Source organism: Pseudomonas sp. Emmai, from assembly GCF_055179735.1.
The window spans coordinates 6,425,962-6,540,230 of record NZ_CM143685.1; the positions used below are offsets into that span (position 1 = coordinate 6,425,962).

Here is a 114,269-nt window from a genome sequence, read left to right on the forward strand (position 1 = left end):
GACTTTGGATGCTGCCGAACGCGCCTTCGCCGCACTGAAATAACGCTGTGCCGCTGACGTTGGCGATTGCCAGCGTCAGCTTTTACCTACATTCCTGCGTCTTTTCCTACCCTTGTGCCAATAATCTCCCGCAAAGTAGGCGATATATTCCCCGCGCAGCAGAAAAACGAGTAAAGACTTTGTAAGGTTGGCCCTGCTTATTTCATAATGCGCGCTTATTGGATCCCTCGATGGGTCCGCGCGCCCTTCAGAGGTAAGTCGATTCCCATGAACCGCACCGGCCGCACCCTTGCATTGGGCTGCCTGTTGCTCCTTCAGCCCCTGCTCGCGCTCGCACAAGCAGGCGGCAACTCGTTGTTGATCCCAGCGATGGGTCGCTGCACCCTCAATACTCAGCCGCAAGACCTGACGCAAGCGCTGGCCGCCTGCCAGAAAGCGTCGGATGAAGGGGATGCGCAAGCGCAATACGAGTTGGGCGAGTTCTACTACGACGGCAAAAATACGCCGCGTGACCTCGATAAAGCGCTTAAATTCTTCGAAAAGGCCTCGCTGCAAGGCCACGCCCAGGCGCAATTCAAACTCGGCACCATGTTCTTCCACGGCGAAGGCGTGCCGGCCAATAACGTTCAGGCCTATATCGTGCTGAAAATGGCCGCGGTCAACGGCGCAGAAGATGCGTTGGACACCGCCGATGAAGTCGCCGAGAAAATGCCCCGCGAAGATCTGGAAGTGGCCACGCAGGTGCTGGGGCAAATATTCCGTAAATACCTGATGGAATTGCAGAGCGCCGATGGGCGGACGCCTTTCTCGCCGCTGCCCTGATCCCCCCTCAAGGCGATAACAGATCGCCTTGCCGATACGCCTCGACGCCAGCAACATGGGCGATCGTCATGCCCGCCGTGGCCATTCGCCGTAACGAACGCACATACAGCAGCCCTTCCCGGACACAAGCCACCGTCGTGACACGGTCGCTGACCGGATCGATGATCTCAGCCACCACCTGCCCGGCCGCCAGATAATCACCAACCTGCGCACAAAACACGATCAGCCCGCCGACTGGACTTATCAGCGGTTCGACACCCGCCAGCGGCGTCGGTCGGTTGAGCAACGGCGGTAAAGGTGGTGCGTCAGCGTCGATCGCGCCAACGTGGGTCAAGTAATTGATCAAACCCTGGCAGTCCTGCCCCGCCAGCTCATGACTTACGTCAGCCACTCCCCGCAACTCTACCGTCACCGCAAACCCCGGCCTCGCAAAGCGCCCAGGGAAACGTGCCTGCATCTGCGACCAGAACAGCGTGAAACTCTCATCGAACGAGCGCCCGCCCGCGTCTTTTGCCATAAAGCAGGCCTTGGCCCCCAGATACCTGGCCAAGGGTTCGACCTGGGTCCAGAAATCCGGTGACAGGTACAGATGCTGTACGGCCTCAAAGTCGCAATGCAGGTCCAGCACGATATCGGCATCGCAGGCCAGGGTTTGCAGAACCAGACGCAAGGATTGCAGCTGGGTCGTGGGGATCTGGCTGGCCGATACCTGCAACAGGGTCGAACGGATCAGCCCCAGATTGTCGTCGAGGCTGTCGGTCAACCCGCTCATCACTGCATCGCCCACTTGCTGGCTGACATCCAGAAAGAACCGATTGAAGTTTTCTCGGCTGTCGTTATCGAAACGCCCTTGGGGGACGTCCATCAGCACTTGCTCCAGCCCTGCCGGATTGGCGACTGGCACCAGCACGATTGGTTTGCGCAGCAGATTGGCGGCTTCCAATTCTTCCAACCGTCGCTTGAGATGCCACAGCACCAGCATCCCCGGCAGTTCGTCGGCGTGCAGGGACGATTGGATATAGATCTTGCCGTCCGCGTGCGCCGGGCCGTAATGGAAGCTGCGAATCTGCCGCGCCGTTCCCGGCACCGCCGCCAGCAAATGATGTTGTTTGGTCTGCATCGGATCTCCCGTCGGCCGGAACCGGGAGCGCTCTGCCAACGCCGCCCCGGCCAGGTCAAAAAGTCGGTTAGTTGCCGCTGAACATGTCCACGCCGTCGAAGTACGTGTCTTGCAACCGCGCATAGGTACCGTCGGCATGCAGGGCGGCCAATCCCCGATCCAGCATGGTTTTCAAGGTGGCATTGCCTTTGGCGATGCCGATACCGCTTGTCGACGGCATCAGCTCGCTTTCAATCAGCGGCCCCAGGACAAAACCGGCGCCCCGGGGCGAACTCAGGAAGCCGCTCTGAGCCTGCTGCGCATCCTGCAAAGAGGCTTGCAAGCGACCTGCGACCAGATCGGCGTAGGCCTGCTCCTGATCCGGGTAAGCCAACACTTTCATGCCCGCCTTGGCCAATACCTGCCTGGCATAGATTTCCTGGGTGGTGCCCTGCAAATAGCCAACGGACTGGCCCTTGGGTTCTTCAAGGGTTGCGCCCTTCCTGAACACCATGGCCGTGGGACTGGAAAAAACCTCCGAGGAGAAATCGATAACCTTCAGCCGCGCCGCAGTAATGCTCATGGACGCCAATATCGCGTCGATCTTTCCGGCCAGAAGACAGGGGATCAGGCCATCAGAGTCGATTTCAACCCACTGGCAACGAACTTCCAGATGCGCGCAGATACCATTGCCGATATCAATCTCGAAACCGACCAACTTGCCCGTCTCATCCTTATAAGCGAAGGGTGCGTAGTTGGGGTCAGCACCGAATCGTATGACTTCATAATCTTTGGCAAAGAGTGAAACGCTGAATAACACAACGACTAATAGCAATAACAACAGGATTATTTTTTTCATTGTTCTATTCCTTGTTATTAGAAGAACAGGACTGCGTTACAACACGTCCAGATACGGAACCTCTCGACGCATCGTTAATGAAGTGGCGGGCGCATCGAACTCTCGCCCCAGCCGATGCCCGCCATACACGGCCGCCGCAATCGTGCCTGGCGCCAGACAGTCACCGACCAACTCTACGGTTTGAATACCGACATCCCGCCACACTTGCGGCGCATCATGGAGCGCCTGGTACAGCGCTTGATCGGGCTCCCGGGAAGTCACCAACAGCAACGAGGCCGCCGGAATCACACGCGGTCGGCCGGTATAGACACAGCCCGCCATCACACCATCGGGCGTGACGCTGCACAGCGTGTGGGACGCGATGATGGTGATATTCAGCTCCAGCAGGCGACGCTGGATGCGGTGCTGCTCGAGGGTGTTGTGGGTCCATGTCGCCACGTCCGCCGCCGGGGTGACGAAGATCACTTCCACCCCCCGATCCACCAGATGCTCGGCCAGTACGCTGCCGAGGTAATAGTGATCGTCGTCGAACAACAGCACGGGGGACGGCGGGATGGCGCCAGCCAGCACATCATCCGGAGTCAGCACGGGGATGCCGGACAAACCCGGCAGGACCTGGCGCAAAGCCCGACCCAGACCGTCCCGGCGCCAGTGTGATCCGGTTGCGATGAAGACGTGCTCGGCGGCAAAGTCCAGCACATCCTGGGCGTTCAGCCGGCTCTCGCGGTAGATGTCCACTGAGGCCAGCCGATTCAGCGCGTCGAGGCGATAGTCGACCACTCTCGACCAGCTCGCCAACCCCGGAAGCCTGGACTCAAGCGTCACGCGACCGCCCAGGTTGCGCGAGCTTTCTACCAGCGCCACGTCCATGCCCCGCAGGCCTAGCACCCGCGCGCATTCAAGCCCGGCAGGCCCCGCCCCGATCACCAGCGCCCGGCCGGGATGGCCCACACGCGCCACCGATTCAGGATGCCAGCCCCGCCGCCACTCTTCGCCCATGGTCGGGTTCTGGGTGCAGCGCAACGGTGTGCTGGTGTGATCACCACTGACGCAGATATTGCAGCCGATGCACTCACGGATTTCGTCCATCCGCCCTTCTTCGATTTTCTTCGGCAGAAAGGGGTCGGCAATGGAGGGGCGCGCGGCACCGATCAGGTCCAGCACCCCGCGGCGCACCAGCGACACCATGGTGTCAGGCGAGGTGAATCGACCAACCCCCACCAGCGGCTTGCGGGTCAGCGCCTTGAGCCCCAGCAACAATGTCTCTTGATAGCCCTCGCTGGCAAAGCGCGAGGTCACACTGTCGTTGGCCCAGTCGGCGACATTGACGTCCCACAGGTCGGGCAAATCCGCCAGCATCGAGAAGATTTCAGCGCCTTCGCCCTCCCGGGACAGGCCGCCGGCGGCTTGTTCATCCACCGCCAGGCGCACGGCCACCGCACAACGATCACCCACCGCGTCCCGGGTGTCTTCAATCAATTCGCGCAACAGACGCACACGGTTCTTCAGCACTCCGCCGTATTCATCGGTGCGGCGATTGTTGCGCGGGGTCAGGAAATGAAACGGCAGGCCGAGGTCGTGGCCCGCGTATACGTAGACAATGTCGAAACCCGCCTGACGCGCCCGCAACGCAGCAGCCCGGTGCATCTGGCGCAGTTGCTGGATATCGGCCCGGCTCATGGCCCTGGCCTGTACGGGGTCATAGCCGCGCACCGGCGTGTTTGACGGCGCCCACGGGATTTCGCGACTGTATCGATTGGGGGCGGAGTAGCCGTTGAAAGCCAGTTCAACACCGGCTAATGAACCATGCTGATGGACCGCCTCGCACATGCGGGCCAGCGCCGGGATGTCACGCTCATCCCACAGACGCGCCTCTATATAAGGGGAGAATTCGCTCAGGGGACTGATCTCGCATTCCTCCGTGCAGACCACCCCCCAGCCCCCCTCGGCTTTTATTCCACGCATGCGAGCCATTGCCGAGGGATGCACATGCCCCATGCCATTGCAGTGGGGCACCTGGTAAAAACGGTTACGCGTACGAACGGGGCCAATCTGGACCGGCTCGAAAAGAATGTCATAACGAGAATCGCGCACAGAGCTACCCCCGAACCAATAAGTCCGCCAATAATTGTTTTATAAATAGGCAGTGCTTGATTAGCCGCCGAGTGGCAACTTGCGCTCAAAGCTGGGTTTAGACGAAACCGGGCAAAATAGACCGCAAACAGTTTTCAATTTGCGACCTGAGCTTTCTATGGATGTACTCATGGCATTCACTGCATGACCACAACCTGATATTTTTCCGACAAGCAGTCAATACGCCGGATAAATATCAGAAGCGTCCTACACACTGAAATCAGACGACACAAAGTCGAGGCGAAAGCTATTTTTCAGGCATCGGCATCGGAAACGGCATCACATTGCCGACCGCGCCGCGGGCTTCGCTGATTTTCGGCGTACCGAGGCGCTCGACTTCGTCGATGCGCACAATCGAATGCATCGGCACGAAACTGCGCACCACGCCCTCGAACTGAGCCTTGAGTTTCTCTTCGCTCGGATCGACGACCACTTGCGTGCGCTCGCCAAAGACGAACTCTTCCACTTCCAGGAAGCCCCACAGATCACTTTGATAGATCTGCTTGGCATACATTTCGTACACCTGGCCCTGGTTGAGGAAAATCACCTTGTAGATTGGGGCTTCACGTTTGGTCATGGTGGGCGGGCAACACATTGGGGATAAAAATGAGGGCGCGAACTATAGCATAGCCACCGGACGCACAACGGTAGGAACCTTGGGACATGTTCCCTATAATGCGCGGTTCTTTGAATCACGTGATGACTCTGTCCATGGCCAAGAAGCTTTACATCGAAACCCACGGTTGCCAGATGAACGAGTACGACAGCTCGCGCATGGTCGATCTGCTGGGTGAACATCAGGCCCTGGAAGTCACCGCTCGCGCCGAAGATGCCGACGTGATCCTGCTCAACACCTGCTCGATCCGCGAACGCGCCCAGGACCGGGTGTATTCCCAGCTCGGTCGCTGGCGCGAACTGAAACTGGCCAACCCGGACATGGTGATCGCCGTCGGCGGTTGCGTGGCCAGCCAGGAAGGCGCGGCCATCCGCGACCGCGCACCGTATGTGGACGTGGTCTTCGGCCCGCAGACCCTGCACCGCCTGCCGGAAATGATCGACGCTGCCCGCGCCACCAAGCTGCCGCAAGTCGACGTCTCATTCCCGGAAATCGAAAAATTCGACCATTTGCCCGAGCCGCGCATCGATGGCCCGAGCGCTTACGTGTCGGTGATGGAAGGTTGCAGCAAGTACTGCACGTTCTGCGTGGTGCCCTACACCCGGGGTGAAGAAGTCAGCCGGCCGTTCGACGACGTGATCGCCGAGATCATTCACCTGGCCGAAAACGGCGTGCGCGAAGTGACCCTGCTGGGGCAGAACGTCAACGGTTATCGCGGCACCACCCACGATGGGCGCCTGGCGGATCTGGCCGAGCTGATCCGCGTGGTGGCCGCCGTCGATGGCATCGACCGGATTCGCTACACCACGTCGCACCCGCTGGAGTTCTCCGACAGCCTGATCCAGGCCCACGCCGATGTGCCGGAACTGGTGAAACACCTGCATTTGCCAGTGCAATCGGGCTCCGACCGCATTCTGTCGGCGATGAAGCGCAACCACACCGCGCTGGAATACAAATCCAAACTGCGCAAGCTGCGGGCCGCCGTGCCGGGGATCTGCATCAGTTCCGACTTTATCGTCGGCTTCCCGGGCGAGACCGAGAAAGACTTCGAACAGACCATGAAGCTGATCGAAGATGTCGGTTTCGACTTCTCCTACTCCTTCGTTTACAGCCAGCGCCCGGGCACTCCGGCCGCCGACCTGGCCGACGAAACGCCGGAAGCACTGAAAAAAGAACGCCTGAACGCACTGCAACATCGCTTGAACCAGCAAGGTTTCGAGATCAGCCGACAAATGGTCGGCTCGATCCAGCGGATTCTGGTGACCGATTATTCGAAAAAAGACCCCGGTGAGCTGCAAGGCCGGACCGAGAATAACCGGATCGTCAACTTCCGCTGCGACAATCCAACCCTGATTGGCCAGTTCGCCGACGTGCATATTGATGCGGCACAGCCGCACTCGTTGCGGGGCTCGCTGATCCAATAATCACCTGAATGCCCGTGACTGCGGGCTTTTTGTGGCGAGGGAGCTTGCTCCCGCTGGAGTGCGAAGCGCTCCCAATATCTGCAGGTTGTACTGAGGTGACTGGCTTGCGACTGCTTCGCAGCCGAGCGGGAGCAAGCCCCCTCGCCACAGGTATGAAGTATCCGTTAGACATTGGTCTGTTTAAGAGCTTTCGTACCCAGCCCACTGGCGTTATCCTTGATTTCATCTTAATTGCCCCAGGGCGGCTAAATACGACCTTGAACGCACCCATCGAACCACATCGTTTTATCCTCGAGCCCTTTGAGGCTCGCCGCTTCGCCAATCTGTGCGGGCAATTCGACGAGCATCTGCGCTTGATCGAACAACGCCTGACCATCGAGATCCGCAATCGCGGAAACCAGTTCGAGCTGATCGGCGAACCCAAGCACACCACTTCTGCGGAAAACCTGATCCGCCGCCTGTACCGGGAAACCAAGGGTACGGAGCTGTCGCCGGATACGGTTCACCTGTTCCTGCAGGAATCGGCCGTCGAAGAATTGGACAACGTCTCCCCCGGCGAACCCTCCGTTGCCTTGCGCACCAAGAAAGGCATGATTCGCCCTCGCGGCTTGAATCAGCTGCGCTACGTGAAGGAAATCCTCGGTAACGACATCAATTTCGGCATCGGCCCGGCCGGTACCGGCAAGACCTATCTGGCCGTTGCCTGCGCGGTAGACGCGCTGGAACGCGAGCAGATTCGCCGCATCCTGCTGGTGCGCCCGGCGGTTGAGGCTGGCGAAAAGCTTGGCTTCCTGCCCGGCGACCTGTCGCAGAAAATCGATCCGTACCTGCGCCCGCTGTACGACGCGCTCTACGAAATGCTCGGCTTCGAACACGTGGCCAAGCTGATCGAGCGCCAGGTGATCGAAGTCGCACCGCTGGCTTACATGCGCGGTCGCACGCTGAACAACAGTTTCATCATCCTCGACGAAAGCCAGAACACCACCGTCGAGCAGATGAAGATGTTCCTGACCCGCATCGGCTTCGGCTCCACGGCGGTCATCACCGGTGACATCACCCAGGTCGACCTGCCCAAAGGCACCAAATCCGGGCTGCACCATGTGATCGAAGTCCTGAAAGACGTGCCGGGTATCAGCTTCACCCATTTCATGCCCAAGGACGTGGTGCGCCATCCATTGGTGCAACGCATCGTCGAAGCCTACGAGCGCTTCGAGAATCGCGTGGCCGATGAAGCGCCAAAGGATAAACGCCACGATGCTTGAGCTTGATCTGCAACAGGCCACCGAAGCGCCTGTCCCCAGCGAAGCCGAGTTCCGCCAATGGTGCGAACTGGCCCTGCGCCAGCGCACTGCCGATTCTGAAATGACCATCCGTTTGGTCGACGAAGAAGAAGCCCGCGAACTGAACTTCACCTGGCGGCAGAAAGACTACGCGACCAACGTTTTGTCGTTCCCGGCCGACGTGCCCGACGAGTTTCTCGACATTCCCCTGCTGGGCGATCTGGTGATCTGCGTGGCGGTGGTCGAGCGCGAAGCCGCGGAACAAGGCAAGGAACCAAAGGCCCATTGGGCGCATCTGGTCATTCACGGCTGCTTGCATCTGCTTGGTTACGACCATATAGATGACGAGGAAGCCGAGGAAATGGAAGCACTGGAACGAACGTTGCTTGCCGAGTTGGGTTATCCCGACCCTTACGCGGACGACGAAACCGAAACATCCCCTATTGTTACAACAAAGGATTCAGAGTAATCGCTATGAGCGAAGATCGATCGAGCAACGGGCAGAAGTCATGGCTGGGTAAGCTCACCCAGGCTTTTGCCCACGAGCCGAAGAACCGCCAGGAGCTGCTGGAGCTGCTGCGCGACGCACACCAAAACAAACTGTTGGACAGCGAAGCGCTGGCCATCGTCGAAGGCGCCATCCAGGTGGCTGACCTGCAAGTTCGGGACATCATGGTCCCGCGCTCGCAGATGATCAGCATCAAGGCGACCCAGACACCTCGCGAGTTCCTGCCCGCCGTGGTCGACTCGGCCCACTCCCGCTACCCGGTGATCGGCGAAAGCCACGATGACGTGATGGGCGTGTTGCTGGCCAAGGACTTGCTGCCGTTGATCCTCAAGGAGAACGGCGACAGCTTCAACATCAAGGACCTGCTGCGCCCGGCCACGTTCGTGCCGGAGTCCAAGCGCCTGAATGTGCTGCTGCGTGAGTTCCGCGCCAACCACAACCACATGGCCATCGTCATCGACGAATACGGTGGCGTGGCGGGTCTGGTGACCATCGAAGACGTGCTGGAACAAATCGTCGGCGACATCGAAGACGAGCACGACGTCGAAGAGGACAGCTACATCAAGCCACTGCCCAGCGGTGACTTCCTGATCAAGGCCCTGACGCCGATCGAGAACTTCAACGAGTTCTTCGACAGCCAGTACTCCGACGATGAGTTCGACACGGTGGGCGGCCTGGTGATGAGCGCGTTCGGGCACTTGCCAAAACGCAACGAAATCACTGAAATCGGGCCGTATCGCTTCCGTATCCTGAATGCTGACAGCCGTCGGATTCACCTGCTGCGCCTGACTCCAATTGCACGCTAAGGATTGAAATGCACCGTCTGACCCGTCCCGGCTGGCCCGGTAATCTGCTGGCCGTGGTGGCCGGTGCAATCACCACCCTGGCGTTGGCGCCGTTCGATATCTGGCCGTTGGCGTTGCTGGCGGTCGGTTTCTTCTATGCCGGTTTGCGTGAACTGAACCCCCGTCAGGCCCTGGGCCGTGGCTGGTGTTTCGGTTTCGGCCTGTTTGGCGCCGGCACCAGCTGGATCTACTACAGCATCCACCATTTCGGTGGGGCGTCGGTGTTGCTGGCCGGTTTCCTGATGCTGATCTTCACCGCGGCGATTGCCTGGTTCTTCGCCCTGCCGGCCTGGATCTGGGCGCGCTGGTTGCGCCGTAACGAAGCGCCGCTGGCCGATGCGTTGGCGTTTGCGGCGTTGTGGGTCGGCCAGGAAGCCTTTCGTGGCTGGTTCCTCACCGGTTTCCCGTGGCTCTATTCCGGTTACAGCCAGCTCGACGGCCCGTTGGCCGGGCTCGCGCCGGTTGGCGGGATGTGGTTGATTTCCTTTACCCTGGCGCTGACAGCCGCGTTGATCTGGAACGCTCCACGGCTGATTCGCACGGGTCGCACAGGCTTCATCGCGGCGGGCGTGGTGTTGCTGGCCGGGCCATGGGTCGCGGGCCTGTTGCTCAAGGAACATGCCTGGACCACCCCGGCCGGTCCGCCCCTGAGCGTCGCCGCCATTCAGGGCAACATCGAACAAAGCATGAAGTGGGACCCGGCGCAGCTCAACTCGCAGCTGGCGCTGTACCGCGACATGAGCTTCAGTTCCAAGCGCGTCGACCTGCTGATCTGGCCGGAAACCGCCGTCCCGGTGCTCAAGGAGTCCGCCGAGGGCTACCTGAACATGATGGGAAACTTCGCCGCCGAGCGTAAGACGGCGCTGATTACCGGCGTACCGATTCGCCAGGAAGTGCGGCATGAACGACGCTTCTTCAACGGCATCACCGTGGTCGGCGAAGGCGACGGCACGTACCTCAAGCAGAAACTGGTGCCGTTTGGCGAGTACGTGCCGTTGCAGGATATTTTGCGTGGACTGATCGCCTTCTTCGACCTGCCGATGTCGGACTTTGCCCGCGGGCCTGCCGATCAGGCGATGCTGCAAGCCAAGGGTTATCAGATCGCGCCGTTCATTTGCTATGAAGTGGTCTACCCGGAGTTTGCCGCCGGCCTCGCCGCCCGTAGCGATCTATTGCTGACGATTAGTAACGACACCTGGTTCGGCACCTCTATCGGCCCGCTGCAACATTTGCAGATGGCGCAGATGCGCGCACTGGAGGCCGGCCGCTGGATGATCCGCGCCACCAACAATGGCGTGACCGGCCTGATCAACCCGTTCGGGCAGATCACGACCCAGCTTCCGCAGTTCGAACGCGGGATTCTGTATGGCGAGGTGGTGCCGATGCACAACCTGACGCCGTACCTGGAATGGCGTTCGTGGCCGTTGATCATTGTGTGTGTGTTGTTGTTTGGCTGGGCGTTAGTGGCGAGCCGGATGGCCAAGACCGTCTGAAATCTGGCGAGCTTTTGTGGCGAGGGGGCTTGCCCCCGTTGGGGTGCGAAGCGCCCCCATCTACCTGATGTTTGGAACACCGCGTCAGTTGGTTTGCGACTGCTTCGCAGCCGAACGGGGGCAAGCCCCCTCGCCACAGTGTTCAGCGGTAGAACATCGAATACCCGACCTGCCCCACCGCCTCGTTCAACAACTGACCACTCTGCCAGATCGATTTGAATTCCGGCATCCAGCCGCCCAGCGGCCGGGCATTGTCTACGCCCAAGAACCCCACTGGCGCGGGCACCACCTCAAATCCCGCCTGTTTGAAACTCCAGACCGCCCGCGGCATGTGCCAGGCCTGCGTCACTACCACCACGCGCTTGATCCCTTGCGGCAGCAACACCTCGGCACTGAACTGCGCATTTTCCCAAGTGGTGCGGCTACGCCCTTCCTGCCAGCGCACGGTCACGCCGAAATCGTCGAGCAGCGAATCCGCCATCAACTTGGCTTCGGTGGGCGGCGTGCCGTAATGCAAGCCGCCGCTGGTGAGGATCGGCAGGCCAGAGGCCTTGGCCAACCGCGCGGCATAACGCTGACGCTCCAGGCCCACGCCGGTTGGTTGGTCGGCGCCCCAGGCGAGGTCGCCCCGCTCACGCCCGGAACCCAGCACCACAATCGCATCGGCGCGCTGACCCAGGGTCGCCCATTCATCCAGGGCCAGTGCCGGCTCCCGTTCCAGGGCCTTGGCGCTCCATTGCACCACCACCGGCAAGCTCATCAGCCAGAACCCGCCAAGCCCCAGGGCAAAGCAAAACCCGGCCAGGCGTGGCCTTGAGCGGCGCAACCACCAGGCAAGCGCGAGCAGCAGCAAAAGGATGCCGGGAGGCAACAGAAGTTGTTTCACGAAATAACGAAAAGGCATCGAGCATCTCCAGAGATGCCCGAAGCCTAAGTGGGTTGACGCCATGCGACAACTAATGCGGAAGGACTATGCTGAAAAAACCATGCGTCATGGCTTCAAGTGCCCTTACTTGAATTGCAGGGACCGGACCTTTACCGCGTCCCTGCCGGGTGTTTTGTCCTTGAGCCAGATGATCTTGGCCGAACGTGGTGCGTCGAGTTGCTTCACTGCTTCAGACAAGCATCCCTGTGTTTCACGTTCACTGCGATCCAGATACGCCTTGACCAGTGCAAACTCTGCGGGGCTCAGGCCACGCAACTCCAGCTCCAGGGGACGTTCATCTCGCAACCGACCGGCGGTTTTTGCCGCGTCCAGAGCCATCCCCAGACGATCGATCAGTCGCTCATACAGCTCCGGTTTTGTAACTTTACGTCGTGACTCAACCATCCCTCACCTCATTGAAGATAAGACTCACTCCCCAATTAGGAGCTTAGCTTCCATCAACAAACCGGCTGAACCCTGCGACCAACGGCCCTCGCGGCAGGTTTGGGGCGACTTTTTGCCTGTAATCAGGGTTTCCCTCGATAGAGTGCGGTCATGTATGCTACGGCGCTTCCTGTAACTCCACTTCCAGCTCGCCTGGACACCGAACCGCCGATTTGGCGCGATCACCGTCCAGGGTTGCATTGAAGAGGATTAGGCCACCCCTATTCAGTTCAAAAGTAGCCATGCACGAACAATATCAGCCCCGTGAAATCGAAGCCGCCGCCCAGTCGTTCTGGGACGAGCAAAAGTCCTTTGAAGTCAGTGAACAGCCAGGCAAGGAGACGTTCTACTGCCTGTCGATGTTCCCTTACCCCAGCGGCAAGCTACACATGGGGCACGTGCGCAACTACACCATCGGCGACGTGATCTCCCGCTACCAGCGCATGCAAGGCAAGAACGTTCTGCAACCCATGGGTTGGGACGCCTTCGGCATGCCGGCGGAAAACGCCGCGATGAAGAACAACGTAGCGCCCGCCAAGTGGACCTACGAAAACATCGCCTACATGAAAACCCAGCTGCGCAGCCTGGGCCTGGCGGTGGACTGGTCCCGCGAAGTGACCACCTGCAAGCCGGACTACTACCGCTGGGAACAATGGCTGTTCACGCGCCTGTTCGAAAAAGGCGTGATCTACAAGAAGAGCGGTACCGTGAACTGGGACCCGGTCGACCAGACCGTCCTGGCCAACGAACAGGTGATCGACGGGCGCGGCTGGCGTTCCGGCGCGCTGATCGAAAAGCGCGAAATCCCGATGTACTACTTCAAGATCACCGCCTACGCGGATGAGCTGCTGTCGAGCCTCGACGATCTGCCGGGCTGGCCTGAACAGGTCAAGACCATGCAGCGCAACTGGATCGGCAAGTCCCGGGGCATGGAAGTGCAGTTCCCGTACAACGTCGACTCCATCGGCGAAAGCGGCGTGCTGAAAGTCTTCACCACCCGCCCGGACACCCTGATGGGCGCGACCTACGTAGCAGTCGCCGCCGAACACCCGCTGGCCACCCTGGCCGCAAAGAACAGTCCCGAGCTGCAAGCGTTCATCGCTGAATGCAAGGGCGGCAGCGTCGCTGAAGCCGACGTCGCCACCCAAGAGAAAAAAGGCCTGCCGACCTCGCTGTTCGTCGAGCACCCGCTGACCGGTGAGAAACTCCCGGTGTGGGTCGCCAACTATGTGCTGATGCATTACGGCGACGGCGCCGTGATGGCAGTCCCGGCCCACGACGAACGTGATTTCGAGTTCGCCACCAAGTACAACCTGCCGATCAAATCCGTGGTGCGCACCAGTTCGGGCGACACCAACCCGGCGCCATGGCAAGACGCCTACGGCGAGCACGGCACGCTGATCAATTCCGGCGAGTTCGACGGCCTCGACTTCGAAGGCGCCTTCGACGCCATGGAAGTCGCGCTGATCAAGAAAAACCTCGGTGCCTCGCGCACCCAGTTCCGCCTGCGCGACTGGGGCATCAGCCGCCAGCGCTACTGGGGCTGCCCGATCCCGATCATCCACTGCGAAACCTGCGGTGATGTGCCGGTCCCGGAAGATCAACTGCCGGTCGTCCTGCCGGAAGACGTGGTGCCGGACGGCGCCGGTTCGCCACTGGCACGCATGCCCGAGTTCTACGAGTGCAGCTGCCCGAAATGTGGTGCACCGGCCAAGCGTGAAACCGACACCATGGACACCTTCGTCGAGTCCTCGTGGTACTACGCCCGCTACGCCTCGCCGCACTATCAAGGCGGTCTGGTGGAAAAATCCGCGGCCGACCACTGGTTGCCGGTGGATCAGTACATTGGCGGTATCGAACACGCGATTCTTCACCTGCTGTACGCGCGCTTCTTCCACAAGCTGATGCGTGACGAAGGCCTGGTGAGCTCCAACGAGCCGTTCAAGAACCTGCTGACCCAGGGCATGGTGATCGCCGAGACTTACTATCGTCGCGAAGCCAATGGTGCTTTCACCTGGTTCAACCCGGCGGACGTGGAACTCGAGCGCGACAGCAAGGCCAAGGTGATCAGCGCCAAGCTGATCGCTGACGGCCTGCCGGTGGAAATCGGCGGCACCGAGAAGATGGCCAAGTCCAAGAACAACGGCGTCGACCCACAGTCGATGATCGACCAGTTCGGCGCAGACACTTGCCGCCTGTTCATGATGTTCGCCTCGCCGCCCGACATGAGCGCGGAATGGTCGGACTCCGGCGTTGAAGGTTCGCATCGCTTCCTCAAGCGCGTCTGGCGTCTGGCGCAAGCCCACGTCACTCAGGGCTTGCCGGGCAAACTGAACGTCGCCGGCCTGAACGACGAGCAGAAAGCCATTCGCCGTTCGATCCACCAGGCGATCAAGCAAGCCAGCCACGACGTCGGCCAGAACCACAAATTCAACACCGCCATTGCCCAGGTGATGACGCTGATGAACGTGCTGGAAAAAGCCCCGCAAGGCACCGCACAGGATCGCGCGCTGATTCACGAAGGCCTGGAAACCGTGGTCCTGCTGCTGGCACCGATCACTCCGCACATCAGCCACGAGCTGTGGAATCAACTGGGTCACGCCGACCCGGTGATCGACGCAAGCTGGCCGGTGCTGGATGAGAGCGCCCTGGTACAGGACAGCCTGCAACTGGTGATTCAGGTCAACGGCAAGCTGCGCGGCCAGATTGAAATGCCGGCCAGCGCGACTCGCGAAGAAGTCGAAGCCGCCGCACGGGCCAACGAAAACGTACTGCGTTTTGTCGATGGCCTGACTATTCGTAAAGTGATCGTAGTGCCCGGGAAACTGGTCAATATCGTCGCCAGCTAATTGGATCAGGCGCCAGGTGAGCCTGGCGCCGAGTTAAACCTTTCGGGCCGCACGGTCGGCCCACATGGTTTCAAGGGGAGCAACAAGATGATCAAACGCAATCTGCTGGTGATGGGCCTCGCAGTCCTGTTGAGCGCCTGCGGTTTCCAGCTGCGCGGCACTGGCACCACCGAACTGGCGATCAAGGAACTCGACCTGAGCGCCCGCAACGCCTATGGCGAAACCGTGACGCAACTGCGTCAGGTGCTGTCGAGCAGCGGCGTCAAGGTTTATACCGGTGCACCGTACAAGCTGATCCTGACGGACGAGCAGGAAAGCCAGCGCATCCTCAGCTACGCCGGTGCCGGTCGTACGGGTGAGTATCAGGTGACCACCGTGCTGAACTACGACATCCGTGGCGAGCATGACCTGGCCCTGATGAGCGACAAGCTTGAAGTGCAGAAAATCTTCATCCACGACGGCAACAACCTGGTGGGTTCCGACCAGGAAGCCACCACCGCTCGCGCTGAAACCCGTCGTGAGCTGGTTCAACGCATGATGCTGCGCCTGCAACAGATCACACCGACTCAGCTGGAGCAGCTGCAAAATACTGCCAATGCCCGTGCCAAGGCTGAAGCCGATGCACTGAACGCAGCACAGAAGGCTGAAGCGGAAACCCCGCGCCAGTCGCCAGTCGAAATCCCGCAGCAATAAGACTTACGGGGCGCCCAGGCGCCCCGTTTGCCCTCTCTTATGAAACTCGCCCCCGCTCAACTCGCCAAACACCTGCAAGGTGCCCTCGCGCCGGTCTACATCATCAGTGGTGATGACCCGTTGCTGTGCCAGGAAGCGGCTGACGCCATTCGCGCGTCAGCTCGCCAGCAAGGTTTCGATGAACGCCAGGTCTTTGCCGCCGACGCCAGTTTCGATTGGGGAACGCTGCTGCAGGCCGGTGCGAGCATGTCGTTGTTCGCCGAAAAGCGCCTATTGGAACTGCGCCTGCCCTCCGGCAAGCCGGGTGACAAAGGCGCCGCCGCGTTCATTGAATACTGCTCGCGCCCGGCCGAAGACACGATCTTGCTGATCAGCCTGCCCAAGCTCGATGGCGCCGCGCAAAAGACCAAATGGGGCAAGGCGCTGGTTGAAGGTGCGCAGACCCAGTTCGTGCAGATCTGGCCGGTGGACGCCAACCAGTTGCCGAGCTGGATTCGCCAGCGCTTGTCCCAGGCCGGGTTGTCCGCCAGCCAGGACGCGGTCGAACTGATTGCTGCCCGGGTCGAGGGCAACCTGTTGGCCGCCGCCCAGGAAATCGAAAAGCTCAAGCTGATGGCCGAGGGTGGCCAGATCACCGTCGAAACCGTGCAGGCGGCCGTGGCCGACAGTGCGCGCTTTGACGTCTTCGGCCTGACCGACGCGATCCTCAACGGCGAAGCCGCCCACGCCTTGCGCATGCTCGAAGGGCTGCGCGGCGAGGGTGTCGAGCCGCCGGTGATTCTCTGGGCCCTGGCCCGGGAGCTGCGCCTGCTGGCCAGCCTGGCGCTGCAATACAGCCAGGGTGTGCCGCTGGACAAAGCCTTCAGCTCGGCCCGGCCGCCGGTCTGGGACAAGCGCAAACCACTGATGAGCAAAGCCCTGCAACGCTACTCGGCGCAACGCTGGGCGCAGTTGTTGCTGGAAGCGCAGCGCATTGATGCACAGATCAAAGGGCAAGCAGCGGGTTCGCCGTGGATGAGTTTGAGTCGGTTGTCGTTGTTGATGGCTGGGCAGCGCCTGAACTTGCCCGCAGAGTAAGGCTTCTTGTGGCGAGGGGCTGGACAGAACACAAACTTCGGCAGATTATTTCCCCCGCAAAACCCACCTATCTGTGAGATCCGATCATGAGCAAAAAGCCATCTAAAAATGGCCCGAACAAGGCCAAATCCATCATCGCCCAGCCACTGTTCCGCAGCCGTCAGGAACGAGCCGGCAAGGGCAAAGGCAGCTACCGCCGCGAAGCCTTCCAGTCTAATAGCTGGGAGGCTTCTTACTTTCTGGCCGCTTGAAGCACAGCCCCCCTTCTCCATGTTAAGGTCTGCACCTGATTCGTATTCCCTGGACCTGTGCATGCCCCTTTGTCTTTCCCGTCGTTGGCACTTACGCCAATTGATCGCTGCCTCCAGCCTCATCTTGCTTGTCGCCTGCGCAGAAAAACCGACCGCCGCCGACGCCCAACCGCTTCAGACCGTCCCCGTCGCGACCGCCCCCGCGGTGATTCCGCCCGTGGTGCCGAGCGGTGACAACCTCGACATCCAGCCGACCCAGACCTTCGCCGAATGGCAGGCGGGTTTTCGCAAGGACGCCCTGGCCGCCGGTATTCGCGCCGATCTGTTCGACCGTGCCTTCGCCAATGTCAGCTTCGACGACAGCGTGATCCGCGCCGACCGTAGCCAACCGGAGTTCTCCCGCCCGGTATGGGAATACCTCGACGGCGCGCTGTCGCCACTGCGGGTGCGCAAAGGCCAGGCGCTGGTGAGCCAGCATGCCGACATCCTGCAAAGCATCGAGCAGCGCTACGGCGTCGACCGTCAGGCACTCGTCGCGGTGTGGGGCATGGAAAGTAACTTCGGGCAATTCCAGGGCACCAAGTCGGTGATCAATTCCCTGGCGACCCTGGCCTATGAAGGCCGGCGCCCGGGCTTTGCCCATGCGCAACTGATCGCCGCCCTGCAGATCCTGCAACAGGGCGATATCACGCCGGAGAAAATGCTCGGCTCCTGGGCCGGTGCCATGGGTCAGACCCAGTTCATTCCGACCACCTACAACACCCACGCCGTGGATTTCGATGGTGACGGTCGCCGCGATATCTGGGGCAGCCCGGCCGACGCCCTGGCCTCGACCGCGCATTACCTGCAAAGCTCCGGCTGGCAGAAAGGCCAGCCGTGGGGCTTCGAAGCGCAACTGCCTGGCAACTTCAATTACGTCCTGGCTGACGGCACGATGCGCAAAAGCGTGGCCGAATGGCTGCAACTGGGCGTGACCCTGCCCAATGGCGCGCAGGTCCCGGCGGGCGCCGAACACTTGTCGGCCGCCCTGCTGCTCCCGGCCGGTTATCGCGGCCCGGCGTTCCTGGTCCTCGACAACTTCCGCGCAATCCTCAAGTACAACAACTCGTCATCGTATGCCTTGGCGGTGAGTCTGCTGTCCGAACGCTTCAACGGCGCCGGCCTGATCAACGGCACCTGGCCAAAAGACGATTTGCCGCTGAGCCGCAGCGAGCGTATCGAACTGCAAAACCTGCTGAGTGCGCAGAACTACGAGGCGGGCACTGCCGATGGCATCATCGGTGCAAATACCCGTAAGGCAATCCGCAGCGCCCAGCAGTCGTTTGGCTGGCCGGCGGATGGTTATCCGACGCACAAATTGTTGGAAGGTTTGCGTAGCCGTTAAAAGCATCGCGAGCAAGCTTTGCTCCTACAGTGTTGCGCGCTCTGTAGGAGCGAGGCTTGCCCGCGAAGACTGACTAACTGACGACCACGCTCTAACGCTTGACCACCACATCCTGCTCCAACACCAACACCTTGTTCCCCGCGTCCAGCTTGACCAGCGCCCCCATGGGCAGCGTCAGGTTCGGGTCGCAATGCCCGCTGCGCCATCCGGCCAGCACCGGAATCCGCAACGGTTCAAAGGTCTGCTTGAGCAGCCGCGCCAACGCAGCAGCCTCCACCCCCGCCACATCCCCGACCAACACCCCGCGCAGCTTGCCGAGCGTGCCGGCCAGGCGCAGATGGGTCAGCAGCCGGTCGATGCGGTACAGCGGCTCGTTGATGTCCTCGATGAACAGAATGGCGCCTTCGGCCTCGATTTCGTACGGCGTGCCCATGGTTGCGGCAATCATCGACAGATTGCCCCCCAGCAAGCGCCCGTGAGCGATGCCAGGCTCGATGGTGCTCAACGGGTAGGCCACCGGGTGCGTGAGCACGCTGCCGGCCTTCAGTTGCCCGCGCAGCATGTTGAAGAACGAAGCCTCGGTAGGCTTTTGCTTGTCCCCCAGCAAATCCGCGTTGAGCAACGGCCCATGAAAGGTCACGAAGCCTGCATGACGGCTGATCGCCAGATGCAACGCGGTGATGTCGCTGTAGCCGATGAAAGGCTTGGCGTTGGCACGCAGCAAGTCGAAGTCGAGGCGATCGAGCAAACGCGGCGTACCGTAACCGCCGCGCAGGCAAATGATCGCGTCGACTTCAGGGTCGGCGAACGCCCCATGCAAATCGTTGAGTCGCACCTCGTCGCTGCCGGCCAGGTAGCCGTCTTGCTGGTAAACACCGGGAAACACCCGCAGCGCATAACCCCGGGCGCGCATCCATTGCACAGCCTTGTCAGTGTCCAGGGTGGCGGGGCCGGCGGGCGCAATCACGCCGATCAGCCCTTCCGACGGCAAGGCCGGCACAGGGGCGTGAGGAAAAAGGGTGTGGATCGGTCGAACGGTCATCCATGAATCTCCCAGCGTGAAATCTTCAGCACACAGTAGTCAGGAACGGGCATAAACAGAAGGGGGTCGATCGCGCCGCGCTGTGCGGGAAAAGACCACCGTGGACGTAGGCCAGGCAAAAAAACGCCCGCATGGCCGAAGCCGTGCGGGCGTTTTTGTCGTTCAGCCGCGCATCACAAGGAGGCGATCAGCTCGGCCTTGACCAGCTTCGCCTGCTCGTCGGCGTGGTACGAGGAACGCACCAACGGGCCGGACGCGACGTTCTTGAAGCCCATCTTGTAGCCTTCCTCGGCGAACCAGGCGAACACGTCCGGGTGCACGAAACGCTGCACCGGCAAGTGGCTGCGGGACGGTTGCAGGTATTGGCCGAGGGTCAGCATGTCGATGTCGTGTTCGCGCATGCGCTTCATGACTTCGATGACTTCTTCGTCGGTTTCGCCCAGGCCCAGCATCAGGCCGGATTTGGTCGGAATGTGCGGCATCATCTGCTTGAAGCGTTGCAGCAGGGTCAGCGACCACTGGTAATCCGAACCCGGACGCGCAGCCTTGTACAGGCGCGGCACGGTTTCCAGGTTGTGGTTGAACACATCCGGCGGCTCGGCGGCGGTGATTTCCAGCGCCACGTCCATGCGGCCACGGTAGTCCGGGACCAGGGTTTCGAGCTGCACGTTCGGCGACAGCTTGCGGATCTCGCGGATGCAGTCGGCAAAGTGCTGGGCACCGCCGTCACGCAGGTCGTCGCGGTCAACCGAGGTGATCACCACGTACTTGAGTTTCAGGTCGGCGATGGCGATGGCCAGGCTTTGCGGCTCGTTGGTGTCCAGTGGCTTCGGACGGCCGTGGCCGACGTCGCAGAACGGGCAACGACGGGTGCAGATGTCGCCCATGATCATGAACGTGGCGGTGCCGCCGGAGAAGCACTCGCCCAGGTTCGGGCAGGATGCTTCTTCGCAGACGCTGTGCAGCTTGTGTTTGCGCAGCAGGGCCTTGATGCGGTCGACTTCCGGGGACACCGGGATGCGCACGCGGATCCAGTCAGGTTTCTTCGGCAGTTCGGTGGTCGGAATGATCTTTACCGGGATGCGTGCAACCTTCTCGGCGCCGCGCAGCTTGACGCCGGCTTCTACCTTGGCACGCGGGGCCGGACGCTCGGTGACATCCAGCGTCGGGATCATGGTTTGCACTGCATCAGTAGTCATATCAGTCGATTCCGCCCGTTAGGGTCGTCTGCTCAGCATAGTCGAGGTGTTTGACGAGCTGCGCGCGCAGCCGGGCACTTACCTCGGCAAATTCAATCGATCCTGCGTGATCGCTCAGCTGGGTCATCGCCAGCCCGGCGTAGCCGCAGGGATTAATCCGTCGAAACGGTTCCAGGTTCATGTCCACGTTCAGGGCCAGGCCATGGAAGGAGCAACCATGGCGGATGCGCAGACCCAGCGAAGCAATTTTTGCCCCGTCGACGTAGACACCCGGCGCGTCCGGCTTGGCTGCGGCAGTGACGCCGTAGCTGGCCAGCAACTCGATCAGGCAGTGTTCCATGCGGGTGACCAGGTCACGCACGCCGAAACCCAGTTTGCGCACATCCAGCAACAGATAGGCCACCAACTGGCCGGGACCGTGATAAGTCACCTGCCCGCCGCGATCGACCTGCACCACCGGGATATCCCCCGGCAGCAACAGGTGCTCGGCCTTGCCGGCCTGGCCCTGGGTGAACACCGGCGGGTGTTCCACCAGCCAGATCTCGTCCGCGGCGTCAGTGCCGCGTTCGTTGGTGAAGCGCTGCATGGCATGCCAGACCGGCTCGTAAGCCATCTGGCCGAGCTCGCGAAAGCCCAGCGTGCCCGGCATCACAGCACCATGTGCACGAAACCGGTAGCCCGCAGTTCGCTGTTGATGTCGTACAGCTGGTCTTGACCGGTGGCGATGATGTGTAGCTGGATGGTGGTGTACTTGCCGTTGCTGCTCTGGCGTTCGTCCACTTTCTCATCGTTGATCGTCGCGTGCTTGGCCACGATATCGATGATCTTTTGCTTGATGTCCACAATGGTGTCGCCGATCACTTTGATCGGGTAATCCTTTGCAGGGAATTCGATCTTTGGCGCCTTTACTTCGGTATCTGTCATGGCGTAACGGCCTCGTAAGCCGTGGCAACGGACATGGCCCCGCTCCGGATTGGATCGGGGCCATGCAAGTCCACACTAATTCAGTTGAACAAGCCGTAGAAGAATAGACGGATGCTATCCCACATGCGGCGGAAGATACCACCCTCGTCGACCGCGTCCAGGGCGATCAGGTCAGCGCTGTGCACCACCTTGTCGTCCAGTTTCACTTCGACTTTACCGATCACGTCGCCCTTGGCGATAGGTGCAACCAGTTGCGGGTTCATGGTCATGCTGGCGGCGAGCTTTTTCAGCTGGCCCTTGGGCAGGGTCATGGTCAGGTCTTCAGCCAGGCCGGCCTTGACTTGATTGGTGGTGCCTTTCCAGACAGGGGCCTGAGCCAGCTCGGCGCCTTTCTGATAGAAGGTCTGGGTTTCGAAGAAGCGGAAACCGTAGGTCAGCAGTTTCTGGGTTTCGGAGGCGCGGGCCACTTCGCTGTTGGTGCCGAACACCACGGCGATCAGGCGCATGCCATCACGCACGGCCGAAGACACCATGCAATAGCCGGCTTCGTCGGTGTGACCGGTTTTCAGGCCATCGACGGTCTTGTCGCGCCACAGCAGCAGGTTGCGGTTAGGCTGCTTGATGCCGTTCCAGAAGAACTCTTTCTGCGAGTAGATCGCGTAGTGAGCCGGGTCTTCGTGGATGATCGCGCGAGCCAGCAGCGACATGTCGTGAGCCGACGAGTAGTGCTCCGGGTTCGGCAGGCCGGTCGGGTTCATGAAGTGGCTGTTGGTCATGCCCAGGTCGCCGGCCGTCTTGTTCATCATGTCGGCGAACGCGTCTTCGCTGCCGGCGATGTGCTCGGAGAGCGCAACGCTGGCGTCGTTACCCGACTGGATGATGATGCCGTGCAGCAGGTCGCTGACAGTTACCTGCGAGCCAACCTTGATGAACATCCGCGAACCGCCGGTACGCCAGGCGTTTTCGCTGACGGTCACCGGGTCGTTTTCGCCGATCTGGCCACGACGGATTTCCAGCGTCGCAATGTACGCGGTCATCAGTTTGGTCAGGCTGGCGGGTGGCAGGCGCTGGTCACCGTTGTTCTCGACCAGCACGTTGCCGCTGCTGGCGTCCATGAGCACGTAGGATTTGGCGGCCAGTTGCGGTGGCGACGGCATCATTTCTACCGCAAAAGCGGCAGGCGTGATGAACAGCGGGACTAACAGGCACAGGCGTTTGGCAAAGGTGGTGATGTTCATCCGTCTCTCGAAATCGCTAATGGAAACTGCCCGAAGGCAAAACTTAATCAGATGGCTTTCTAACGGGCCATCGCGTGTTCAGTTGCTCACTCAGAACCCTTGCCGGGCTTTTGTTCTTAACGAGCCAACAACCAGGTCCGCCCCCCAAACCGCAAGCGAACCTTCAATCCAGTACTGCGTGTTACTCGGCGGTGACCAGGCTCGGTGAACCGAGATTGGCCAGTCGCACACTGTTCTGCACTTGCTGGATTTCACCCTGCGAACCGATCGGCCCCAGGCGTACCCGATGCAGTGTCTGTTGGTTGCGCACGATCGAGCTGATGAACACCGGAGCGCTCACCATCCCGCTGAGCTTCGATCTCAGGAGTTCTGCAGCGTCCGGGTTGGCGAACGCGCCCACCTGCAGATACTGGCCAGAGGCTGGTGCAGAAGCGTTTTTTTTTGCGGCAACCGGTACAGGCACTGTGTCCGACGCGTGTTGCTGCGGCGGTGGCGTCCATTGTTCGACCGTCCCCGCCGAAGCGGTAATGGTCGGCGCGGCATTTTGCGCTACTTGCGGCTCGTTGAGCATCAAAGGCGCCGGACGGCCTTTGGCGGCCCACCACTGTTGCGGATCGATTCCTTCGACCTTGACCCGCGCCGTGCCGATTTCGGCATAACCGAGCTTTTTGGCGGCGGCGTAGGACAAGTCGATGATGCGATCCGAGTAGAACGGCCCACGGTCGTTGACCCGCAGGACCACGCTCTTGTTGTTGTCCAGGTTGGTCACCCGAACGTAACTTGGCAGCGGTAACGTCTTGTGGGCGGCACTCATGCCGTACAGGTCATACACCTCGCCATTGGCGGTGTTCTGGCCGTGGAACTTGGTGCCGTACCAGGACGCCGTGCCCGAGGCGACGTAGGTCTTGGAGTCCTGCAGCGGGAAATAGGTCTTGCCCAGCACGGTGTACGGATTGGCTTTATAAGGCCCGCTGTGCAGGGTCGGCGTGGCATCCGGGATGCGCGACACGTCGACATCCCACCATGGCGCGCCGTCTTTGTGCGCACGGTTGATGTCCAGCCCCGGCGTAGCGCGCACGGCGGTGTTGGAGGACTTCTGGGTCGGCGCGCGGCTGGTCGTACAACTGGCGACCAGCGCCGCCAACGCGACGTACGCCATCAGCTTCAGGGGTTTATTCATAGGCAATGCCCGCATTACTTGACGCCCCGTGCTTGGACCAGCTGTTCAGACAGTTGATGTACGGCCATGGCGTACATCACGCTGCGGTTATAACGCGTGATCGCGTAAAAATTCTTCAGGCCCATCCAGTACTCGGGGCCATTGTCACCTTCCAGGCGGAAAGCGGTGACCGGCATATCATCGCGCAGCGCATCATGACTCGACCACCCCAACGCCCGCAACTCCCCGACGGTTTTCGTCGGCTCGATGCCGGTGGTCAAACCCTCGTCCACCTGATCGCCACGCACATCGGCGCGGCTGACCACTGGCTCGCCAGCGACCCAGCCGTGACGCTTGAAATAGCTGGCAACGCTGCCAATGGCATCGTCCGGATTGGTCCAGATATTAATGTGGCCATCCCCGTCGAAGTCCACCGCATAGGCGCGGAAACTGCTCGGCATGAACTGCGGCAAGCCCATGGCGCCGGCGTAAGAGCCCTTGAGGGTCAACGGATCGACCTGCTCCTCCCGGGCCAACAGCAGGAATTCACGCAATTCCTTGCGGAAGAATTCGGCACGGGGAGGATAGTCGAAACCCAGGGTCGACAACGCGTCGATCACCCGGTAATTGCCGGTATTGCGGCCGAAAAAGGTTTCAACGCCAATGATCGAGACAATCACCTGGGCCGGCACGCCGTATTCCTGCTCGGCACGGGCCAATACCGCCTCGTGCTGGCGCCAGAAGTCCACACCACGGGCGATACGCGCGTCGGTGATGAACATCGGGCGATATTCGTTCCACTTTTTAACCCGTTCGGCGGGTTTGGAAATGGCGTCCAGGATCGCCTGCTTGCGCGCGGCTTCGCGGAACACGCCCATCAGCTGTTCACCGGCAAAGCCGTAGTCGCGGGTCATTTCACCGACGAATTCGGCCACCTGGGGTGAACCTTCGTAATCGCCGGCCTGCGCTTGCGCAGTACCAAGGATGCCTACCAGGCCGACCCACGGCGCGTATCGAGTCGCCCAGCCATGCATTGCTTGCATTGAAATCTTCACCTTATTCAAACCTGTGCGATCCACTTACGATGGGTATGGATCGACATCAAAACCCCAAACGCTGACAGCAGCGTCACCAGCGAAGTTCCTCCGTAGCTAATGAACGGCAACGGCACCCCCACAACCGGCAACAGGCCACTGACCATACCGATGTTGACGAAAACGTAAACAAAAAACGTCATGGTCAGGCTGCCCGCGAGCAATTTGCCGAACAAAGTCTGGGCCTGGGCGGTAATTACCAGCCCGCGACCGATCAACAACAGGTAAATCAGCAGCAGTGCACAAATGCCCACCAGGCCGAATTCCTCGCCCAGCACCGCAATAATGAAGTCGGTGTGGCTTTCCGGCAGGAAGTCCAGGTGCGACTGGGTGCCCAGCAGCCAGCCCTTGCCGAACACGCCGCCGGAACCGATGGCGGCCTTGGACTGGATGATGTTCCAGCCAGTGCCCAGCGGATCGCTTTCCGGGTCGAGGAAGGTCAGGATTCGCTGCTTCTGGTAGTCGTGCATGATGAAGAACCACATCGCCACCGCCACCGGCACCGCCAAGGCAATCACGCTGAGGATCCAGCGCCAGCGCAGGCCGCCCATGAACAGCACGAACGCACCGCCCGCAAGGATCAGCAGCGAAGTCCCAAGGTCGGGCTGACGCACGATCAGGATAAACGGCAAGCCGATCAGAAACAGGCTGACGCCCACATGCTTGAGCTGCGGCGGCAACGTACGTTTGGACAGGTACCAGGCGATGGTCGCCGGCATCAGGATCTTCATGAATTCCGAAGGCTGGAAGCGGATCACCCCGGGAATGTTGATCCAGCGCGTGGCGCCCATGGCGTTGTGGCCCATGACGTCCACCACCACCAGCAGCAACACGCCGAGCACGTAACCGATCGGCACCCAACGGGCCATGAACCGCGGCTCGAACTGGGCGATGACGATCATCGACACCAGGCCGATGCCGAATGAAGTGGCTTGCTTGGCCAGCAGGTCCCAGCTCTTGCCACTGGCCGAATACAGCACGAACAGGCTGCCAGCGGCGAGGGTCAGCAGCAGAATCAGCAATGGGCCATCAATGTGCAGGCGTTGCAACAGCGTCGCGCGGCGACGCATCACGTCCTCACTGGAGAGGATGCGATCGAAATTACTCTTCACGGGCCGTAGCCTCCGCACTGATAGGGCCGGCGTACTCAGGTTTGAGTCGTCCATCCTGGTCCAGGAGCCAGGCATCCATGACTTGACGTACCACCGGTGCGGCGACGCCGGAGCCGGACTCGCCGTTCTCGACCATCACCGACACCACGATTTTCGGGTTGTCGGCCGGCGCGAAGCCGACGAACAAGGCGTGGTCGCGGTGACGTTCCTGCACCTTGGAGCGGTCGTACTTCTCGCCTTGCTTGATCGCGACCACCTGGGCCGTACCGCTTTTGCCGGCGATCCGGTATTGCGCACCGATTGCCGCTTTGCGCGCGGTACCGCGTGCGCCGTGCATTACTTGCTGCATGCCGTGGTTGACCTTGGTCCAGTCCGACGGGTCGCGCAGGATGATGTCCGGCATCGGATTTTCATCCTTGGGCTTTTCACCTTCGACGGTCTTGGCCAGGTGCGGACGGTTCCACACGCCTTTGTTGGCCACCAGCGCCGTGGCTTGCGCCAGTTGCAGCGGCGTGGATTGCATGTAGCCCTGGCCGATCCCCAGGATCAGGGTTTCGCCCGGGAACCAGGCCTGACGCCGGGTCGCACGCTTCCACTCCCGGGACGGCATCAGCCCCGGCGACTCTTCAAACATGTCCAGCGAGACCTTCTGGCCAATGCCGAACTTGCCCAGGTACGAGGACAAGCGGTCGATGCCCAGTTTGTGGGCCAGGTCATAGAAGTAGGTGTCGTTGGAACGCATGATCGCCGTGTCCAGGTCGACGTAGCCGTCGCCGGTACGGTTCCAGTTGCGGTATTTGTGATCGTAGTTGGGCAGCATGTAGTAGCCGGGGTCGAACACGCGGGTCGACGCCGTGACCACGCCGGAATCGAGGCCGGCAATCGCCACCGCAGGCTTGATCGTCGAGCCCGGCGGGTACAGCCCGCGCAGCACGCGGTTGAACAGCGGCCGATCGATGGAATCGCGCAACTCGGCATAGGCCTTGAAGCTGATGCCGGTGACGAACAGGTTCGGGTCGAAGCTCGGCGCACTGACCATGGCCAGGACTTCGCCGGTGTTCGGGTCCAGCGCCACCACCGCACCGCGGCGACCGCCGAGTGCCGCTTCGGCGGCTTCCTGCAATTTGATGTCCAGGCTCAGGACGATGTCCTTGCCGGGAATCGGATCGGTACGCTTGAGCACGCGCAATACGCGGCCCCGAGCGTTGGTCTCGACTTCTTCGTAACCCACCTGGCCGTGCAGTTCGGGCTCGTAGAAGCGTTCGATGCCGGTCTTGCCAATTTGATGAGTACCGCTGTAACCCACCGGGTCCAAGGTTTTGAGCTCTTTCTCGTTGATCCGGCCCATGTAACCCACGGAGTGCGCGAAGTGCGCGCCCTGAGGGTAATGCCGCACCAACTGCGCGACCACCTCAACACCCGGCAGCCGGAACTGGTTCACCGCGATCCGGGCGATCTGCTCTTCGGTCAGCTCGAACAGGATCGGCACCGGCTCGAATGGCCGGCGCCCCTGCTTCATGCGCTTCTCGAAGATCACCCGGTCCTCGGGGGTCAGTTCCAGCACCTGGACGATCACGTCGAGCACTTGCTGCCAGTCGCCGGAGCGCTCGCGGGTCATGCTCAAACTGAAGCTGGGCCGGTTATCGGCCACCACCACGCCATTACGGTCGAAGATCAACCCGCGAGTCGGCGGAATCGGCTGCACGTGGACGCGGTTGTTTTCCGACAGGGTCGAGTGGTACTCGTACTGGATGACCTGAAGGAAATACAGCCGCGCGATCAGCACGCAGATCAGCGCCACCACCGCAATTGCCCCGAACACGACGCGGCCACGCACCAGACGGGCGTCTTTTTCGTGGTCCTTGATGCGGATCGGCTGGGACATGAGGGCAGAACTACTTGTGGTAAGGGTGGCCGGACAGGACTGTCCAGGCACGATACAACTGTTCGCCGATCAGAATCCGCACCAGCGGGTGCGGCAACGTCAACGGCGACAACGACCAACGCTGATCGGCCCGGGCACAGACTTCCGGCGCCAGCCCCTCGGGGCCGCCGACCATGAAATTCACCGTGCGCGAGTCCAGCCGCCAGCGATCGAGTTCGACCGCCAGTTGCTCGGTGCTCCAGGGCTTGCCGTGGACTTCGAGGGTGACAACCCGCTCGTTTGGCCCGACCTTGGCCAGCATGGCTTCGCCTTCCTGACGGATGAAGCGCGCCACGTCGGCGTTCTTGCCACGGGTGTTGAGCGGTATTTCCACCAGTTCCAGCGCCAGCTCGGACGGAAGACGCTTGGCATATTCATGCCAGCCTTCTTCCACCCACTTGGGCATGCGTGAACCGACGGCGATCAGTCGCAGTCGCACAGCAATCCCTTACAGCTGGTCTTTGTTGAGCTTGATGAAATGCTCGTGGGTGTTTTCCGGGCTGTGGTGAGCCGCGTTCAGCGCACGGCTCTGCTCGGCACCGGACCACAGACGCTCGAGGTCGTAAAACTGACGCGCCGAAGCGGTCATCATGTGCACGATCACGTCGTCCATATCCAGCAGGACCCAGTCGCTGTCACCCTTGCCTTCTTCACCCAGTGGCTTGACGCCCAGGGCTTTGACGGCTTCGCGAACCTTGTCCAGCATCGCGCCGATCTGGCGGTTGGAGGTACCGGTAGCGATGATCATGTAGTCGGTGATGCTCTGCTTTTCGCGAACGTCGATGACCTGGATGTCCTGGCCTTTCACGTCTTCCAGGGCAGCTACGGCAATCTTGACCAGCTCATCACCCTTCAGCGGCTCGGTGGTGAGGACCGGCTCAGGCAGAGGGGCGCTCTTGAACGTGCCTTTGCGCTTTACTTTAGTTACGTCTTTGTTCGTCATATAAAACTCGTTTTGCTCATATGTTCGGGCGTTTCAATACACGTCATTTCGTGCCTTGAAACCTGCCCTTTTTTTCAGTTCGACGCACGGTACAGACCGTGCGCATCGATGTAGGCCAGGACCGCGTCGGGCACCAGGAAACGTACCGACTTACCGCTGGCCAGCAGTTGACGGATCTGGGTGGCGGATACCGCGAGCGGCGTCTGCCAGACGAATGCAATCTGTCCGCTCGGCCCTTTGAGGGCCAGCGGGTCGCTCACCGAGCGTGCCGCCAACAGATTGCGCAAGGCATCCGGCGGTTCGCTGTCGGCATCCGGGCGTTGCAGCACCAGGATGTGGCAATGCTGGAGCAACTCTTCCCAGCGGTGCCAAGTGGGCAGGCCGCAAAATGCGTCCCAGCCCAAAAGTAGAAAAACCTGGGTGTCCGCGGCCATTTCGGCACGCATCAATTCCAGGGTATCGATAGTGTAGGACGGTTTGTCCCGCTGCAATTCGCGGGCGTCCACCACCAACGGCGCCACACCAGCCACCGCGCACTCGACCATCGCCAAGCGATCCTTGGCCGACACCTGCGGCGTGTCCCGATGGGGCGGTCTGGCACTGGGTGTCAGACGCAGCTCATCGAGCCCAAGGGATTCGGCGACTTCCAGTGCACCGCGCAAATGGCCGATGTGCACCGGGTCGAAGGTGCCGCCCAGCACGCCAATGCGTCGAGGCCCAGCCTCGCCGGCAGTGATCGGGGCTGACGGGTCGAGGTCGCCCAAGTCAGACCGACTCCTGTCCGCGCAACTGGCCATCACCGACCACGATGTACTTCTCGCAGGTCAGACCTTCGAGGCCCACCGGGCCGCGGGCGTGCAGCTTATCAGTAGAAATGCCAATCTCGGCACCCAATCCGTATTCAAAGCCATCGGCGAAGCAGGTCGGGGTGTTGATCATCACCGACGACGAGTCGACTTCCGCCACGAAACGCCGGGTGTCCGCCAGGTTTTCACTGACGATGGAATCGGTGTGATGGGAGCCGTATTTGTTGATGTGCTCAATGGCCTGAGCCAGCCCGTCGACCACGCGGATCGACAGAATCGGCGCCAGGTATTCGGTGGACCAGTCGTCTTCAGTCGCGGCAACGGCCTCGATGATCGACCGGGTGCGTTCGCAACCACGCAGCTCGACGCCTTTTTCGCGGAACTGGGCCGCCATCGACGGCAGGAAATCTTTGGCAACGCTTTGATCCACCAGCAGCGTTTCCATCGCGCCGCAGATGCCATAGCGGTAAGTCTTGGCATTGAAGGCGATGCGCCGGGCTTTCGGCAGATCGGCGTGGGCACTGACGTAGACGTGGCAAATGCCGTCCAGGTGCTTGATCACCGGCACGCGGGCGTCACGGCTGACCCGTTCGATCAGACCCTTGCCACCGCGTGGCACGATGACGTCCACGTACTCCGGCATGGTGATCAGAGCGCCAACGGCAGCACGGTCGGTGGTCTCGACCACTTGCACCACGGCGGCCGGCAGCTCGGCCTCGGCCAGGCCGCGCTGGATGCAGGCCGCAATGGCACGGTTGGAATGAATCGCTTCGGAGCCGCCGCGCAGGATGGTTGCGTTACCGGATTTCAGGCACAGGCTGGCGGCGTCGATGGTCACGTTGGGCCGGGACTCGTAGATGATCCCGATCACGCCCAGCGGCACGCGCATCTTGCCGACCTGAATGCCCGACGGGCGGAAGCTCATGTCGCGGATGGCGCCGACCGGGTCCGGCAGGGCCGCGACCTGGCGCAGGCCGACGATCATGCCGTCGATGCGTGCCGGGGTCAGTGCCAGGCGTTCCAGCAACGCAGCTTCAAGCCCATTCGCCCGACCGGCGGCCAGATCCAGCTCATTGGCGGCCGTCAACTCGGCACGCGCGGCGTCCAGCGCATTGGCGGCAGCCTGCAAGGCGCGATTTTTCTGCGCAGTGCTGGCACGGCCGATGATGCGCGACGCTTCGCGGGCAGCGCGACCCAGGCGGGTCATGTAGTCGAGGACGGACTCAGTCATGTCTGATGGGATCTTGGCAAAGATGAAAGCGGCAGATTATAGCTGTCGCGTCCTAGGACTAACAGCGGTGACAGGCGGATGGTCGAAATGGAGGGCAATTTGCCGACGTTCAGCCGTGATTAAGCTGCAAATTGTTATCATCGCCGCTCAATCAGCCCTGATAAACGCCGTTCATCATGTCCAACCTGACTGTTCGCGCCTCCCTTTCGGCCCTGCCCACGGCGCTGCCGGATGCTTTTTTTGACCGCGACGCGCAAGTCCTGGCCCGGGATTTACTCGGTAAAGTCATCCGTCACCGGGTCGGCGACCTGTGGCTCAGCGCCCGGATCATCGAGACCGAAGCCTATTACTGCGAAGAAAAAGGCAGCCATGCGTCCCTCGGCTACACAGAAAAGCGTAAGGCTTTGTTTCTGGATGGCGGCCACATCTATATGTATTACGCCCGAGGCGGTGATTCCCTGAACTTCAGCGCCCAGGGCCCGGGCAACGCAGTGCTGATCAAATCCGCCTACCCGTGGGTCGATGAGTTGAGCGGACCGGCGAGCCTGGCGCAGATGCTGCTGAACAACCCCGACGCCCAGGGTCGCCCTCGCCCCTCGCAAAAACTCTGCGCCGGCCAGACCTTGTTGTGCAAATCGCTGGGGCTGAAGGTGCCGGTCTGGGACGCCAAGCGCTTTGATCATGAAGTGCTGCTGGTGCAAGACATCGGTCCCGCCCCCGCCCACATCATTCAAACCACGCGCCTGGGCATTCCCCATGGCCGTGACGAACACCTGATGTACCGCTTCGTCGATGCGGCGTATGCGCCGTACTGCACGCGGAACCCGCTGCGCCGAGGGCAAGTCGAAGGTCGCGATTATTTTTTGCTGTGAACCCAATTCCCCGTAGTAGCTGCCGAAGGCTGCGCCTACGAGTTTATGAACAATGATGGAGTTGTACGTATGGGCCCATGGCTCGATAGCATCACCGGGTGGTTGACGGTCAATCCACAGTGGCTGGCCGCCGCGGTGTTTATAGTGGCCTGCGTGGAATGCCTGGCGATTGCCGGGTTGATTGTACCGGGCACCGTCCTGCTGTTTGCCGTGGCGGTACTGGCCGGCAGCGGTGCGTTGTCGCTGGGCGAAACGCTGTTGCTGGGGTTTCTCGGCGGTTTGCTGGGTGACGGGGTGTCGTACTTTTTGGGACGCCATTTCCATCAGAACATCCGGCGCCTGCCCGGCCTGCGCCATCACCCGGAATGGATCGCCGGGGCGGAGTCTTACTTCCAGCGCTACGGAATTGCCAGCCTTCTGGTCGGACGCTTCATCGGCCCATTGCGACCGATGCTGCCGATGGTCGCCGGGATGTTCGACATGCCTTTCCCGCGCTTCGCCGCCGTCAGCTTGTTGGCCGCCGCCGGCTGGAGCATTGCTTATCTGCTGCCCGGCTGGGCCACGGGCGCGGCGATTCGCCTGCCCTTGCCGGAGGGTTTCTGGCCGGAAGCGGGCATTGTCGCCGGCAGCATCGCAGTGATGATCGGCTTGAGCGTCACCAGCAGCTTGCGTCGCCATCGCCACGCCACCGCCTACATTGCCGGCCTGGGCCTGGTGATTTTGATCGGGCTGTTTATCGGCTATCCGCACCTGACCGCCCTCGACCAGGGCTTGATGACCCTGGTGCAGGAACACCGCAACCCGATGCTGGATGAGGTGGCGGTCACCTTCACGTTGATCGGCGAGTTCCGCAACATGTTGGTGTTCAGCGCCCTGCTGACGGGTTTGCTGTTGCTCACCCGACAATGGCGCCAGGCGATTTTCGCGGGCGGCGCGTTGCTGTTTACCGCGCTGGGCAACACCGTAACCAAGCAGTTTTTCGCCCGGGTGCGTCCGGAAGTGTTGAGCGACCCACTGACCAGTTACAGCATGCCCAGCGGCCACGCCTCCGGCTCCTTCGCGCTGTTCCTGGCCATCGCCGTCCTGGCCGGACGCGGACAACCGCCACGCATGCGCCTGACCTGGCTGCTATTGGGGTGCCTGCCGGCATTGGCGATTGCGTTGTCGCGGGTTTATTTGGGCGCGCATTGGCCAACCGACGTGCTGGCCGGCGCGATGCTGGCGGCCGGCGTCTGCGCGGCGAGCCTGTGGCTGAGCCAACGCCAGACGCCGCTCAACCCCATGCCACCCAAGGTCTGGTGGCTGGTGCTGCCGTCGCTGCTGGCGTTGTTTGCCTTTTTTGCGTTGCGGCATCTGCCGCATATGATGTTGCGGTATGCGTATTAACATATAGCGCGAACGGCTTGGCACCGCGCCGTGATTTGTGCGTGGGTGCCAGGCTGTCGATATCGCCGCACAATGCCGATTCGAAACTCATCCACGCCTGCCGCTCATAACGTTCATTTTATAGCCGCTTCCTGCACGTGAAAGTTGCAGATATGCCCCCCCAAAAACTTTATTTAATTATCGCCACACTCTGTCATCACAACTTCCAAATTTCGTCATCAGGCATACTCCCCTCCTGTGATCAAACAAAGACCCGTTGACATATCGCCCTCCTGCCCCACCCAGTATTGGCTTAATACAAAATAAAACTGCCAAACATTTAATCCACATAGAAACACTTTAAAACAGACATCTAGTTGCCATAAACCACGACCACAACCAAACTTCCCGCCGTCAATCAGACACCCCACCAACCCAATGCAAGGATTGCAATATGGCTGATATCAAGAACTCTTTTCTGGCGACACTTTCCCTGGCAGGAAAACCGCTGGTTCTCATGCAACACAAGCTGGAATATCTTCTGACCGATAAGACGCTCACACCTGAACGTCGCGCCGAATTAACGGATTATCTGGGCCGAGAAGATATCCGTAAAATGATTACTACTGCAGACTACGGCACCGTCGAACCACTTGAACTCTATTTTCGCCGTGGAAGCGAAAACTACACTATCTTCATTCGCGACCCGATCAGCTTCCGCGGTAATGCCTTCAGCATGGAATATGCCGCCCGCAGCCTGATCGCCTACAGCAGCGATTCGCCAACCCGCTTTCATTTGAGGCAGGGCCGACGGAAAGTACTGCTGACGGATTTGATCAAAGACGCAGCACCGATTGAGTTGTTCAGCCATTCCAAGGAAGTCAACATCAAGGCCGTGCTCAATACTCCAGTACTTGAGCATTTCACCGATCTGCCTTCGCGCATCGACGGCAAAGAGGCGGAATTTGTACTCAGCATTATCGAGCGCAATGTCGCCCCACTGCGTGACGAAATCCAATAAGGCGGTCCGGATCACAGCGCTGACAGAAATGGCGCTGTGATCCATTGGTATTGGATGGCAAGACTAGGCCGACCAAAAACGGTCGGCCACTCTCATTTCTTTCCGCGTTTTAGAACGAAAGGCCCCGTCAAAAAAGCCATCGACCGTCACAGCCGATGGCGTACATTCACTCTGTAATGGGCACGGTTTTATCGACAATCTTGAGAACAAACGCGACGGGCGTATTGTTCAACGCGTCATGCACCGTGGCATTGGGGTCCACATCCATGAAGTATTTTTTCCCCGCCTCGTCAGCCTTATACAAGGGTCGCCCCCTCCGCTCACTGACGATTTGCACATAAGAGGGGCCCGCGCTGAGGTGTTCAAACTTCGCTCTTTCCACACCATGCTTGCGTATTGAAAACAAATCAGCTGCCGCGCTATCACTCACTGACAAATGAAAGGTGCCGGCCTCAATCTTTAAACGCCACCCGTCAAACATACCTCGCAACACGGCCGTCACGATGTACTTGTCGTCCTGCAAAGAAAACTTGAACAACAAAGGTTTGTCATCTTCATGATCAGCCAATGTCACAAAACTGGTACCACTGCGGTCTGTCAACGCCACTTCAACGTCCAGGCGTTCACGCCGGGTGATGCGGGGGTCCCGCAGTCTCCGCTTCAGACGCTGCTGATTAAGGACTAACGGTAATCCGTCGACATAAAGATTAGCCATGAAAGCACTGTTACTGTTTTCCAACGACATACAACCACCCACACATATTAATTTTGACGCCACCTTGCTCTTGCCGCGCATCGCCGAAGCCAAGGGGACATAGGCTCAAATTAGAATCGAAGTGTTTTAACCCGCAACCGTTATAGAACCTGCATCATCGTTCAGGCTTACGACTGGCAACTTGGCACGTTTGCGCTTGCGGCGTTCCAGCACCATCGAGTCGGCATAAAAGCCGGCGCCTTCAATAATATGTTTGGAGTTGTGATCACTCGCCGCATGCTTTAACAAGTAGCGACCTGCGATATCATCCCAGAACGCCCATTCATCTTCATAAATAATCATCATCACTTCCTTGTTATTAATGAGTTACTCACTCCCTGTGAGTGAGTTCAAACTAAGGGAAGGATGACGCGTGAACAATACTGGCAAAGCATTCAAGTTAATACAAAATACCACTAGGCGAACAACTCGCCCTGCAACTCATCCAGTAACGCCTGAATCGCATCCAGGCGTTGTTGCGGATCGTCGAGTTGTAACAGGTCGATCTTGTCCACTTCGGCAAACGGCAGCAAATACGCCAACTGATTGGCCAGTGATTGCTGGCCGGTGGCTTCGGTGCCCATGTTCAGCGCCTCGACCATCGGGTGCTCGGCCAAGGCTTTGAGCAATGCGACGAGGTCGGCATCTTCGTCCTGCAACGGTTGTTCCGGCTCGTCTTCCAGCCACTCGACCTCGGCAAGAGTCAGGTGATCGCGCTGCACTTCCGAGCGCAAGACGTGGAACCGCCGGCCACCCTGCACGCGAATGCCCAACAGGCCGTTGTCCTGCTGCTTGAAGTCGGTGATCAAGGCTTCGCAGCCCACCAGCGCATAACCCGCCGGGGCGATGCCAACCTCCTCGCCGTCGAGGATGCACACCACGCCGAAGCCACTGCCCTGTTTCATGCAGCGGCTGATCATGTCCAGGTAGCGCGCCTCGAAAATCTGCAAGTCGAGGATGCAACCAGGGAACAGCACCGTGTTCAGCGGAAAAAGCGGCAAGCTCATAGACATTTCCTTACACCACCATCGACACCGCCAACGGCAGGAACACCGCCGTGGCCACGCCCATCAGACTCATCGCCAGCGCCGCGAAGGCGCCGCACTCTTCACTTTCCTGCAACGCCACAGAAGTGCCGACCGCATGGGCGGTCATGCCCAGCGCCATGCCCCGGGCCTCAGGACTGTGGACACCGAGCCGGGTCAAAAGGCTCGGGCCGAAAATCGCACCGATCACGCCGGTAATCAACACGAACACCGCCGCCAGCGCCGCGACGCCACCGATCTGCTCGGCCACCAGCATGGCGATCGGCGAGGTCACGGATTTGGGCGCCATGGTCATCAGGATCATGTGTTCGGCGCCGAACCACCAGCCCAGTAACACGCCCATGCCCGTGGCGACCACGCCGCCTATCACCAGCGTAGTAAATATCGGCCAGAATAACTGCCGAATCCGTCGCAGATTCAGGTACAGCGGCACCGCCAGAGCAACGGTGGCGGGACCGAGCAGAATGCTGAGGATCTCGGTGCTCTTGCGGTACTCGGCGTAGGTCAGGCCGCAGCCCACCAGAATGCCGATCACCAGCAGCATCGAAACCAGCACCGGCTGCAGGAAGATCCAGCGGGTTTTCTCGAACGCCGCGAGTACCAGTTGATAGGCGCCCAAGGTGATGCCTATACCGAACAACGGGTGGTGGATCACCGAATCGAGGGCGCCCTGCCAATCGAGGATCATGGGCGGTCTCCGCGATGGGCATGGCGCTTGAGCAGGCGCTGCATCAGCACCCCGACGAAGGCCATCGACAGCACCAACGACAACACCAGCGCGCCGGCGATGGCCCAGAAGTCGGCGGCAATGTCCTTGGCATACACCATCACGCCCACCGCCGGCGGCACCAGCAGCAACGGTAGATAACGCAGCAAACTGCTGGCGGCCAGGTTCAGCGGCTCGCCAACCTCACCACGACAAATCAAAAACACCAGCATCAGCAACAGGCCAATAATCGGCCCCGGCAGCACCGGCAACATCAGGTGGTTGATGGCTGTGCCCAGCAATTGGAACAGCACCAGCCAGGTCAGGCCACGTAACAACATCCCGCAATCTCCCCACGCGTTGTCCCCGGCAAAAAGGGGCCGGGCATTATAAGCACGCCGACGCTATAGACCGGCATTCGCCAAAAGCATGGTCAGTTGACCGGAGCAATTTGCCATGTTGATCTAAAGTGGTTCGCAGGGAGGTCAAATCCCCCCAACTCAAAACCAATAAAACCGATGAACCCAAGGAGAGTCTCAATGCCCTATGTTCCCGTTGCAGAGCTCAAAGATTATGTCGGCAAGGAACTTGGACGTTCCGAATGGCTCACCATCGATCAGGAGCGCATCAACCTGTTCGCTGAAGCCACCGGGGATTATCAGTTCATTCACGTCGACCCGGTCAAAGCCGCGCAAACGCCATTTGGCAGCACCATTGCCCACGGTTTTCTGTCGCTGTCGCTGATTCCCAAACTGATGGAAGACATCCTGATCCTGCCGCAAGGCGCGAAGATGGTGGTCAACTATGGCCTGGACAGCGTGCGTTTCATCCAGCCGGTGAAAGTCAATTCACGGGTCCGACTCAAGGTCGACATGAACGAAGTCACCGAGAAAAAACCCGGCCAATGGCTGCTCAAGGCCACCGCGACCCTTGAGATAGAAGGCTCGGACAAACCGGCGTACATCGCCGAACCGCTGTCCCTCTGTTTCGTGTAAACCATCCCGGATGCGAAGCAGCACACGCTGTTTCGCGACCTTCTCTATATATACGACACATAGCTGCGGCATACTCGGTCGCCTAATTGCCCGGATCCCGCTATGCGCTCACTTGCACTCCTCGCTTTGACCCTGATGCTCACCGCTTGCGGCGATGGTGAATCGCTGTTGTCCCCTGACGCCCGCCTGCCGGACGGCGGACGCTATCGAGGGGATCTGGTCAACGGGTTGTTGCAGGGCCAGGGGCGCATCGACTACCCGAGCGGCAGTTGGTACGCCGGCCAGTTCGACAAAGGCCAGTGGCATGGCCAGGGCGAATGGCACGGCAGCAATGGCGAAGTCTATCGCGGGCAATTCCAGCAAGGGTTGTTCGACGGCCAGGGCACGCTGACCACCAATGGCAGCAGCTACACCGGCGGCTTCAAGCTGGGCCGACGCGACGGCGAAGGCACCCTCAAAGAAAACGGCATGACTTACCGCGGTGAGTTCAAGGCCGATCAGTATTCAGGGCTCGGTCGTCTCGAACTCGAAGACGGCAGCTCGTATCAAGGCCAGTTCGCCCACGGCAAGCCCAACGGCGAAGGCCAGCGCGGCGACGCCAGTGGCAATCAGTTCAGCGGGCATTTCGTCGATGGCCAGCTGGAAGGCAACGGCACGTTCAACAGCGCCGACGGCGATATCTACGTCGGCGGTTTCAAGGACAACCAGCTCAACGGCAAGGGTCGCTACGAGAATGCCGATGGCGATGTCTGGATCGGCCAGTTCAAGGAAGGCGTGCTCAGCGGCAAGGGCGAGCTGATCGGCACCGACGGCAGCCATTACATTGGCCAGTTCAGCGATTGGCGCTTCACCGGCCCGGGCCGCTTGAACCTGGCGGATGGCAGTTTTTACGTCGGTGGTTTCGACAACGACAGTTATTCCGGGCGCGGCACCCTGGTGCTGACCGATGGCACGGTGATGAGCGGCACCTGGATCAACGGCCAGCGTGTGCGCGACGCCGACGGCAAATTGCTGCCCGACACCCTGGAGCTCGGCTTGCTCGCCCAGGGCCGCTTGCTCGACGAAGCGCTGGCGGCCGTGCCCGCCTCGACCCCGGCGGTCGAGCTGTACACCCTGACCCTCGGCGGCGACGGCAAGCAGAGTGTGTTCCTGCGTGAATCCGACTATGTCGCGAACATGCTCGCCAGCCGCTTCGGCGCTTATGGGCAGATTCGCCTGGTCAACCATCGCGAACACCTCGCCGACCGGCCGATGGCCACCCGGGAAAACCTGCGCCGGGCCGCCCAGACCCTGGCCGAACGCAGCGGCCCGGAAGACTTGCTGTTCATCTACCTGACCAGCCACGGCACCAGCGAACATGAATTCGTACTCGACCAGCCGCGCATGGAACTGGCCGATCTGCCGGCCGACGAACTGGCGGCAGTCCTCGCCCCGCTGAAGAATCGCGACAAGATTATTGTCATCTCTTCCTGCTATTCCGGTGGTTTCATCCCGGCGCTGAAAGACGAACGCACCCTGATCATGACCGCGTCGCGGGCGGACCGGGTGTCCTTCGGTTGCTCCGAGGAGGCCAACTTCACCTACTTCGGCGACGCACTGTTCGCCCAGGCACTGAACCAGACCGACGATCTGGAGCAAGCCTTCAAACTGGCCAAGGCCACCGTGGCCGAGCGGGAACTGGCGGACAACTTCGAAGCCTCTGAACCGCAGATCTGGGCACCGAAAACCGTGCTCTCCCATTGGCAACTGCTGCGCAAGCAACAAGCGCGTAAAGCATTACAAAGTGCTGCTATCAGCAGCAAGGACGCCAAGCTCAACTAAGCTGAACAGTATCAAGGGGGAAACACTATGTACTTGACGCCTCAGCATGTATTGCTTGCCGGAGCTACCGGATTAACCGGCGAACATTTGCTTGATCGCTTGCTCAATGAGCCAACGATTACGCGGGTATTGGCACCTTCACGCCGGCCATTGGCCGAGCATCCCCACCTGGAAAACCCCGTCGGCGACCCGGCAGTATTTCTGCCGCAACTCAATGGTCGCGTCGACATCGCTTACTGCTGCCTCGGCACTACCATCAAACAGGCCGGCTCCGAGGAGGCGTTTCGCGCGGTGGACCTGGACATGGTGGTGGCGTTCGCCAAGCGTGCACGGGAGATGGGCGCGCGGCACTTGATCGTGATCAGCGCCTTGGGGGCCGATCGCAGATCCTCGATTTTCTACAACAAGGTCAAAGGCGAGATGGAACACGCACTGCGCGCGCAGAACTGGCCGCAGTTGACCATCTGTCGGCCGTCCCTGTTGCTGGGTGACCGCCTGGAACCGCGCATGGCCGAGCAATTCGCCGGACCGTTTTCGCGCTTGATCCCGGGCAAATACCGCGGCATCGAAGCCTGCCAACTGGCCCGCGCGATGTGGCGGCTGGCGCTGGAAGAGCAGGATGGGGTGCGAGTGGTTGAGTCGGATGAGTTGCGTAAGCTCGGCAAGTAATTCTGCGGTGCCGGAGCCGACGCCTTCGCGGGCAAGCCTCGCTCCTACAGGTTGGTAGCGTTTGATCGTTCCCACGCAGAGCGTGGGAACGATCGTCAAAGTCCGCCCGTCGCCTGGAAACTCACGCCAATCACCGTCAGCAGAGACAGCGGCAACAGCAGCGTGTCGAGCAACGCACTGCCCGGCAAATCCACCCCGGGATAGCTCGGCGCTTCAGCGCCAAACCGATCCATGGCGCAGCAGCCACCGTTCATCGCATACAAATCCAGCCGCGTCCCCGAATACACCACCGGCGCCCCCGGTTTCGCGGCATCGAGCGTGCGCGCCGTGGCGCAGCCGGCCAGTTGCAACGCCAGCACGACCACCAGCAGCTTATTCATCGCTGCTCAAATGGTGCTCGCCCCAACGCGGCAGCATGTCCTGGGGAATATTCAGCAGATTGAGAATCCGCGCGACGACGAAGTCGATCAGGTCGTCGATGGTCTGTGGCTGGTGATAAAACCCCGGCGAGGCTGGCAGGATCGTCACGCCCATGTTCGACAACTTGAGCATGTGCTCCAGATGAATACTCGAATATGGCGCCTCACGCGGCACCAGAATCAACTGGCGGCGCTCCTTCAAGGTTACGTCGGCGGCGCGTTCGATCAGGTTGTTACAGGCGCCGGTGGCGATGGCTGACAAGGTTCCGGTGGAGCACGGCACCACCACCATCGCGGCTGGCGCACCGGAGCCCGAGGCCACTGGCGACATCCAGTCTTCCTTGCCATACACCTTGATCTGCCCGGCAGCGGCGCCGGTGTATTCGGTGAGGAAAGCCTGCATGGTTTGCGGCTTGGGTGGCAACGTGACATCAGTCTCGGTGGCCATCACCAGTTGCGCAGCCTTGGAGATCAGGAAGTGCACCTCGCGGTCTTCACGCACCAGGCAATCGAGCAAGCGCAAACCGTACTGGGCGCCGGACGCACCGGTCATCGCCAGCGTGATGCGTTCCGGGCCGCCGCTCTGGGCAAAAGTGTTCATTGCAGCGCCTCGGCGAGTTTGCCGTGCAGGCCGCCGAAGCCGCCGTTGCTCATGATCACCACGTGGGTACCGGGCTGGGCCTGGCTTTTCACGCGTTCGATGATGCCTTCCAGGGAATCGCTGACGATCGAGGGCACGGTGCACAGCGCGGCGGTCGCGCCCAAATCCCAACCGAGGTTGGCCGGCGCGTACCAGATCACCTGATCGGCATCGACCACGCTTTCCGGTAAACCGTCACGGTGCGCGCCGAGCTTCATGGAGTTGGAGCGCGGCTCGATGATCGCGATCAACGGCGCATCGCCGATCTTCTTGCGCAAGCCGTCGAGGGTGGTGGCGATGGCGGTCGGGTGGTGGGCGAAGTCGTCGTAGATCGTGATGCCACGGACTTCCGCGACTTTCTCCATCCGACGCTTCACGCTTTTGAACGCACTCAGCGCTTCAATGCCCATCGACGGCACAACGCCGACATGCCGCGCCGCCGCCAGGGTGGCCAGGGCGTTGGCGACGTTGTGCTGACCGGTCATGTCCCACTCGACCACGCCTTGGGCAACGCCTTCGAACATCACTTCAAACTTCGAGCCGTCTTCGCTCAGCAACTTGACCTGCCACTGACCGCCGACGCCGGTGGTTTGCACCGGGGTCCAGCAACCCATCTCGATCACACGCTGCAAGGCAGGTTCTGTGGTCGGATGGATCACCAGGCCTTCGCTCGGAATGGTCCGCACCAAATGGTGGAACTGTCGCTCGATGGCCGGCAGATCGGGGAAGATGTCGGCGTGATCGAACTCAAGATTGTTCAGGATCGCTGTGCGCGGACCGTAGTGAACGAACTTCGAACGCTTGTCGAAGAACGCACTGTCGTACTCATCGGCTTCGATCACGAAGAACGGCGTACCGCCGAGGCGCGCGGACACCGAGAAATTCTGCGGCACGCCACCAATCAGGAAACCCGGGCTCATGCCCGCGTGCTCCAACACCCAGGCGAGCATGCTGCTGGTGGTGGTCTTGCCGTGGGTGCCGGCGACGGCCAGTACCCAACGGCCGCGCAGTACGTGTTCGGCCAGCCATTGCGGGCCGGAGACGTAAGGCAGGCCTTTGTTCAGGACGTATTCGACCGCCGGGTTGCCACGGGACATGGCGTTGCCGATCACCACCAGGTCCGGGGCCGGATCGAGCTGCGCCGGGTCGTAGCCTTGGGTCAACTGAATGCCCTGGGCCTCAAGCTGAGTACTCATCGGCGGATAGACGTTGGCATCGGAGCCGGTCACGTGATGGCCCAGCTCTTTGGCCAGAACCGCCATCGAACCCATGAAAGTGCCGCAGATACCAAGAATATGAATGTGCATAGTCGACCTCGTAAAACATGGCCGCAGGTTAGCCTAGGGTGGGAAAATTCGCACCTTTGTTTAAGGCTGATCGCAGAACCCGTAGGCGCGAGCGGTGCGGCGATCCGACTTGCCCGCGAAAGCGATGTGTCAGGTTGTGATCGCTCCCACGCTCCGCGTGGGAATGCAGCCCGGGACGCTCCGCGTCCCATCCACAGCCGAACGCGGAGCGTCCGTTGAGGCATTCCCACGCAGAGCGTAGGAACGATCAGTCAGGCAGAGCGGGCGATGCCGTGTTTACGCAGCTTTCGATAGAGGGTATTGCGACTGACACCGAGCTGTTCCGCCGTATGCGTCATATGCCAACGCTGTTGCTCCAACGCATTGAGCAACGCCAGCCGCTCGGCATCGTCCAGCGGATGCTCCGACGGCTCTTCCACCACCAACGCCACCACCGGTCGCACCTGGCGAATCATCGCCGGCAAATCCTCCAACCCGATCCGCCCGCCATCACACAACGCCGCCAAGGTCCGCAGCACATTGCGCAACTGCCGCACGTTCCCCGGCCAGGCGAAACCGAGCAGGGCTTCCCGTGCCGGTTGATCAATCAGCACTGCTTCCCCGCCCGCCTCTTCCGCCAGCAGGAAATCCAGCAACTGGGATTTGTCGCTGCGGTCGCGCAAGGCCGGCAATGCCACTTCCAGGCCATTGAGCCGGTAGTACAAGTCCTCGCGAAAACTGCCGTCCCGCACCCGATCCAGCAAATTCCGGTGGGTCGCGCTGATAATTCTGACGTTCACCGACTCCGGTTCCCCGCCAATCGGCACTACCTGGCGATCTTCCAAAACTCTTAAGAGCCGAGTCTGCAAAGCCAGGGGCATGTCGCCGATCTCATCGAGGAACAACGTGCCGCCATCGGCCTGCTGCAACTTGCCGCGCATGCCTTCCTTGCGCGCGCCGGTGAAGCTGCCGCCGCGATAGCCGAACAGTTCGCTTTCGATCAGACTTTCCGGGATGGCCGCGCAGTTGAGGGCGACGAAGGCTTTGTTCGCCCGCTGACTGGCCTGGTGCACGGCTTTGGCGAAGGCTTCCTTGCCGGAGCCGGTTTCGCCATTGATCAGCAGCGGCACGTCCCGTTCGAATACGCGCAGGGACTTGCGGAAATCCTCTTGCAACGCGGCATCGCCCAGGCAAATGCCGGACAAGCGCGGACGCTCGGCCACTATCGGACTTGGCACCACCGGCACCGGAATACTCCGAGGCTGACCCCGCAGCAGCGCAAATAGACTGCGCCCATCGCGAGTGCGCAGCGGCCAACTGGCGCTGGCATTCACACTGGCACGCCCCAGCAATTCATCCAGCGAGCAATCGAAAAGCGCTTCCACCGGTTTGCCCAGCAACCCGCCGCGAATATGCCCGAGCAGGTTCAACGCACTTTGGTTGACCGCGCTGATCCGCCCTTCGCCATCGAACGCCAACAGGCCCTCGCTGAACAGCCCGACGGACTCGGCCTGCAGGTGAAAACGCAGCAGCCATTGATTGTCGAAGTAACGCAGGAAATAACAGCTCTCGATCATCTTCGCCGAGAGGTTGACCAGGGCCATGGTATGGAACTGGCTCTGGCGCGAGACGTCATGCCGGGCCGAGGACACGTCGAGCACCGCCAGCAGTTCGCCGTGGGGGTCGAACACCGGGCTCGCCGAGCAGGTCAGGCCGGTGTGGCGGCCGCGAAAGTGTTCATCCTGGTGAATGGTCAGCGCCTGGCGTTCCACCAGGCAAGTGCCAATGCCATTGGTGCCTTCGCAGGCTTCGCTCCAGTCGGCGCCAAGCCAGAGCCCGGCACGCTCGAAAATCTTGCGTTCGGCGGGGGCGGTGACGCAGTTGAGGATCACCCCACGGGCATCGGTCAGCAGCACCGCGTGGCCGGCGCCGGAAAGCTGCTGGTGCAGGCTGGTCATTTCGTTGCCGGCGATGTGCAGCACTTGCTGCAAGCGTTCGCGGCTTTCGAGCACGCGCCCATGTTCCAGCACCGTGGGTGCCATGGTCAGGGCCGGGTCGAGGTGATAGTCCTCAAGACAACGCAGCCAGGAACGGGCAATCGACGGATCACTGCCGGGGCCGTGCAGGTGCGACTTGCCCTGGGTAACGGTCAGGACTTGCCGGGCATGGCGACTCAAATGGTTGTCGTGCATTTCTTATTATTCCCCGAAAGGGTCCACGAACCCTGCAGCGCGTTGAGGTCGAGCATCCTCCACGTCGGCGTGCTTTGCAATGCTGGCAAGGCCACCCCCTCACTCGCTGTGCCACAAGCGGTACAAACTGTCACCCAAGCTGTACCGAAACCGTCACAGGCACCACCCGCCTGTCCGACAAAAACCGCGCAAGGCCTTGATTTGCCTGCCCTGCAAGGCAATGGCCCAACCTTTGCTCTACGCTTATAGCAAGCGCACATGCGCGTCTCTCTAATAAGTACAAAGCCAAGGAGAACTCACCATGCGTTACGCTCACCCCGGTACTGAAGGCGCTATCGTTTCGTTCAAGAGCAAATACGGTAACTACATCGGCGGCGAGTTCGTCGCGCCTGTCAAAGGTCAGTACTTCACCAATACCTCGCCCGTGAATGGCCAACCGATTGCCGAATTCCCACGCTCCACGGCCGAAGACATCGACAAAGCCCTGGACGCTGCCCACGCGGCGGCCGATGCCTGGGGCGCCACGTCCGCCCAGGCGCGCTCGCTGGTGCTGCTGAAAATCGCCGACCGCATCGAGCAGAACCTGGAACTGCTGGCGATCACCGAATCCTGGGACAACGGCAAAGCCGTTCGCGAAACCCTCAACGCCGACATCCCGCTGGCGGCGGATCACTTCCGCTACTTCGCCGGTTGCATCCGCGCCCAGGAAGGCAGCGCCGCCGAGATCGACGGCAACACCGTGGCGTACCACATCCATGAACCCCTGGGCGTGGTCGGGCAGATCATCCCGTGGAACTTCCCGATCCTGATGGCCGCCTGGAAACTCGCCCCGGCCCTGGCCGCCGGTAACTGCGTGGTGCTCAAGCCTGCCGAGCAAACCCCGCTGGGCATCACCGTGCTGATGGAACTGATCGGCGACCTGCTGCCACCCGGCGTGCTGAACGTGGTGCAAGGGTTCGGCAAAGAAGCCGGCGAAGCCCTGGCCACCAGCAAACGCATCGCCAAGATCGCGTTTACAGGCTCGACCCCGGTCGGCTCGCACATCATGCACGCCGCCGCCGAAAACATTATTCCGTCCACCGTGGAGCTGGGTGGCAAGTCGCCGAACATCTTCTTCGCCGACATCATGCAAGCCGAAGAAACCTTCATCGAGAAAGCTGCTGAAGGCCTGGTGCTCGCCTTCTTCAACCAGGGCGAAGTCTGCACCTGCCCGTCCCGCGCACTGGTGCAAGAATCGATCTACGACGACTTCATGAAAGTGGTGATGAAGAAAGTCCTGTCGATCAAACGTGGCGACCCGCTGGACACCGACACCATGGTCGGCGCCCAGGCGTCCGAACAGCAATTCGACAAAATCCTTTCGTACCTGGAAATCGCCAAGGGCGAAGGCGCCGAGCTGCTGACCGGCGGCAAGGTGGAAAAACTCGAGGGCAACCTGGCGACCGGGTATTACATCCAGCCGACCCTGCTCAAGGGCACCAACAAAATGCGCGTGTTCCAGGAAGAAATCTTTGGCCCGGTGGTGAGCATCACCACGTTCAAGGACGAAGCCGAAGCCCTGGCCATCGCCAACGACACCGAGTTCGGCCTGGGTGCCGGCCTCTGGACCCGCGACATCAACCGCGCCTATCGCATGGGCCGCGCCATCAAGGCCGGTCGTGTGTGGACCAACTGCTACCACCTGTACCCGGCGCACGCCGCGTTCGGTGGTTACAAAAAGTCCGGCGTCGGGCGTGAAACCCACAAGATGATGCTCGATCACTATCAGCAGACCAAAAACCTGCTGGTGAGCTACGACATCAATCCGTTGGGCTTCTTCTAAACCCGACGCGGGACCGCGTAACGGCCATCGCGGGCAAGCCTTGCTCCTACGGGAGCGTGGCTTGCTCGCGATGACGCCCTCAAACACACCGTAAATCATCGCCCTGCCGCTCTGGCACGGGCTTTGCGTGCCTGCTGCACCGCCACACCCGAAAGTCCAACCGATCAAACAATAAAAAATAGAGAGGACTTATGACTTCTACTACACAGCTCAAACCCACACTCGGCACCCTGCATTTATGGGGCATTGCCGTCGGCCTGGTGATTTCCGGCGAGTACTTCGGCTGGAGTTACGGCTGGGGCACCGCAGGCACATTGGGTTTCCTCGTCACCGCCCTGATGGTGGCGACGATGTACACCTGCTTCATCTTCAGTTTCACCGAACTGACCACCGCGATTCCCCACGCGGGCGGGCCGTTTGCCTACAGCCGACGGGCATTTGGCGAAAAAGGCGGACTGATCGCCGGCATCGCCACCCTGATCGAGTTCGTCTTTGCGCCACCGGCGATTGCCATGGCCATCGGCGCGTACCTCAACGTGCAGTACCCGGAACTGGACCCGAAGATTGCGGCGGTCGGCGCCTACTTCGTATTCATGACCTTGAACATTCTCGGCGTCAGCATCGCCGCGACCTTTGAGCTGGTGGTCACGGTGCTGGCAGTTGCCGAATTGCTGGTGTTCATGGGCGTAGTGGCGCCGGGCTTCAGCTTCAGCAACTTCGTGCTCAACGGCTGGTCGGGTTCCAACGAATTCACCATGGCCTCGATCCCCGGGATCTTTGCGGCGATTCCCTTTGCGATCTGGTTCTTCCTCGCCATCGAAGGCGCGGCCATGGCGGCCGAGGAAGCCAAGGACCCGAAACGCACGATTCCCAAGGCTTACGTCAGCGGCATCCTGACCTTGGTGTTCCTCGCTATCGGCGTGATGGTGATGGCTGGCGGCGTTGGCGACTGGCGCCAACTGTCGAACATCAACGATCCGCTGCCCCAGGCGATGAAAGCCGTAGTCGGCAACAATTCGAGCTGGATGCACATGCTGGTCTGGATCGGTCTGTTCGGTCTGGTGGCGAGTTTCCACGGGATCATTCTGGGTTATTCGCGACAGTTCTTCGCCCTGGCCCGCGCCGGTTATCTGCCCAAAGGCCTGGCCAAACTCTCGCGTTTCCAGACCCCGCACCGGGCGATCCTGGCCGGTGGCGTGATCGGCATCGCCGCGATCTATAGCGATGGCCTGGTCAACCTGCAAGGCATGACCCTGACAGCGGCGATGATCACCATGTCGGTGTTCGGCGCCATCGTGATGTACATCATCAGCATGCTCAGCCTGTTCAAACTGCGCAAAACCGAGCCGAACCTGGAACGCACCTTCCGCGCGCCGGGCTATCCGATTGTGCCGGGGATCGCGCTGTTTCTGGCGGTGGTGTGTTTGATTGCGATGGCGTGGTTCAACACGGTGATTGGCCTGGTGTTCCTCGGGTTCATGGCGGCGGGTTATCTGTACTTCCAGTTGACCGCCAAGCAGCGCGCCGACGCGCCGGCAGACGCTATGCTCGAAGGTATCTGAGTTGCACCGGTGCCGGGCTCAATGCCCTATTTGAGAGCACCCCTGCTCCGTAGGAGCGAGGCTTGCCCGCGAAGAACGATAATGCGGTCCGACAGATTCACCGCGTCATCGTTCTTCGCGGGCAAGCCTCGCTCCTACGGGTCACACTTTTAATCAGGAGGACCCCGTCCCATGGCCGCATTTGCCCATTCCGTCGGCGCCCAGACCTACCGTTTCGACAGCCTCAAGGACGTCATGGCCAAGGCCAGCCCGGCGCGTTCCGGGGACTTTCTGGCCGGCGTCGCCGCGCTCAACGATGGCGAGCGTGTGGCCGCGCAAATGGCGTTGGCCGACATCCCGCTGACACACTTCCTACAGGAAGTACTGATTCCCTACGAGGCCGATGAAGTCACCCGACTGATCATCGACACTCACGACAAACAAGCCTTCGCCGTGGTCAGCCACCTCACCGTCGGCGGGTTTCGCGACTGGCTGCTCAGCGATGCCGCCGACGAACAGAGCTTGCGCGCCCTCGCCCCCGGCCTGACCCCGGAAATGGCCGCCGCCGTGTCGAAGATCATGCGCGTGCAGGACCTGGTGCTGGTGGCGCAGAAGATCCGCGTGGTCACGCAATTCCGCGGCACCATGGGCCTGCGCGGGCGCTTATCCACACGCCTGCAACCCAATCACCCGACCGACGAACCCGCCGGCATCGCCGCGAGCATTCTCGACGGTCTGCTGTACGGCAACGGCGACGCGATGATCGGCATCAACCCGGCCACCGACAGCATCGCCTCGATCTGCGCCATGCTGGAAATGCTCGATGCGATCATCCAGCGCTACGACATTCCGACCCAGGCCTGCGTGCTGACCCACGTCACCACCTCCATCGAAGCGGTGAACCGTGGCGTGCCCCTGGACCTGGTGTTCCAGTCGATCGCTGGCACCGAAGCGGCCAACGCCAGTTTCGGCATCAACCTCAACGTATTGCAGGAAGGCTACGACGCCGGTTTGAGCCTGAATCGCGGGACCCTCGGGCAAAACCTGATGTATTTCGAAACCGGCCAGGGCAGCGCACTGTCAGCCAACGCCCACCACGGCATCGATCAACAGACCTGCGAGACGCGGGCTTACGCCGTGGCGCGACATTTCAAGCCGTTTTTGGTGAACACCGTCGTAGGATTTATCGGCCCGGAGTACCTCTACAACGGCAAACAGATCATCCGCGCCGGCCTCGAAGACCACTTCTGCGGCAAGCTGCTCGGTGTGCCGATGGGTTGCGACATCTGCTACACCAACCACGCCGAGGCCGACCAGGACGACATGGACACCCTGCTGACCTTGCTGGGCGTGGCCGGGATCAACTTCATCATGGGCATCCCCGGCTCCGACGACATCATGCTCAACTACCAGACCACCTCGTTCCACGACGCCCTTTACGCCCGGCAAACCCTGGGCTTGAAACCGGCGCCGGAGTTCGAACAATGGCTGGCGAACATGGGCATCTTTACCCAGGCCGACGGCAAGGTTCACTTCGGCAACAACCTGCCGCCGGCCTTCCGCCAGGCTTTGGCGCAACTGGGATGAGTGTTGATATGGATAAACCACCCGTCGATCCGCAGAACCCGTGGCTTGAACTGCGGCGCCTGACCCCGGCGCGCATTGCCCTGGGCCGCACCGGCACCAGCATGCCAACCAAGGCACAACTGGATTTCCAGTTCGCCCACGCCCAGGCCCGGGATGCTGTGCATTTGCCGTTCGACCACGCCGGGCTCAGCGCGCAACTGGCCGAGTGCGGCCGGGAAAGTCTGCTGTTGCACAGCGCTGCCACGGACCGGAACAGTTATTTGCAGCGCCCGGATCTGGGGCGCAAGTTGAGCGACGAGTCGGCGCAGACCCTGCGTGATTACGCCTCGGCCCATCCGGGCGGCGTGGATTTGGTGATCGTGGTCGCCGATGGCCTGTCGGCGTTGGCGGTTCATCGCCATACCGTGCCGTTTCTGACACGCATGGAGGAACAGTCTGCGGCGGATGGCTGGTCCATGGCGCCGGTGATCCTGGTGGAACAAGGTCGAGTCGCGGTGGCCGACGAAATCGGCGAGTTGCTGGGCGCGAAAATGGTGGTGATCTTGATTGGTGAACGCCCTGGGCTCAGCTCTCCTGATAGTCTGGGTTTATATTTCACCTACAATCCAAAGATTGGCCTGACCGATGCTTATCGCAACTGCATCTCCAATGTCCGACTGGAAGGCCTCAGTTACGGCATGGCGGCGCACCGCTTGCTGTACCTGATGCGCGAAGCCTGTCGGCGGCAGTTGTCGGGGGTCAATCTGAAGGACGAAGCCCAGGTTCAGACACTGGAGTCGGACGCTGGGGCGGACATGAAAGGAAATTTCCTACTCAGCCCGCCGGATGCCTGAACCGTTTCCGCATTGCGTTTCTGATTCGTTTTCAGGCAGGATCGACGCACGGCCGCCAGGGGTTTCCCATCGCCGTCACGCACGTAAGCCAGCCATTTGAAGCGAGACCTACCATGCGGATTATTCAAGCGACCCTCGAACACCTGGACCTGCTGACCCCGTTATTCGTCAAATACCGCGAGTTTTACGGCTCCCTGCCTTACCCGGACTCGTCCCGGGCGTTCCTCGAAAAACGCCTGCGTCGCAAGGAATCGGTGATTTACCTGGCCCTGTCCGATGACGACAACAACAAACTGATGGGTTTCTGTCAGCTGTACCCGAGCTTTTCGTCGCTGTCGCTTAAACGCGTGTGGATCCTCAACGACATCTACGTCGCCGAAGACGCCCGCCGCCAACTGGTGGCCGACAACCTGATTCGCACCGCGAAGAAAATGGCCAAGGAAACCAACGCCGTGCGCATGCGCGTTTCCACCAGCAGCAACAACGAAGTGGCGCAGAAGACTTACGAGTCGATCGGCTTCAAGGAAGACACCGAATTCAAGAACTACGTGTTGCCGATTAGCGACGAGTTATAACAACACCGGGGCGTGGCCTGGTCTTTGGCGAGGGCGCTTTTGTGGCGAGGGGGCTTGCCCCCGTTCGGCTGCGAAGCCGTCGTAATCCAGACGCTGCGGCACTCCCAGGATTGCAGGGGGCCGCTTCGCGCCCCAACGGGGGCAAGCTCCCTCGCCACAAGGATTTGTGTGCAGCCTGTCGGCCACTGATTACCCGCGACATCCCCCGCTACAAACTCGACGCGCTTTTCACTATTCCCGCCGTATAATCCCGAGCTTCCCGGCTTGTAAGAAAAACTACACCCGCATGTAGTCTTACACGAAGTCATATGCACAGGTCTGCTGAGCCGGACCATCACCACAGGTGCCCCCCATGGATTTCAACCCGATCGACCTTATCCTGCATCTCGATGTGTACCTCGACATGCTGGTAACCAATTACGGTCCATGGATCTACGCCATTCTGTTCCTGGTGATCTTCTGCGAAACCGGCCTGGTGGTGATGCCGTTCCTGCCGGGTGATTCCCTGCTCTTTATCGCCGGCGCCGTCGCGGCCGGTGGCGGCATGGACCCGGTATTGCTGGGCGGCCTGCTGATGCTGGCGGCGATCCTCGGCGACAGCACCAACTATGTGATTGGACGCACGGCGGGCGAGCGCCTGTTCAGCAACCCAAATTCGAAAATCTTCCGCCGCGACTACCTGCAACAAACCCACGATTTCTACGACAAGCACGGCGGCAAAACCGTGACCATGGCGCGCTTCCTGCCGATCATCCGCACCTTTGCACCGTTCGTCGCCGGCATCGCCCGGATGCCTTACCCGCGGTTCTTCTTCTTTAGTGTGCTGGGCACGATCCTGTGGGTCGGCGGCCTGGTGACCCTCGGCTACTTCTTCGGCAACGTCCCGTTCATCAAGAAAAACCTGTCGTTGCTGGTGCTGGGCATCATCCTGCTGTCGCTGGTACCGATGATCATCGGCGTCGTGCGCAGCCGCTTCGGCGGTTCGAGCTCCAAAGCCGAAACCCGCTAAGCCCCCCATGTGGTCCCTGAGCGCCTGGCGTCGCCGGCGCATCCTGGCCAGGCACCCGATTGCCGACGACATGTGGCAGCGGGTGCGCCAGCACTTGAGCTTTCTCGACGGCATCAGCGCCGCCGAGGACCAGTGGCTGCGTGAAGCCAGCGTGCTGTTTCTGGAAGACAAACACCTGACCGCCCTGCCCGGCGTCGAACTCCATCAGGAGCAACGCCTGCTGCTCGCCGCCCAGGCGCAATTGCCGCTGCTGAACCTCGGCGATCTGAACTGGTATCAGGGCTTTCACGAAATCGTCCTCTACCCCGACGACTTCCTCAGCCCCCAGCGTCATCGCGATGCCAGCGGCGTCGAACACGAATGGGACGGCGAACACAGCGGCGAAGCCTGGCAGCAAGGCCCGATCATCCTGGCCTGGCCCGGCGTCATGGCCAGCGGCGGCTGGGAAGGCTACAACTTGGTGATTCACGAACTGGCGCACAAACTCGACATGCTCAACGGCGATGCGAACGGCCTGCCGCCGCTGCACCCCGACATGCGCGTCAGTGACTGGGCCAAGGTCATGCAACAAGCCTACGATGACCTCAACCGGAAACTTGACCGTCATCCGGACACCGAAACCGCCATCGACCCCTACGCCGCCGAGAACCCGGCGGAGTTCTTCGCCGTCACCAGCGAGTACTTCTTCAGCGCCCCGGATTTGCTGCACAAGGCTTATCCACAGGTCTACGAGCAGTTGCAGCTGTTTTACCGCCAGGACCCGCTGGCCCGGCTGCAGCAACTTCTGGCCGAGAACCCGGTCTATCAGGCACACGACTAAGGTCTACACGACCTCTGGCACATAGCAACGGTGGCGGAATATGCCTATAATCGCCGCCACTTTTTGGTCAATCCGGCCAAGTGTTTTTGGTCAACTAACGGGGGCACCGCCCAATGAGCTACAGCAAGATTCCGGCTGGCAAAGACCTGCCGAACGACATCTACGTCGCGATCGAGATTCCGGCCAACCACGCGCCGATCAAGTACGAAATCGACAAAGACAGCGATTGCCTGTTCGTTGACCGTTTCATGGCTACCCCGATGTTCTACCCGGCCAACTACGGTTTCATCCCGAACACCCTGGCTGACGACGGTGATCCCCTCGACGTGCTGGTCGTGACCCCTTACCCGGTTGCCCCAGGTTCCGTGATCCGCGCCCGTCCAATCGGCATCCTGCACATGACCGACGACGGCGGCGGCGATGCCAAAGTCATCGCAGTCCCACACGACAAGCTGTCCCAGCTGTACGTCGACGTGAAGGAATGCAGCGACCTGCCACAACTGCTGATCCAGCAGATCGAGCACTTCTTCGCGAACTACAAAGACCTCGAAAAAGGTAAATGGGTGAAGATCGAAGGTTGGGGCGACTCCGAAGCCGCTCGCACCGAGATCATGAAGTCGGTTGCTGCCTACAAGGGCTGAAGCCAGCTTTAAGCTGCAAGCTTTAAGCTGCAAGCTTTAAGCTTCAAGAAGAACCCCGGTTGATCCGGGGTTTTTTGTGGGCGCCGACAAATGGCGACTTAAACAAGGCGTTTAACTGACTGGCTGTTTGGTTTTTTCTTGTTTAAAAATCCCGAAAAACGTCTTACATCCGGTCGTAAAATTCCCGCTCAATTTGAACGGTTCGTTTATTCAAACCCCTCCCCCGCGCCCGTAAACTCGCGTTCATGAAAAAGAACACTAGCGGTCCACGGTTTAAAGCGCTGCTCAAAGCGGCGAACATCTCGACAACAGGATTCGCCGAATTCCTGAACACGGCGCCGCAAAACGTCCACAACTGGTACACCCGCGGTGTGCCCGCCCACTGCATGGAAGAAGTCGCCCGAAAGCTGTCCGTCAACAGCAACTGGCTCAAAGCCGCCGAAGGCCCCAAAGACCTGTGCCTGTTCGACGAGTCTGCCAACACCTACGACGCCCAGGCCATCCGAGGCGTCTATACCGTCGTCGAACCCACCGATGTCGAGCTGTCCTTCTACAAAGAAATGCCTGTCACGCCCGGCTCCAGCAAAACCCACGTCATCGAAGACAACAGCCACCCCATCCGCCTGCCCCGCAGCTATCTCGACGCCCTGGAAATCGACCATAAAGACGCCATCTGCGCCCACATGATCGGCAACAGCATGGCCGAGAAGATAGAAGACGGTTCAACCCTGGCCATCGATCGCGGCCTGACACAGATCATCGACGGGGAGATTTACGCGATCGAGCATGACGGCATGTTGCGAATCAAATACCTGCACCGAATGCCGGGGAACGGGTTGCGATTGCGCAGCCACAACAGCGCCGAGTATCCGGATGAGGTTTTTCGGGCGGCGCAGATCGAGGAACAGAACATTCGGGTATTGGGCTGGGTGTTCTGGTGCTCAACGCTGAACAAGCGACGGCCGCCGGTGCCGTTCCTGTAACGCATGCAATCCATTGTAGCGAGGGGGCTTGCCCCCGTTCGACTGCGCAGCAGTCGTAAACCCGTCAATCGCGGTCTTCCCTGGACACCGCAAATTATGGTTTTACGACTGCTGCGCAGCCGAACGCAGCCTTCGGCAACTGCTACACATCAGCGCAATCGCTCTACCCTGCACTTCCTACTGGGAATCCCCCAAAAAAATCAGTATGCTGCGCCCCACATTTGCGATCACCCCGCCCCGCGGCGCTGATCGCACCGACAAGGCAGATGATTTTCTCGCCAAGTCCCACAGCCGGACGCAAGATCCGGGTGTACGTTTTGAAGGCTGGCGCGGTTTACCAAAAATGAACCAAGCCAGTCCCCGAGAAGCCGGCCACAAGCCGGCTTTTTAATGCCTGTCGAAAAGTCTCCTGTCCAGCTTCAGCAGTGCAGCAACCTTTCTCTCTATCAGCGATAGAAACCTAAAAGTAAGCCGCTTCGCTTTCTTCTGAAGGAAACTTCCTGGGAAGCCAAACCCGCTTGCGCCTGATAAATGCGCTGTCTAGCCTTCGGCCGAAAGAGCTCAAAGGACAAAAGCGTGAGCGACACCCCCGCAGGCCTGACCACGCCCCCCGAAGGCTACGGTGATTGGCTGATCGACCTCAAAAGCCGCATCCACAATGCCCAGCAGCGCGCCGCGCTGGCGGTGAATCGCGAGTTGGTTCTGCTCTATTGGCAGATCGGGCAGGATATTTTGTCCCGCCAGGCCCAACAGGGCTGGGGAACCAAGGTGATCGACCGCTTGGCTCAGGATTTGCGTGCGGCGTTTCCGGATATGAAAGGATTTTCGCCACGTAACCTGAAGTACATGCGCGCATTTGCCGAAGCTTGGCCGGACTCGGAATTTGTGCAAGGGGTGCTTGCACAATTGCCTTGGTATCACCAGTTGGCGCTGCTGGACAAACTGTCCAGCCCTGAAACCCGCCGCTGGTACGCAGCCAAAGCTATCGAGCACAACTGGTCGCGCAACATTTTAGTGATGCAGATCGAAACCCGTCTGCTGGAGCGCAGCGGCAACGCAGTCAGTAACTTCGATAGTCAGTTGCCTAAACCGCAATCCGACCTTGCCCGCGAAACACTGAAAGACCCTTACCGTTTCGACTTCCTCGGCCTAACCCTTGATGCCCTGGAGCGCGAGATCGAAAACGCCTTGGTGAAGCACGTCACCGATTTCTTATTGGAACTGGGCGCAGGCTTTGCCTTCGTCGGCAAGCAAGTGCTGCTGGACGTAGGCGGTGACGAGTTTTTCATCGACCTGCTGTTTTATCACCTCAAGCTGCGTTGCTATGTGGTGATCGAACTCAAGGCTGGCAAGTTCAAACCCGGGCATTTGGGGCAACTGGGTTTTTACCTCGCCGCCGTGGATGCCCAACTCAAACATCCGCAGGACGGCCCGACCATTGGCCTGTTGCTATGCAAGAGCAAGAACACGGTAGTGGCCGAATATGCCCTGCGTGATAACGCCCGCCCCATTGGCGTGGCCGAATATCAATTAGTGGAGTCCTTACCGGCAGAGCTGCAAACCAGCCTGCCCAGCATTGAGCAGATTGAGCGTGAGCTCGCACGTGATGACACCACCGTGCAAGACTAATAATGAGCACGTTATTTTCCGAGTTGGAAAAGCACGGGGGAACACCTTCCGAACTCTTGCGCCACCCAAGCACTCGCCTCAATCTTGCTCAATGCAGAGAGCAGTTCATTAACCTGCTTTTGCTATACACAGTGGCTTAGGTTTTATCAGCGCTAGCGACTGCTCCGCGCGGAATACCTGAGAGGACGAAAATTTATGCTCGCCCGCCTAATCAGCACAAAAAAATAGCCATCACAGGGAAGTGCCCATGTCCGTTCCAACTTACGATCAGTTCATCGAGCCCATCCTGCGGTTTCTCGCAACGAAGCCCGAAGGTGCACCCGCTCGGGATGCCCATGAGGCAGCAGCAAAACTGTTGCAGTTGACCGCGGAACAACGCGAAGAACTGATCGCCAGTGGGCAGGCCACCTATAAGAACAGAGCGGGCTGGGCGCATGATCGACTCAAGCGTGCCGGCCTTTCCAGCAGTGCCAAACACGGATATTGGAAATTGACGGATGCAGGTGTGGCCTACGCCAAGGAACATCCAACTCCCATGTCGGCCAGCGCGGTGGAACACTTAGCCATTGGCTATATGAATGTGAAGCTGAAGGTTGCCCCCGACGCCGCCCCGCTCGATGACGAAACACCTGTTGAACCTGACGTCACCTCCGCCACCGCCAGCCCGGATGATCGGCTTGAACAAGCCCTCCAGGAATTGCGCGACGCTACAGCGGCTGACCTTTTGGATAACTTGCTACAGGTCAGCCCCAACCGCTTCGAAGTGATTGTGCTGGATGTGCTTCATCGCCTGGGATACGGCGCTAGTCGCAATGACTTGCAGCGTGTCGGCGGCTCAGGGGATGCCGGTATTGATGGCATCATTTCGCTCGACAAGCTGGGACTGGAGAAGGTTTATGTCCAAGCCAAGCGCTGGCAGAACACGGTGGGACGCCCTGAACTGCAGGCATTCTACGGTGCACTCGCCGGGCAAAAGGCTAAGCGTGGGGTGTTCATCACAACCTCTGGTTTCACGGCACACGCTGTCGACTTTGCTAAATCGGTGGACGGGATTGTGTTGGTGGATGGCACGCGACTGGTGCATCTGATGATGGATCATGAGGTGGGGGTTACGTCGCGATTGTTGCGGTTGCCGGCTCTGGATCGTGATTATTTTGACGAAGAGTGAAAAATGGGCTTTGGGCAAACCGGCTACTTCCCCTGCAACGCTTGTTGCTCAAGGTGATGGCACACTAGAAATCACGAAGTGCGCCCGACTTGGAAGGTCGCGGTTTGCGCAGAAGAGATGGGGGTAAAAACTGGTTTAGATAGTTGTGCAGGTCAAGGAGACCACGATGCCAGACATCAGAAATATCAAGGAACAAAAGCTTCTATACCACCTCACTTCGGTTGAAAATCTGGATGGCATTTTTCAGGGAGGTCTAAAGCCTCGCGCTGAACTCACCGATTTCAAAGATGTGGCTGACAGTGCAATTCTGAAGAAGCGCAAAGCCCTTGAGCTCGACAGCTATGTGCCCTTTCACTGGTTCGCTGCAAATCCATTCGACGGAAGTGTGCAACGTAACAACCCTGATGTGACATTCGTCTTGATCTCCGTTTACAGGTCTATTGCGAAACAAAACGGTTGGAAAGTCATTCCTCGCCACCCTCTGGCAAACGACTCGATCCAGTTACTCGATTATGAAGAGGGTTTTGAAGCCATCGAGTGGGAGGTCATGAACAGTCGGGAGTATCACGACGCACACTGCAAAAGCATCTGCATGGCGGAATGCTTGGCGCCTGGCGTTGTTAAGCCAAACGCCTTCTTCAAAATCTTCACTCCTAACGAGGAGGTCGAAGCACTCTGCGTGGCTAAAATGCGTAATGCCGGTGTTAATGTACTCACCGGCGCGAATCAGAGAATGTTTTATCAATGAACTACACCAGTCTGAATCCAGAGAAAGCTCTGATTTGGCGTATCGTCCACCGCGATAACCTGCCTTGGATTCTGGACAACGGTCTGCATTGCGCCAGCTCTGACGTGCAGGCACCGCAGTATGTGAACATTGGCAACGTCGATTTGATCGACAAGCGCCAATCTCGCCAGGTGCCTATTGCGCCAGGGGGGGGATTAGCTGACTACGTGCCCTTCTACTTCACGCCCTTCTCCGTAATGATGAAAAACATTCAATCCGGATGGAGCGTTCAGCAGCGCAGCAACGACGAGATCGTGATTCTGGTCTCCAGTCTGTACCGCGTCGAACAGCTTGGCCTACCGTTTGTCTTCACAAACGCACATGCCTACCCGGATTGGACAGACTATTACAGCGATCTGGCGAATCTCGGCGAGATCGATTGGTCTATCCTTCAACGACGCGACTTCAAACGGGACCCTGATGACCCTCGAAAGATGGAGCGTTATCAGGCCGAAGCTTTGATCCACCATCACCTACCGATTACAGGACTCCTTGGCATCATGTGCTACAACGATGCAATGAAAGAACGCATAGAGCAGGACGTGGCCGCTAAAGGCCTGACGCTGCCTGTTCATGCGCGTCCGGGATGGTATTTCCAATGATCAGATTTACCCAAGGCAACCTTCTGGAAGCCAAAACCGAAGCCCTCGTCAACACAGTGAATACTGTGGGCGTGATGGGCAAAGGTATTGCGCTGATGTTCAAAGAGCGCTTCGTGGAGAACTACCGTCTGTATTCCGCTGCCTGCAAGGCTGGCGAGGTAGAAACCGGCAAGGTTCACGTAACTGCAGTCAACGAGCTCGACGGCCCTCGCTGGATCGTAAACTTCCCTACCAAACGTCACTGGCGATCGCCTTCGCAGATGACGTGGATAACCGAAGGCTTACACGATCTGCGTCGCTTCCTGATTGAAAACGATGTGAAGTCCGTGGCGGTTCCACCGCTAGGGGCCGGTAATGGTGGTTTGAAATGGCCTGAGGTTCGCGAACAGATTGTTGAAGTCTTGAGTGATCTGGATATCGATGTATTGGTATTTGAGCCATCCAACCAGTATCTGAATGTCGCCAAACGTAGCGGTGTGGAAAAACTCACACCTGCTCGCGCACTCATCGCCGAACTGGTTCGGCGTTACTGGGTTTTAGGCATGGAGTGCAGCCTGCTTGAAATTCAGAAACTGGCCTGGTTCCTGGAACGCGCGATTGAAAAGCTTCCGAACACCGAAAATCCGCTGAACCTTAAATTTGTTGCTCATAAATACGGACCGTATGCCAATCGGTTAGAGCATCTGCTCAATAATCTGGATGGCAGCTACCTGCATTGCGACAAGCGCATCAGTGATGCGGGAATCACTGACGTGATTTGGTTTGATCAAGAGCGCAAAACCTTTTTGCAAACTTACCTCAAGACCGAGGCCAAAGAGTATTCCCAAGCCTTGGAGAGCACTGCCGAGTTGATCGACGGCTTTGAGTCGCCCTTCGGTATGGAACTGTTGGCGACAGTCGATTGGCTGCTGAGTCAGGAGAAAGTATCCCCGACTGTTCCTGCTGTGCGTGAAGCATTGAAACATTGGGATGGAGGAACCGGTGCTGCCGCTCGCAAGAGCAGGCTGTTCGACGATGCGGCGCTTGATATTGCTCTCAAACGCCTGACCTCCAGTAGCTTCAGACCTGAAATGGCTACCTGCTAGAGAGCCTCACTTTTTGCATGCAGGCCAGAACGGCCTGCAGCACCGCGGATACCGGTATCAGAAGGTTCAGCCCCTCAAAGCTCAAACCGTATCCGACTTTCCCGCCGCTGCCCCACCGGCAACTCCTCCCCCCGCCTCACCGCCACCAACAACTGCTCAACCCCCACATGCACCGCATCCGCCTGCACATTCGCCGGCTTGAAACCCGCCGCATTATCAAGCCCCTCTCTATGCGCCTGAATGATTTTCACGTCCTGGCGAATGACGATGCGGGTGTACAGGTGGATGAACGGGCGCAAGGTTCGCAGTAGCCAGTGGGGTAAGCGGAAGCGGTAGGCGATGTAGGTGTAGACGCGGGATTGGCGGGGGTTGATCGGGGTGATTTGGCTGATGATGTAGAAGGCCGAGCGGTCGCCCCACTGGTAGTCGCAGCGGGTGACGTTGGGGGCAAAGAAGCGATCGGTGTGGACCAGTGGCTCGCCGTCGGGGTTGCTCAGCCAGTTCAGAAGTCCGATTTTGTCGCCGTCGTCGTGATAGGTCACTTCGATGCTGTGTGCCTTGCAGGCGAGTGTGGCTTCCATGGTGCGGCCGGTGCCGGACCTGAAGATGCCTTCGTGGACGAAGACGGTGTGTGGCACGTCCATGAAGTTTTGCACCAGACTGCCGACGTCGGCTTCGAAGGTGTTGATCATGAAATAGGACTGCCAGCCTTTTTCCGCATAGGCCGGTAGCCTGAACACCGGTTTGGCCTGCGGGTCGCCGGTGCCGGTGTACACCCAGATCAGTCCGTCGAGTTCTTGCACGGCAAAATGGCGCTGTTTGAATCGAGGCTCTCGGGGTGTCGATGAGCATTGTTTATCGCCGACGCTGGGGATATGCACCACTTGGCCCTGGGCGTCATAGCGCCAGCCATGGTAGGGGCAGACGAGGCAATCGTCGGCGATTTTGCCTGCCGACAATCGCGTGCCTCGGTGCACGCATTGGTCGAGTAATGCCGCGACCTGGCCGTCTCGCTGACGGAAGAGCACAAGGTTGAGTTCAAGAATCCTTGCCCGGTGCGGCTTGCCCTTGGGCAATTCCTGGCTGGAGCACGCCACGTACCATTGTTCGAGGGTGGCATCGCAAGGCACCTCGACGGTGCTGATCAGAAGTGCGGACATTGGGGTTCCGTCAGGGCAAGGATGGCATCGGCTGTTGCAAGCCGATTGATAAGTGGGCGCGGTTTGACGTCCCCGGCGCGGATGCCGCTCAACTCCGCTGCCTGTTGCAGGACCTGGGCGAGCAGATCGGCGTCACCTTTTAGCCATCGAACCCGTAGCGGCGCCAGTTGCCCCAGGCTGCGTGCCTGGGCGTAATGGAAGGCGCCCGACAACGCTGACTCGATTGCCAGCGCCAGCGCGGGTGAATCGATGTCCTCGCCGGTGGCGACCAACGCCAGGTAATACGGCGGCGTGACCGAAGCATTGGGGATCAGGCACGCGGCAGCCTCTGTAGTAAGGCAGCGGTCAAAAATGCCCTGGACGATCTGCTCATCGAGCTTCTCCCCGACCAGGTCACTGGTCACCTCGGCACGCCCGATAAACTCCACGCGCGGCGTACGCCCCTGCACACCGACAACCCGGACCCGATCGCCCAATGCGTAGCGATACAAACCGCCACCGGTGGTCAGCAGGACTTGCGCGGTTTCGCCCATGCGCAACGCATGAGCATTACGCAAGGCACCGTCTTCGCAGAGAAACTCCAGGTAATGACTGCCGATCGCCAGCGGGCACCCGGCGCCGTCGCCATAGGGCACGCTGACCACGCCTTCGGTGGCGAACAGGCCTTTGGGCAGCCATTGTGCCTGGGGAAAACGCGCCGCCAATGCCTTGAAATAGTGACGGCTGGGGCCGTCCATCCAGCAACTGACGGCGGCCAGGCGTGGCCACAGTTCGGTGCACACGCCCTGGGATCTTGCCCGGCGCAAGGCGGACGTGCGCGAGGCGGGAAGCGCTTCTTCCAACCATGCAAATGTTTGTGCATGTTCAGGCGTTTCGCCGTCAAACAACGGCTGCAACAGACTGGTCAGGAACGTCGGGCTCCACACACTGATGAAACTCAAATCAGCATCGGCCAGCAACGCCAGCAGGGTCTGCCGGCGCCACTGTGACGGATCGCCGGCGAACCCTGGAATCAGCAACGTCCCCGCCAGGCTGGCGATGTTGCTACCGCTCAAGTACTCCAGATCACTGGCGGAACCGATGGAGATCCCATTCGGCGCGGCCACCGGCATTTGCAGCGGCGGCGACATCGACCAGTAGCCTGAGCCATGACTGATTTCCGGCACTTGGCGATACATGTCGGCGAGCCAGACGTTTAACGCGCTGTGCATTTCACCGAGGAAGGCACGCGTATAGGGAATCGCTTTTTGCAGCGCACTGCTGCCGCTCGTGCGCTCGAAAAACACCGGCGGGACGGAGGTCAAAATCGCTTGCGACTCGTGTTGCGCACGCTCGATCCAGGGATGCAGTTGCGCATAAGTGTGGATCGGTACGTTGTCGCGAAACTGCATTGAATCGGCGATAAAGGCGAAGCCGTGGGCACGCCCGAACGCGCAGTCACGATTGGCGTTGAGCAGGCGCTGCAACACACATTCTTGCGCCAATTCCGGCTGCTCAAGTTGTTCGCGCCAATGCTCAAGAGCGGGCTGGGCACTGTCGATAAACCCCTGCCACAGAGCGCGTTTGCAGCCGTTGTCGGCGCTCATCAAAAGTAGGTCTTGTCGAGCTGGGTCAAGTCGTCGGGCAGGCGTTGGGGCGGCAGGAACACTTGCAGCCAGCCAAACCACAACGGCCGGGTTTCCTTGAGGTTGGAGGCCCTGTGCATCTGCTGCCAATGCAGCCCCGATTGCCGATGATGGGTCAGGTTGTAGTTGAAGTTCAGGAATGCCCAGCGCACCAGGCGCGGCGCCCGCATGTTATAGGCGCCCTCGACCACATCCAGCGGCGTGCGCATGTGGTACACCCACTGCAACGACGACCAGGAAAATGCAAAAGCGAGGTAGGCCATGAGCACCACCTGCCATGTCCAGCCCAGCACCAGCCCGACCGACAGCCACACCGCGAGACTGGCGATCACCTCCAGGCGGATACGCCGGAAGTCACTGTTGGAGAAGTCCTTGAAGGCCGCGGCGTAGGTATTGACCTCGGCGGTTTGCGACCATTTGTCAGTGATCCGCGCCGGCAGCAGCGGTAACAAGAGACTGCCGATAAATGCCGCGAGCCAGATCCCGCCGAGCACCGCGAAGTAGTACTCGACCCGCTTGCGCAGCAGCGACTCATCCGCGACCGCAAAATCCGCCAGCTCGGCGCGTGTGCGATTACGCGTGTGGTGGCCCAGGTGGTTGATGTGGATCAGCGTGGCCGAGGCACCAAACAGCGTTGAAGCCCACCACATGACGAAGTAGTTCAGCGGCTTCTTACTGTGGGCCAACCCATGAAAGGACTCGTGCATCATCGAGAACACGCCTTGCATGACCAGGCAAAACGGAATCAGGACCAGCCACTTGAGCCCACCCGCATCGGTGTGCGAAAGCCAGGTCAGCGTCGCCCCCCACACCAGGGTTTGCAGCGCCAGAACACACAGGTTAGCCACGTCGAAACGACGGGTTGGCGAAATGTCAGTGGAACGGCGCATGAGGGATCCTGTGGAAAGGTCATAGGCCGCGAGTATAACGCCCAGTTCTACGCGCTCACGATAAGTTGCCGGGGCCATGCGGCAACGACGCATCGCGGACAACTTCGCTATGCCTCCTAGTTGCGATGTTGAAGAAAAGAGATAGCCTGTAGTTTTTCAAGGCAGCTCCCGTCGATATGTCGTATCTCAAACGCCTGTTCTCCCGGTGCCCGCCTGCGCAATCAACTAGCACAACAATCCCCCATCGCAACGTTCGCTTTGCACTGGATGCGAGTATTCCCCGTTACTGGTATCGAGACTGGCCCCACGTCACGCGTTTTTTTGATGGGCTGTCGATCATGTTTCCCCTCGGCGAAAAACTGTTCATTGATAGTGTCGTGCACTTTCGTGGCGCGATCGAAACAGATGCCACGCTGTCCAGGGCAGTTGACGCGTTTGTTTATCAGGAAGCGTCGCATATTCGTGAACACCGGCTGTACAACCAACTGCTGGCGGCACAGGGCGCACCGATTGATGAACTGGAGAAACTGCTCCTGCGCCGACAGGAAGTCGGCAATCGGTTCACGCCGGCGACGCGTCTGGCCATGACCGCCAGCCTGGAACATTTCACCGCCATCCTCTCCGACCAGTTGCTGCGCCATCCCGCCGTGCTGGAAGGCGCCGACCCGAAGATGGCCATGCTGTGGCGCTGGCACGCCATCGAAGAAACCGAACACAAGGCCGTCGCCTTCGACGTGCTGTGCGCGGTGGTGCGTAATCCGCTGTGGCGCTACCTGATGCGCTGCGGGGTCATGCTGACCATGACGGCGTACTTTGCCGTCGACGTCCTGTATTTCATTTACCGACTGGCCAGGAATGACGGGCAACGCCGTAACTGGCGAGGCTGGCTGCGCTTGCTGTGGTGGTTATTCGTCAACCCCGGCCCGCTGACACGCGCCTTTCCGAGGTGGCTGTTCTGGTTCGTCCCGGGGTTTCACCCCAACCGCCTCGACACCACTGATGCCCTGGACGCGGCACGCCGAACACTCGACGAATACGTCGGGCCCACTCGATGAACACGCCTTGGGTGCCAGAGGGCTTTGACGATTGGCCGCTGCATTTTCCGGCCACGCCATTCGCAAGGCCGACGGCACACCTGGATTGGACGGGGCGATTTATCTCGTGCTGGGACAAACCCACGCCAAGCCTTCCCCCAAGCACAATGGTGGTGTTGGTGGCCGGGCTGTTTTCCGAGTGGTTGCCACGGTGTTTTCAGGAGTGCGCCCAAGCGCTGAGGCGCGCGGGTTATCAGGTGCTGCGCATGCCTGTACGTTCTTCGCGCGGGGTGATGGCGCAAGGCAGGCATATCCGCCAAGTGTTGGCCGCCGAGCTGAAGCCAGGGCAACGCTTTGTCGTGTTGGCGCACAGCAAGGGTGGGCTCGACGCGCTGGCGGCACTGTCTCAGGATCGCGCCTTGAACGACGCGTGTGATGGCATTGCACTGGTGCAACCGCCGACCGGTCCTTCGACGGTCATGGATGAAGTGCTGGGCTGCGGCACCGGGCTATCCGCCCACGGCTCCCCCCTCGACCGCGTTCGCCGGGTGCTGGCCAAAACGCCGTGGATGGCCGCGGGCACACGGGATATCAGCAGCCGGCGCGACCCGCAGATCGCTCAACTGCTCAATCAACTGCCCGCCGACTTGCATGCGGCCCACGTCGTCAGTTGGACCGCCGCCCCCAGCTCACGCTTCGACACCCATCATGCGCGCCTCAATGCGCAACGACCGGGCTGTGCCCATGACGGCCAGTTTTACCTCGAGAACCTGTGCATCGAGGGCATGCCGCAGATTTGCTTGCCGCGTCTCGATCACGGCCAGCCAGTACTCGGCGGTGGTGGTTTCGACGCGACCCGGTTCTGGCTGACGCTGCTGAACGTCTTGCACGAGACCCGGCCCGCTCAGACCAGATAGATCTCAAACCCCGGGATACGCCCGGCATCCAGCGCCAGCGCGGGTGCGCTACTGACGCAAGGCGCGGTGTACAAATCCATGGGCACGGACACTGAGCGATAGCGGTTCATCGCCGTCCACAGCGGATCATTGTCATACAGGCACAGTTGCATCAGCGCGTACCGACCGCGAAGCCGTGCCCAGGCGACATCCAGCAGGGCGGCAAAAATCTGCGGGTTTCGCTCCCGAACCTGTAGATGAGTCAGGTAAATGTCCTGCAACGCCTCGCCCGGGGCGGCAATCGCCGGACGCCCCAACGCCGGCGCGCAGGCATTGAACGCGAGGCGCAGCGCCTGGTGGGACAGCGGCAGTTTCTCCAGCACCACCCGTTTGATACGCCCGGCATCCCAAGGGGCAACACAACCGAGCAGGTTGTCTTGCGCGTCCACGGCCAGCAGAAAGGACTCGATTCCGAAGTCCGGCCAGGTGTCCAGGCGCCGCGAAAACTGCGCCTCGCTAAAAACGCTGCCAAACGGCTGGCCCGCCGATTCACGGTCGAGAAAGGCCCGCAGCGCATCGGCATGGCGGGGTTGCGCCTGGACAATGCGCACGTTCTCCACCGTTCGCGGCGCACTTCCCCAGCCGCGCTGACCATACACGGCGACGTTGCTGTAGCCGCGCCAGTGGGAAAGCATCAGCGGATTGGCACGCCGACCACCGAGCAGCGAGTGTGCCGCCAGCCGATTACTGCGAATGACACAGCAATAGGCGTGCTGCACCCCGGTTTCATCGGCCAAGGCTTCGAGCCGAACCTTGACCTCGGCCATCCACGACTTTGACAGGCGCCGGTCTGGCACCAGCCGCAGATCCCCCAGATAGGCCACGGGCTGAATGCGTTCCTGCAAATAGCCCTCACGCACCACCAGGCTGGCGATGCCCTTCAACTCACCGCCCTCGCCTTCGGCAAGCCAGGTCCGATGGTCCGCGGCATGGCAATGGTGCAGCGCGAAATAGTCCGGCCCGCGATCAAAGCGCATCGGCAAGCCACCTTGCATGGCCCGCTGCGCCTGGAAATCCAGCAGTTTCAGGTTGTCGGCGGCGCTGGCCTGGCGGATCAGCATGGCGACGGGCGCGCGTCGGCAAACAGGCGCAACGCCAACGGCCGAAGATTATCGGGGCGCAATTCACACAGGCAGGCCAACTCATCGCCCGAGGCGTAGCGGGGATTTTTTTCGAGGAAATATAAAACGTTGTTCAGGCGCAAGTGAGGCCCGGGGACCTCGGCCAGTTCCGTGGTCAGGCGACCTTGGGGCACGTCGAAGGACAGCACGCCGGTGTTCGGATCGTAGGCGTCGCCAAAGCGATCGATCGCCAAGTGATCGAGCAAGGCCTGAGTATCACAATCTGTCACCCTACCCGCGCGCGGGGCATAGTTCAGCGCCATGGCGCCCAGATAGCGATAGGTGCGGTGGCCCTTGCAGATCAGGAACCAGTAGAGCGGAACTTCAGGCATCGCCTGCCAGATCTCCCCCGCCAGGCGCATCCAGGCGAATGCCAGTTGCTGGCTGCCCCAATGTTCACGGTCAATGATGGTATCGCCCGAAAAAATCACTTTAATCGGTTGGCCGGCCCAGGTTTTTTCATACAGTTTGAGGGTGGTAAAACCGACAATAACTTCATCCGCACCACGCAAAACGATGCAGTGGGTTTTGTCCTTGAGATCCTGATCAAAGCGTAAACGCGAAGTATCGTGGTACGACGCAGAATAAATCTCGAACATCCGATCAATTTCATTTAGGCGCAGCCGGGAGCATTCAAAGGACGTTGCGCATAAACTCATGGAGACCTTCTGCATCAAGAGCAAGATGGCCGGATTCTGGCGGGATCAATCGGTCAATGCAACGTAGACTTCCGCGGGTCAAACAGGTCTTCCAATGACAAACTTAATGACTACGTGTCCTGATATATCCAGGTGCCCTTAATTCATGCCCCACAGCGCTACCGGTCTTGGTTTTAATACGTCCCGCGTGACCCGCCCCTTTAGTTGGCTTGTGGTCTACACCGTGGTGACCGGTCTTTTATATTTTCTGGTCACGCACTTTCCGATGGGGCCGGTGCGGGTTATTCAGCCGGGCATGATTGACGCGCACATCAAGAAGTTGCCTTTCACGCTGGCGCTGTATTTGAGTTATCTGTTGATCATGCCGACCCTGGTGTTGATGGGTCGGCGTTGCGAGTGGCTGCTGCCGGCCTTTTTTGCCGCCGCCCTGGCCTCCGGGACCTGCCTGGTGAGCCACCTGTTCTGGCCCACCCTGGTGATGCGCCCGGACACTTCGTCACAGTTGCTTACGTGGTTCTACCAGATCGACTCACCGCTGGCCGCCTCGCCCAGCGGCCATGTCGCGCTGCCGGTGGCGATCAGCGTGGTCCTGAGTTACCTGCGCGTTCGCCAGGCCTGGCTGTTTGCGCTGTGGAGCCTGGTGCTGGTGATAACCGTGCTGACCACCGGACAACATGTCTTTCTCGACGCGGTGTATGGCATCGCCGTTGGCGCCGTCGCAGGCCTGATCACCGTCCTGCTGCTTCGCCTGAAGGTGGATTTGCGCACCCTGGGCGCGATCCTGCTGGAATGGCTGTGCATCATCGTGACGCTGCGCATCGCGATCTATGTCGCGGACTGGCGCGTGTACGGCCTGGCCTTCGTCATCATTGCCGCGCGCCAACATGCGCTGTTCATCCTGTACCACGACGCCACGCACTACCACCTGACGCGCCATCGCCGTCTCAACGACTTTCTGATCAACCTGGCCATCGGCGTTCCGGGCACGGTGCCCATTGAATTCTATCGGCCGCTGCACCTCGAGCATCATCAGCACACGGGCGCCGCACGGGACCCGGAGCGGCGCTTTCTTTATCATCGGCAACCCTGGCAGTTCAGGCCCTTGAGCGGGAAGTTGCTGCTCCGGCAATTACTGGGCGATTTGTTGATCATCAATATGCTGCGTAACCTGCGCGCTTATAAAAACGCCGGCGGCGCGTCACTGAAGATGACCCGACCGGTTATGGCGGCGGGCATTATCTGGCTGGCGCTGTTGTCAGTGCTGGTCTGGCAATGTTCTGCACAAACACTGTTGCTGCTGGCCCTGCTATGGTTTGTGCCACTGGCCACGCTGGGCACTTTGTTGCAGAAGATCCGCAGCATTGCCGAACACAGCGGTGGACCGGGTGTAACCCCCGGCTGGCCGGAATGGACGTACGCATGGCGCGTGGGCTGTATCGGCCGGTTTTTCATCTGGCCGTATCACATCAACCTGCATCTGCATCATCATCGCAACGCCAACCTGCCATGGCATGCCCTGCCGGAACTGGTCAGCGCCGATGATCGCCTCATGGACTCCCGGGCGCTGCTGGCCCTGCTCTGGTCGGGGTCGAAGCAAAAAGGCTGAGTTCATTCGCTTCGGGCGAAAACGCTTGGGCTAACACACTTATTACGAAGCAACTCGGGATGCCAATGGCGCATGGAAACAAGGAAGTAACGAGCGGACTGGATGTCGTCGCAGCCAACACGGCATTAGTCGTCGAAACCAATAATCTGCGCGGCGGCCATGACTCACAGGAAGCGTTGGCGAGCCTGAAACGGCTGATCATCGCTTTTGGCCAACAAACACTGGCACCGCAGACTTTTGCGCAGTGGGTCATCACCCATGACGGTCTGGATGCCCAGGCGTGCAACGAGCTTTCAGAACTGGCCGGGCGGCCGATCGACTTCATCGAAATCGATTCGAGCACCGGCTACTACGATGCGAAAAATGTCGGTTTCGACGCTGTCGATCAAAGCCGCTGCCAATACGTAGTCTTTGCCGATGCCGATTGCAGTCCCTGCCTCGATTGGCTGGAGCAGTTGCTCTCGCCCTTCGCCCAGCCCGGGGCGACGGCACCGCTGGCGGTCGCCGGGCGCACCAGTTACGACGCGAGCCCGACCGGAAGCGCCCTGACCGCGATCGACTTCATGTATTTCCCCAGCCCGTTGCGCGAAGGCGCCACGCGCAACTTCTACGCGAATAACGTCGCGTTTCGCTGTGACACCTTCGAACAGCATCGCTATGAACCGCTCGATGGCGTGTACCGCGCGCATTGCCAGGTCATGGGCCTGCGCCTGCAAGCTGCCGGGGTGGCGGTGCTGTACGCCCCGCGCGCGCACACCGAACACAAATTGCCGGACACCCGTGGCGAAGTGGTGAAACTGCGTTGGCTCAGGGGCGGCGACAGCGTCGGCCTCACGCCGTACCTGGTGCGCGCCTATATGCCGGCCTGGCTGCAATGGCTCGGCCGCAGCGGGCCCGTGGGCCCTTTTTGCGTGATGGCGGGCCGTCTCGGTTACAGCCTGCGCGCCTTGAACCATCAGGATTTGCCGCCGCTGCACGGTGTGCGACGCCTCGCCGGGATATCGATGGTGATTGGCATGTCGTTGCTCGATACCGCAGGCGCAGTCGTTCGGGGGCTGGGCATCTCTGCCGGTCGCGGGAAAGCTCGCCACTCTGAAGCACTGTCCTATCACCGACCTTTGGATTGATTCCGGGCAACGCCGCAGCTTTTTTGCACGTAACCCGATTACAGGAAGTAATGATGAAAACTGACTCCTTCGTTTCACGCTGTTCCTACCTGACGAGCCTGGTCCTGCTGTCACTGAGCATCCAGGCCAACGCCGCGCCCGCCGAGTTTACCGGCCGTGGCGTGTTTCACTTCGCCTCCACCGAAGGCTGCCCGCCCGACCTCATGGGCGGCACGACGGGCAATAACGCGCAGTGCAACCGCATCGCGCTGGATGTGCCGGATGCCCACGCCAGCCTCGACGCTGACGCTCATACCATCGTGATATCTGCCGATGCCGCCCATGACAGCAAAGCCGTGATTGGCGACGTGTTGCTGCATGGCAGCGGTATCGCGGCTGACGGTCAGCGTGTGCCGTTGAGCCTGCACGTGCTGCTGCGTCGATCGGGCAAGACCTGGAAGCCCGACACCTACGTGCACTCGCCGGTGCGCGGCAAATTCGATGACATCGTGATGCCCCCGTACCGGATCATCGTCCGCGAAGGCAGCACTGAGCGCGTGCTGTTCACCGCCAAACAGGCGCGCAATCTGCTCGCGCACCCATCACTCGCTGCGCGGGTGGCCAACTACTTTGTCGTCGTGCGCGCAAGCGATGAGAAGCATCCTTCCGCCAACGACATCACGATTTCCCTCGGCGTCGGCAAGGTCTCGAAGTCGCTGATGCGGGCCGGTTTTACCTCGGAAGAACCGACCACTACCGACCTGAATCAATTGCTCACCAATGGCAGCTGGAGCCTCAAGTTGCAGGCGTTGAGCAGCCACATTCCGGTGTGGGTGGTGCAGCGCCAGCTGTTTATCTTCGGTCTCGAAGACAGCCCGCTTCTGAAAGACGTGCGCGAGCGTGGCTTCAATAAACAGGACACGCTGGAATTCGGGGCGCGCAACGGCACCGGTTATCTGCGTTACAACGACCGTGAAGAAGCCTTCCCCGGCGCGGCCACTTCGGGCTACGCCTTTATGCAGGACAGCTTTATCGGCTTGATCCTGGCCTGGCACCGCAAGCCGGAAGCGCAAACCACCGCGGCTACCGCACAGCAGTCGGCGCAATGAGGGCGATGGAACAAACCGGCACCGAAGACGGATTTACCTGTTTGGCCACACCCAAGGCACAAGGCCTGGGCGCGGTGCAGGCGCGTTGGGTGGACCGGATCAAGCGTGCCGCACTGGCACGTTTGCACCGCAGCCAACGCGGGGAAAGGTTGCTGCTGCGCATGTACCTTGCCGGGGAAGACGCGACGGAACGTGCCCTGCTGGAAGAGTTGTTGCCGCAGTCGCCCGACTGGCTTGAGCGTCAGGTCGAGCAACACCTGGCCGATGAACGCCGGCATGTAACGCTGTTCAGCGAAGCCTTGCGCGCTGTGGGGGATGACGGCGAGACGCGCCTGGCCCCGGACTGGCTCAGCCGCCGCAAGATCCAGCGCTGGCAGCGCCTGGCGCATCGCTATGCAAAACATTTCGAGCACGGTTTGTTGGTACCCGCTTACGCAACAGGCCTGTGCGCCGAGCAGATGGCCGAGCGCGTCCTCAGTCGCCACTGCGCTGTGATTGGCCCCGAGCATGGGTTCTACCCGTTATTGTCCCGGGTGCTGGCCGACGAAAAAGCCCACGTCCGACTGTGCGAACACACCTTGCGGCGCATCGTCGGCCCCCAGGAAACCGGCCACCTGAGCACGTTGCTGGCCGAGATCCGCACGATCGAATCCGGCTTCGGCGTGACCGGCGCACTGGCGATGTACGTGGCCGGTTGGGTCTATGGCGGGACGCGCGGTGGTCACCGATGACGTCACGCATTCTCTACCTCGCCACCGCCGATGCACGGGGTCATTTGATGCGCGCCCAACTGCTGGTGCACGCGTTGCACAAGGCGGGCGCGCAGGTCGAAGTGCTGACCACTTCGGATCAAGGGCAGCGCTTTCTGGAAAGCTTCGGTATCCAGGCCGAGATCCTGTCGCGGCACTACGCGGTGCAGTTCGACAGCGGGCAGAACATGCTGCGCAAGGCGACCAACAGCAACGTGGCGCACTATGTTTTCCGGCCGGGCCGGATGCTTCGCGACATCCTGCGCTTGCGCCGCAAACTGCGCAGCGCCGACCTGGTGATCAATGATTCCTTCCACCCGGCGCTGCTGTTCATGGGCGCGGTGCCCGGGTGGCGGCGCAAGGTCGTGCATGTGTACGGCGCGAGCCTGAAGGTCGCGCTGATCAACAATTTCGAGGGGATGTGGCCGCGTTTTTTCGGGCGGTTATTCGGCTGGATCGTCGGCCTGCAGATCGACGCGGCGCGCTCGTGTATCGAGCATGACTTCGCCTATGAGGTCGACGATACCCAGGCACCGGCAGTGTTTCGATTGCCGACGCCCGTCGCCCTGGCTGACACGCAAACGACGCAAAAAGCGGTGGGCGCGGCGATTTATCTGAACCCGCATTTCAGCGATATCCTCCTGGCCGAAGCCTTGAGCGCGGGCATCGCCGATGCGGGCCTGAGCGCCCATCAGGTGGGTGAAGGTTACGCCGGGGTTGGCGGCTGGCTCGGGGTTGACCCGGACTGGGCCAGCCGTGCGGCGCAGGCACAGGTGATCGTGTCGGCACCGGGCATGGCTGCGCTGTCGATCGCGCGGGTCTATCGGCGGCCGATCATTCTGGTCCTTACCGATCAGCCCGAGCAGGCGACCAATGCCGCCCGCGCGGCACAGCTGCAGTTGGAGCACCGAGTGGTGACCTGGCGCGGTGACGCCGCTGATTTTCGCCGTCAGGTGGCACAAGCTGCCGCGCAATTGACCGAGGCTCAAGCGCCGGATGCCGACGGGGCGGCCGGCAACGCGTGCGCCCAGGCGCGGATCGACGCGTGGGTCAGTCGCTTGCTCAGCGTGTGAATCCGCTCACTCACGCCGCCACACACAAGGAGGTGACGCACGTGTCCAGACCCAGTTCCCGTGCCGGCGACAATCCGGCCCTGAATGCTTACACGCTGCCCGCAGAATTCTTTGCGTTGAAACCGTGGCTGACCCTGTTGGCGCTGCTGGCGGACTGGGGCTTGATCGCCGCGTCATTGGCGGCGGCGGCGCTGTGGCCGCACCCGGTCACTTACCTGCTGGCGGCGATCATCATTGCCCGCAGCCAATTGGCGCTGGCGGTGATCATGCATGAAAGCGCCCACGGCGTGGTCGTGCGCCACCAGGGCCTGAATGATGTTATCGGGCAGTTGTTTGCCGCCGGGCCGTTGTTCCTGTCGCTGCACACCTACCGCGCCGGGCATTTGAAACATCACCTCGCGCCGATGCGGCATGACGACCCGGTGGTCGCAGTGTTTGGTCTCGGTGACTTTCCGCTGCCCAGGGGCAAGCTCGCCGCCAAGCTGTTGGCGGACCTCTCTGGGGTGGGCTACTTCATCAGCGCCGGCCAGTTTGCCCGGGGCGACTATCGGGACATCATGCCCAAGGTCGACAAATCACCCGGCCAGGTGACGTGGGAAGTGTTTTCAATGCTTGCCAGCAACGGCCTGCTGCTCGGCGTGTTGGCGTGGTCCGGGCACGCCTGGCTCTACCCGGCCTTGTGGTTGCTGCCGGCGATCACCCTGCTGCCGTTCATGGGCCGCATCCGCGCCATCATGGAACACGCCGGCCTGCCCGCCTGCGATGACCAGAGCCAGAATGCCCGGAGCATTGTCCGGAGCAACTGGCAGACCTTCGTGTTCGGCCCGCATGCCATTCACTACCACATCGAGCACCACCTCTTCGTGCGCGTGCCCTTCTACCATTTGCGTAGCGTGCATCAGCAACTGGTGGCCCGGCAGTTGGTGCCCACCGGCAACCTCTATAACGGATACATCGGGGTCTTGCGCGATGTCAGTCTTGCGGCCGCTAAAATGCCGGCCGCCTGATTCGACATCCTGCGGGATTGCTCAACTGGCGGCGTCGCCTTGGGGGGTCACAGTCCTATGGCTACCCCCCTCACGGATAACTGAACCCCTTGACCAGCGTCAACTCTCCCACCGCCCGCATCGGCACCAGGAACGTCTCCATCTTCTCGTTGGGCGTGCCTTCCTCTGTTATCACCGTCACTTGCGCCGTGGTCAACGCCTGAACCGCATCCTCCTGCCCTTCTTCGTCATTGCGATAGCCGCCGCCGAAGTAATTCACATACACCAGGTACTGCCCCTTGATCGGCGCCGGCATCGCGAAGATTTCCGGGCCATACCCCGTGGTCACGTCGACATCGAGCGCTGCGCCATTGGGTGCCACCCGGTCGCCGTACCAGATGTGGGCGCCGTCCGGGGTAATCAGGTGCAGGTCCAGATCGGTGTTGTCGCTGTCCCACGACAGCAGCACCCGCAACTTGGCCGGCGTCGCCCCGCCGCTGACATTCAGGAACTGGGTGCGATGCCGTTGCTGGCCATCGGGGCTGCGGACTTCAACGCTGTTGCTGCCATTGGGGAATGAATACGGGCGATCAAAACGGCCTGCCGGGTCGATTTTCAGCGGCATGCTGATACCGTTGACGATCAAGCGTCCCGGTTCTTTCGACTTGGGCGTGGCGTTGATCTGCCCGGTAATGCGCGCGGTGTTGGCCTGGCCTGGCGGTGTATTCACCGACGAGGCCGGGTAGTTGACGCTCTGGCGAAAGTTTTCGCCTTCGCCCTCGAGGGCGCCGGTACGCCAGCCGCCGATGGGGGTGTCGAGTTTGACCGCGGCATCGGCGGCGAAGGTCGTCGGCAATACGCAAAACGAACAGAGGAACAGGAAGACCTGTGGATAACGGAGTTTCATGGCCTATTCCAGCAAGAGGTGGCGGGCGAGCCCTTCGATGTAGGTTTCATCCTGGCCATTGGGATGTGCTTCAAAGGCCAGGTGCAGGTATTCGTGGGTCAGGTCGAGGCGGTCCTGCAGGGACAGCACGCCGCGCACATAAATGCGCTGGCGTTCGCGGTCGACGTAGGGGCGGCCGAAGGCCAGGCGGCAGACGGCGAAGGTGTTGACTTCGTTGTAGCCGACTTCGTTTTCGAGTTGTGGGCGCCAGCCGCGACGTTGTTTTTGTAGCCAGTCTTGCGCGGCGGGTAACGCTTCGCAGGAGGCGACGGGGTTGTCCCAGCGGCTGAGGCTGGCGCGCGGGTAGGCGTGCAGCAGGATCGCGTCGTAGCGTTGGCCGGCGTTGGCTTGTTCAACGGCTTGTTGCCAGGACAGTTTGTCCGGGCCGGGTTGGTCGGAGTGATAGGTGACGGTGCTGCCGGCCAGGACCAGGTCGTTGGTCCACGCGGCAATGTCGCGGGATTCGGCCGTCGCCGGGCGTGGGGCAACCCGTTGGCGGCTGCTGCTGTCATCGATGCTCAGGCAGTCACCGTTGCGCGTGGCGTTTTGCAGCAGGTAGGTTCTGATTGCGATGGCCAGTGCTTTCGCGGCTTCGGCAGGTTCGGATTTGGCTTCCCGTTGCAGCACGCGGGCGACGTACTCTTCGCGGTCCAGGCGCGCGACCAGCTTGTCGTTGAGTAAAAACAATTCGCCGTCGCTGTGGATGTCCAGTTGATTGCCGTTGGCAAATTCGACGCGGTAGTCGCCCTGCAAAGGGCCCGACTGAATAACCCGATCCCCCGCCAGGACGCGGCCGATCGGATACCGTGAAAACAGCCCGACTTCGACACAACGTCCCGCATCCGCCGGCCAACCCGTCGGCAACACTGACGCCAGCGCCTGACCGTAATGGCGCAGCACCATTTGACTGGTCCCACGCCCACCGGCCCAGATCGGCGTGCCATCCACCGTCCATCCGGCGAATCCGCCCTGACGCGACGAAGGGTCCTGATCCCCCAACCAGCTCCAGGTTTTCACCCGCAACCGGCCGCCGAGTTCGCCCACGGCGTTGCCGTCAGCGGCGTTCAACACCACGTCCAGCAACACGCGTCGGGCCTGATCCTGAGCGGGCATCACCGCCAGCACTTTCAGCAACTCCGCCACGGAAACCCGCGTAGCCGGCTGCAATGACGGCAGGTTCAGCAACCATTGCGGCGCCTGGCGTGCCTGCCAATAGCTGCGCCAATCAGCGCCATTAATCCCCAATCGCGCCGGCTCGAAGTACAAGCCGCACGACTTCACCAACGCTTGATCGCGGCCAATCTTGCCGCCCGCGGTGCAGCAATACACTTCTTCCTTGGATTGCCCGCGACACTCATACGCAGGTTCCCGCGCACCGGTGTCCACCAGCCAGCCGTAAACAAACAGCTTCCACAAACTCCCTAACGGCGTCTGCAGATCGGAAGGCAACGGCTCGCGGGCCATCACCTGGGTCCGGCTCAGCGACAGCAATTCACCCTTGAAGCCCAGCCGCAACGGTTCGTCCTGCGCGGTCGCCAGCGCAGGGAGCAAACACAGCAGCCACCAGACCAGAGGTCGGGTCATGTCAGTTGACCGTGACCTGGCCGAGCGCCGGTTTCTGTTCCTGGGCCTGATGCTGTGGCGCATAGACCTGGGTGAAACGCACCGGCGGCAGATTGAACTGGCCTTTCTGCGAGAAACGCACCAGATGCCGCACACGCAATTCGCCGCTCAAGGCGTCCACCGGAATCGCGTAGGCCAGTTGGCCCGGTTCGAAGCGCGCCTTCTCCAGCGCGGTCGGTTCGGTGCCAGCCTTGCCCAGCAACTTGATGCCCCACGTGGTGCGCTCGACATCGGCGCCCGGTGGCAGCGGCACTTCGATCATCCCGTAGCGCAGCGGCTTGGCAGCTTTGCTGGTGATGATCACTTCGTCCAGGTACAGGCTGTCGCTGGACAACGGCTTGGTGCCGACCGCTTCGAGTTTGAATTCGAACGCTTCGTCACCCGGCACCAGACGCGACAGGCGACGGGTGATGGTCACGGCCATCGGGTCGATGGCCGGTTGCTGGGTCTGGTAGCTCAGCGCGGCACGCAGCGGACGTTCCTGGGTCCCGGTCAGCGACAACGCCGCCGGTACCGGAGTAGCGCCCTGCCAGGTCCAGTACATCTCGCCGGTACTGCCGTAGTTTTTCTTCCAGCCTTCACCCGGTGCCAGGGCGATGGTCGGCGACGCCTGCTCGATGCTGTGTTGCAACCAGCTCAGCGCCAGGGCGCGTTCGAGGGTCGATTGCTGTGGCAGCAGGCGTTGCAACAACTGTTGCGCGTGAGCCTGATCGAAAGCTTGCAGCGACAGGTTCAAGGCTTCGGCAAACGGCTGCGAACTCACGGCCAGACGTTGTTGCGCGTCCGGCACTTGCCGATTGAACGCATCGGGCAGCGTGACCTTGGATTGCTTGGCCAGGGAAGAGGTCAGCGCACGCGCCGCCGCCAGGCCCAGCGCCGAATCCGGATCGCTCATGACCAGGCTGTCTTCGCCATCGTCCATCAGGTTCGCCGCGTTGCCGTCGCCGGCCTTCGCCAGGTCATCCATCAAACCGCTGAGCAAGGTGTTCACCGGCAATTGCATCTGTTTGGCGAACGACAGGATCAGCGCCCGTTGCAGCAGCGGCGTGTTCTTCGCCTGCTTCGAATACACCTCCAACACCCGCTGCCAATGCTCCGGCGGCAGGCTCAGTTCCAGGGCTTTGCTGGCGTACCAGTCGGCGTAATAGGCGTAAGCGGTGAGGAACGCGTCCGGCTCGCCGTCCTGGCCCCACCAAGTGAAGCTCGCCGACGGCCCGGCCATTTGCACCAGGCGCAGACGGCTGTTTTGCATGATCAGGCGCAAGCGATCACGCACCTGCGGGTTCGACGACAGCGAAGGATAGGCAATGCTCAGTGGCAACAAACGACTGGCGGTCTGCTCGACGCCGCCGTACGGATAGCTCAGCAGATCATCGAGGGCCGAACGGAACAGCGCTTGCGGGCTGTCATCCAGACGCAGGCGAATGTCCGTCGCGTCGGCCGGCAAGGTCAGCGCGGTATCGCCGCTGAGCGCGTCCACCACTTGGCTTTGCGTGACCTGCCAGCCTTCGCCGGTCGCGGTCAGGCGCACGGCCAGGGCGTCGGCGGTCTTGCCGTCCTGCACCAGCTCGGCGGTCCAGTCGCCGCTCGCCAGGGCAAACGCCGGCAGCGCGATGTAGTTGATGCCGCTGTTCAGAGTCACCGGCATACGCTGCTCGGCGCCGCCGTAATGGATCACCAGCTCAGCCTTGACCGGTTTCTCGGCCTGGCTGAAGGCGAACACGCCGAGGGCCGGCTTGTCGCCATTGCGGAACTTGGTCGGGCCGCTCCACTTCAGGTACAGCGGTTTTTCCGAGCGCACGAATTGCTTCTTCTGCCCGACCTGGCCGTCATCGGCGATGGCCCGGGCGGTGATGCGCCAACGGGTCAGGGAGTCCGGCATCTTGAAGGTGAAGCGGGTCTTACCGTTGGCGTCGGTGATCAATTCCGGCTGCCACGCGGCGGTGTCGACGTCTTCACGACGGGGCCGCTCCAGCACCTTCACTCCACGTTCGCTGCGGTTGGCTTTGCCCGGCGCGCCGGGGCTGCCCGGCAACGCCACGTCATAGCTGATGAACGACAGGCTGGCGCTGGTGCGCACGTTGTTGCGGCGCGGGTGGTAGAAGAACTGGTCGATGGTCGGCGCGACTTCCGGTTGCAGCGCGTAGATCATTTCATCCACGACGCTGACCGTCAGGTGCGCCGGAATCGGCTTGCCGGCGAACTGCGTGGTGAGGTCCACCGACACGGTATCCCCCGGCTGATACGACGCTTTATCGGTGGCAATGGCCACGTCGATTTGCGGCGTAATCACCTTGATGCCGGCGTTCTGGAAGCTGTACTGGCCGCCCTTGGTGTAGAGCACGGAGAAGGTCAGGTTCGGTGCGAAGTTATCCTTCACCGCAATCCGTGCGCGGTATTGGGTGTCGCTGAGTTTTTCCATCTTCAGCCAGTCAGCGCCCTTGGACAGCAGCGCCGTGGCCTCGACCTTGTCCCGTTCCAGGGACAGCAGCGCATCGCTGACCGGCTCCGGGAAGGTGATCAACGCCATGGCTTCGTCGCCGGCCTTGTACTCGGGTTTGTCGAGGACGATTTCCACGGTGCCCGGCACGGCTTTGACGCCCTCGCCGGTGACCGAATGCCCGGTGGCGCCGACCACGCGGCCATGGTCATCCTTCAACGTCAGGTTGTAGGTGCCCGGCCGCGCGAACGCCACGCTGAAGCCTTTGTCTTTCGCGCTGAGTTTGCCGTCGCCGGTGGTCTGGTCTTCCAGGCGTACCCAGCTGTAGCTGCTCGGGGTGACGGCTTTGGTCTGTTCGCTGCCGCCTTCGTTCACGTAACTGAAGGCAACCTTGTCACCCACCGCGCTGAAGCGTTGCGGCGCACGCAGGCTGAAGCTCGCAGCTCCACGGTCGATCAGGATTTCCTTGGTGGTCTTGACCCGATACGCCGCACCATCGCTGGCGAACACGGTGAGCATGTAGCGGCTCGGTTTGTCGGCCGCTGGCAGGTCGAGGGTCGCGTTGCCCTTGGCGTCGGTGGTCAGTTCGGTGCTGGTCAGCTCAATCGGGAATTGCCCGAGGTATTGCAGTTCGTTATCGACCATCGACAGTTGCTGGGCGCGCAGGCTCAGGGTCAATTTGGCGTCGGCCACCGGTTTGCCGTCCGGGTACAGCAGCACCAGGCTGCCCTTCACCGGTTCGCCGGTGCGGTAGTCCTGCTTGGCCAGGTTCAACGAAATTTCGAAGTGCGGCTTGATGTATTCGGCGACGCGGAAGGCGCTGCTGTAGGCCTGATCCTTGTAGCTGAAACGCAATTCATAACCGCCCGCCACCGCGTTGTCCGGCAACTGGAAACGGCCCTGGGTGCCGGACTTGGAATCCAGTTTCAGCGCCAGGGATTGCAGCGCTGTGCCCGTGGCATCGAGCACAGTCACGTTGACGTCGGCAGCGGTCGGCGCCACAGAATCCCGGGCGTTCTTGAACTCGCGACCGACGATTTTCAGCGACACCCAATCCCCCGGCCGATACAGCGGCCGGTCGGTGAAGGCATAGAGTTTGGTGTCGTAAATTTCGCTGTCGTAATAGAAGTTCTCGGAGACAAACACCCCGCCCTCTTCGTCTTCGCCGATCACGAACGAACGCTCGGGGCTGACGTGTTTCAGGCGCAGTAAACCATCAGCATCGGTCGCACCGCTGCTCATCACACCCAGGCCATCGGTCCACAGCACATTCACTTTCGGCACCGAACTGCCTTCGTGTTTGCGCGCGGCCCACACCAGCAATTCATCACCGGCAATCTTGCTCACCGCCACGGTGTTGGAGACGAAGACCATGGTGGTTGCGCGGTACTTGCCGATCAGCGCTTCCACCAGGTACAGGCCCGGTTTCAGGTGACCCAACGGGATGTACACATTGCCCGGTGCCACGCTGACGAATTCACTGGACGAACCGGCCAGGTTCACGCCCGCAGGCGGCTGGATCGGTTTGGCTTCCCACAGCGGATAACGGAATTGGCTGACAACGGGCAGGCCCGGAATCAGCGCGAATTGCGGCTGAGCGTCGTAAGGCGTTGGCGCGGCAATCGCGGTGCCCATCTTCAGCTCTGGCACTTCCTCGGTGACTTGTTTACGCGACTCGTAGGAAAACGCCCGCTGCATCACGCGCCGGGATTTGCGATACCAGTTGTCCCACAGGTACGCGAGGGTGTTCGACAGGCCTTCGCCCTTGAACTGACCGTCGCTGACCACGCGATGCAGGTTCTTCTGGCGCTTGAGGAAATCCAGCGGCTTGTCGATGCGGTACACGCGAATGTCGGCGCCGCCGTAAGGCTCCATGCGGAACCGGCGATAGTCGCGACCCGGCGCTTCGAGGCGCACCATCGCCTGCTCGTCGGCGGCGAAACTGCTGTCGGCCAGCAGGAAAAAGCTTTCACCGGCCACCGGCGTATAGCCGCTCGGCTCGACGGTGTCTTCGGCACTGACCGTGGCAATAGGAACCAACAAGGCCAACAGCAAAGGAATTTTTGAGCAGATACGCAGCATGCGGGCACCGATCATTGGGAGAGAAAGTTCAGTCGATAGACGCCGATGAAGTTGGGGTTGGCTGCGTCGGGTATCCATCGGGTGTCCTTCCATGTCATGAGTTGCTGCAGGCTCGCGGATCGCATGCCGTTGTCAGTGGGGGTGGTGGTGCCGGTGTGATAGGCGATGTAGCGGCCCATCCAGATCATCAGGTGCTGGTCGTCGCCCTGATCGAAAAACATCAGGTCGCCGGGCCGGGCCTGGGACACGTCGCGGCTGACCAGATGACTGTTGAACTGAATCAATTTGATCGCGTTGACGTACGGCCCAACCTTGCCGCCGCCCTGCTGCCATTGCTGGGCGAGGCCGCGCTGGGCCTCGCTCAGTTGCAGTTCCGGCGGCAGGTAGCGGTTGGACAGGCCATTGCTGCGCAGCCATTTGTCGTCATGGACTTTCAGCGCTTCGTTGGCGGCGAAACGCACCAGGCCCGCGCAATCCTGCTGGAACCAGCGCGGGCTCGGACCTTGGGTCAGTTGTTCCTGGGCGATGCGCACGAACCAGGCGCGGAACACCTGGGATTGCTGCGCATCCAACGGCGCGGCTTCGGTGGCGAACACCCGACTGCCCAGCAACATCGCCAGCAGACCGAGGCCTCGGATAAGGGCTGTCACAGGGCTTTCCACTCCAGCGGCAACCATTGCCAGTGGCCGTCGGGTTCGCTGCCTTTAGGCAGGGTCAACGCGTATTTGCCGTAGCCGCCGAGCTTGCGCAGTTTCGGGATCAGGTAGGTTTGCGCGGCGTTGTAGAACACCGGCTCCATGTCTTGCGGCAGGCTGTCGAGGGTTTCCTGTTGCATCAGCTGGGCCATGGAATCCGGGCCGAAGTAGACCGGCATCAGCAGGTCTTTCGGCACCACGTCGGCCATCGGCGGGAAGCGTTTGTCGAGGGTGCCGAGGGCTTTATCCACGAGCTTGTCGTCGAGGGAAAACAGCAGGGTCGAACCGTGGCGCGCCAGACTGACCTTCATGAAGGCCTTGCCGGTGATCGCGTCCGGGTTCTCGGCGTCCTTGGCTTTATAAGGACCGAAGTTGGAGCTGACCTGACGTTGCCACTGATGGCTTTCGCCTTCCTTTTTCTCGACCACCGGGAAGGCGTGTTCTTCGACGTTGCCTTCATAGGCGCCGACCATCGAGCCAAACAGGTTGCCCAGGTCGCCGTCGAGTTTGGCGCTGTCGCTGTCATTCAGGCTGGCCACCAGCAGCGGCGTGTACAGCCGCGAATCGGCGTACCAGCACAGGCCCGCCGCGCCGGCCATGTGTTCGGTCAGGGCCTGGGCGACTTTTTCTTCGGCGCCGAGTTTGACCAGCAGCGGTTTCTGTTGCTCCGCCGCCAGCGGCAAGGCTACGCAAGCACTGGCGCCCATCGGCATGGCTTGCCAGATCGGTTTGAAATCGAAGTCCGGTTGGTTATCCAATTCGTCCATGGCGAGGAAGCTGTGCCAGCCCTTGTCGTCCATGTCGAAACGCAGGCCGGCGAAGTTCGGGATGAAGCGCTGATAACCCATGGCCAATACGCTGGCGTTGACCGACAGGCGTTGCTTCACTTCCGGCGCGCGGGGTTGCAGGCCGAAGGCTTCGGGGAACAGTTTTTGGCCGCCGAGCAGGGCTTCCAGCGACTGAGTCGAAACCATGCCCGGTTCATCGACCGGACCATGGCCGCCTTCGTACAGCTTGGCCGGGTTCGACAGCACCACCAGTTTGTCGCCATGGGAGGCGAACAGCAGCGACTTGGTGGCGTTGTAGGTCAGTTGATAAAGCGCCACGTCATCGGCGCCGACTTTCACGGTGCCGACCTGGGTCAGTTGTGTGTCATCCAGCGCGACTTTGGCCAGCGGTTCCAGCAGCTTGGCCAGGCCACCGCGATCCATCACCAACAGGAAATCTTTGAGGCGACCGTCCGCCCCACGCCACAGCGCCACGTCTGCCGGTTGATCGAAGAGTTGCTCGATCAGGCTGTCCTGCAATTTCAGGTCATGTTCGTAAATGATCCGCCGCAGGCTGCCGATCAAGCCGAGGCGATCGGCGTGGGCTTCGTAATAGAAGACGAAATCTTCGGTCAGGGTTTCCTTGAGGAACGGCACGGCCAGCAAGTCCTTGGGCAATTGGCTCAAGGAATGGGTTTCCAGCAGACCGTCCGGGCGGCCCATGCCCAGTTTGTCACTGGCCAACACCGCCAGCGGCTCTTTGGGTTTGTGCATGAACCAGCCCAACCCGCCCGCCACGCCAGCCACCAGGCACAGCCCGATCAGCACGGCAGGCCAGCGCCGTGGAGGTTTGGCGGCAGGGGTTTCGGCGGCCGGAGAAGCCGCTGGTGAAATCGTGTTATCGCTCATGTTCACGCTCATGTTCCCAAAGCTCAGCAGTTCATCCGTGGAGCGGGATGCTTAATAGTTGAAAGTCTTGACCAGCAACAGGTCACCGATGGCCCGCAGGGGCACGATGAAGGTCTCGCGTTTTTCGTCGACGGTGTTTTCGTTGAGCACCAGGTTGATCTGCGAGGTGATGACCTCGTTCTGGTTGCTGGTCTCATCGAAGTTATAGCCTTCGCTGCCGAAGTTGCCCCAATAGTTCACGTAAACCAGATAGGTGCCGTGCATCGGCGCGGTCATGGTGAACATTTCCGGGCCGGGACCATCGACACCGTCCGGGTCCAGGCCGCCGCCGTTGGTCAACGCCGTATGGGCGAAGAACGCGTGCTGGCCGTCCGGGGTAATGATGTGCAAGTCGAGTTCGGCTTTCGGGTCGTCCCAACCCAGCACCACGCGAATCCGCGCCGGGGTGCGCAGGTTGTTGGCTTCATAGAATTGAACGCGCTTGAGGGATTTGCCTTCGGCGCTGCGCACTTCGACGCTGTTGGAGCCGGCGCCAAACGCATACGGCCGGGCGAAACGCCCTTCGTCGTCGGTGTACAGGTTCAGTGGATTGCCGTTGACCGCCAGCGTGTGCGGCCCGCGCTGGGTGCCGATGGCCTTGAGCTGGCCTTCGATCATCGTGCGATTGCGTTGCACGCCCCGGTCGATGGGCGGCGTGGGATAGGCAACTTGCGGGTTTTCACTGCGGTCGAGCAAGCCGTTGTAACGCCAGCCGCCTACCGGCTCCGACAACTCGGCCGTCGGCTCCGCCCGGGCCGCGCAGGCCCAGACCAGCATGATCAGCAGTGAAAGAAAGCAACGCATGTGACGCCTCCTGCCATGCACAACGAAACCCTGCGCCCGGTCCTCGGCGCGTTACAGCTGCAAAAACTGCGTTTCGTCAAAATGACCCATGACTATCGGGTCGTAGAAGGCACGAAGGTTAGCGATGTAGCGATTTTTTAACAATCAGATACATCTTTATTTGTGGTGAAAATCACGGTGATTGTTGGGTGTGAGCCGAATAGCGAGGTTATTCGGCTCACGAAATGAGCCGAATAAGACTATTATTCGGCTCATTGACCTTGGAGTACCCGAATTCATGGCGTCGCACTGGATCTGGCAACAGCCCGACTGGCCGAACTTCAATTGGCAGGCCGACCGCTTGGCGCCGCTAATGCGCGCGTGCGTGCAGGCGCAAGGTCGGTTGATGGGGATGGCCAGTTCCGTGGGCAGTTCGTTGAGCGCCCAGAGCGAACTGGACGCACTGCTGCAGAACATCGTGACGTCCTCGGCTATTGAAGGCGAATCGCTGAATGTCGGCTCGGTTCGCTCATCCCTGGCGCGGCGCTTGGGGCTGGAACAGCTCGATGGCGACCACGTCAGCCAACGCAGCGAAGGGCTGGCGCAGTTGATGCTCGATGCCACCCAGCAGTTTGCGCAGCCCCTGACGTTGGAGCGATTGCTGGAATGGCATGCGTGGCTGTTTCCGGATCAGGAAGCGGACTTCTCTGCCCATTCGATCCGGGTCGGTGCATTACGCGGTGATGAGCCGATGCAGGTGGTTTCAGGACGACTCGACAGGCCGACCGTTCACTTCGAGGCACCACCTCGCCTGGGCCTTGAGCAGCAATTGAACACTTTCCTCACTTGGTTTGAAGACAGTCGGGGCCAGGAACAGTTGGACCCATTGCTGCGGGCCGGGATTGCGCACTTCTGGTTCGTCACCCTGCATCCCTTCGAAGACGGCAACGGGCGCCTGACGCGTACCATTACCGATCTGGCATTGGCCCAGGGCGAAGCGCAGGCCATTCGTTTTTATGCGATGTCGGCGAGCATCCTTGAGGATCGCGCCGGGTACTACCGAGTGCTGGAAGCCAGTCAGAAGGCAACATCGGACATCACCGAGTGGCTGGAATGGTTCCTGAAAACCCTGCTGCGCAGCTTGCAGCAGGCGATGGCGCGGATTGAATCCGTGCTGGGCAAGGCGCGGTTCTGGCAGGTGCATCGAGAATCAACGTTGACGGCGGAGCAGGCCAAGGTGCTGAACCGCTTGCTGGATGGCGGGGAGCGCGGTTTCGAGCAAGGGATCAGCGCGGCGCAGTATCAGGCGGTGGCGAAGGTGTCCAAGGCGACGGCGACGCGTCATCTGGCTGAATTGCTGGAAAAGGGCTGTCTCCAACGCCTTCCTGGTGGCGGGCGCAGTACGCGCTACGCAATTAACCATCCTGGCGTTGATTGATGCCACAACACGATCCGTAGCAGCCTTGCTCCTACAAAACGAACGCAGGCTTCGCCAGCGGCTACAAAGGTTGCGTCAAAACCCCCGCTCATTTGCCCATAACCCCCATGTCTGCTAGTGTCGCGCCGGTTTAACGTCAACCGGAAATAGCCGCCATGGCCCGCAAAAAAGCTGCACTGGATTTCGAACAATCCCTCGCTGACCTGCAAACGCTGGTAGAGCGACTGGAGAACGGCGAGTTGTCGCTGGAAGACTCGCTGACGGCTTTCGAGCAAGGCATCGGTCTGACCCGCGATTGCCAGGCAGCGCTGGCCCAGGCTGAGCAAAAGGTTCAAGTGCTGCTCGAGCGTGATGGCGAGCTGGCCGAGGAACCCTTTGAAGCGGATCAGCCAGAATGATTGCAGCGTATTCGGCGACCAGCCAGGCCCGCGTTAACGCAGCGCTGGAAACCCTGTTCAACCCGCCAAGCCCCGAACTCGCCCGCCTCTATGACGCCATGCGCTACAGCGTGATGAATGGCGGCAAGCGCGTGCGTCCGCTGCTGGCCTACGCCGCGTGCGAAGCGCTGGGCGGCAAGGCTGAGCAGGCTAACGGCGCGGCGTGTGCGGTGGAGCTAATCCACGCTTACTCCCTGGTACACGACGATTTGCCGGCGATGGACGACGACGATTTGCGTCGCGGCCAACCGACCACCCACAAAAAATTCGATGAAGCCTGCGCGATCCTCGCCGGTGACGGCTTGCAGAGCCTGGCGTTCAGCGCCCTGCTCGACCCGCGCCTGAGCACCTCGAACGCAGAGATTCGTTTGCAAATGGTCAGCGCCCTGGCGTTGGCCGCAGGCCCGGCGGGTATGGTCGGCGGTCAGGCCATCGACCTTGGCTCGGTGGGTTTGAAGCTGGATCAGAAAGCCCTTGAATACATGCACCGGCACAAGACCGGCGCGCTGATCGAGGTCAGCGTCAAACTCGGCGCCCTGGCCAGTGGTCGCGCCGAGAAAGACGAACTGAAGTCCTTGCAGACCTATGCACAGGCCATCGGCCTCGCGTTTCAGGTGCAGGACGACATTCTCGACGTCGAAAGTGACACCGAAACCCTCGGCAAACGCCAGGGCGCCGATATCGCGCGCGACAAGCCGACCTACCCGGCCCTGCTCGGTCTCGACGCGGCCAAGGCTTATGCCCTGGAATTGCGCGATCAGGCCCTGCATGCGCTGCGACCGTTTGACGCGGCCGCCGAGCCTTTACGCGATCTGGCCCGCTATATCGTCGAACGACGTAGCTGACAGCGTATCCGCCAAAAAAGAGTAACGCGTGGGCAGGGGCCGATGCATCGGGTAAACTGCCGCCTCTTCTATACCTATAACGATTCGCCTGATGCCCACGACGTTTCATGAGATTCCCCGCAAGCGCCCGACCACGCCCCTGCTCGACCGCGCTAACACGCCGGACGGCCTGCGCCGGTTAGGCGAAGCCGAGCTGGAAACCCTGGCCGATGAATTGCGCCTGGAATTGCTCTACACGGTCGGTCAGACCGGTGGGCATTTCGGTGCCGGCCTGGGCGTCATCGAGCTGACCATCGCGTTGCATTACGTGTTCGACACCCCGGACGACCGGCTGGTGTGGGACGTGGGTCATCAGGCCTATCCGCACAAAATCCTCACCGGCCGTCGCGAGCGCATGGGCACCCTGCGCCAGAAGGACGGCGTCGCTGCCTTCCCGCGCCGCTCCGAGAGCGAGTACGACACCTTTGGCGTCGGCCACTCCAGCACCTCGATCAGTGCCGCGCTGGGCATGGCGATTGCCGCCCGCCTGCAGAACAGTGATCGCAAGGCGATTGCGGTGATCGGCGATGGCGCGTTGACTGCCGGCATGGCCTTCGAGGCGCTGAACCACGCGCCTGAAGTGAACGCCAACATGCTGGTGATCCTGAACGACAACGACATGTCGATCTCGCGCAACGTCGGTGGTTTGTCGAACTACCTGGCGAAAATCCTTTCCAGCCGCACCTATGCCAGCATGCGTGAAGGCAGCAAAAAGGTCCTGTCGCGCCTGCCCGGCGCCTGGGAAATCGCCCGGCGTACCGAAGAATACGCTAAGGGCATGCTGGTCCCGGGCACGCTGTTCGAAGAGCTGGGCTGGAACTACATCGGCCCGATCGACGGCCACGACCTGCCGACCCTGATCGCTACCCTGCGCAACATGCGCGATCTCAAAGGCCCGCAATTCCTGCACGTGGTCACCAAGAAAGGCAAAGGCTTCGCCCCGGCGGAAGTCGACCCGATCGGTTACCACGCCATCACCAAACTCGATCCTCTGGACGCTCCGGCCGCGGCGCCGAAGAAGTCCGGCGGGCCGAAGTATTCCGGTGTGTTCGGCGAATGGCTGTGTGACATGGCCGCGGCCGACCCGCGTCTGGTCGGGATCACCCCGGCGATGAAGGAAGGCTCGGACCTGGTGGCGTTCAGCGAGCGTTTCCCGCTGCGCTATTTCGACGTGGCGATTGCCGAGCAACACGCGGTGACGTTCGCCGCCGGCATGGCCTGCGAAGGCGCGAAACCGGTGGTGGCGATCTATTCGACCTTCCTGCAACGCGGCTACGACCAGCTTGTGCATGATGTGGCGGTGCAAAACCTCGACGTGTTGTTCGCCATCGACCGCGCCGGTCTGGTGGGCGAAGACGGCCCGACCCACGCCGGCAGTTTCGACCTGTCGTTCCTGCGCTGCATCCCCGGCATGCTGGTGATGACCCCGAGCGACGAAAACGAACTGCGCAAAATGCTCACCACCGGCCACCTGTACAACGGCCCGGCGGCAGTGCGTTACCCGCGCGGCAATGGCCCGAACGCGACGATCGAAAAAGACCTGCAACCGATTGAAATAGGCAAGGGTGTGGTTCGCCGTCAGGGCAACAAAGTCGCCCTGCTGGTGTTTGGTGTGCAACTGGCTGAAGCGCTGAAAGTCGCCGAGACGCTGGACGCGACCGTGGTCGACATGCGCTTCGTTAAACCCCTCGATGAAGCACTGGTTCGTGAAGTCGCCAACAGCCATGAATTGCTGGTGACCATCGAAGAGAACGCGATCATGGGCGGCGCCGGTGGCGCGGTCAGCGAGTTCCTGGCCCGGGAAAACATCCTCAAGTCGATGCTGCACCTGGGCTTGCCGGACAGCTACGTCGAGCACGCCAAACCCGCGCAGATGCTGGCCGAATGCGGACTGGATGAAGCCGGGATCGAAGCGTCGGTGCGTCAGCGCCTGCAACTGCTCACCAAGTAACCCCCGACCTGTAGGAGCGAGGCTTGCCCGCGAAGAGGCCATAACATTCAACATCATTGTTGCCTGTTAAGACGCTTTCGCGGGCAAGCCTCGCTCCTACAAGGACCGCGTTTTTTTCGATTTTTACGAATACATCATGAATTTCTCCCGCCTCGCCCTGACGCTGACCTTGTTGCCAGCCGGCCACCTCCTGGCCGACACCTTCGAACGCGATCAAGCCCTCAAGCTCCCCGACGTGCTGATCAGCGCCAACCGCCAGGTCGAGGCGCGCAACGACAGCAGCGCGGCCAACACGGTGTTCACACGCGAAGACATCGATCGCCTGCAACCGAGCAGCGTCACGGATCTATTGCGTCGGGTGCCGGGCGTGCAAGTCGGGCAAACCGGCGGGCGCGGCAGCTTGCCGGGGATCTACATTCGCGGCACCAAATCGGCCCAGAGCCTGGTGCTGGTGGACGGCCAGCGTATTGGTAGCACCACCTCCGGCGACAGCAATCTGCAACACATCAACATCGAACAGGTCGAGCGCGTGGAAGTGTTGCGCGGCTCCCGTTCGGTGATTTATGGCAGCGATGCGATTGGCGGGGTGATTCAGATTTTCACCCGTCGCGGTGGCGAACAGGGTTTGCAACCACGGCTGCACGTGGGTTTTGGCAGCAACCAGACGTGGGAGCGTAGCCTTGGGCTGTCCGGCGGCGATGAGAAAACCCGTTTCAACCTGGGCGCCAGCCTGGATGAAACCGCCGGGATCAATCGCACCCATGAGTCGTATCCCAGCGATGGCGATCACGACGAATACCGCAATAAATCGGTGAGTTTGAGCCTGAGCCACGCGCTGACAGATGACATCGAAATCGGCGCGAACGTGCTGGATAACCACGGTAAAAGCGCGTTCGACAACCCGTTCGGCCGCTTCGACATGAACACCTTCGAATCGGTCCAGCAGCAGCCTTACAGTGAGTTCGATGTCAGCAGCGTCAGCAGTTACATCGACGCGCGCATCAACGACGTATGGAAAACCCGCCTGGAATTCGGCCACAGCGAAAACCGCGAGAAGACCCTCGACAAGCTCAGCGATGAACGCACGGTGTTCAACACCTACCGCGATTCGGTGAACTGGCAAAACGACCTGACGCTCAACGAGCACAACAGCCTGATCGTCGGCGGCGACTGGTACGAAGACCGGATCAACAGCAGCACGCCGTTCGATGAAGACAGTCGCTGGAACCGCGCCGCATTTATCCAGCATCGCTATCAGACGGACAGGTTCTCCACGGAACTGGGCCTGCGGCGCGACCAGAACCAGCAATTCGGCGGGCAAAACAGTTGGAGCGGCACCTTCACCCTGCCGCTGAACCCGGACAACGATGTGCTGCTGACCTACAGCGAAGGCTTCCGCGCGCCGACCTTCAACGACTTGTATTACCCGGATTACAGCAACCCGGACCTCAAGCCTGAAACCTCGAAAAGCTATGAGCTGCAATGGCGCAGCCAGTTGACCGACACCAGTCGCCTGGAAGCGTCGCTATACCGCACTGACCTGGAAGACGCGATCATCTTCGGCAGCAACAACCGCCCGCAGAACGTGGCGTCGGCGCGGATCAATGGTTTCGAAGCCGCGCTGAAACAGGAACTGTTCGGCTGGCAGAGCAACCTCGGCGTGGCGATCATCGACCCACGGGATCGCGACAGCGGTCACACCTTGGCCCGGCGTGCGCGGCGCACGTTAAGTCTGGATCTGGATCGACAGTTTAATCAGTTGGGGCTCGGCGCCAGTTGGCAGGCGGTCAGCGGCAGTTATGACGATGAGAACAATCAGCAGCCGTTGGGTGGCTATGCGTTGTTCGGGTTGCGCAGCAGTTGGGCGCTGAATCGGGAAGTGAAGCTGGAATTAAAGGTCGATAACCTGTTCGACAAGGGCTACAGCCGGGCGTTGTACAGTTTTGACGGCAGTCAGTATGGGTATCGCGAGGAAGGTCGGGCGTGGATGTTTGGGGTGACCTGGACGCCGGAGTTCTGATCCCGGATTAACGGCGCCTGGGCCGGCCTCTTCGCGGGCAAGCCTCGCTCCTACAGGGGCGCCACCGATACCTGTAGGAGCGAGGCTTGCCCGCGAAGGCCGCGACTCGGTCTTAACGGTCCGGCGCGATAATCCGGCACAACTTGGCCGTCGCCTCAATCATCTGCCCACTCGGCCGCTCCAATCCCTTGTCCGTCACCAGCAACAACCGCCCCTGCACCACCGCCGCCACTTGCGGCCACGCCTTCCAGGCATCGAGCTGCGCCTGATCACTGGCCAGAATCACCTCGGGATTGCGCTGCAACACCGCTTCCACGCTGACCTGCGGCGCTGGCAAGGACAGGTCGGCAAACACGTTGCGCGCGCCGCACACCTCCAGCGCATCGCTGATGATTTGCCCGCCACCCACGGTGTACAGCGGCCGGTCCCAGACTTGATAGAACACCGTTAGCGGCGTATCCCGGCGATAGCGCTGGCGCAGGTTATCCAGTTTCTGCCGCAAGTCAGCCGCCAACGTTACGCCCCTCTCCGGTCGGCCGAGTTGCGTGGCAATCGCTTCAATCTGCGCCGTTAGCTGGTCGAGGTTGTGGGGTTCGGCGACGTAGGTGGGAATGTTCAAGCGCTTGAGCTGGTCCCGCTGGGCCGGGCCGACGCTGCCGGGCCAGAGCAATAACAGGTCGGGCTTGAGGCTCAGCAGCCGTTCCATGTCCAGTTGGCCATAGCTGCCAACCGAGGGAAGGTGCTTGAGTTCGACCGGACGCTCACCCGCATCCAGCACTCCGACCAACAGGTCGGCGGAGCCCAGTTCAACGACGATTTCAGAGAGAGAAGGCGCGAGGCTGACCACGCGTTCGACGGAATAAGCCGAGCCGCTGACGGCCAGCAGCAAAACCGCCAGCCAGACGCGCAGCATCAGCCGAGTTGACGCGGGATACGGTAAAGGTAGAACAGCACCGCGGTGGACAGCGCCAGCAACACCAACGGCACCGCTTCGAGGCCGACGAACACGGCCAACGCGCCGATCCACGCTGGCAGGCTCGCCGCCAGAAAGGCGATACGACGCTTGGCTGCCAGGGCAATCCAGGCCGCCGGTTCTTCAGGGGTATCGAGGGCTTTCTGGGTGGCGATCAGCGCATGTTTGTAGCCGCCGAAAAACTTCAGGCTGACAAACATCGAGGCCACACCGGCGATAAACAGCGGCATCGCCAGCACCGGCAGGATCGCCTCGCTCTGGCCGAACACGCCATTGATCACGAACAGCGGCACCAAGGCCAGCGCCAGGTATTGCCACCAGTTGAAGGACAGTCGCCGCCGCACTTGACCGCGAGTCACGCCCGATCAGCCTCGCCCTGATGCTCGTTGCCCATCATGTGGTCGAGCTTGCTGGCCTTGGTGGCCAGGTACAGTTTGTTGTGCGGGTTGTGCCCGGTGTGCAGCGGCACGCGCTCGGCGACGACAATGCCCATGTCGGTCAAGGCTTTGACCTTGCGTGGGTTGTTGGTCATCAGGCGCAGGGATTTCACGCCCAGGTGCTGCAGCATCGGCAGGCACATGGCGTAGTCACGCTGGTCGGCGGCAAAGCCCAGGCGCTCGTTGGCTTCAACGGTGTCGGCACCGCCGTCCTGCAACTCGTAGGCGCGGATCTTGTTCAGCAGGCCAATGCCCCGGCCTTCCTGACGCAAGTACAGCAACACGCCACGACCTTCACGGGCGATGGCCTGCAGCGCGGCCTCAAGTTGCGAGCCGCAGTCGCAACGCTGGCTGAACAAGGCATCGCCGGTCAGGCATTCGGAGTGCAACCGGCCGAGCACCGGGGCACCGTCGGCGAAATCACCCAGGCTCAGCACCACGTGCTCGCGCCCGTTCTCTTCATCGAGAAAGCCGTGCATGGTGAATTGCGCAAAAGGTGTTGGCAGCTTCGAAGCGGCGACAAAAACGACAGGCACCTGTGTGCTCCTGATCAATAAGTACTGGAGATTCGCAGAGGCGGCATTGTAACAGCAGGTTCCGACCGACGCTTAGGCTGAATTATGGGGCATAACGATCAAAAAGTTTGATCAAGCGGCCAAGTCCCGCCGGCCCATTGGCCCGTGTTCAATTCGCATCAAATGGATAAGGCTGTTTCCACTTGGCAAAGATCGGTCTCAACTGGCCGCTTTTCACCAGCAGTTCCATACGCAGGTCGAACAACGCCATCAACGCGCGGGCCTTGGGGTTGTCGGCAAAACACAGGTACAGCGGCAACTCGGCGATGTGGGTGCGGCGGAACAACGACGGATCCCTGGCCCGGGCGAGCAGGTAATCGATTTCGGTCAGCGCATCGATGTAATAGTCGGCGCGGTTGTGGGTCAGCATCGACAGGATCCCGGCGCGCCGCACCACTTCGTTGTAGCGCTGCACGTTGGGCAGGTACGCCTGATACTTGTAGCCGCGCACCCAGGCCAGTCGGTAACTGCCGAGATTATCGAGGGTCGGCGACGGATTACTCGCCAGGCCCAGGGCATAGATGTGATCGGAGTCGAAGTTCCAGTGCGGATAAAGCACGTCGCTGGTTTCGTCGCGATAGGCGCCGACGCAGGCGTCCACTTCCCCGCGCTGGGCCAGGCCAACGGCGCGGGTGTAGGGTTCGGTGCGGATATCGAGCCTGATCCCGGCCGGTTCGAAGATGACACGCAACACGTCCCAGCCCAGGCCATGACCGTCAGCGGCGGTGTAGTCTTCCCAGGCTTCGCTGGCCAGATGAATCACGGACGGCGTCGGCGTAGCGTCCCCCGCCTGGGCGAGCGAGCAGAACATCGCGAAAACCACCATCAACCAGCGTCGAGCCATGCCTAATCCCTGCTTCACCACTCAGGCGAAAAACCACACCAGCCCCTGCATCCCCAGCCATGCAAAGACCCCGGCCAATACGTCGTCGAGCATGATCCCGACACCACCGTGCACATGGCGGTCGATCCAGCGAATCGGCCACGGCTTGAGGATGTCGAAGAAGCGGAACATCAGGAACCCCGCCAACAACCAGTACCAGCCGTCCGGCACCAGCCACAGGGTGATCCACATCCCGACCATCTCATCCCAGACGATGCCTTCGTGATCGTGTACCCGCAGATCGTCGGCCACTTTGCCGCACAGCCAGAACCCGAACAGCATGGTGATGCCGAGCATCAGCCAGTAGCCCCAGTCGGGCAACATCTGCCACAACGGGATAAAGGGTAGCGCAACTAACGAACCCCAGGTGCCCGGAGCCTTTGGCAAGGTGCCCGAGCCGAAGCCGAACGCCAGGAAATGCCAAGGGTTGCGCCAGACCGAAGGCGGTACGAATTCCGCCGGCGTCTGCTTGGGATGATCGGTCACGGTGTCTCCGGAAAATGTTGATAACCCCGGGTTTGCGGGGTGATGTCGTGCCCATCGGCGTCCAGCAGCCTGACGCCCTGCCCGGCCACGACCCGGCCCACCACATGGACCGGCCAGCCGTCCGCCAGCAACCGGGGCAAAACGACGGGCGGCACGGTGAAGGCCAGCACGTAGTCGTCGCCACCGCTCAGGGCGGCGTTTTCGGCGCCTGTCTGGCCGAGGAAGCTCACCAACGCTTGGGACACCGGCAGCTTGCTCCGGTCAATCTGAATGCCGACTTTCGAAGCAAGCGCGATGTGCCCGCAGTCGGCGAGCAGGCCGTCGGAGATATCCAGCGCCGCCGTGGCGTGGCCGCGCAACGCCTGACCGAGGGCCAGTTGCGGTTGCGGCGACCAGTAATGGCGCAGCAGCGGATCGGCGATGGCCTCGTCCGCAGTCCGCTGGCCAAGCACCAGCGGCAACGCGCCAGCGGCATTGCCCAACTCGCCGCCGACACACAGCAAGTCCCCCGGCTGCGCGCCGCTGCGGGTCAGGGCCTGGCCGCTCGGCACGCGGCCAAACACGGTCAGGGTCAGGCTCAACGGCCCACGGGTGGTGTCACCGCCGATCAGCGCCACGCCACAGCCCTGGGCCATGACATTCAAGCCACGGGCGTAGGCGTCCAGCCAATCGGCGGTCACCGTCGGCAAGGTCAGGGCAAGGGTAAAGGCAACGGGGGTGGCGCCCATGGCGGCCAGGTCACTGACCGCTACAGCCAGCGAGCGCTGACCGAGCAGAAACGGGTCGCAAGGATCTGCGAAATGCACGCCGGCAACCAGCGTGTCGGTGGAAATTGCCAACTGCTCCCCGGGAGGAACAGCCAGCAAGGCGCAGTCATCGCCGATTCCCAGTGCAACGCCCTCGCCGCCCTGCGCACAAGGCGCGGCGGCGAAGAAATTGCGGATCAGCTCAAACTCGCCCATTTGGCAGCCATTCAAGCGCTTATCAGCGCTTGAACGCCTTCACTTCAGCTTCACGCAGACGCGGGGCCAGCTTGTCGAGTACACCGTTGACGAACTTGTGGCCGTCGGTGGAACCGAAGACTTTCGCCAGCTCGATACCTTCGTTGATCACAACGCGGTACGGCACGTCGACGCGCTTGAGCAGTTCCCAGGTGGACAGGCGCAGAACCGCCAGTTCAACCGGGTCCAGCTCTTCGATGGTGATGTCCAGGCAAGGCGACAGCGCAGCGTCGATCTCAGGCTTGTGGGCCGGAACGCCGTGCAGGATGTCGTGGAAGTAAGCGGCATCGACATCGCTGAAATCGTTATCGACCCGGAACTGCGCTTCGATCTCGTTCAGCGACTGCTTGGCCATGTGCCATTGGTACAGCGCTTGAGTCGCGAGCTGACGGGCTTCGCGACGCTTGACGCTTTTCGATGGCTTGCCGGCATCCGCAGGCTTTGGATCGCGTGGGTTGAACTGATCGCTGTCGTCGCTAATCACTTGGCCTCCAACTGTGCCAGCAGGCTGACCATTTCCAGAGCGGACAGGGCAGCTTCGGCACCTTTGTTACCGGCCTTGGTGCCGGAACGTTCGATGGCTTGCTCGATGGAATCAACGGTCAGCACGCCGAAAGCGACTGGAACGCCGAACTCCATGGACACCTGGGCCAGGCCCTTGGTGCATTCGCCTGCCACGTATTCGAAGTGCGGAGTACCGCCACGAATGACCGCGCCCAGGGCGATGATTGCCGCGTATTCGCCCTTCTGGGCTACTTTCTGCGCAACCAGCGGGATTTCGAAGGCGCCAGGGGCACGGATGATGGTGATGTCGCTTTCGCTCACGCCATGGCGAACCAGGGCATCAACTGCACCGCTGACCAGGCTTTCAACGACGAAGCTGTTGAAACGGCCTACTACCAAAGCGTAGCGGCCTTTAGGGGCGATGAAGGTACCTTCGATGGTCTTCAGGGTCATTCGTTAGATCTCTTAAAGAGCCGGGACGCGTTTTCTACGCGTCCCTCAGTGATGTGTTAACCGCGAATCAAGGCCCGGAAACAACCGGTCATTATTCGGAGGGCACGTATTCTACAACTTCCAGATCGAAACCGGATATCGCATTAAATTTCATTGGCGCACTCATCAGGCGCATTTTGCGAACGCCCAGGTCCCGCAGGATCTGCGAACCGGCACCGACGATGCTGTAGGTGGTCGGTTTTTTCGCCGGGACGTGCTCGGCGGTTTCGCGGATATGTGCCAGCAATACATCGCCATCGAGCGGGTGACCGAGCAACAGCACCACGCCGCTGCCAGCCTCGGCGACCGCGGCCATGGCGGCGCGCAGGCTCCAGCGGCCCGGCTGCTTGACCATCAGCAGGTCGCGCAATGGGTCCATGTTGTGCACGCGAACCAGGGTCGGCTCGTCGGCGCACACGGTGCCCAGGGTCAGGGCCATGTGCACGTCGCCTTCCACGGAGTCACGATAGGTCACCAGGTTGAATTGGCCCAGTTCGCTGTCCAGCGGCTGCTCGGCAATCCGCTGAACGGTACGTTCGTGGATCATCCGGTAGTGAATCAGGTCGGCGATGGTGCCGATCTTGATGTTGTGTTCGGCGGCAAAGGTTTCCAGTTCGGCGCGACGGGACATGGTGCCGTCGTCGTTCATCACTTCGCAGATCACGCCGCTCGGCTCGAAACCGGCCATACGCGCCAGGTCGCAAGCAGCTTCGGTGTGGCCGGCACGCGCGAGAGTGCCGCCCGGTTGGGCCATCAGCGGGAAGATGTGGCCGGGGCTGACGATGTCTTCAGCCTTGGCGTCCTTGGCGGCAGCGGCCTGCACAGTGCGGGCGCGGTCGGCGGCGGAGATGCCGGTGGTCACGCCAGTGGTGGCTTCAATCGAGACAGTGAATTTGGTGCCGAACCCGGAACCGTTGCGCGGAGCCATCAGTGGCAGCTTCAGCAGTTCGCAGCGTTCGCGGCTCATCGGCATGCAGATCAGGCCACGGGCGTGCTTGGCCATGAAGTTGATGTGTTCAGGCTGGCAGCACTCGGCGGCCATGATCAGGTCGCCTTCGTTCTCGCGGTCTTCGTCATCCATGAGGATGACCATCTTGCCTTGGCGGATGTCTTCAACCAGTTCTTCGATGCTATTGAGCGCCACAAGGCACCCCCTTGAGTCAGGATTTGAGGTAGCCGTTTTGGGCCAGAAAGCTTTCGGTGATGTTCCCGGATTTTGTAGGCTCTGCGGCCTTATCGCCCAGCAACAGGCGCTCCAGATAACGTGCCAGCAAGTCCACTTCCAGATTCACCCGGCGACCTGGCTGATAAGACGCCATGATGGTTTCGCTCAGGGTGTGGGGAATGATCGTCAGCAAGAACTCGGCGCCATCGACTGCGTTCACGGTCAGGCTGGTGCCGTCGACGGTGATCGAGCCTTTATGGGCGATGTACTTGGCGAGGTCTTTCGGCGCGCGGATGCGGAATTCCACAGCGCGGGCATTCTCGGTGCGGGCAACCACTTCGCCCACGCCATCGACATGGCCGCTGACCAGGTGTCCGCCGAGGCGAGTGGTCGGGGTCAGGGCTTTTTCCAGGTTGACCGGGCTGCCGCTTTTGAGGTCATTCATGGCGGTGCAGTCGAGGGTTTCGCGACTGACGTCCGCTGCAAAGCCGTTGCCTGGCAGTTCAACTGCGGTCAGGCACACGCCGTTGACCGCGATGCTGTCGCCCAGTTTGACGTCGCTCAGGTCGAGCTTGCCGGTTTCTACGTAGACCCGCACATCTCCGCCTTTTGGGGTCAATGCACGAATACTGCCGATGGATTCGATGATGCCGGTAAACATGGAGTCCTCCTCGAGAACAGGCCGTCTTGGCTCAGGCCGGGAATTATACGCTCGCGGCTGGAGAAGGAATGGCAGTGACTCGCCAGTCATCGCCAACCGCGCGAATTTCGGTGATTTTCAGCTCGGGCGCGTCCTTCATGTGCGCCAGCGGCCAGTCCAGCAACGGGCGGGCTGAGGAGCCGAGGAACTTGCCGGCGATGAAGATCTGGAACTCATCCACCAGACCTAGCTGGGCAAACGCCCCGGCCAGGCGCGGCCCCGCTTCGACCAACACTTCGTTGACCCCGCGATTGGCCAGTTCGACCAGCAGTTTGCGCAGGTCCACCAGACCATCGTCGCCGGCCACGATCAGGCATTCCGGGCCGTTGGCGTATTGCTCTTCGATCGCCATGCAGGTCGCGACCAGCACCGGGCCCGCCTTGAAGAACGGTGCATCCAGCGGCACGCGCAAGCGGCCGTCGATCAGTACGCGCAGCGGCGGACGACTCATGGCCAGCGTGGTTTGCTGAGCGTCCAGGCCCAATTCGGCGGCGCGCACGGTCAAACGGGCGTTGTCGGCCAGCACTGTGTCGGCGCCGGTCAGCACTACGCTGGCCTGGGCACGCAGGCGTTGCACTGCCGAGCGAGCGGCCGGGCCAGTGATCCATTGGCTTTCGCCGCTTTCCATCGCCGTGCGACCGTCGAGGCTCATGGCCAACTTGACCCGCACGAACGGCAAGCCATGTTCCATGCGTTTCAGGAAACCTTCGTTGAGCTTGCGCGCTTCACCTTCCAGCACACCGCTTTCGATGGCGATCCCGGCCTGGGCCAGGCGCTGCATGCCGCGACCGGCCACCGACGGATTCGGATCCTGCATCGCTGCAACCACACGGGCCAGACCGGCATTCACCAGCGCATCAGCGCAGGGCGGCGTGTGGCCGTGATGGCTGCAGGGTTCGAGGGTCACGTAAGCGGTGGCGCCACGGGCCTTGTCACCCGCCGCACGCAACGCGTGGACTTCGGCGTGGGGTTCGCCGGTGCGCACGTGCCAGCCTTCGCCGACAATCTGCCCGTCCTTGACGATCACGCAGCCAACCCGTGGGTTGGGGTGAGTCGTGTAGTGACCCTTGCGCGCCAGTTCCAGGGCGCGGGCCATGTAATGGGCGTCGAGGATGGCTTGTTCTGCGGAGGTGGTCATTCTTTCACCGGCTCACGGGCCAGGCGATCGATCTCTTCGCGGAACTCGTTGAGGTCCTGGAAGCGCCGATACACGGAGGCGAAACGAATGTAGGCGACTTCGTCGAGCTTTTGCAGCTCGGCCATCACCAGTTCACCGACCACGAGGGATTTGACCTCGCGTTCGCCGGTGGCGCGCAGTTTGTGTTTGATGTGCACCAGCGACGATTCGAGGCGCTCGACACTCACCGGGCGCTTCTCCAGCGCCCGCTGCATGCCGGCGCGGAGCTTTTCTTCGTCGAACGGCTGGCGGCTGCCGTCGGTTTTGATCAGGCGCGGCAACACCAGTTCGGCGGTCTCGAACGTCGTGAAACGCTCGCCGCAGGCCAGGCATTCACGCCGGCGGCGCACCTGTTCGCCCTCGGCGACCAGACGCGAGTCGATGACCTTGGTGTCGTTGGCACCGCAGAAGGGACAGTGCATGGTGGCAGGCAACAAAAAAAGGGAGGGCCATGGTAGCGCATCCCCGTGGCAAGACAAGCCATAGGGTTTGCGGTATACAGACGAGCAATATGTTTGATTCATGGATTTCACCTTGCTGGAGCCACAAATGTCGCTACGACCGCTCGTCCTGCTCAGTGTTTTAAGCCTGCTGGTGGCCTGCGGCAGCGATGCGCCCAAGCCGCAGCCGCCGACCCCGGGCCCCGCGCCACAAGCGGCGCAGAAGAAAGCCAAAGAATCCGCTGACCTCGGCCCGCTGCCGGCCTTTCAGCGTGAATTGAGCGGCACCCTGCAAGGCGTGCCCGCCGGCGCCGAAGTGGAACTGGCGCTGCTGGTGATCGACGACAAATCCCGCCCGCAACAATTGCTCGCCAGCTCCAGCCTGATCGGCACCAATCAAATCCTGCCGTTTCACCTGCGTTTCAACCCGGAATCCTTTCCGGTCGGTGCCCGGGTTGAACTGCGCGGCCGCGCCACCCAGTCCGGCCAGTTGATCCTGCACCTGCCGTCGCAGACCATCACCCAGCCGACAACCCAGGCCCTGGGCCAACTGCAATTCGTCAAAGCCCCATGATTGCACCGCTCGACCTGCAACAGGCGTTAGGTGAACTGCTCGGCGACGCGCAACTCGTCGCCTGCCATTTGCCGGACACCAACCTGAAACTCTGGCTGATCGACGGCGACAACATGAACCGCGCCTTCAGCCCGGAAGAAACCCGGCGAATCCTGCATGAACCGCCCTATTGGAGTTTCTGCTGGGCCAGTGGCTTGGCGATGGCGCGGTATCTCGCGGCGTTTCCCGAGTGGGTCAAAGGCAAGCGCGTTTTGGATTTTGGCGCGGGTTCTGGTGTGGCGGGGATTGCGGCGGTAAAGGCCGGGGCGCTGGAAGTGGTGGCCTGCGACCTGGACCCGCTGGCGATTGCGGCGTGTCGGGCGAATGCTGAACTCAATGAGGTGCAGCTCAACTACTCGACGGATTTCTTTGCCGAGGCGGATCGCTTTGATCTGATACTGGTGGCCGACGTGCTGTATGACCGGGCGAATCTGCCGCTGCTCGATGAGTTTTTGAGTCGCGGCAAGGAAGCCTTGGTCGCGGATTCGCGGGTTCGGGATTTTCGTCATCCGTTGTACCGGCGCATTGAAATGCTGGAGGCGATGACCTTGCCCGATCTGGCCGAGCCCGAAGAGTTTCGGCATGTGAGCCTCTATCACGCCACCCGCATATGATCCTTCCCACGCTCCGCGTGGGAATGCAGCCCGGGACGCTCCGCGTCCCAAAGCGGACGCAGAGCGTCCATTGAGGCATTCCCACGCAGAGCGTGGGAACGATCTGTGTTCCCGCTTCCGGCCACCCCCCGCCAAGCCTTATAGTGGCCTCATTCACGCTTCCAAGAGATCCCCCATGAGTCAGGAAACGCCGTACATCTTCGACGCCACGACTGCCGATTTCGACCAGTCGGTGATCGAGAACTCTTTTCACAAACCAGTGCTGGTGGATTTCTGGGCCGAATGGTGTGCGCCGTGCAAGGCGCTGATGCCGATGCTGCAAACCATCGCCGAGAGCTATCAGGGCGAGTTGCTGCTGGCCAAGGTCAATTGCGACGTCGAGCCGGACATCGTCTCGCGCTTCGGCATCCGTAGCCTGCCGACCGTGGTGCTGTTCAAGGACGGTCAACCGGTGGACGGTTTTGCCGGTGCGCAACCGGAGTCCGCCGTACGCGCCATGCTTGAACCCCATGTGCAAATGCCGCCGCCGGCCGCTGCCGATCCGTTCGAACAGGCTCAGGCGTTGTTCGATGAAGGCCGCTTTGCCGACGCCGAAGCCATCCTCAAAGTGCTGCTGGGCGAAGACAACACCAATGCCAAAGCGCTGATCCTTTACGCCCGCTGCCTCACCGAGCGTGGCGAACTGGGCGAAGCGCAAACTGTGCTCGACGCGGTCAAGACCGATGAGCACAAGGCCGCGCTGGCCGGCGCCAAGGCGCAGATTCAGTTCCTGGGCCAGGCCAAGGATTTGCCGGATGCCGCCGACCTGAAAGCGCGCCTGGCGAAAAACCCGCAGGACGATGAAGCGGTGTATCAATTGGCAATCCAGCAATTGGCCCGCCAGCAATACGAACCGGCGCTGGATTCGTTGCTCAAGCTGTTCATCCGCAACCGCAGCTACAGCGAAGGCCTGCCGCACAAGACCTTGCTGCAAGTGTTCGAACTGCTGGGCAATGATCACCCGCTGGTGACCACGTACCGACGCAAGTTGTTCGCCGCGCTTTATTGATTCTGTAGGAGCGAGGCTTGCCCGCGAAAGCGTCCGTAAGATCGCCATCGCTGTAGGAGCAAGGCTTGCCCGCGATGGCGTCCGTAAGATCGCCATCGCGAGCAAGCTTTGCTCCTACAGTTCCTACGCAGGTTCAACCCAGCTGTACAGCGGCGTATCCCCGCCGCTCACCACCTTCACATCCGCACAATGGCGCAGGCGCACCAGCAAGCGCTTACCCGACGCCGCACTACCGGTCAGCCCTTCCAACTGCTCCAGCAAATCCGGCCCGCTCAATTGCCCGGCCTTGCGCAGCAGGTCCTTGGCGATCTGCCACAGCGCGTCATCCTGGTTCAGCGGCTTGGCCGCCGGGGCGCTGACCTCCTCGGTTTTGCTCACCTGCAACTGCGCACCGAGCCGCGCCCAATCGCCGTCATCCATCTCCAGGGTCAAATCCACCGGCCAGTCGCCGATGCTTCCACGTATTCGCAACATAGGTCCGCTCCTGCACATTTCTGACCTGCATGCTCCCATGGGTCTTGTGTATCGCAAAGCGGGCGGTCAAACTCTCCGCACTTTCGTTATAAGATTACATAACAAACCTTTCACTTTACTTTCCGGAGACCCGCCATGCGTCGTCTGCTGCTCGCTCTGCCGTTTGCCCTGTTGCCGTTGGCCGTTGCCTTTGCGGCCAATGAACCTGAACACGGCAGCCTCGGCGCCCACGAACATGGCGTCGGTCGTTTGAATGCGGCGCTGGACGGTCAGACGTTGGAGCTGGAGCTGGAAAGCCCGGCGATGAATCTGGTGGGCTTCGAACACGTCGCCACCAGCGACGCCGATAAAGCCAAAGTCGCCGCCGCCAAGGCGAAACTGGAAAATCCGCTGGTGCTGTTCAACCTCCCGAAAGCCGCCGGTTGCAAAGTCGCGACCCAGGAACTGGAAAGCCCGCTGTTCGGTGACAAGCCCGACGCCCACGATGACCACGATGACCACGATGAAGCGGACAAGGACGGTCACGAGCATCACCACGACCACAGTGAAATCCACGCCCACTATCAATTCAGTTGCTCGGCACCCGGCGCGCTGAAGACCCTGGATCTGGCGAACCTCTTCAACACCTTCCCGGCGACCCAGAAGATTCAGGTACAACTGATCAGCCCGAGCGGCCAGCAAGGCGTTGAAGTGACGTCCAAGGCGGCTGCCCTGAAATTCTGATACACCCCAATCCTGTAGGAGCAAGGCTTGCCCGCGAAGAGGCCGTCACATTCAATACAGATGTCGACGGATAGATCGCCTTCGCGGGCAAGCCTCGCTCCTACAAGGGTTCACTTCATTACCTGACCGGTTTCACATGACCCAAGCACTCATCGAACTGTCCGACCTGGGCTTCAGCTGGCCCGGTCACCCACCGCTGCTGGATATCCCGGCGTTTCGCCTGGAACCCGGTGAAACCCTGTTCCTCAAAGGCCCCAGCGGCAGCGGCAAGACCACCCTGCTCGGTCTGCTCGGCGGTGTGCAAAAGCCCGATCGCGGCAGCATTCGTTTGCTCGGCCAGGAACTGACCGAACTCGGCGCTGGCGCCCGCGACCGCTTTCGCGTCGATCACACCGGCTACATCTTCCAGCAGTTCAACTTGCTGCCGTTTCTCTCGGTACGCGAGAACGTCGAGTTGCCTTGCCACTTCTCCACATTGCGCGCCGAACGGGCGAAACAGCGCCACGGCAGCGTCGACCAGGCCGCCGCGACCCTGCTCGCGCATTTGGGTTTGAAGGATGAAAGCATCCTCAGTCGCCGCGCCGACTCGCTGTCCATCGGCCAGCAACAACGGGTCGCCGCCGCGCGGGCGTTGATCGGTCAGCCGGAACTGGTGATTGCCGACGAACCGACCTCGGCCCTGGACTACGACGCCCGCGAGAACTTCATTCGCCTGCTGTTCGCCGAATGCCGAGAAGCAGGGTCGAGCCTGTTGTTCGTCAGCCATGACCAGAGCCTCGCGCCACTGTTCGACCGCAACCTGTCGCTGGCCGAGCTCAATCGCGCCGCCACCCCGTTCGAGGTCTGAGATGTATTTGTTTCGTCTAGCCCTGGCCAGCCTGGCTAACCGCCGCTTCACCGCGATCCTCACCGCGTTCGCCATCGCCCTGTCGGTGTGCCTGCTTTTAGCCGTTGAACGTGTACGCACCGAGGCCAAGGCCAGTTTTGCCAGCACCATCAGCGGCACCGACCTGATCGTCGGCGCCCGCTCCGGGTCGGTGAACCTGCTGCTGTACTCGGTGTTCCGCATCGGCAACGCCACCAACAACATCCGCTGGGACAGCTTCGAACACTTTGCCAACAACCCGAAAGTGAAGTGGGCGATCCCGATGTCCCTCGGCGATTCCCATCGCGGTTATCGGGTGATGGGCACCACCGAGGCGTACTTCGAGCACTACCAGTACGGCCATCAACAACACCTGGAACTGGCCGACGGCCGCGCCTTCGCCACCGACCCGTTCGAAGTGGTGCTCGGCGCCGAAGTGGCGGATGCGCTGCACTACAAACTCGGCGACAAACTGGTGCTGGCCCACGGTGTGGCGGTGATCAGCCTGGTCAAGCACGACGACAAGCCCTTCACCGTGGTCGGCATTCTCAAACGCACCGGCACCCCGGTGGACCGCACGTTGCACATCAGCCTCGGCGGCATGGAGGCGATCCACATCGACTGGCACAACGGCGTGCCCGCACAAGGCAAAGGCCGGATCAGTGCCGATCAGGCGCGCAACATGGACCTGACGCCGCAAGCGATCACTGCGTTCATGCTCGGCCTCAACAGCAAGATTTCGACATTCGCGGTGCAACGCGAGATCAACGAATTCCGTGGCGAGCCGATGCTGGCGATCCTGCCGGGCGTGGCGTTGCAAGAGCTGTGGAGTTTGATGAGCACGGCGGAAAAAGCCCTGTTCGTGGTCTCGTTGTTCGTGGTGTTGACCGGGTTGATCGGCATGCTCACGGCGATTCTCACCAGCCTCAATGAACGGCGGCGCGAGATGGCGATCCTGCGTTCGGTGGGCGCGCGGCCGTGGCACATCGCGACGTTGTTGGTGCTGGAAGCCTTTGCCCTGGCGCTGTCCGGGGTGATTGCCGGCGTGGCGCTGCTGTATGTGTGCATCGCCGCCGCCCAGGGTTACGTGCAGGCCAATTACGGCTTGTACCTGCCGCTGTCGTGGCCGAGCGAATATGAATGGACGCTGCTCGGTGGCATCCTGATCGCCGCGCTGCTGATGGGCAGCGTGCCGGCCTGGCGCGCGTATCGCCAATCATTGGCCGATGGCCTGTCGATCCGTTTATGAGGACGTTAAAGATGCCCCGCGCTCTGCTCGCGCTGTTGATGCTGGTCGCCCTGCCGCTGTGGGCGGCCGAACCTGCGGATTTGACCTGGTCGGAAATGATCCCGCCAGACGCCCCGGCGGAAGTGCCGAACATGACGCCGCTGCACGATCTGTCGCAAATGAGCAGCACGCTGGAGTCGGCCCCGGCCGCCAAGCAGGACCTGCCCAACGCACCGGTGGTGAAAAGCCTCGACGGCAAGAACATCCGCTTGCCGGGTTACATCGTGCCGCTGGAAGTCAGTGAAGAAGGTCGCACCACGGAGTTTCTGCTGGTGCCGTATTTCGGCGCCTGCATCCACGTGCCGCCACCGCCGTCGAACCAGATCGTGCATGTGAAAAGCGAAGTCGGGGTGAAGCTGGATGAGCTGTATCAGCCGTACTGGATCGAGGGGGCTTTGCAGGTTAAAGCGTCCAGCAGCGAGTTGGCGGATGCGGGGTATCAGATGGAGGCGGACAAGATTTATGTGTATGAATTGCCGGAGTGAATCCGGGGGTTCGGTGTGGTTTGTGAGGACGCCTTCGCGGGCAAGCCTCGCTCCTACAGGGTTTGTGGCGTTCGCGGTATTGCGGCAAACACAAGCCCTGTAGGAGCGAGGCTTGCCCGCGAAGGCGCCCGCAAAGGTTCCACAAAAACCAGCCCCATCACTGTTTCATTGAGCTGAATCAAAAGACCGTATCAGATGGCTCTTTACCATTGGACATCGAACATTTTTAACGTCCTTTGGAGCCCTCATGAACAAGTCCTTGCTCAGCGCCTCGCTGTTTGCCCTCGCGCTCGCAGCCCCGCTCGCCCACGCCCACGAAGCCGGCGACATCATCGTTCGCGCCGGTGCGATCACCGTCAACCCGAAGGCTGACAGCTCCAGCGTCAAGGTTGACCAGGGCCCGTTGGCGGGTACCAATCTGGGTGGCAAGGCGACCATGAGCAGCGACACGCAACTGGGTCTGAACTTCGCTTACATGATCGACAGCCACTGGGGCATCGAGCTGCTCGCGGCCTCGCCGTTTGAGCACGACGTGAAGATCAAAGGCACCGCCCTGGGCGCGGCCAACGGCAAACTCGGTACCCTGAAACACCTGCCGCCGACCTTGAGCGTTGTGTACTACCCACTGGACGGCAAGTCCGTGTTCCAGCCCTACGTTGGCGCCGGTATCAACTACACCTGGATCTACGACGAACACGTCGGCAGCGAAGCCCAGGCCAACGGCTTCAGCAACTTCAAGGCGAAAAACTCCTGGGGCATGGCGTTCCAGGTCGGCGCCGACTACATGATCACCGACAACATCATGCTCAACGCCCAGGTGCGCTACATCGACATCGACACCCGCGCGACCGTGGAAAACAACGCCGTGGCGCCGGGTACTCGGGCCAAGGTCAATGTGGATGTGGATCCGTTCATCTACATGGTGGGCCTGGGTTACAAGTTCTAAGAAAGACCTGAATTGCTTTTGTGGCGAGGGAGCTTGCTCCCGCCGGGCTGCGCAGCAGACCCAAAACCTGCGACCGCGATTCATCTGGCACACCGCGTTCACTGGGTTGCGACTGCTGCGCAGCCGAGCGGGAGCAAGCTCCCTCGCCACAGGGATTGAGTCAACCTGAGCTAAAATGCCAGCCACAAAAAAGGCGCCTCGAAAGGCGCCTTTTTCATGGCGGCGAAAAACTCAGCGTCCCAGCAACCGCGCCAAACCAACGCTCATCGGCGTCTGCTCAGGGTAGGTAAACCGCTCCAGCAACCGCCGGTTGTTCGCCCGCGAGTGACGGATATCACCGGAACGCGCCGGGCCGTAGCTCACTGGCGGCAATTCACCCACCACTTGGGACAGCGCTTCGAGCATCTGCTTGAGGGTCGTTGCCTGATTCCAGCCAACGTTCACCGCGCCGACTTCGATCTGCGGTTTCTCGATCGCCTGCACCAGCAAATCCACCAAATCCTCGACGTAGACAAAATCCCGGGTCTGCTCGCCGTCACCAAACACGGTGATCGGCAAACCTTTCTGCGCACGTTCGCTGAAGATGCTGATCACCCCGGAGTACGGCGAGGACGGGTCCTGGCGCGGGCCGAAGATGTTGAAGAAGCGGAACACCACCGGCTCCAGGCCATGCTGGCGGCGGTAGAAATCAAAGTAATACTCGCCGGCCAGTTTGTCCGAGGCGTAAGGCGTCAGCGGCGCCTTGGCGGTGTCTTCGTCAATCGACTCGCCTTCGCCGTTGTTGCCGTACACCGCCGCGCTGGAGGCGAATAGCACCCGCTTGACGCCGGCCTGGCGCATGGCCTCGCAGACATTCAGGGTGCCGATGAAATTGCTCTGATGGGTCTTGACCGGATCGTCCACCGACGCCTGCACCGAGGCCACGGCCGCCAGGTGCGCCACGGCGCTGCAACCGAGCATCGAGCGCGCGACCAATGCCGCATCGGCGACGTCGCCGACAATCAGCTCGACCTTGGGGTTGTCCAGCGGCAGGTTGCTGCGCTTGCCGGTGGACAGGTCATCGAGGATGCGCACCGCGTGGCCCTTGGCGAGCAAGGCGTCGGTGAGGTGCGATCCGATGAAACCGGCGCCGCCGGTGATTAAAACTGGGCCGTCAGCCATGGCGATAGAACCTATCCAGTAAGCCCGGGAGTGCCGCGCGCCAGGCGCGGGGCTTGATCCCGAAGGTGTGCAGAATTTTCTTGCAGGCCAGCACCGCGTGTTGCGGCTCTTCGGCAGCATCGGGCCGCGCGGCGTGGGCCTGGGCGGTCGGTGCTTCGATGGCCAGCTCGTGCAGGTTGCGGGCTTCGGTGATGATCGCCTGCCCCAATGCCAGCGGCGTGGTCGCCTCATGTCCGGCGTAATGGTAGGTGCCCCACAGCGGCGCCGCACAATCGAGTTGCTTGAGCACCGAAATGATCACCCGGGCCGCGTCGTCCACGGGCGTCGGATTGCCCCGGCGGTCGTCGGCCATCAGCAATTCTTCCGGGGTTTCGGCCCGGGCGAGGAAGCGCCCGAGGATGCCGTCGGCGCTGTCATCGAGCAACCAGCCGAAACGCAACAACACATGTTGCGGACAGGTGGCGCGTACGCTTTGCTCGATCCGCCACAAGGCCTGACCGCGCAGGCCCAGGGGCACCGGCTCGTCTTTTTCGCTGTAGGCGGTAGCACGCGAACCGTCGAAGACGCGATAGCTCGACGGCTGCAGCAGCACAATGTTGTGGTGCTGGCACAATTCGGCCAGGCGCTCGACCGCCCGCTCCTGCCCGGCCAGACGCTGCTCGCTGACGGTCTCCGCCTGGAACCAGTCGAAGTAGTAGGCGAGGTTGATCAGCGCGTCCGGGCGGGTGTCGTCGAGCAGTTGCGTCAGGCTCGCGGCATCCCAGCCGTCTTGTGGTGGGCGGGGGGCGAGGAAGCCGATGTCTTCCTCCGCACCGAGGCGAATCAGCGCCTGCCCAAGGGCATTTCCGCCGCCCAGTAACATAAGGCGCATTCGCATAGAGTCAGCAGGCCCAGTCTGATTGGAACAATGGCTTAATCGACAGCGCCCGCAGGCAATGCCGTCGATAGTTGCCGGAATCGTTGCATTTTGCGGGTTTAGTGCGCAACCGTCATCCGTAAAGTGTAGATCCCCTGGATTTGCGGTGCGGCTAATGGCCCCATCGCGGGCAAGCCTCGCTCCTACAAGGGGAATGCGATCACCTGTAGGAGCGAGGCTTGCCCGCGAAGAGGCCATCAGCATCGACACAGATCCCCAGCGGTACTTGCATCTTCCCCACCCCACCCGCATAACTTACCCCATGAACCTGCCCATCCCCGCCGACAGCGCCCTGGCCGGCTTCCACCCCGCCGTCAGCGCCTGGTTCCGCAACACCTTCCCGACGGTGACTGCCGCCCAGGCTCGGGCGTGGCCGTTGATTCGCCAGCGCCGCTCGACGTTGATTGCCGCGCCCACCGGTTCCGGCAAAACCCTCACCGCGTTCCTCGCCGTGCTGGATGACCTGTTTCACCAAGGCCTGGAGAACGGCGGCCATCTGCCGGACGAAACCCTGGTGGTCTACGTTTCGCCGCTCAAGGCGTTATCCAACGACATCCAGATCAACCTGCAAACCCCGCTGGCCGGGATCACCGAGCAATTGCGCGTCATGGGCCTGCCCGAATTGCAGATCAACACCGCCGTGCGCACCGGCGACACGCCGCAAAAAGACCGCTCGGCGATGCGCAAGACCGCGCCGCACATCCTGGTGACCACCCCGGAATCCCTTTACGTGCTGCTCGGCTCCGACTCCGGGCGCAAAATGCTCGGCACCACGCGCACGGTGATCGTCGATGAAATCCATGCCATCGCCGCCAGTAAACGTGGCAGCCACTTGGCGTTGAGCCTCGAACGGTTACAGGCGCTGTGCCCCGAACCGCTGATGCGCATCGGCCTGTCCGCCACGCAAAAGCCCATCGAAGCGGTGTCACGTTTCCTGGTCGGCCGTGATCGCGAGTGCGCCATCATCGACATCGGCCACGCCCGCCCGCGAGATCTCGACATCGAAGTGCCGCCCGTGCCGCTGTCGGCGGTGATGGCCAATGACGTATGGGAACTGGTCTACGACCGCCTCGCCGTCCTCGCCCGTGAACACCGCACCACGCTGATTTTCGTCAATACCCGGCGTTTGGCCGAACGCCTGAGCCGGCACCTGAGCGAACGCCTGGGTAAAGAAGCGGTGGCCGCGCACCACGGCAGCCTGGCCAAGGAATTTCGCCTCGACGCCGAACAACGGCTCAAGCGCGGTGACCTGCAAGTGCTGATCGCCACGGCGTCACTGGAATTGGGGATCGATATCGGCGATGTCGATCTGGTCTGCCAGATCGCTTCGCCGCGTTCGATTGCCGGGTTCCTGCAACGGGTCGGCCGCTCCGGGCACCAGGTCGGCGGCACGCCCAAGGGTCGTTTGTTCGCCACCACCCGCGACGATCTGATCGAATGCACCGCCCTGCTCGACTGCGTGCGCCGGGGCGAACTCGACACCTTGCTGATCCCGGTCGCGCCGCTGGACGTGCTGGCCCAACAAATCATCGCCGAAGTCAGTTGCCAGGAATGGCAGGAAGATGCGCTGCTGGCGCTGTTCCGCCAGGCTTCGCCCTACGCCCACCTCGACGAAGAACACTATCAGGCGCTGCTGCAGATGCTCGCCGAGGGCTACAACGGTCGCCAGGGCATCCGTAGCGCTTATCTGCATCGCGACGCCGTAAGTCGTACCCTGCGCGGTCGCCGCGGTGCCAAGCTGACGGCCGTGACCAGCGGCGGCACCATCCCCGACAACGCCGACTACAGCGTGTTGCTGGAACCCCAAGGGCTGAACATCGGCAGCGTCAACGAAGACTTCGCCGTGGAAAGCATTGCCGGCGACGTGTTCCAACTCGGCAACACCTCGTATCGCATCCTGCGGGTCGACACCGGCAAGGTCCGCGTCGAAGACGCCCAGGGCCAGCCGCCGACCATTCCGTTCTGGCTCGGCGAAGCGCCGGGGCGCAGCGCGGAACTGTCATTTGCAGTGGCGCGCCTGCAAGCGCAACTTGATGAACTGCTCGGCGCCACACCCGGCAACTTGCAGCCTGCGATTGACTGGCTGACCGACACCCTGGGCCTGAACCTCGCCAGCGCCGAGCAACTGGTGGATTACCTCGCCCGCGCCCGCCTGACCCTCGGTGCTTTGCCCTCACAAGACACGTTGCTGATGGAGCGGTTTTTCGACGAGTCCGGCGGCACCCAACTGATCATCCACTCGCCGTTTGGCAGCCGTATCAACCGCGCCTGGGGCCTGGCCCTGCGCAAGCGTTTCTGCCGCACCTTCAACTTCGAATTACAGGCCGCCGCCAGCGAAGACGCGATCGTGTTGTCGCTGTCCACCAGCCACAGCTTTGAACTCGATGATGTCTGGCGCTATCTGCACAGCAACAGCGCCGAGCACATCCTGATTCAAGCCGTGCTCGAAGCGCCGCTGTTCGGCGTGCGCTGGCGCTGGAATGCCGGGGTCGCCCTGGCACTGCCGCGTTACACCGGCGGGCGCAAAGTCGCGCCGCAAATCCAGCGCATGAAAAGCGAAGACCTGATCGCCAGCGTGTTCCCCGACCAGATCGCCTGCGTGGAAAACCTCGCCGGCGAGCGCGAGGTGCCCGAGCATCCACTGGTGGAACAAACCCTCGACGATTGCCTGCACGAAGCCATGGACACCGAGGGCTGGCTGGCGCTGCTGCGGCGCATGGAAAGCGGCGATGTCCGCCTGATCAGCCGCGACCTGCCGGCGCCCTCGCCGCTGGCGGCAGAAATTCTCAGCGCCCGGCCTTACACCTTTCTCGACGACGCGCCGCTGGAAGAACGCCGCACCCAAGCCGTGCTCAATCGGCGCTGGACCGATCCGCAATCCATCGACGACCTCGGCGCACTGGATGCCGAAGCGATTCAAGCGGTACGCGACGAAGCCTGGCCCGCGCCCGCAGGTGTGGATGAAATGCATGAGGCGCTGATGAGCCTGGCGTGCATCAGCGATGCCGAGGCCCGGGCCAACCCGCATTGGCTGGAATGGCTGAGCACACTTGCCGAGAGCGGTCGCGCCAGCCGCTTGCAGATCAACCCGGATCAATCGTTGTGGCTGGCGCTGGAACGGCTAACCTGCCTGCGGGCGATTTATCCACAGGGGATTTTGCTGCCGCCACTGGAAGCATTGCCCGGTTTCGATGAAGCCTGGGACGCCGACGACGCGGTGCTGGAAGTGATCCGCGCACGGCTCAGCGCGTTTGGCCCGTTACCGTTGAAGGCGATTGCCGAGCCGCTGGGCTTACCGGCGATTCAAGTCACTCAAACCCTGGCGCACCTGGAGCGCGAAGGTTACGTGCTGCGCGGTCAGTTCACGCCGGGCATTGATCAGGACGAATGGTGCGAACGGCATCTGCTGGCGCGGATTCATCGCTACACGGTCAAGCGCCTGCGCCGGGAAATCGAACCGGTGGCGTTGCAGGATTTCATGCGTTTCCTGTTCGACTGGCAGCACCTGTCCCCGGCGACCCAAGGTCAGGGCAGTGCTGTGTTGCCGTCGATTGTCAGTCAGTTCGAAGGCTATCCCGCCGCCGCGTCGGCATGGGACAGCGACCTCCTGCCGGCGCGGCTCAAGGACTACTCGGCGAGTTGGCTGGATGACCTGTGCCGCAGCGGCAAACTGGTGTGGACGCGCCTGACCGCGCGCAACACGAGCACCGCGCTGCGCAGCACACCGATTGTGCTGTTGCCGCGTAGCCAGGTCGGGTTGTGGAGCGGCTTGACCGAGCAAACACCGGTCAGCGAACTCTCGCCCAAGACGCAAAAAGTCTTCGAAGCCCTGAGCCAGCACGGCGCGTTGTTTTTCGATGAGCTGATTCACGAAGCGCACCTGCTGCGCACGGAACTGGAAATCGCCTTGCAGGAACTGGTGGGCGCCGGGTTAGTGAATGCCGACAGCTTCGCCGGGTTGCGCGCGCTGATCACGCCGGCGAGCAAACGCCAGCAACGCAGCAGTCGGCGCGGGCGCGGGGCGTTTGTCGGCGGCATGGACGACGCCGGACGCTGGGCCTTGCTGCGACGCGGGCCACCGCCGGTGGTTGTGGATAACAAACGCCCGGCGCCGACGCCCGCCGACACCCTGGAACACATTGCCATGACCTTGCTGCGCCGTTATGGCGTGGTGTTTTGGCGTTTGCTGGAACGGGAGGCGGACTGGCTGCCGAGTTGGCGCGAATTGCTGCGTACCTTCCATCGGCTGGAGGCCCGGGGGGAGATTCGGGGCGGGCGGTTTGTCAGTGGTTTGGCCGGTGAACAATTTGCGCTGCCCGAGGCGATTCCCCTGCTGCGGGAAGTGCGGCGCCGGCCCCATGACGGGAGCCTGGTCGCGGTGTGCGGGGTGGATCCGCTGAACCTGGCCGGGACGTTGTTGCCGGGGGCGAAAGTGCCGGCGCTGGCGAGTAATCGGTTGGTGTATCGGGATGGGTTGCCGGCTGCAGCAGAGATTGCCGGCAAACAGGTTACTTGGGTGGAGTTGGATCAGCAGGCCAGTGCCGAATTACACAATAAGCTGACCAGACACCATTACCTGTAGGAGCGAGGCTTGCCCGCGAAGAGGCCATCACAGCCAATAGAGATGTTGACTGACAGATCGCCTTCGCGGGCAAACCTCGCTCCTACAGGGGATTGTGTTTGACCATTCTCATGCGACCCGTAAGAACGATCGTCACTGGGTGCGCGGCTGATCCGGCAACAACACCGCCGAATGCTCAGGCGCCGGTCCCTCCTCTTGCGCTTCAACCACGCCATGCCGAGGCATCAACACCTGCTGTGGATAAGTCTGCGCGAAGTGCACCCACGGGCTGTTATCCACAAGCTTTTTCAGCCGCTGGTTAAACGCCCGGCTCACCGCATATTGCCCGCCGGACACCGTGCGGAACTGCGCCGTCAGCACCACGCCATTGAGGTCCATTTTGTCGACGCCA

At 61.1% G+C, this 114,269-nt stretch carries 109 protein-coding genes (2 of these 109 only partly in view); 54 read left to right on the forward strand and 55 right to left on the reverse strand.

All coding sequences use genetic code 11. The annotated features are described in order from the left end of the window. Positions 1-43 carry the end of a glutamate-1-semialdehyde 2,1-aminomutase gene (hemL, locus tag ACY4LX_RS29520; RefSeq protein ID WP_149660871.1) on the forward strand. It extends 1,241 nt beyond the left edge of the window, so the window shows 43 of its 1,284 coding nt (coding positions 1,242-1,284); the start codon falls outside the window, past its left edge; the stop codon is at positions 41-43. Between the two features lie 224 nt (positions 44-267). After that, positions 268-822 carry a tetratricopeptide repeat protein gene (locus ACY4LX_RS29525; RefSeq protein WP_133837601.1) on the forward strand — a complete coding sequence of 185 codons (555 nt, stop codon included), beginning with the start codon at positions 268-270 and terminating at the stop codon, positions 820-822. A 7-nt stretch (positions 823-829) separates the two neighbouring features. Here the strand turns inward: ACY4LX_RS29525 and ACY4LX_RS29530 are convergent, their stop codons facing one another. The 4 genes from ACY4LX_RS29530 to ACY4LX_RS29545 form a co-directional block, all read right to left on the reverse strand. Next, on the reverse strand, positions 830-1,942 hold the full coding sequence (locus tag ACY4LX_RS29530) for a succinylglutamate desuccinylase/aspartoacylase family protein (protein WP_463258555.1): 1,113 nt from the start codon (positions 1,940-1,942) through the stop codon (positions 830-832). A gap of 67 nt (positions 1,943-2,009) precedes the next feature. After that, a complete protein-coding gene (locus ACY4LX_RS29535; RefSeq protein ID WP_463258556.1) occupies positions 2,010-2,780 on the reverse strand; it encodes a transporter substrate-binding domain-containing protein in 771 nt (256 codons plus the stop codon). A 36-nt stretch (positions 2,781-2,816) separates the two neighbouring features. Further along, complete coding sequence (locus ACY4LX_RS29540) at positions 2,817-4,874, reverse strand: oxidoreductase (protein WP_463258557.1); 2,058 nt, start codon at positions 4,872-4,874, stop codon at positions 2,817-2,819. A gap of 286 nt (positions 4,875-5,160) precedes the next feature. Beyond that, positions 5,161-5,490, reverse strand: a complete 330-nt coding sequence (locus ACY4LX_RS29545; RefSeq protein ID WP_007894425.1) for a DUF1820 family protein — start codon at positions 5,488-5,490, stop codon at positions 5,161-5,163. Between the two features lie 134 nt (positions 5,491-5,624). On the opposite strand from ACY4LX_RS29545, the gene miaB reads away from it, so the two are divergent. The 5 genes from miaB (at position 5,625) to lnt (ending at position 11,079) form a co-directional block, all read left to right on the forward strand. Next, positions 5,625-6,953: a tRNA (N6-isopentenyl adenosine(37)-C2)-methylthiotransferase MiaB gene (gene miaB / locus ACY4LX_RS29550; protein WP_169372937.1), complete on the forward strand. Its 1,329-nt coding sequence runs from the start codon at positions 5,625-5,627 to the stop codon at positions 6,951-6,953. A 257-nt stretch (positions 6,954-7,210) separates the two neighbouring features. Beyond that, positions 7,211-8,215, forward strand: a complete 1,005-nt coding sequence (locus ACY4LX_RS29555) for a PhoH family protein (RefSeq protein ID WP_133837596.1) — start codon at positions 7,211-7,213, stop codon at positions 8,213-8,215. Then, positions 8,208-8,702: an rRNA maturation RNase YbeY gene (gene ybeY, locus ACY4LX_RS29560; protein ID WP_149660876.1), complete on the forward strand. Its 495-nt coding sequence runs from the start codon at positions 8,208-8,210 to the stop codon at positions 8,700-8,702. The genes ACY4LX_RS29555 and ybeY overlap by 8 nt, the downstream gene beginning before the upstream one ends. Before the next feature lie 5 nt (positions 8,703-8,707). Next, on the forward strand, positions 8,708-9,547 hold the full coding sequence (locus ACY4LX_RS29565) for an HlyC/CorC family transporter (protein WP_133837594.1): 840 nt from the start codon (positions 8,708-8,710) through the stop codon (positions 9,545-9,547). Positions 9,548-9,555: 8 nt separating this feature from the next. Then, positions 9,556-11,079 carry an apolipoprotein N-acyltransferase gene (lnt, locus tag ACY4LX_RS29570; protein ID WP_463258558.1) on the forward strand — a complete coding sequence of 508 codons (1,524 nt, stop codon included), beginning with the start codon at positions 9,556-9,558 and terminating at the stop codon, positions 11,077-11,079. A 142-nt stretch (positions 11,080-11,221) separates the two neighbouring features. On the opposite strand, the gene ACY4LX_RS29575 is transcribed toward lnt, so the two are convergent. Continuing rightward, positions 11,222-11,983, reverse strand: a complete 762-nt coding sequence (locus ACY4LX_RS29575) for a YdcF family protein (protein ID WP_463258559.1) — start codon at positions 11,981-11,983, stop codon at positions 11,222-11,224. A gap of 105 nt (positions 11,984-12,088) precedes the next feature. Beyond that, positions 12,089-12,409, reverse strand: coding sequence for a hypothetical protein (locus ACY4LX_RS29580; RefSeq protein WP_463258560.1), 321 nt, complete (start codon positions 12,407-12,409; stop codon positions 12,089-12,091). Between the two features lie 281 nt (positions 12,410-12,690). Here ACY4LX_RS29580 and leuS point away from each other — a divergent pair, with 281 nt between their 5' ends. The 5 genes from leuS to ACY4LX_RS29605 all read left to right on the forward strand — a co-directional run bounded on the left by leuS (position 12,691) and on the right by ACY4LX_RS29605 (position 18,702). Continuing rightward, on the forward strand, positions 12,691-15,297 hold the full coding sequence (gene leuS / locus ACY4LX_RS29585; RefSeq protein ID WP_463258561.1) for a leucine--tRNA ligase: 2,607 nt from the start codon (positions 12,691-12,693) through the stop codon (positions 15,295-15,297). Between the two features lie 87 nt (positions 15,298-15,384). After that, positions 15,385-15,990: an LPS-assembly lipoprotein LptE gene (locus tag ACY4LX_RS29590; RefSeq protein ID WP_463258562.1), complete on the forward strand. Its 606-nt coding sequence runs from the start codon at positions 15,385-15,387 to the stop codon at positions 15,988-15,990. Between the two features lie 39 nt (positions 15,991-16,029). After that, positions 16,030-17,067, forward strand: coding sequence for a DNA polymerase III subunit delta (holA, locus tag ACY4LX_RS29595; RefSeq protein ID WP_463260654.1), 1,038 nt, complete (start codon positions 16,030-16,032; stop codon positions 17,065-17,067). Between the two features lie 86 nt (positions 17,068-17,153). Continuing rightward, a complete protein-coding gene (arfA, locus tag ACY4LX_RS29600; protein WP_094470475.1) occupies positions 17,154-17,318 on the forward strand; it encodes an alternative ribosome rescue factor ArfA in 165 nt (54 codons plus the stop codon). Between the two features lie 61 nt (positions 17,319-17,379). After that, positions 17,380-18,702, forward strand: coding sequence for a lytic murein transglycosylase (locus tag ACY4LX_RS29605; protein WP_463258563.1), 1,323 nt, complete (start codon positions 17,380-17,382; stop codon positions 18,700-18,702). 91 nt (positions 18,703-18,793) lie between these two features. Here ACY4LX_RS29605 and ACY4LX_RS29610 read toward each other — a convergent pair whose 3' ends face one another. From ACY4LX_RS29610 to ACY4LX_RS29670, 13 genes are all read right to left on the reverse strand, one after another. Further along, positions 18,794-19,744 (reverse strand): S66 peptidase family protein, encoded by a 951-nt coding sequence (locus ACY4LX_RS29610; protein ID WP_149660884.1) that lies wholly within the window; start codon positions 19,742-19,744, stop codon positions 18,794-18,796. 173 nt (positions 19,745-19,917) lie between these two features. After that, on the reverse strand, positions 19,918-20,943 hold the full coding sequence (gene lipA, locus ACY4LX_RS29615) for a lipoyl synthase (protein WP_123404565.1): 1,026 nt from the start codon (positions 20,941-20,943) through the stop codon (positions 19,918-19,920). Position 20,944: 1 nt separating this feature from the next. Next, positions 20,945-21,592 (reverse strand): lipoyl(octanoyl) transferase LipB, encoded by a 648-nt coding sequence (gene lipB, locus ACY4LX_RS29620; protein ID WP_133837586.1) that lies wholly within the window; start codon positions 21,590-21,592, stop codon positions 20,945-20,947. After that, a complete protein-coding gene (locus tag ACY4LX_RS29625) occupies positions 21,592-21,867 on the reverse strand; it encodes a DUF493 domain-containing protein (protein ID WP_133837585.1) in 276 nt (91 codons plus the stop codon). The genes lipB and ACY4LX_RS29625 overlap by 1 nt, the downstream gene beginning before the upstream one ends. Positions 21,868-21,947: 80 nt before the next feature. Further along, entirely contained in the window at positions 21,948-23,105 is a 1,158-nt protein-coding gene (locus ACY4LX_RS29630; RefSeq protein WP_149660886.1) for a D-alanyl-D-alanine carboxypeptidase family protein, read from the reverse strand. A 181-nt stretch (positions 23,106-23,286) separates the two neighbouring features. After that, entirely contained in the window at positions 23,287-24,300 is a 1,014-nt protein-coding gene (locus ACY4LX_RS29635) for a septal ring lytic transglycosylase RlpA family protein (protein WP_149660887.1), read from the reverse strand. Next, positions 24,300-25,307 (reverse strand): lytic murein transglycosylase B, encoded by a 1,008-nt coding sequence (mltB, locus tag ACY4LX_RS29640; RefSeq protein ID WP_463258564.1) that lies wholly within the window; start codon positions 25,305-25,307, stop codon positions 24,300-24,302. The genes ACY4LX_RS29635 and mltB overlap by 1 nt, the downstream gene beginning before the upstream one ends. A 17-nt stretch (positions 25,308-25,324) precedes the next feature. After that, positions 25,325-26,428: a rod shape-determining protein RodA gene (rodA, locus tag ACY4LX_RS29645; RefSeq protein WP_463260655.1), complete on the reverse strand. Its 1,104-nt coding sequence runs from the start codon at positions 26,426-26,428 to the stop codon at positions 25,325-25,327. 31 nt (positions 26,429-26,459) lie between these two features. Continuing rightward, positions 26,460-28,355: a penicillin-binding protein 2 gene (gene mrdA / locus ACY4LX_RS29650; RefSeq protein WP_149660889.1), complete on the reverse strand. Its 1,896-nt coding sequence runs from the start codon at positions 28,353-28,355 to the stop codon at positions 26,460-26,462. Positions 28,356-28,365: 10 nt separating this feature from the next. After that, positions 28,366-28,833: a 23S rRNA (pseudouridine(1915)-N(3))-methyltransferase RlmH gene (gene rlmH / locus ACY4LX_RS29655; protein ID WP_007937439.1), complete on the reverse strand. Its 468-nt coding sequence runs from the start codon at positions 28,831-28,833 to the stop codon at positions 28,366-28,368. Between the two features lie 9 nt (positions 28,834-28,842). Further along, a complete protein-coding gene (rsfS, locus tag ACY4LX_RS29660; protein ID WP_149660890.1) occupies positions 28,843-29,337 on the reverse strand; it encodes a ribosome silencing factor in 495 nt (164 codons plus the stop codon). A 74-nt stretch (positions 29,338-29,411) separates the two neighbouring features. Further along, a complete protein-coding gene (nadD, locus tag ACY4LX_RS29665) occupies positions 29,412-30,101 on the reverse strand; it encodes a nicotinate-nucleotide adenylyltransferase (RefSeq protein WP_149660891.1) in 690 nt (229 codons plus the stop codon). Between the two features lies 1 nt (position 30,102). After that, positions 30,103-31,374, reverse strand: coding sequence for a glutamate-5-semialdehyde dehydrogenase (locus ACY4LX_RS29670; RefSeq protein ID WP_463258565.1), 1,272 nt, complete (start codon positions 31,372-31,374; stop codon positions 30,103-30,105). A 176-nt stretch (positions 31,375-31,550) separates the two neighbouring features. On the opposite strand from ACY4LX_RS29670, the gene ACY4LX_RS29675 reads away from it, so the two are divergent. The 3 genes from ACY4LX_RS29675 (at position 31,551) to ACY4LX_RS29685 (ending at position 34,632) form a co-directional block, all read left to right on the forward strand. Beyond that, positions 31,551-32,246 carry a DNA-3-methyladenine glycosylase gene (locus ACY4LX_RS29675; protein WP_149660893.1) on the forward strand — a complete coding sequence of 232 codons (696 nt, stop codon included), beginning with the start codon at positions 31,551-31,553 and terminating at the stop codon, positions 32,244-32,246. A gap of 69 nt (positions 32,247-32,315) precedes the next feature. Then, positions 32,316-33,632, forward strand: coding sequence for a bifunctional DedA family/phosphatase PAP2 family protein (locus ACY4LX_RS29680; protein WP_149660894.1), 1,317 nt, complete (start codon positions 32,316-32,318; stop codon positions 33,630-33,632). A 433-nt stretch (positions 33,633-34,065) separates the two neighbouring features. Next, the gene (locus ACY4LX_RS29685) at positions 34,066-34,632 is read left to right on the forward strand and encodes a hypothetical protein (protein ID WP_149660895.1); all 567 of its coding nucleotides are present in this window, start codon (positions 34,066-34,068) and stop codon (positions 34,630-34,632) included. Between the two features lie 166 nt (positions 34,633-34,798). On the opposite strand, the gene ACY4LX_RS29690 is transcribed toward ACY4LX_RS29685, so the two are convergent. The 5 genes from ACY4LX_RS29690 to ACY4LX_RS29710 form a co-directional block, all read right to left on the reverse strand. Then, entirely contained in the window at positions 34,799-35,377 is a 579-nt protein-coding gene (locus ACY4LX_RS29690) for a hypothetical protein (RefSeq protein WP_133837574.1), read from the reverse strand. 96 nt (positions 35,378-35,473) lie between these two features. Further along, entirely contained in the window at positions 35,474-35,689 is a 216-nt protein-coding gene (locus tag ACY4LX_RS29695) for a hypothetical protein (protein WP_149660897.1), read from the reverse strand. Between the two features lie 113 nt (positions 35,690-35,802). Then, positions 35,803-36,393: an LON peptidase substrate-binding domain-containing protein gene (locus tag ACY4LX_RS29700; RefSeq protein ID WP_149660898.1), complete on the reverse strand. Its 591-nt coding sequence runs from the start codon at positions 36,391-36,393 to the stop codon at positions 35,803-35,805. 10 nt (positions 36,394-36,403) lie between these two features. Further along, entirely contained in the window at positions 36,404-37,120 is a 717-nt protein-coding gene (locus tag ACY4LX_RS29705; RefSeq protein WP_463258566.1) for an LrgB family protein, read from the reverse strand. Further along, positions 37,117-37,479 (reverse strand): CidA/LrgA family protein, encoded by a 363-nt coding sequence (locus ACY4LX_RS29710; RefSeq protein ID WP_149660900.1) that lies wholly within the window; start codon positions 37,477-37,479, stop codon positions 37,117-37,119. Before ACY4LX_RS29710 ends, ACY4LX_RS29705 begins: the two co-directional genes overlap by 4 nt. A 198-nt stretch (positions 37,480-37,677) precedes the next feature. On the opposite strand from ACY4LX_RS29710, the gene ACY4LX_RS29715 reads away from it, so the two are divergent. From ACY4LX_RS29715 to ACY4LX_RS29725, 3 genes are all read left to right on the forward strand, one after another. After that, complete coding sequence (locus ACY4LX_RS29715; protein ID WP_149660901.1) at positions 37,678-38,133, forward strand: MaoC family dehydratase; 456 nt, start codon at positions 37,678-37,680, stop codon at positions 38,131-38,133. Between the two features lie 102 nt (positions 38,134-38,235). Beyond that, entirely contained in the window at positions 38,236-39,954 is a 1,719-nt protein-coding gene (locus ACY4LX_RS29720; RefSeq protein ID WP_149660902.1) for a C13 family peptidase, read from the forward strand. Positions 39,955-39,981: 27 nt separating this feature from the next. After that, the gene (locus ACY4LX_RS29725) at positions 39,982-40,623 is read left to right on the forward strand and encodes an oxidoreductase (protein WP_149660903.1); all 642 of its coding nucleotides are present in this window, start codon (positions 39,982-39,984) and stop codon (positions 40,621-40,623) included. Positions 40,624-40,718: 95 nt separating this feature from the next. Here the strand turns inward: ACY4LX_RS29725 and ACY4LX_RS29730 are convergent, their stop codons facing one another. The 4 genes from ACY4LX_RS29730 to ACY4LX_RS29745 all read right to left on the reverse strand — a co-directional run bounded on the left by ACY4LX_RS29730 (position 40,719) and on the right by ACY4LX_RS29745 (position 45,160). Continuing rightward, the gene (locus tag ACY4LX_RS29730) at positions 40,719-41,003 is read right to left on the reverse strand and encodes a YceK/YidQ family lipoprotein (RefSeq protein WP_149660904.1); all 285 of its coding nucleotides are present in this window, start codon (positions 41,001-41,003) and stop codon (positions 40,719-40,721) included. Next, on the reverse strand, positions 40,996-41,643 hold the full coding sequence (ubiX, locus tag ACY4LX_RS29735) for a flavin prenyltransferase UbiX (RefSeq protein WP_149660905.1): 648 nt from the start codon (positions 41,641-41,643) through the stop codon (positions 40,996-40,998). The genes ACY4LX_RS29730 and ubiX overlap by 8 nt, the downstream gene beginning before the upstream one ends. Then, on the reverse strand, positions 41,640-42,989 hold the full coding sequence (mpl, locus tag ACY4LX_RS29740; RefSeq protein ID WP_463258567.1) for a UDP-N-acetylmuramate:L-alanyl-gamma-D-glutamyl-meso-diaminopimelate ligase: 1,350 nt from the start codon (positions 42,987-42,989) through the stop codon (positions 41,640-41,642). Before mpl ends, ubiX begins: the two co-directional genes overlap by 4 nt. Positions 42,990-43,240: 251 nt before the next feature. After that, on the reverse strand, positions 43,241-45,160 hold the full coding sequence (locus ACY4LX_RS29745; RefSeq protein WP_463258568.1) for a sigma-54-dependent Fis family transcriptional regulator: 1,920 nt from the start codon (positions 45,158-45,160) through the stop codon (positions 43,241-43,243). A 301-nt stretch (positions 45,161-45,461) separates the two neighbouring features. On the opposite strand from ACY4LX_RS29745, the gene exaC reads away from it, so the two are divergent. From exaC to darG, 14 genes are all read left to right on the forward strand, one after another. Next, positions 45,462-46,982: an acetaldehyde dehydrogenase ExaC gene (gene exaC, locus ACY4LX_RS29750; protein ID WP_054052388.1), complete on the forward strand. Its 1,521-nt coding sequence runs from the start codon at positions 45,462-45,464 to the stop codon at positions 46,980-46,982. A gap of 191 nt (positions 46,983-47,173) precedes the next feature. Beyond that, positions 47,174-48,544, forward strand: a complete 1,371-nt coding sequence (gene eat, locus ACY4LX_RS29755; protein ID WP_149660908.1) for an ethanolamine permease — start codon at positions 47,174-47,176, stop codon at positions 48,542-48,544. Between the two features lie 171 nt (positions 48,545-48,715). Beyond that, positions 48,716-50,110 (forward strand): ethanolamine ammonia-lyase subunit EutB, encoded by a 1,395-nt coding sequence (locus ACY4LX_RS29760; RefSeq protein WP_149660909.1) that lies wholly within the window; start codon positions 48,716-48,718, stop codon positions 50,108-50,110. 8 nt (positions 50,111-50,118) lie between these two features. Continuing rightward, entirely contained in the window at positions 50,119-50,943 is an 825-nt protein-coding gene (gene eutC, locus ACY4LX_RS29765) for an ethanolamine ammonia-lyase subunit EutC (protein ID WP_463258569.1), read from the forward strand. A gap of 113 nt (positions 50,944-51,056) precedes the next feature. Further along, positions 51,057-51,518: a GNAT family N-acetyltransferase gene (locus ACY4LX_RS29770; RefSeq protein WP_034148104.1), complete on the forward strand. Its 462-nt coding sequence runs from the start codon at positions 51,057-51,059 to the stop codon at positions 51,516-51,518. Positions 51,519-51,870: 352 nt separating this feature from the next. After that, complete coding sequence (locus ACY4LX_RS29775; protein ID WP_463258570.1) at positions 51,871-52,527, forward strand: DedA family protein; 657 nt, start codon at positions 51,871-51,873, stop codon at positions 52,525-52,527. A gap of 7 nt (positions 52,528-52,534) precedes the next feature. Beyond that, positions 52,535-53,347: a M90 family metallopeptidase gene (locus ACY4LX_RS29780; protein WP_149660912.1), complete on the forward strand. Its 813-nt coding sequence runs from the start codon at positions 52,535-52,537 to the stop codon at positions 53,345-53,347. A gap of 113 nt (positions 53,348-53,460) precedes the next feature. After that, positions 53,461-53,988: an inorganic diphosphatase gene (gene ppa, locus ACY4LX_RS29785; protein WP_054052377.1), complete on the forward strand. Its 528-nt coding sequence runs from the start codon at positions 53,461-53,463 to the stop codon at positions 53,986-53,988. 245 nt (positions 53,989-54,233) lie between these two features. Further along, positions 54,234-54,971, forward strand: a complete 738-nt coding sequence (locus ACY4LX_RS29790; RefSeq protein WP_463258571.1) for a S24 family peptidase — start codon at positions 54,234-54,236, stop codon at positions 54,969-54,971. 576 nt (positions 54,972-55,547) lie between these two features. After that, positions 55,548-56,600: a PDDEXK nuclease domain-containing protein gene (locus tag ACY4LX_RS29795; RefSeq protein WP_463258572.1), complete on the forward strand. Its 1,053-nt coding sequence runs from the start codon at positions 55,548-55,550 to the stop codon at positions 56,598-56,600. Between the two features lie 247 nt (positions 56,601-56,847). Further along, complete coding sequence (locus tag ACY4LX_RS29800) at positions 56,848-57,768, forward strand: restriction endonuclease (protein ID WP_463258573.1); 921 nt, start codon at positions 56,848-56,850, stop codon at positions 57,766-57,768. Between the two features lie 166 nt (positions 57,769-57,934). After that, positions 57,935-58,516 carry a DarT ssDNA thymidine ADP-ribosyltransferase family protein gene (locus ACY4LX_RS29805; RefSeq protein ID WP_463258574.1) on the forward strand — a complete coding sequence of 194 codons (582 nt, stop codon included), beginning with the start codon at positions 57,935-57,937 and terminating at the stop codon, positions 58,514-58,516. Then, a complete protein-coding gene (darT, locus tag ACY4LX_RS29810) occupies positions 58,513-59,157 on the forward strand; it encodes a type II toxin-antitoxin system toxin DNA ADP-ribosyl transferase DarT (RefSeq protein ID WP_463258575.1) in 645 nt (214 codons plus the stop codon). Before ACY4LX_RS29805 ends, darT begins: the two co-directional genes overlap by 4 nt. Continuing rightward, complete coding sequence (gene darG / locus ACY4LX_RS29815; RefSeq protein WP_463258576.1) at positions 59,154-60,242, forward strand: type II toxin-antitoxin system antitoxin DNA ADP-ribosyl glycohydrolase DarG; 1,089 nt, start codon at positions 59,154-59,156, stop codon at positions 60,240-60,242. Before darT ends, darG begins: the two co-directional genes overlap by 4 nt. 74 nt (positions 60,243-60,316) lie before the next feature. Here darG and ACY4LX_RS29820 read toward each other — a convergent pair whose 3' ends face one another. Genes ACY4LX_RS29820 through ACY4LX_RS29830 form a run of 3 tightly spaced genes read right to left on the reverse strand, consistent with a single transcriptional unit; the run spans position 60,317 to position 63,917 of the window. Beyond that, positions 60,317-61,402: an aromatic ring-hydroxylating oxygenase subunit alpha gene (locus tag ACY4LX_RS29820; protein ID WP_149660915.1), complete on the reverse strand. Its 1,086-nt coding sequence runs from the start codon at positions 61,400-61,402 to the stop codon at positions 60,317-60,319. Then, entirely contained in the window at positions 61,387-62,988 is a 1,602-nt protein-coding gene (locus tag ACY4LX_RS29825) for a GH3 family acyl-acid amido synthetase (protein WP_463258577.1), read from the reverse strand. Before ACY4LX_RS29825 ends, ACY4LX_RS29820 begins: the two co-directional genes overlap by 16 nt. After that, on the reverse strand, positions 62,988-63,917 hold the full coding sequence (locus ACY4LX_RS29830; RefSeq protein WP_463258578.1) for a fatty acid desaturase family protein: 930 nt from the start codon (positions 63,915-63,917) through the stop codon (positions 62,988-62,990). Before ACY4LX_RS29830 ends, ACY4LX_RS29825 begins: the two co-directional genes overlap by 1 nt. Positions 63,918-64,093: 176 nt before the next feature. Between ACY4LX_RS29830 and ACY4LX_RS29835 the strand changes: the two genes are divergently transcribed. Beyond that, the gene (locus ACY4LX_RS29835; protein ID WP_463258579.1) at positions 64,094-64,972 is read left to right on the forward strand and encodes a metal-dependent hydrolase; all 879 of its coding nucleotides are present in this window, start codon (positions 64,094-64,096) and stop codon (positions 64,970-64,972) included. A gap of 245 nt (positions 64,973-65,217) precedes the next feature. Beyond that, positions 65,218-65,868, forward strand: coding sequence for a hypothetical protein (locus ACY4LX_RS29840; protein WP_463258580.1), 651 nt, complete (start codon positions 65,218-65,220; stop codon positions 65,866-65,868). On the opposite strand, the gene ACY4LX_RS29845 is transcribed toward ACY4LX_RS29840, so the two are convergent. Both ACY4LX_RS29845 and ACY4LX_RS29850 read right to left on the reverse strand, forming a co-directional pair. Continuing rightward, positions 65,856-66,968 (reverse strand): hypothetical protein, encoded by a 1,113-nt coding sequence (locus ACY4LX_RS29845; protein ID WP_463258581.1) that lies wholly within the window; start codon positions 66,966-66,968, stop codon positions 65,856-65,858. The two genes, ACY4LX_RS29840 and ACY4LX_RS29845, sit on opposite strands and share 13 nt — an antisense overlap. After that, positions 66,962-67,627 (reverse strand): hypothetical protein, encoded by a 666-nt coding sequence (locus tag ACY4LX_RS29850; protein ID WP_218585800.1) that lies wholly within the window; start codon positions 67,625-67,627, stop codon positions 66,962-66,964. Before ACY4LX_RS29850 ends, ACY4LX_RS29845 begins: the two co-directional genes overlap by 7 nt. A 205-nt stretch (positions 67,628-67,832) precedes the next feature. Between ACY4LX_RS29850 and ACY4LX_RS29855 the strand changes: the two genes are divergently transcribed. From ACY4LX_RS29855 to ACY4LX_RS29880, 6 genes are all read left to right on the forward strand, one after another. After that, complete coding sequence (locus ACY4LX_RS29855) at positions 67,833-69,293, forward strand: fatty acid desaturase (RefSeq protein ID WP_463258582.1); 1,461 nt, start codon at positions 67,833-67,835, stop codon at positions 69,291-69,293. Positions 69,294-69,358: 65 nt separating this feature from the next. Next, positions 69,359-70,420, forward strand: a complete 1,062-nt coding sequence (locus ACY4LX_RS29860) for a glycosyltransferase family 2 protein (RefSeq protein ID WP_463258583.1) — start codon at positions 69,359-69,361, stop codon at positions 70,418-70,420. 53 nt (positions 70,421-70,473) lie between these two features. Next, complete coding sequence (locus ACY4LX_RS29865) at positions 70,474-71,508, forward strand: hypothetical protein (protein WP_463258584.1); 1,035 nt, start codon at positions 70,474-70,476, stop codon at positions 71,506-71,508. After that, complete coding sequence (locus ACY4LX_RS29870; protein WP_463258585.1) at positions 71,505-72,239, forward strand: hypothetical protein; 735 nt, start codon at positions 71,505-71,507, stop codon at positions 72,237-72,239. The genes ACY4LX_RS29865 and ACY4LX_RS29870 overlap by 4 nt, the downstream gene beginning before the upstream one ends. Continuing rightward, entirely contained in the window at positions 72,236-73,330 is a 1,095-nt protein-coding gene (locus ACY4LX_RS29875) for a glycosyltransferase family protein (protein WP_463258586.1), read from the forward strand. Before ACY4LX_RS29870 ends, ACY4LX_RS29875 begins: the two co-directional genes overlap by 4 nt. Before the next feature lie 41 nt (positions 73,331-73,371). After that, on the forward strand, positions 73,372-74,337 hold the full coding sequence (locus ACY4LX_RS29880) for a fatty acid desaturase family protein (protein ID WP_463258587.1): 966 nt from the start codon (positions 73,372-73,374) through the stop codon (positions 74,335-74,337). 70 nt (positions 74,338-74,407) lie between these two features. Here the strand turns inward: ACY4LX_RS29880 and ACY4LX_RS29885 are convergent, their stop codons facing one another. Genes ACY4LX_RS29885 through ACY4LX_RS29910 form a run of 6 tightly spaced genes read right to left on the reverse strand, consistent with a single transcriptional unit; the run spans position 74,408 to position 84,621 of the window. After that, on the reverse strand, positions 74,408-75,223 hold the full coding sequence (locus tag ACY4LX_RS29885; protein ID WP_149660928.1) for a YfaP family protein: 816 nt from the start codon (positions 75,221-75,223) through the stop codon (positions 74,408-74,410). A gap of 3 nt (positions 75,224-75,226) precedes the next feature. Further along, positions 75,227-76,846 (reverse strand): DUF2300 domain-containing protein, encoded by a 1,620-nt coding sequence (locus ACY4LX_RS29890; protein ID WP_463258588.1) that lies wholly within the window; start codon positions 76,844-76,846, stop codon positions 75,227-75,229. Position 76,847: 1 nt separating this feature from the next. After that, entirely contained in the window at positions 76,848-81,422 is a 4,575-nt protein-coding gene (locus ACY4LX_RS29895) for an alpha-2-macroglobulin family protein (RefSeq protein WP_463260656.1), read from the reverse strand. Continuing rightward, positions 81,419-82,084 (reverse strand): DUF1175 domain-containing protein, encoded by a 666-nt coding sequence (locus tag ACY4LX_RS29900; protein ID WP_372242362.1) that lies wholly within the window; start codon positions 82,082-82,084, stop codon positions 81,419-81,421. The genes ACY4LX_RS29895 and ACY4LX_RS29900 overlap by 4 nt, the downstream gene beginning before the upstream one ends. Continuing rightward, a complete protein-coding gene (locus ACY4LX_RS29905; protein ID WP_463258589.1) occupies positions 82,054-83,778 on the reverse strand; it encodes a DUF2138 domain-containing protein in 1,725 nt (574 codons plus the stop codon). Before ACY4LX_RS29905 ends, ACY4LX_RS29900 begins: the two co-directional genes overlap by 31 nt. 51 nt (positions 83,779-83,829) lie before the next feature. Further along, complete coding sequence (locus tag ACY4LX_RS29910) at positions 83,830-84,621, reverse strand: YfaP family protein (protein ID WP_463258590.1); 792 nt, start codon at positions 84,619-84,621, stop codon at positions 83,830-83,832. Positions 84,622-84,898: 277 nt separating this feature from the next. On the opposite strand from ACY4LX_RS29910, the gene ACY4LX_RS29915 reads away from it, so the two are divergent. The 5 genes from ACY4LX_RS29915 to ACY4LX_RS29935 all read left to right on the forward strand — a co-directional run bounded on the left by ACY4LX_RS29915 (position 84,899) and on the right by ACY4LX_RS29935 (position 91,330). Continuing rightward, positions 84,899-86,038, forward strand: a complete 1,140-nt coding sequence (locus tag ACY4LX_RS29915) for a Fic family protein (RefSeq protein ID WP_463258591.1) — start codon at positions 84,899-84,901, stop codon at positions 86,036-86,038. Positions 86,039-86,193: 155 nt separating this feature from the next. After that, the gene (locus ACY4LX_RS29920; RefSeq protein ID WP_056743654.1) at positions 86,194-86,436 is read left to right on the forward strand and encodes an exodeoxyribonuclease VII small subunit; all 243 of its coding nucleotides are present in this window, start codon (positions 86,194-86,196) and stop codon (positions 86,434-86,436) included. After that, on the forward strand, positions 86,433-87,320 hold the full coding sequence (ispA, locus tag ACY4LX_RS29925; RefSeq protein ID WP_463258592.1) for a (2E,6E)-farnesyl diphosphate synthase: 888 nt from the start codon (positions 86,433-86,435) through the stop codon (positions 87,318-87,320). The genes ACY4LX_RS29920 and ispA overlap by 4 nt, the downstream gene beginning before the upstream one ends. A gap of 91 nt (positions 87,321-87,411) precedes the next feature. Continuing rightward, the gene (dxs, locus tag ACY4LX_RS29930; protein ID WP_149660936.1) at positions 87,412-89,310 is read left to right on the forward strand and encodes a 1-deoxy-D-xylulose-5-phosphate synthase; all 1,899 of its coding nucleotides are present in this window, start codon (positions 87,412-87,414) and stop codon (positions 89,308-89,310) included. A gap of 136 nt (positions 89,311-89,446) precedes the next feature. Next, on the forward strand, positions 89,447-91,330 hold the full coding sequence (locus tag ACY4LX_RS29935) for a TonB-dependent receptor domain-containing protein (protein WP_463258593.1): 1,884 nt from the start codon (positions 89,447-89,449) through the stop codon (positions 91,328-91,330). A gap of 112 nt (positions 91,331-91,442) precedes the next feature. On the opposite strand, the gene ACY4LX_RS29940 is transcribed toward ACY4LX_RS29935, so the two are convergent. The 12 genes from ACY4LX_RS29940 to nrdR all read right to left on the reverse strand — a co-directional run bounded on the left by ACY4LX_RS29940 (position 91,443) and on the right by nrdR (position 100,145). Beyond that, complete coding sequence (locus tag ACY4LX_RS29940; protein ID WP_463258594.1) at positions 91,443-92,243, reverse strand: cobalamin-binding protein; 801 nt, start codon at positions 92,241-92,243, stop codon at positions 91,443-91,445. Beyond that, entirely contained in the window at positions 92,243-92,662 is a 420-nt protein-coding gene (locus ACY4LX_RS29945; RefSeq protein WP_149660939.1) for an MFS transporter, read from the reverse strand. The genes ACY4LX_RS29940 and ACY4LX_RS29945 overlap by 1 nt, the downstream gene beginning before the upstream one ends. Further along, positions 92,659-93,276 carry a GTP cyclohydrolase II gene (ribA, locus tag ACY4LX_RS29950; RefSeq protein ID WP_054052350.1) on the reverse strand — a complete coding sequence of 206 codons (618 nt, stop codon included), beginning with the start codon at positions 93,274-93,276 and terminating at the stop codon, positions 92,659-92,661. Before ribA ends, ACY4LX_RS29945 begins: the two co-directional genes overlap by 4 nt. 148 nt (positions 93,277-93,424) lie before the next feature. Then, positions 93,425-94,159 carry a substrate-binding periplasmic protein gene (locus ACY4LX_RS29955; RefSeq protein WP_463258595.1) on the reverse strand — a complete coding sequence of 245 codons (735 nt, stop codon included), beginning with the start codon at positions 94,157-94,159 and terminating at the stop codon, positions 93,425-93,427. A 21-nt stretch (positions 94,160-94,180) separates the two neighbouring features. Beyond that, on the reverse strand, positions 94,181-94,684 hold the full coding sequence (locus ACY4LX_RS29960) for a phosphatidylglycerophosphatase A family protein (RefSeq protein ID WP_149660941.1): 504 nt from the start codon (positions 94,682-94,684) through the stop codon (positions 94,181-94,183). After that, positions 94,681-95,646, reverse strand: coding sequence for a thiamine-phosphate kinase (thiL, locus tag ACY4LX_RS29965; protein ID WP_463258596.1), 966 nt, complete (start codon positions 95,644-95,646; stop codon positions 94,681-94,683). The genes ACY4LX_RS29960 and thiL overlap by 4 nt, the downstream gene beginning before the upstream one ends. Positions 95,647-95,668: 22 nt before the next feature. Beyond that, positions 95,669-96,169, reverse strand: a complete 501-nt coding sequence (gene nusB, locus ACY4LX_RS29970; RefSeq protein ID WP_123509921.1) for a transcription antitermination factor NusB — start codon at positions 96,167-96,169, stop codon at positions 95,669-95,671. Further along, positions 96,166-96,642 (reverse strand): 6,7-dimethyl-8-ribityllumazine synthase, encoded by a 477-nt coding sequence (gene ribH, locus ACY4LX_RS29975; protein WP_003185938.1) that lies wholly within the window; start codon positions 96,640-96,642, stop codon positions 96,166-96,168. The genes nusB and ribH overlap by 4 nt, the downstream gene beginning before the upstream one ends. A gap of 91 nt (positions 96,643-96,733) precedes the next feature. Continuing rightward, positions 96,734-97,825, reverse strand: a complete 1,092-nt coding sequence (gene ribBA, locus ACY4LX_RS29980) for a bifunctional 3,4-dihydroxy-2-butanone-4-phosphate synthase/GTP cyclohydrolase II (protein ID WP_133837507.1) — start codon at positions 97,823-97,825, stop codon at positions 96,734-96,736. A gap of 16 nt (positions 97,826-97,841) precedes the next feature. Next, positions 97,842-98,507 carry a riboflavin synthase gene (locus ACY4LX_RS29985; protein WP_463258597.1) on the reverse strand — a complete coding sequence of 222 codons (666 nt, stop codon included), beginning with the start codon at positions 98,505-98,507 and terminating at the stop codon, positions 97,842-97,844. 43 nt (positions 98,508-98,550) lie between these two features. Next, positions 98,551-99,684 (reverse strand): bifunctional diaminohydroxyphosphoribosylaminopyrimidine deaminase/5-amino-6-(5-phosphoribosylamino)uracil reductase RibD, encoded by a 1,134-nt coding sequence (ribD, locus tag ACY4LX_RS29990; protein ID WP_463258598.1) that lies wholly within the window; start codon positions 99,682-99,684, stop codon positions 98,551-98,553. Then, positions 99,681-100,145, reverse strand: coding sequence for a transcriptional regulator NrdR (gene nrdR / locus ACY4LX_RS29995; RefSeq protein WP_003228656.1), 465 nt, complete (start codon positions 100,143-100,145; stop codon positions 99,681-99,683). Before nrdR ends, ribD begins: the two co-directional genes overlap by 4 nt. A 127-nt stretch (positions 100,146-100,272) precedes the next feature. Here nrdR and ACY4LX_RS30000 point away from each other — a divergent pair, with 127 nt between their 5' ends. From ACY4LX_RS30000 to trxA, 3 genes are all read left to right on the forward strand, one after another. Then, complete coding sequence (locus tag ACY4LX_RS30000) at positions 100,273-100,737, forward strand: hypothetical protein (RefSeq protein ID WP_463258599.1); 465 nt, start codon at positions 100,273-100,275, stop codon at positions 100,735-100,737. Continuing rightward, entirely contained in the window at positions 100,734-101,390 is a 657-nt protein-coding gene (locus ACY4LX_RS30005) for a class I SAM-dependent methyltransferase (RefSeq protein WP_463258600.1), read from the forward strand. The genes ACY4LX_RS30000 and ACY4LX_RS30005 overlap by 4 nt, the downstream gene beginning before the upstream one ends. 175 nt (positions 101,391-101,565) lie before the next feature. Then, positions 101,566-102,438 carry a thioredoxin gene (gene trxA, locus ACY4LX_RS30010; protein ID WP_149660947.1) on the forward strand — a complete coding sequence of 291 codons (873 nt, stop codon included), beginning with the start codon at positions 101,566-101,568 and terminating at the stop codon, positions 102,436-102,438. A 123-nt stretch (positions 102,439-102,561) separates the two neighbouring features. Here trxA and ACY4LX_RS30015 read toward each other — a convergent pair whose 3' ends face one another. Beyond that, positions 102,562-102,912: a hypothetical protein gene (locus ACY4LX_RS30015; RefSeq protein ID WP_463258601.1), complete on the reverse strand. Its 351-nt coding sequence runs from the start codon at positions 102,910-102,912 to the stop codon at positions 102,562-102,564. A gap of 135 nt (positions 102,913-103,047) precedes the next feature. On the opposite strand from ACY4LX_RS30015, the gene ACY4LX_RS30020 reads away from it, so the two are divergent. The 5 genes from ACY4LX_RS30020 to ACY4LX_RS30040 all read left to right on the forward strand — a co-directional run bounded on the left by ACY4LX_RS30020 (position 103,048) and on the right by ACY4LX_RS30040 (position 107,219). Beyond that, positions 103,048-103,635 carry a DUF2796 domain-containing protein gene (locus ACY4LX_RS30020; protein ID WP_463258602.1) on the forward strand — a complete coding sequence of 196 codons (588 nt, stop codon included), beginning with the start codon at positions 103,048-103,050 and terminating at the stop codon, positions 103,633-103,635. A 136-nt stretch (positions 103,636-103,771) separates the two neighbouring features. Further along, a complete protein-coding gene (locus ACY4LX_RS30025; protein WP_149660950.1) occupies positions 103,772-104,482 on the forward strand; it encodes an ABC transporter ATP-binding protein in 711 nt (236 codons plus the stop codon). A 1-nt stretch (position 104,483) separates the two neighbouring features. Beyond that, positions 104,484-105,749: an ABC transporter permease gene (locus ACY4LX_RS30030; protein ID WP_463258603.1), complete on the forward strand. Its 1,266-nt coding sequence runs from the start codon at positions 104,484-104,486 to the stop codon at positions 105,747-105,749. Between the two features lie 11 nt (positions 105,750-105,760). Then, entirely contained in the window at positions 105,761-106,273 is a 513-nt protein-coding gene (locus ACY4LX_RS30035; protein WP_463258604.1) for a DUF3299 domain-containing protein, read from the forward strand. A gap of 247 nt (positions 106,274-106,520) precedes the next feature. Then, positions 106,521-107,219 carry an OmpW/AlkL family protein gene (locus ACY4LX_RS30040; protein ID WP_149660953.1) on the forward strand — a complete coding sequence of 233 codons (699 nt, stop codon included), beginning with the start codon at positions 106,521-106,523 and terminating at the stop codon, positions 107,217-107,219. A gap of 231 nt (positions 107,220-107,450) precedes the next feature. Here ACY4LX_RS30040 and ACY4LX_RS30045 read toward each other — a convergent pair whose 3' ends face one another. After that, positions 107,451-108,380: an NAD-dependent epimerase/dehydratase family protein gene (locus tag ACY4LX_RS30045; protein ID WP_463258605.1), complete on the reverse strand. Its 930-nt coding sequence runs from the start codon at positions 108,378-108,380 to the stop codon at positions 107,451-107,453. Next, entirely contained in the window at positions 108,373-109,257 is an 885-nt protein-coding gene (locus ACY4LX_RS30050) for a sugar nucleotide-binding protein (protein ID WP_149660955.1), read from the reverse strand. Before ACY4LX_RS30050 ends, ACY4LX_RS30045 begins: the two co-directional genes overlap by 8 nt. Positions 109,258-109,558: 301 nt before the next feature. On the opposite strand from ACY4LX_RS30050, the gene ACY4LX_RS30055 reads away from it, so the two are divergent. Then, complete coding sequence (locus ACY4LX_RS30055; protein ID WP_463258606.1) at positions 109,559-113,878, forward strand: DEAD/DEAH box helicase; 4,320 nt, start codon at positions 109,559-109,561, stop codon at positions 113,876-113,878. A 132-nt stretch (positions 113,879-114,010) separates the two neighbouring features. On the opposite strand, the gene ACY4LX_RS30060 is transcribed toward ACY4LX_RS30055, so the two are convergent. After that, positions 114,011-114,269, reverse strand: partial view of a mechanosensitive ion channel family protein gene (locus ACY4LX_RS30060; protein WP_463258607.1) — the end only. Its footprint extends 1,862 nt past the window's final position; the window shows 259 of its 2,121 coding nt (coding positions 1,863-2,121); its start codon lies off the right edge, out of view; the stop codon is at positions 114,011-114,013.

Bases quoted from the DNA above. Each gene is read 5' to 3' on its own strand.
- ACY4LX_RS29525 (WP_133837601.1), top strand. From the start codon at position 268: ATGAACCGCACCGGCCGCACCCTTGCATTGGGCTGCCTGTTGCTCCTT.
- ACY4LX_RS29530 (WP_463258555.1), bottom strand. From the start codon at position 1,942: ATGCAGACCAAACAACATCATTTGCTGGCGGCGGTGCCGGGAACGGCG.
- ACY4LX_RS29535 (WP_463258556.1), bottom strand. From the start codon at position 2,780: ATGAAAAAAATAATCCTGTTGTTATTGCTATTAGTCGTTGTGTTATTC.
- ACY4LX_RS29545 (WP_007894425.1), bottom strand. From the start codon at position 5,490: ATGACCAAACGTGAAGCCCCAATCTACAAGGTGATTTTCCTCAACCAG.
- miaB (WP_169372937.1), top strand. From the start codon at position 5,625: ATGGCCAAGAAGCTTTACATCGAAACCCACGGTTGCCAGATGAACGAG.
- ybeY (WP_149660876.1), top strand. From the start codon at position 8,208: ATGCTTGAGCTTGATCTGCAACAGGCCACCGAAGCGCCTGTCCCCAGC.
- ACY4LX_RS29565 (WP_133837594.1), top strand. From the start codon at position 8,708: ATGAGCGAAGATCGATCGAGCAACGGGCAGAAGTCATGGCTGGGTAAG.
- lnt (WP_463258558.1), top strand. From the start codon at position 9,556: ATGCACCGTCTGACCCGTCCCGGCTGGCCCGGTAATCTGCTGGCCGTG.
- ACY4LX_RS29575 (WP_463258559.1), bottom strand. From the start codon at position 11,983: ATGCCTTTTCGTTATTTCGTGAAACAACTTCTGTTGCCTCCCGGCATC.
- ACY4LX_RS29580 (WP_463258560.1), bottom strand. From the start codon at position 12,409: ATGGTTGAGTCACGACGTAAAGTTACAAAACCGGAGCTGTATGAGCGA.
- leuS (WP_463258561.1), top strand. From the start codon at position 12,691: ATGCACGAACAATATCAGCCCCGTGAAATCGAAGCCGCCGCCCAGTCG.
- ACY4LX_RS29590 (WP_463258562.1), top strand. From the start codon at position 15,385: ATGATCAAACGCAATCTGCTGGTGATGGGCCTCGCAGTCCTGTTGAGC.
- holA (WP_463260654.1), top strand. From the start codon at position 16,030: ATGAAACTCGCCCCCGCTCAACTCGCCAAACACCTGCAAGGTGCCCTC.
- arfA (WP_094470475.1), top strand. From the start codon at position 17,154: ATGAGCAAAAAGCCATCTAAAAATGGCCCGAACAAGGCCAAATCCATC.
- ACY4LX_RS29605 (WP_463258563.1), top strand. From the start codon at position 17,380: ATGCCCCTTTGTCTTTCCCGTCGTTGGCACTTACGCCAATTGATCGCT.
- ACY4LX_RS29610 (WP_149660884.1), bottom strand. From the start codon at position 19,744: ATGACCGTTCGACCGATCCACACCCTTTTTCCTCACGCCCCTGTGCCG.
- lipA (WP_123404565.1), bottom strand. From the start codon at position 20,943: ATGACTACTGATGCAGTGCAAACCATGATCCCGACGCTGGATGTCACC.
- lipB (WP_133837586.1), bottom strand. From the start codon at position 21,592: ATGCCGGGCACGCTGGGCTTTCGCGAGCTCGGCCAGATGGCTTACGAG.
- ACY4LX_RS29625 (WP_133837585.1), bottom strand. From the start codon at position 21,867: ATGACAGATACCGAAGTAAAGGCGCCAAAGATCGAATTCCCTGCAAAG.
- ACY4LX_RS29630 (WP_149660886.1), bottom strand. From the start codon at position 23,105: ATGAACATCACCACCTTTGCCAAACGCCTGTGCCTGTTAGTCCCGCTG.
- ACY4LX_RS29635 (WP_149660887.1), bottom strand. From the start codon at position 24,300: ATGCGGGCATTGCCTATGAATAAACCCCTGAAGCTGATGGCGTACGTC.
- mltB (WP_463258564.1), bottom strand. From the start codon at position 25,307: ATGCAAGCAATGCATGGCTGGGCGACTCGATACGCGCCGTGGGTCGGC.
- rodA (WP_463260655.1), bottom strand. From the start codon at position 26,428: ATGCGTCGCCGCGCGACGCTGTTGCAACGCCTGCACATTGATGGCCCA.
- mrdA (WP_149660889.1), bottom strand. From the start codon at position 28,355: ATGTCCCAGCCGATCCGCATCAAGGACCACGAAAAAGACGCCCGTCTG.
- rsfS (WP_149660890.1), bottom strand. From the start codon at position 29,337: ATGACGAACAAAGACGTAACTAAAGTAAAGCGCAAAGGCACGTTCAAG.
- ACY4LX_RS29670 (WP_463258565.1), bottom strand. From the start codon at position 31,374: ATGACTGAGTCCGTCCTCGACTACATGACCCGCCTGGGTCGCGCTGCC.
- ACY4LX_RS29675 (WP_149660893.1), top strand. From the start codon at position 31,551: ATGTCCAACCTGACTGTTCGCGCCTCCCTTTCGGCCCTGCCCACGGCG.
- ACY4LX_RS29680 (WP_149660894.1), top strand. From the start codon at position 32,316: ATGGGCCCATGGCTCGATAGCATCACCGGGTGGTTGACGGTCAATCCA.
- ACY4LX_RS29685 (WP_149660895.1), top strand. From the start codon at position 34,066: ATGGCTGATATCAAGAACTCTTTTCTGGCGACACTTTCCCTGGCAGGA.
- ACY4LX_RS29690 (WP_133837574.1), bottom strand. From the start codon at position 35,377: ATGTCGTTGGAAAACAGTAACAGTGCTTTCATGGCTAATCTTTATGTC.
- ACY4LX_RS29695 (WP_149660897.1), bottom strand. From the start codon at position 35,689: ATGATTATTTATGAAGATGAATGGGCGTTCTGGGATGATATCGCAGGT.
- ACY4LX_RS29700 (WP_149660898.1), bottom strand. From the start codon at position 36,393: ATGAGCTTGCCGCTTTTTCCGCTGAACACGGTGCTGTTCCCTGGTTGC.
- ACY4LX_RS29705 (WP_463258566.1), bottom strand. From the start codon at position 37,120: ATGATCCTCGATTGGCAGGGCGCCCTCGATTCGGTGATCCACCACCCG.
- ACY4LX_RS29710 (WP_149660900.1), bottom strand. From the start codon at position 37,479: ATGTTGTTACGTGGCCTGACCTGGCTGGTGCTGTTCCAATTGCTGGGC.
- ACY4LX_RS29715 (WP_149660901.1), top strand. From the start codon at position 37,678: ATGCCCTATGTTCCCGTTGCAGAGCTCAAAGATTATGTCGGCAAGGAA.
- ACY4LX_RS29720 (WP_149660902.1), top strand. From the start codon at position 38,236: ATGCGCTCACTTGCACTCCTCGCTTTGACCCTGATGCTCACCGCTTGC.
- ACY4LX_RS29725 (WP_149660903.1), top strand. From the start codon at position 39,982: ATGTACTTGACGCCTCAGCATGTATTGCTTGCCGGAGCTACCGGATTA.
- ACY4LX_RS29730 (WP_149660904.1), bottom strand. From the start codon at position 41,003: ATGAATAAGCTGCTGGTGGTCGTGCTGGCGTTGCAACTGGCCGGCTGC.
- ubiX (WP_149660905.1), bottom strand. From the start codon at position 41,643: ATGAACACTTTTGCCCAGAGCGGCGGCCCGGAACGCATCACGCTGGCG.
- mpl (WP_463258567.1), bottom strand. From the start codon at position 42,989: ATGCACATTCATATTCTTGGTATCTGCGGCACTTTCATGGGTTCGATG.
- ACY4LX_RS29745 (WP_463258568.1), bottom strand. From the start codon at position 45,160: ATGCACGACAACCATTTGAGTCGCCATGCCCGGCAAGTCCTGACCGTT.
- exaC (WP_054052388.1), top strand. From the start codon at position 45,462: ATGCGTTACGCTCACCCCGGTACTGAAGGCGCTATCGTTTCGTTCAAG.
- eat (WP_149660908.1), top strand. From the start codon at position 47,174: ATGACTTCTACTACACAGCTCAAACCCACACTCGGCACCCTGCATTTA.
- ACY4LX_RS29760 (WP_149660909.1), top strand. From the start codon at position 48,716: ATGGCCGCATTTGCCCATTCCGTCGGCGCCCAGACCTACCGTTTCGAC.
- eutC (WP_463258569.1), top strand. From the start codon at position 50,119: ATGGATAAACCACCCGTCGATCCGCAGAACCCGTGGCTTGAACTGCGG.
- ACY4LX_RS29770 (WP_034148104.1), top strand. From the start codon at position 51,057: ATGCGGATTATTCAAGCGACCCTCGAACACCTGGACCTGCTGACCCCG.
- ACY4LX_RS29775 (WP_463258570.1), top strand. From the start codon at position 51,871: ATGGATTTCAACCCGATCGACCTTATCCTGCATCTCGATGTGTACCTC.
- ACY4LX_RS29780 (WP_149660912.1), top strand. From the start codon at position 52,535: ATGTGGTCCCTGAGCGCCTGGCGTCGCCGGCGCATCCTGGCCAGGCAC.
- ppa (WP_054052377.1), top strand. From the start codon at position 53,461: ATGAGCTACAGCAAGATTCCGGCTGGCAAAGACCTGCCGAACGACATC.
- ACY4LX_RS29790 (WP_463258571.1), top strand. From the start codon at position 54,234: ATGAAAAAGAACACTAGCGGTCCACGGTTTAAAGCGCTGCTCAAAGCG.
- ACY4LX_RS29800 (WP_463258573.1), top strand. From the start codon at position 56,848: ATGTCCGTTCCAACTTACGATCAGTTCATCGAGCCCATCCTGCGGTTT.
- ACY4LX_RS29805 (WP_463258574.1), top strand. From the start codon at position 57,935: ATGCCAGACATCAGAAATATCAAGGAACAAAAGCTTCTATACCACCTC.
- darT (WP_463258575.1), top strand. From the start codon at position 58,513: ATGAACTACACCAGTCTGAATCCAGAGAAAGCTCTGATTTGGCGTATC.
- darG (WP_463258576.1), top strand. From the start codon at position 59,154: ATGATCAGATTTACCCAAGGCAACCTTCTGGAAGCCAAAACCGAAGCC.
- ACY4LX_RS29820 (WP_149660915.1), bottom strand. From the start codon at position 61,402: ATGTCCGCACTTCTGATCAGCACCGTCGAGGTGCCTTGCGATGCCACC.
- ACY4LX_RS29825 (WP_463258577.1), bottom strand. From the start codon at position 62,988: ATGAGCGCCGACAACGGCTGCAAACGCGCTCTGTGGCAGGGGTTTATC.
- ACY4LX_RS29830 (WP_463258578.1), bottom strand. From the start codon at position 63,917: ATGCGCCGTTCCACTGACATTTCGCCAACCCGTCGTTTCGACGTGGCT.
- ACY4LX_RS29835 (WP_463258579.1), top strand. From the start codon at position 64,094: ATGTCGTATCTCAAACGCCTGTTCTCCCGGTGCCCGCCTGCGCAATCA.
- ACY4LX_RS29840 (WP_463258580.1), top strand. From the start codon at position 65,218: ATGCCTGTACGTTCTTCGCGCGGGGTGATGGCGCAAGGCAGGCATATC.
- ACY4LX_RS29845 (WP_463258581.1), bottom strand. From the start codon at position 66,968: ATGCTGATCCGCCAGGCCAGCGCCGCCGACAACCTGAAACTGCTGGAT.
- ACY4LX_RS29850 (WP_218585800.1), bottom strand. From the start codon at position 67,627: ATGTTCGAGATTTATTCTGCGTCGTACCACGATACTTCGCGTTTACGC.
- ACY4LX_RS29855 (WP_463258582.1), top strand. From the start codon at position 67,833: ATGCCCCACAGCGCTACCGGTCTTGGTTTTAATACGTCCCGCGTGACC.
- ACY4LX_RS29860 (WP_463258583.1), top strand. From the start codon at position 69,359: ATGGCGCATGGAAACAAGGAAGTAACGAGCGGACTGGATGTCGTCGCA.
- ACY4LX_RS29865 (WP_463258584.1), top strand. From the start codon at position 70,474: ATGAAAACTGACTCCTTCGTTTCACGCTGTTCCTACCTGACGAGCCTG.
- ACY4LX_RS29870 (WP_463258585.1), top strand. From the start codon at position 71,505: ATGAGGGCGATGGAACAAACCGGCACCGAAGACGGATTTACCTGTTTG.
- ACY4LX_RS29875 (WP_463258586.1), top strand. From the start codon at position 72,236: ATGACGTCACGCATTCTCTACCTCGCCACCGCCGATGCACGGGGTCAT.
- ACY4LX_RS29885 (WP_149660928.1), bottom strand. From the start codon at position 75,223: ATGAAACTCCGTTATCCACAGGTCTTCCTGTTCCTCTGTTCGTTTTGC.
- ACY4LX_RS29890 (WP_463258588.1), bottom strand. From the start codon at position 76,846: ATGACCCGACCTCTGGTCTGGTGGCTGCTGTGTTTGCTCCCTGCGCTG.
- ACY4LX_RS29895 (WP_463260656.1), bottom strand. From the start codon at position 81,422: ATGATCGGTGCCCGCATGCTGCGTATCTGCTCAAAAATTCCTTTGCTG.
- ACY4LX_RS29900 (WP_372242362.1), bottom strand. From the start codon at position 82,084: ATGGTTGCCGCTGGAGTGGAAAGCCCTGTGACAGCCCTTATCCGAGGC.
- ACY4LX_RS29905 (WP_463258589.1), bottom strand. From the start codon at position 83,778: ATGAGCGATAACACGATTTCACCAGCGGCTTCTCCGGCCGCCGAAACC.
- ACY4LX_RS29910 (WP_463258590.1), bottom strand. From the start codon at position 84,621: ATGCGTTGCTTTCTTTCACTGCTGATCATGCTGGTCTGGGCCTGCGCG.
- ACY4LX_RS29915 (WP_463258591.1), top strand. From the start codon at position 84,899: ATGGCGTCGCACTGGATCTGGCAACAGCCCGACTGGCCGAACTTCAAT.
- ACY4LX_RS29920 (WP_056743654.1), top strand. From the start codon at position 86,194: ATGGCCCGCAAAAAAGCTGCACTGGATTTCGAACAATCCCTCGCTGAC.
- ispA (WP_463258592.1), top strand. From the start codon at position 86,433: ATGATTGCAGCGTATTCGGCGACCAGCCAGGCCCGCGTTAACGCAGCG.
- dxs (WP_149660936.1), top strand. From the start codon at position 87,412: ATGCCCACGACGTTTCATGAGATTCCCCGCAAGCGCCCGACCACGCCC.
- ACY4LX_RS29935 (WP_463258593.1), top strand. From the start codon at position 89,447: ATGAATTTCTCCCGCCTCGCCCTGACGCTGACCTTGTTGCCAGCCGGC.
- ACY4LX_RS29940 (WP_463258594.1), bottom strand. From the start codon at position 92,243: ATGCTGCGCGTCTGGCTGGCGGTTTTGCTGCTGGCCGTCAGCGGCTCG.
- ACY4LX_RS29955 (WP_463258595.1), bottom strand. From the start codon at position 94,159: ATGGCTCGACGCTGGTTGATGGTGGTTTTCGCGATGTTCTGCTCGCTC.
- thiL (WP_463258596.1), bottom strand. From the start codon at position 95,646: ATGGGCGAGTTTGAGCTGATCCGCAATTTCTTCGCCGCCGCGCCTTGT.
- ribH (WP_003185938.1), bottom strand. From the start codon at position 96,642: ATGACCCTGAAGACCATCGAAGGTACCTTCATCGCCCCTAAAGGCCGC.
- ACY4LX_RS29985 (WP_463258597.1), bottom strand. From the start codon at position 98,507: ATGTTTACCGGCATCATCGAATCCATCGGCAGTATTCGTGCATTGACC.
- ribD (WP_463258598.1), bottom strand. From the start codon at position 99,684: ATGACCACCTCCGCAGAACAAGCCATCCTCGACGCCCATTACATGGCC.
- nrdR (WP_003228656.1), bottom strand. From the start codon at position 100,145: ATGCACTGTCCCTTCTGCGGTGCCAACGACACCAAGGTCATCGACTCG.
- ACY4LX_RS30000 (WP_463258599.1), top strand. From the start codon at position 100,273: ATGTCGCTACGACCGCTCGTCCTGCTCAGTGTTTTAAGCCTGCTGGTG.
- ACY4LX_RS30005 (WP_463258600.1), top strand. From the start codon at position 100,734: ATGATTGCACCGCTCGACCTGCAACAGGCGTTAGGTGAACTGCTCGGC.
- trxA (WP_149660947.1), top strand. From the start codon at position 101,566: ATGAGTCAGGAAACGCCGTACATCTTCGACGCCACGACTGCCGATTTC.
- ACY4LX_RS30015 (WP_463258601.1), bottom strand. From the start codon at position 102,912: ATGTTGCGAATACGTGGAAGCATCGGCGACTGGCCGGTGGATTTGACC.
- ACY4LX_RS30020 (WP_463258602.1), top strand. From the start codon at position 103,048: ATGCGTCGTCTGCTGCTCGCTCTGCCGTTTGCCCTGTTGCCGTTGGCC.
- ACY4LX_RS30025 (WP_149660950.1), top strand. From the start codon at position 103,772: ATGACCCAAGCACTCATCGAACTGTCCGACCTGGGCTTCAGCTGGCCC.
- ACY4LX_RS30030 (WP_463258603.1), top strand. From the start codon at position 104,484: ATGTATTTGTTTCGTCTAGCCCTGGCCAGCCTGGCTAACCGCCGCTTC.
- ACY4LX_RS30035 (WP_463258604.1), top strand. From the start codon at position 105,761: ATGCCCCGCGCTCTGCTCGCGCTGTTGATGCTGGTCGCCCTGCCGCTG.
- ACY4LX_RS30040 (WP_149660953.1), top strand. From the start codon at position 106,521: ATGAACAAGTCCTTGCTCAGCGCCTCGCTGTTTGCCCTCGCGCTCGCA.
- ACY4LX_RS30045 (WP_463258605.1), bottom strand. From the start codon at position 108,380: ATGGCTGACGGCCCAGTTTTAATCACCGGCGGCGCCGGTTTCATCGGA.
- ACY4LX_RS30050 (WP_149660955.1), bottom strand. From the start codon at position 109,257: ATGCGAATGCGCCTTATGTTACTGGGCGGCGGAAATGCCCTTGGGCAG.
- ACY4LX_RS30055 (WP_463258606.1), top strand. From the start codon at position 109,559: ATGAACCTGCCCATCCCCGCCGACAGCGCCCTGGCCGGCTTCCACCCC.